The 115,343-nt window shown below is 70.1% G+C and carries 93 protein-coding genes and 4 pseudogenes (1 of these 97 only partly in view); 59 read left to right on the plus strand and 38 right to left on the minus strand.

Annotated elements, in window-relative coordinates:
- Window positions 1-131: 131 nt before the first annotated feature.
- The 4 genes from ACZ67Q_RS06130 to ACZ67Q_RS06145 all read left to right on the plus strand — a co-directional run bounded on the left by ACZ67Q_RS06130 (window position 132) and on the right by ACZ67Q_RS06145 (window position 4,597).
- Window positions 132-905, plus strand: coding sequence for a polysaccharide deacetylase family protein (locus ACZ67Q_RS06130; RefSeq protein WP_471177033.1), 774 nt, complete (start codon window positions 132-134; stop codon window positions 903-905).
- Window positions 906-1,424: 519 nt separating this feature from the next.
- Entirely contained in the window at window positions 1,425-2,591 is a 1,167-nt protein-coding gene (locus ACZ67Q_RS06135; protein ID WP_471177036.1) for a Cmx/CmrA family chloramphenicol efflux MFS transporter, read from the plus strand.
- A gap of 245 nt (window positions 2,592-2,836) precedes the next feature.
- A complete protein-coding gene (locus ACZ67Q_RS06140) occupies window positions 2,837-3,577 on the plus strand; it encodes a class I SAM-dependent methyltransferase (RefSeq protein ID WP_471177039.1) in 741 nt (246 codons plus the stop codon).
- A 30-nt stretch (window positions 3,578-3,607) separates the two neighbouring features.
- Entirely contained in the window at window positions 3,608-4,597 is a 990-nt protein-coding gene (locus tag ACZ67Q_RS06145) for a phosphotransferase family protein (RefSeq protein WP_471177726.1), read from the plus strand.
- A 103-nt stretch (window positions 4,598-4,700) separates the two neighbouring features.
- Here the strand turns inward: ACZ67Q_RS06145 and ACZ67Q_RS06150 are convergent, their stop codons facing one another.
- A complete protein-coding gene (locus tag ACZ67Q_RS06150; protein WP_471177041.1) occupies window positions 4,701-5,324 on the minus strand; it encodes a TetR/AcrR family transcriptional regulator in 624 nt (207 codons plus the stop codon).
- 65 nt (window positions 5,325-5,389) lie between these two features.
- Between ACZ67Q_RS06150 and ACZ67Q_RS06155 the strand changes: the two genes are divergently transcribed.
- Complete coding sequence (locus ACZ67Q_RS06155) at window positions 5,390-7,003, plus strand: FAD-binding oxidoreductase (protein ID WP_471177043.1); 1,614 nt, start codon at window positions 5,390-5,392, stop codon at window positions 7,001-7,003.
- 278 nt (window positions 7,004-7,281) lie between these two features.
- On the opposite strand, the gene ACZ67Q_RS06160 is transcribed toward ACZ67Q_RS06155, so the two are convergent.
- Window positions 7,282-8,178, minus strand: a complete 897-nt coding sequence (locus ACZ67Q_RS06160) for an NmrA family NAD(P)-binding protein (protein WP_471177045.1) — start codon at window positions 8,176-8,178, stop codon at window positions 7,282-7,284.
- A 68-nt stretch (window positions 8,179-8,246) separates the two neighbouring features.
- Between ACZ67Q_RS06160 and ACZ67Q_RS06165 the strand changes: the two genes are divergently transcribed.
- Window positions 8,247-9,086 carry a LysR family transcriptional regulator gene (locus tag ACZ67Q_RS06165; protein WP_471177048.1) on the plus strand — a complete coding sequence of 280 codons (840 nt, stop codon included), beginning with the start codon at window positions 8,247-8,249 and terminating at the stop codon, window positions 9,084-9,086.
- Between the two features lie 241 nt (window positions 9,087-9,327).
- The gene (locus tag ACZ67Q_RS06170) at window positions 9,328-10,317 is read left to right on the plus strand and encodes an aldo/keto reductase (RefSeq protein ID WP_471177050.1); all 990 of its coding nucleotides are present in this window, start codon (window positions 9,328-9,330) and stop codon (window positions 10,315-10,317) included.
- 81 nt (window positions 10,318-10,398) lie between these two features.
- Here the strand turns inward: ACZ67Q_RS06170 and ACZ67Q_RS06175 are convergent, their stop codons facing one another.
- Window positions 10,399-11,499, minus strand: coding sequence for an ABC transporter substrate-binding protein (locus ACZ67Q_RS06175; RefSeq protein WP_471177053.1), 1,101 nt, complete (start codon window positions 11,497-11,499; stop codon window positions 10,399-10,401).
- 257 nt (window positions 11,500-11,756) lie between these two features.
- Between ACZ67Q_RS06175 and ACZ67Q_RS06180 the strand changes: the two genes are divergently transcribed.
- Window positions 11,757-13,040: an ATP-binding protein gene (locus tag ACZ67Q_RS06180; RefSeq protein WP_471177056.1), complete on the plus strand. Its 1,284-nt coding sequence runs from the start codon at window positions 11,757-11,759 to the stop codon at window positions 13,038-13,040.
- Window positions 13,041-13,054: 14 nt separating this feature from the next.
- Here ACZ67Q_RS06180 and ACZ67Q_RS06185 read toward each other — a convergent pair whose 3' ends face one another.
- Window positions 13,055-13,693, minus strand: a complete 639-nt coding sequence (locus ACZ67Q_RS06185; RefSeq protein ID WP_471177058.1) for an HD domain-containing protein — start codon at window positions 13,691-13,693, stop codon at window positions 13,055-13,057.
- A gap of 135 nt (window positions 13,694-13,828) precedes the next feature.
- Here ACZ67Q_RS06185 and ACZ67Q_RS06190 point away from each other — a divergent pair, with 135 nt between their 5' ends.
- From ACZ67Q_RS06190 to ACZ67Q_RS06220, 7 genes are all read left to right on the plus strand, one after another.
- Window positions 13,829-14,803 (plus strand): GlxA family transcriptional regulator, encoded by a 975-nt coding sequence (locus tag ACZ67Q_RS06190; protein ID WP_471177060.1) that lies wholly within the window; start codon window positions 13,829-13,831, stop codon window positions 14,801-14,803.
- 115 nt (window positions 14,804-14,918) lie between these two features.
- Window positions 14,919-15,347: an NAD(+)--rifampin ADP-ribosyltransferase gene (arr, locus tag ACZ67Q_RS06195; RefSeq protein WP_471177062.1), complete on the plus strand. Its 429-nt coding sequence runs from the start codon at window positions 14,919-14,921 to the stop codon at window positions 15,345-15,347.
- 712 nt (window positions 15,348-16,059) lie between these two features.
- Window positions 16,060-16,701, plus strand: coding sequence for a hypothetical protein (locus ACZ67Q_RS06200; protein ID WP_471177065.1), 642 nt, complete (start codon window positions 16,060-16,062; stop codon window positions 16,699-16,701).
- Between the two features lie 119 nt (window positions 16,702-16,820).
- Entirely contained in the window at window positions 16,821-17,387 is a 567-nt protein-coding gene (locus tag ACZ67Q_RS06205) for a cysteine hydrolase family protein (protein WP_471177067.1), read from the plus strand.
- A 368-nt stretch (window positions 17,388-17,755) separates the two neighbouring features.
- A complete protein-coding gene (locus ACZ67Q_RS06210; protein ID WP_471177070.1) occupies window positions 17,756-18,694 on the plus strand; it encodes an RNA polymerase subunit sigma-70 in 939 nt (312 codons plus the stop codon).
- 57 nt (window positions 18,695-18,751) lie between these two features.
- Entirely contained in the window at window positions 18,752-19,315 is a 564-nt protein-coding gene (locus ACZ67Q_RS06215) for a dihydrofolate reductase family protein (protein WP_471177073.1), read from the plus strand.
- Window positions 19,316-19,520: 205 nt separating this feature from the next.
- Entirely contained in the window at window positions 19,521-19,967 is a 447-nt protein-coding gene (locus ACZ67Q_RS06220) for an ATP-binding protein (protein ID WP_471177076.1), read from the plus strand.
- Window positions 19,968-20,109: 142 nt separating this feature from the next.
- Here ACZ67Q_RS06220 and ACZ67Q_RS06225 read toward each other — a convergent pair whose 3' ends face one another.
- Window positions 20,110-20,481, minus strand: coding sequence for an STAS domain-containing protein (locus ACZ67Q_RS06225; protein WP_471177079.1), 372 nt, complete (start codon window positions 20,479-20,481; stop codon window positions 20,110-20,112).
- 142 nt (window positions 20,482-20,623) lie between these two features.
- Here ACZ67Q_RS06225 and ACZ67Q_RS06230 point away from each other — a divergent pair.
- Window positions 20,624-20,941 (plus strand): annotated as a pseudogene (locus tag ACZ67Q_RS06230) (helix-turn-helix transcriptional regulator); the annotation flags it as partial.
- Between the two features lie 505 nt (window positions 20,942-21,446).
- Here the strand turns inward: ACZ67Q_RS06230 and ACZ67Q_RS06235 are convergent.
- A complete protein-coding gene (locus ACZ67Q_RS06235; protein ID WP_471177081.1) occupies window positions 21,447-21,653 on the minus strand; it encodes a hypothetical protein in 207 nt (68 codons plus the stop codon).
- Window positions 21,654-21,896: 243 nt separating this feature from the next.
- Window positions 21,897-22,388, minus strand: coding sequence for a hemerythrin domain-containing protein (locus tag ACZ67Q_RS06240; RefSeq protein ID WP_471177083.1), 492 nt, complete (start codon window positions 22,386-22,388; stop codon window positions 21,897-21,899).
- Window positions 22,389-22,830: 442 nt separating this feature from the next.
- Between ACZ67Q_RS06240 and ACZ67Q_RS06245 the strand changes: the two genes are divergently transcribed.
- From ACZ67Q_RS06245 to ACZ67Q_RS06260, 4 genes are all read left to right on the plus strand, one after another.
- Window positions 22,831-31,482 carry a SpvB/TcaC N-terminal domain-containing protein gene (locus ACZ67Q_RS06245; RefSeq protein WP_471177085.1) on the plus strand — a complete coding sequence of 2,884 codons (8,652 nt, stop codon included), beginning with the start codon at window positions 22,831-22,833 and terminating at the stop codon, window positions 31,480-31,482.
- A 155-nt stretch (window positions 31,483-31,637) separates the two neighbouring features.
- Window positions 31,638-31,814: a hypothetical protein gene (locus tag ACZ67Q_RS06250; protein WP_471177088.1), complete on the plus strand. Its 177-nt coding sequence runs from the start codon at window positions 31,638-31,640 to the stop codon at window positions 31,812-31,814.
- A 191-nt stretch (window positions 31,815-32,005) separates the two neighbouring features.
- Window positions 32,006-32,884, plus strand: coding sequence for an SDR family oxidoreductase (locus tag ACZ67Q_RS06255; RefSeq protein WP_471177090.1), 879 nt, complete (start codon window positions 32,006-32,008; stop codon window positions 32,882-32,884).
- 197 nt (window positions 32,885-33,081) lie between these two features.
- A complete protein-coding gene (locus ACZ67Q_RS06260) occupies window positions 33,082-34,128 on the plus strand; it encodes a cytochrome c oxidase assembly protein (protein ID WP_471177093.1) in 1,047 nt (348 codons plus the stop codon).
- A 35-nt stretch (window positions 34,129-34,163) separates the two neighbouring features.
- Here ACZ67Q_RS06260 and ACZ67Q_RS06265 read toward each other — a convergent pair whose 3' ends face one another.
- Complete coding sequence (locus ACZ67Q_RS06265; protein ID WP_471177095.1) at window positions 34,164-35,204, minus strand: hypothetical protein; 1,041 nt, start codon at window positions 35,202-35,204, stop codon at window positions 34,164-34,166.
- Window positions 35,205-35,571: 367 nt separating this feature from the next.
- Between ACZ67Q_RS06265 and ACZ67Q_RS06270 the strand changes: the two genes are divergently transcribed.
- Complete coding sequence (locus ACZ67Q_RS06270) at window positions 35,572-36,000, plus strand: hypothetical protein (protein ID WP_471177098.1); 429 nt, start codon at window positions 35,572-35,574, stop codon at window positions 35,998-36,000.
- Window positions 36,001-36,236: 236 nt separating this feature from the next.
- On the opposite strand, the gene ACZ67Q_RS06275 is transcribed toward ACZ67Q_RS06270, so the two are convergent.
- Window positions 36,237-36,872, minus strand: a complete 636-nt coding sequence (locus tag ACZ67Q_RS06275; protein ID WP_471177100.1) for a TetR/AcrR family transcriptional regulator C-terminal domain-containing protein — start codon at window positions 36,870-36,872, stop codon at window positions 36,237-36,239.
- A 134-nt stretch (window positions 36,873-37,006) separates the two neighbouring features.
- Here ACZ67Q_RS06275 and ACZ67Q_RS06280 point away from each other — a divergent pair, with 134 nt between their 5' ends.
- The 3 genes from ACZ67Q_RS06280 (at window position 37,007) to ACZ67Q_RS06290 (ending at window position 40,239) form a co-directional block, all read left to right on the plus strand.
- Complete coding sequence (locus ACZ67Q_RS06280) at window positions 37,007-38,542, plus strand: APC family permease (protein ID WP_471177102.1); 1,536 nt, start codon at window positions 37,007-37,009, stop codon at window positions 38,540-38,542.
- A gap of 99 nt (window positions 38,543-38,641) precedes the next feature.
- Window positions 38,642-39,739, plus strand: a complete 1,098-nt coding sequence (locus ACZ67Q_RS06285; RefSeq protein ID WP_471177105.1) for an agmatine deiminase family protein — start codon at window positions 38,642-38,644, stop codon at window positions 39,737-39,739.
- 350 nt (window positions 39,740-40,089) lie between these two features.
- Window positions 40,090-40,239: a hypothetical protein gene (locus ACZ67Q_RS06290; protein WP_471177107.1), complete on the plus strand. Its 150-nt coding sequence runs from the start codon at window positions 40,090-40,092 to the stop codon at window positions 40,237-40,239.
- Between the two features lie 83 nt (window positions 40,240-40,322).
- On the opposite strand, the gene ACZ67Q_RS06295 is transcribed toward ACZ67Q_RS06290, so the two are convergent.
- The 4 genes from ACZ67Q_RS06295 to ACZ67Q_RS06310 form a co-directional block, all read right to left on the minus strand.
- Complete coding sequence (locus ACZ67Q_RS06295; protein ID WP_471177110.1) at window positions 40,323-40,466, minus strand: hypothetical protein; 144 nt, start codon at window positions 40,464-40,466, stop codon at window positions 40,323-40,325.
- Window positions 40,463-41,563: an ABC transporter ATP-binding protein gene (locus ACZ67Q_RS06300; protein ID WP_471177113.1), complete on the minus strand. Its 1,101-nt coding sequence runs from the start codon at window positions 41,561-41,563 to the stop codon at window positions 40,463-40,465. Before ACZ67Q_RS06300 ends, ACZ67Q_RS06295 begins: the two co-directional genes overlap by 4 nt.
- Window positions 41,560-42,390 (minus strand): ABC transporter permease, encoded by an 831-nt coding sequence (locus tag ACZ67Q_RS06305; RefSeq protein WP_471177729.1) that lies wholly within the window; start codon window positions 42,388-42,390, stop codon window positions 41,560-41,562. The genes ACZ67Q_RS06300 and ACZ67Q_RS06305 overlap by 4 nt, the downstream gene beginning before the upstream one ends.
- A 78-nt stretch (window positions 42,391-42,468) precedes the next feature.
- The gene (locus ACZ67Q_RS06310) at window positions 42,469-43,719 is read right to left on the minus strand and encodes an MFS transporter (protein ID WP_471177115.1); all 1,251 of its coding nucleotides are present in this window, start codon (window positions 43,717-43,719) and stop codon (window positions 42,469-42,471) included.
- A gap of 94 nt (window positions 43,720-43,813) precedes the next feature.
- Here ACZ67Q_RS06310 and ACZ67Q_RS06315 point away from each other — a divergent pair, with 94 nt between their 5' ends.
- From ACZ67Q_RS06315 to ACZ67Q_RS06330, 4 genes are all read left to right on the plus strand, one after another.
- On the plus strand, window positions 43,814-44,266 hold the full coding sequence (locus ACZ67Q_RS06315) for a winged helix-turn-helix transcriptional regulator (RefSeq protein WP_471177118.1): 453 nt from the start codon (window positions 43,814-43,816) through the stop codon (window positions 44,264-44,266).
- A gap of 376 nt (window positions 44,267-44,642) precedes the next feature.
- Window positions 44,643-46,058, plus strand: a complete 1,416-nt coding sequence (locus ACZ67Q_RS06320; RefSeq protein ID WP_471177121.1) for a family 2B encapsulin nanocompartment shell protein — start codon at window positions 44,643-44,645, stop codon at window positions 46,056-46,058.
- Between the two features lie 117 nt (window positions 46,059-46,175).
- Window positions 46,176-47,606, plus strand: coding sequence for a family 2 encapsulin nanocompartment cargo protein terpene cyclase (locus ACZ67Q_RS06325; RefSeq protein ID WP_471177124.1), 1,431 nt, complete (start codon window positions 46,176-46,178; stop codon window positions 47,604-47,606).
- A gap of 15 nt (window positions 47,607-47,621) precedes the next feature.
- Entirely contained in the window at window positions 47,622-48,497 is an 876-nt protein-coding gene (locus ACZ67Q_RS06330; RefSeq protein ID WP_471177127.1) for a geranyl diphosphate 2-C-methyltransferase, read from the plus strand.
- A gap of 112 nt (window positions 48,498-48,609) precedes the next feature.
- On the opposite strand, the gene ACZ67Q_RS06335 is transcribed toward ACZ67Q_RS06330, so the two are convergent.
- The 4 genes from ACZ67Q_RS06335 to ACZ67Q_RS06350 all read right to left on the minus strand — a co-directional run bounded on the left by ACZ67Q_RS06335 (window position 48,610) and on the right by ACZ67Q_RS06350 (window position 53,438).
- Window positions 48,610-49,611: a GNAT family N-acetyltransferase gene (locus tag ACZ67Q_RS06335; RefSeq protein WP_471177129.1), complete on the minus strand. Its 1,002-nt coding sequence runs from the start codon at window positions 49,609-49,611 to the stop codon at window positions 48,610-48,612.
- The gene (locus ACZ67Q_RS06340; RefSeq protein WP_471177131.1) at window positions 49,608-50,825 is read right to left on the minus strand and encodes an MFS transporter; all 1,218 of its coding nucleotides are present in this window, start codon (window positions 50,823-50,825) and stop codon (window positions 49,608-49,610) included. Before ACZ67Q_RS06340 ends, ACZ67Q_RS06335 begins: the two co-directional genes overlap by 4 nt.
- A 122-nt stretch (window positions 50,826-50,947) precedes the next feature.
- Window positions 50,948-52,204, minus strand: a complete 1,257-nt coding sequence (locus tag ACZ67Q_RS06345) for an ATP-grasp domain-containing protein (RefSeq protein WP_471177134.1) — start codon at window positions 52,202-52,204, stop codon at window positions 50,948-50,950.
- A gap of 1 nt (window position 52,205) precedes the next feature.
- Window positions 52,206-53,438, minus strand: coding sequence for an ATP-grasp domain-containing protein (locus ACZ67Q_RS06350; protein ID WP_471177136.1), 1,233 nt, complete (start codon window positions 53,436-53,438; stop codon window positions 52,206-52,208).
- A 294-nt stretch (window positions 53,439-53,732) separates the two neighbouring features.
- On the opposite strand from ACZ67Q_RS06350, the gene ACZ67Q_RS06355 reads away from it, so the two are divergent.
- Together ACZ67Q_RS06355 and ACZ67Q_RS06360 are read left to right on the plus strand one after the other, a co-directional pair.
- The gene (locus ACZ67Q_RS06355; RefSeq protein ID WP_471177139.1) at window positions 53,733-55,166 is read left to right on the plus strand and encodes a coproporphyrinogen-III oxidase family protein; all 1,434 of its coding nucleotides are present in this window, start codon (window positions 53,733-53,735) and stop codon (window positions 55,164-55,166) included.
- Entirely contained in the window at window positions 55,163-56,257 is a 1,095-nt protein-coding gene (locus ACZ67Q_RS06360; RefSeq protein WP_471177142.1) for a DUF1152 domain-containing protein, read from the plus strand. Before ACZ67Q_RS06355 ends, ACZ67Q_RS06360 begins: the two co-directional genes overlap by 4 nt.
- Before the next feature lie 345 nt (window positions 56,258-56,602).
- On the opposite strand, the gene ACZ67Q_RS06365 is transcribed toward ACZ67Q_RS06360, so the two are convergent.
- Window positions 56,603-58,924 carry an NlpC/P60 family protein gene (locus tag ACZ67Q_RS06365; protein ID WP_471177144.1) on the minus strand — a complete coding sequence of 774 codons (2,322 nt, stop codon included), beginning with the start codon at window positions 58,922-58,924 and terminating at the stop codon, window positions 56,603-56,605.
- Window positions 58,925-59,481: 557 nt separating this feature from the next.
- Here ACZ67Q_RS06365 and ACZ67Q_RS06370 point away from each other — a divergent pair.
- Window positions 59,482-60,720 (plus strand): L,D-transpeptidase, encoded by a 1,239-nt coding sequence (locus tag ACZ67Q_RS06370; RefSeq protein WP_471177732.1) that lies wholly within the window; start codon window positions 59,482-59,484, stop codon window positions 60,718-60,720.
- A gap of 19 nt (window positions 60,721-60,739) precedes the next feature.
- On the opposite strand, the gene ACZ67Q_RS06375 is transcribed toward ACZ67Q_RS06370, so the two are convergent.
- Entirely contained in the window at window positions 60,740-61,519 is a 780-nt protein-coding gene (locus tag ACZ67Q_RS06375) for an MmyB family transcriptional regulator (protein ID WP_471177147.1), read from the minus strand.
- Between the two features lie 86 nt (window positions 61,520-61,605).
- Between ACZ67Q_RS06375 and ACZ67Q_RS06380 the strand changes: the two genes are divergently transcribed.
- Window positions 61,606-62,580 carry an LLM class flavin-dependent oxidoreductase gene (locus ACZ67Q_RS06380; RefSeq protein WP_471177149.1) on the plus strand — a complete coding sequence of 325 codons (975 nt, stop codon included), beginning with the start codon at window positions 61,606-61,608 and terminating at the stop codon, window positions 62,578-62,580.
- Between the two features lie 159 nt (window positions 62,581-62,739).
- Here the strand turns inward: ACZ67Q_RS06380 and ACZ67Q_RS06385 are convergent, their stop codons facing one another.
- Window positions 62,740-63,318 carry a TetR/AcrR family transcriptional regulator gene (locus ACZ67Q_RS06385; protein ID WP_471177151.1) on the minus strand — a complete coding sequence of 193 codons (579 nt, stop codon included), beginning with the start codon at window positions 63,316-63,318 and terminating at the stop codon, window positions 62,740-62,742.
- An 89-nt stretch (window positions 63,319-63,407) separates the two neighbouring features.
- Between ACZ67Q_RS06385 and ACZ67Q_RS06390 the strand changes: the two genes are divergently transcribed.
- Together ACZ67Q_RS06390 and ACZ67Q_RS06395 are read left to right on the plus strand one after the other, a co-directional pair.
- Window positions 63,408-63,854 carry an anthrone oxygenase family protein gene (locus ACZ67Q_RS06390; protein WP_471177153.1) on the plus strand — a complete coding sequence of 149 codons (447 nt, stop codon included), beginning with the start codon at window positions 63,408-63,410 and terminating at the stop codon, window positions 63,852-63,854.
- A 325-nt stretch (window positions 63,855-64,179) separates the two neighbouring features.
- Window positions 64,180-64,605, plus strand: a complete 426-nt coding sequence (locus ACZ67Q_RS06395; protein WP_471177156.1) for a DUF4267 domain-containing protein — start codon at window positions 64,180-64,182, stop codon at window positions 64,603-64,605.
- Here the strand turns inward: ACZ67Q_RS06395 and ACZ67Q_RS06400 are convergent.
- The 3 genes from ACZ67Q_RS06400 to ACZ67Q_RS06410 form a co-directional block, all read right to left on the minus strand.
- Window positions 64,544-65,443, minus strand: a complete 900-nt coding sequence (locus ACZ67Q_RS06400) for a hypothetical protein (RefSeq protein WP_471177159.1) — start codon at window positions 65,441-65,443, stop codon at window positions 64,544-64,546. The genes ACZ67Q_RS06395 and ACZ67Q_RS06400 overlap by 62 nt on opposite strands.
- Before the next feature lie 230 nt (window positions 65,444-65,673).
- Window positions 65,674-68,076, minus strand: a complete 2,403-nt coding sequence (locus ACZ67Q_RS06405) for a proprotein convertase P-domain-containing protein (RefSeq protein WP_471177162.1) — start codon at window positions 68,074-68,076, stop codon at window positions 65,674-65,676.
- 111 nt (window positions 68,077-68,187) lie between these two features.
- A complete protein-coding gene (locus ACZ67Q_RS06410) occupies window positions 68,188-69,780 on the minus strand; it encodes a phospholipase A2 (protein ID WP_471177164.1) in 1,593 nt (530 codons plus the stop codon).
- A 217-nt stretch (window positions 69,781-69,997) separates the two neighbouring features.
- On the opposite strand from ACZ67Q_RS06410, the gene ACZ67Q_RS06415 reads away from it, so the two are divergent.
- Entirely contained in the window at window positions 69,998-70,723 is a 726-nt protein-coding gene (locus tag ACZ67Q_RS06415; RefSeq protein WP_471177167.1) for a hypothetical protein, read from the plus strand.
- Window positions 70,724-70,853: 130 nt separating this feature from the next.
- On the opposite strand, the gene ACZ67Q_RS06420 is transcribed toward ACZ67Q_RS06415, so the two are convergent.
- Window positions 70,854-71,264, minus strand: a complete 411-nt coding sequence (locus ACZ67Q_RS06420; RefSeq protein ID WP_471177170.1) for a winged helix-turn-helix transcriptional regulator — start codon at window positions 71,262-71,264, stop codon at window positions 70,854-70,856.
- Window positions 71,265-71,364: 100 nt separating this feature from the next.
- Between ACZ67Q_RS06420 and ACZ67Q_RS06425 the strand changes: the two genes are divergently transcribed.
- Window positions 71,365-72,222, plus strand: coding sequence for an alpha/beta fold hydrolase (locus ACZ67Q_RS06425; protein WP_471177171.1), 858 nt, complete (start codon window positions 71,365-71,367; stop codon window positions 72,220-72,222).
- Window positions 72,223-72,435: 213 nt separating this feature from the next.
- On the opposite strand, the gene ACZ67Q_RS06430 is transcribed toward ACZ67Q_RS06425, so the two are convergent.
- Window positions 72,436-72,651: a hypothetical protein gene (locus tag ACZ67Q_RS06430; RefSeq protein WP_471177174.1), complete on the minus strand. Its 216-nt coding sequence runs from the start codon at window positions 72,649-72,651 to the stop codon at window positions 72,436-72,438.
- 92 nt (window positions 72,652-72,743) lie between these two features.
- Between ACZ67Q_RS06430 and ACZ67Q_RS06435 the strand changes: the two genes are divergently transcribed.
- Entirely contained in the window at window positions 72,744-73,283 is a 540-nt protein-coding gene (locus ACZ67Q_RS06435) for an HAD domain-containing protein (RefSeq protein WP_471177177.1), read from the plus strand.
- 152 nt (window positions 73,284-73,435) lie between these two features.
- Here the strand turns inward: ACZ67Q_RS06435 and ACZ67Q_RS06440 are convergent, their stop codons facing one another.
- The gene (locus ACZ67Q_RS06440) at window positions 73,436-74,461 is read right to left on the minus strand and encodes a LacI family DNA-binding transcriptional regulator (protein ID WP_471177179.1); all 1,026 of its coding nucleotides are present in this window, start codon (window positions 74,459-74,461) and stop codon (window positions 73,436-73,438) included.
- 620 nt (window positions 74,462-75,081) lie between these two features.
- Between ACZ67Q_RS06440 and ACZ67Q_RS06445 the strand changes: the two genes are divergently transcribed.
- The 8 genes from ACZ67Q_RS06445 (at window position 75,082) to ACZ67Q_RS06480 (ending at window position 87,263) form a co-directional block, all read left to right on the plus strand.
- Window positions 75,082-76,008: a carbohydrate ABC transporter permease gene (locus ACZ67Q_RS06445; protein ID WP_471177182.1), complete on the plus strand. Its 927-nt coding sequence runs from the start codon at window positions 75,082-75,084 to the stop codon at window positions 76,006-76,008.
- A 7-nt stretch (window positions 76,009-76,015) separates the two neighbouring features.
- A complete protein-coding gene (locus ACZ67Q_RS06450; RefSeq protein WP_471177185.1) occupies window positions 76,016-76,966 on the plus strand; it encodes a carbohydrate ABC transporter permease in 951 nt (316 codons plus the stop codon).
- Between the two features lie 242 nt (window positions 76,967-77,208).
- A complete protein-coding gene (locus ACZ67Q_RS06455; RefSeq protein WP_471177188.1) occupies window positions 77,209-78,555 on the plus strand; it encodes an extracellular solute-binding protein in 1,347 nt (448 codons plus the stop codon).
- Between the two features lie 61 nt (window positions 78,556-78,616).
- On the plus strand, window positions 78,617-80,659 hold the full coding sequence (locus tag ACZ67Q_RS06460) for a beta-galactosidase (protein ID WP_471177191.1): 2,043 nt from the start codon (window positions 78,617-78,619) through the stop codon (window positions 80,657-80,659).
- Window positions 80,660-80,784: 125 nt separating this feature from the next.
- On the plus strand, window positions 80,785-82,827 hold the full coding sequence (locus ACZ67Q_RS06465) for a glycoside hydrolase (RefSeq protein ID WP_471177194.1): 2,043 nt from the start codon (window positions 80,785-80,787) through the stop codon (window positions 82,825-82,827).
- A 110-nt stretch (window positions 82,828-82,937) separates the two neighbouring features.
- Window positions 82,938-83,993, plus strand: coding sequence for a cellulase family glycosylhydrolase (locus ACZ67Q_RS06470; RefSeq protein WP_471177197.1), 1,056 nt, complete (start codon window positions 82,938-82,940; stop codon window positions 83,991-83,993).
- Window positions 83,994-84,092: 99 nt separating this feature from the next.
- Entirely contained in the window at window positions 84,093-86,381 is a 2,289-nt protein-coding gene (locus ACZ67Q_RS06475) for an immunoglobulin-like domain-containing protein (protein WP_471177200.1), read from the plus strand.
- On the plus strand, window positions 86,382-87,263 hold the full coding sequence (locus tag ACZ67Q_RS06480) for a family 43 glycosylhydrolase (protein ID WP_471177734.1): 882 nt from the start codon (window positions 86,382-86,384) through the stop codon (window positions 87,261-87,263).
- 116 nt (window positions 87,264-87,379) lie between these two features.
- Here the strand turns inward: ACZ67Q_RS06480 and ACZ67Q_RS06485 are convergent, their stop codons facing one another.
- Window positions 87,380-88,582, minus strand: coding sequence for a L,D-transpeptidase (locus ACZ67Q_RS06485; protein ID WP_471177203.1), 1,203 nt, complete (start codon window positions 88,580-88,582; stop codon window positions 87,380-87,382).
- A gap of 222 nt (window positions 88,583-88,804) precedes the next feature.
- On the opposite strand from ACZ67Q_RS06485, the gene ACZ67Q_RS06490 reads away from it, so the two are divergent.
- The 5 genes from ACZ67Q_RS06490 to ACZ67Q_RS06510 are packed head-to-tail and all read left to right on the plus strand — an operon-like array spanning window position 88,805 to window position 94,586.
- Window positions 88,805-89,992, plus strand: a complete 1,188-nt coding sequence (locus tag ACZ67Q_RS06490; protein ID WP_471177737.1) for a lipid II:glycine glycyltransferase FemX — start codon at window positions 88,805-88,807, stop codon at window positions 89,990-89,992.
- Window positions 89,917-91,671 (plus strand): murein biosynthesis integral membrane protein MurJ, encoded by a 1,755-nt coding sequence (murJ, locus tag ACZ67Q_RS06495; protein ID WP_471177206.1) that lies wholly within the window; start codon window positions 89,917-89,919, stop codon window positions 91,669-91,671. The genes ACZ67Q_RS06490 and murJ overlap by 76 nt, the downstream gene beginning before the upstream one ends.
- A 22-nt stretch (window positions 91,672-91,693) precedes the next feature.
- Entirely contained in the window at window positions 91,694-92,377 is a 684-nt protein-coding gene (locus ACZ67Q_RS06500) for a response regulator (RefSeq protein WP_471177209.1), read from the plus strand.
- Between the two features lie 35 nt (window positions 92,378-92,412).
- Entirely contained in the window at window positions 92,413-93,927 is a 1,515-nt protein-coding gene (locus ACZ67Q_RS06505) for an ATP-binding protein (RefSeq protein WP_471177740.1), read from the plus strand.
- Entirely contained in the window at window positions 93,924-94,586 is a 663-nt protein-coding gene (locus ACZ67Q_RS06510; RefSeq protein WP_471177212.1) for a hypothetical protein, read from the plus strand. Before ACZ67Q_RS06505 ends, ACZ67Q_RS06510 begins: the two co-directional genes overlap by 4 nt.
- Before the next feature lie 53 nt (window positions 94,587-94,639).
- Here ACZ67Q_RS06510 and ACZ67Q_RS06515 read toward each other — a convergent pair whose 3' ends face one another.
- Window positions 94,640-95,812 carry an epoxide hydrolase family protein gene (locus ACZ67Q_RS06515; protein WP_471177215.1) on the minus strand — a complete coding sequence of 391 codons (1,173 nt, stop codon included), beginning with the start codon at window positions 95,810-95,812 and terminating at the stop codon, window positions 94,640-94,642.
- Window positions 95,813-95,915: 103 nt separating this feature from the next.
- Here ACZ67Q_RS06515 and ACZ67Q_RS06520 point away from each other — a divergent pair, with 103 nt between their 5' ends.
- The gene (locus tag ACZ67Q_RS06520) at window positions 95,916-96,524 is read left to right on the plus strand and encodes a CGNR zinc finger domain-containing protein (protein WP_471177218.1); all 609 of its coding nucleotides are present in this window, start codon (window positions 95,916-95,918) and stop codon (window positions 96,522-96,524) included.
- An 832-nt stretch (window positions 96,525-97,356) separates the two neighbouring features.
- Window positions 97,357-97,668 carry an alpha-amylase gene (locus ACZ67Q_RS06525; RefSeq protein ID WP_471177743.1) on the plus strand — a complete coding sequence of 104 codons (312 nt, stop codon included), beginning with the start codon at window positions 97,357-97,359 and terminating at the stop codon, window positions 97,666-97,668.
- A gap of 445 nt (window positions 97,669-98,113) precedes the next feature.
- On the opposite strand, the gene ACZ67Q_RS06530 is transcribed toward ACZ67Q_RS06525, so the two are convergent.
- From ACZ67Q_RS06530 to ACZ67Q_RS06545, 4 genes and pseudogenes are all read right to left on the minus strand, one after another.
- Window positions 98,114-98,389, minus strand: coding sequence for a trypsin-like serine protease (locus ACZ67Q_RS06530; RefSeq protein WP_471177220.1), 276 nt, complete (start codon window positions 98,387-98,389; stop codon window positions 98,114-98,116).
- Between the two features lie 79 nt (window positions 98,390-98,468).
- Window positions 98,469-98,810, minus strand: a pseudogene (locus ACZ67Q_RS06535) (trypsin-like serine protease); the annotation flags it as partial.
- Window positions 98,811-99,024: 214 nt separating this feature from the next.
- Window positions 99,025-99,438, minus strand: coding sequence for a VOC family protein (locus ACZ67Q_RS06540; protein WP_471177223.1), 414 nt, complete (start codon window positions 99,436-99,438; stop codon window positions 99,025-99,027).
- A complete protein-coding gene (locus ACZ67Q_RS06545) occupies window positions 99,435-100,019 on the minus strand; it encodes a dihydrofolate reductase family protein (RefSeq protein ID WP_471177746.1) in 585 nt (194 codons plus the stop codon). The genes ACZ67Q_RS06540 and ACZ67Q_RS06545 overlap by 4 nt, the downstream gene beginning before the upstream one ends.
- A 429-nt stretch (window positions 100,020-100,448) precedes the next feature.
- Here ACZ67Q_RS06545 and ACZ67Q_RS06550 point away from each other — a divergent pair, with 429 nt between their 5' ends.
- The gene (locus ACZ67Q_RS06550; protein WP_471177226.1) at window positions 100,449-101,285 is read left to right on the plus strand and encodes a DUF2182 domain-containing protein; all 837 of its coding nucleotides are present in this window, start codon (window positions 100,449-100,451) and stop codon (window positions 101,283-101,285) included.
- Window positions 101,286-101,396: 111 nt separating this feature from the next.
- Here ACZ67Q_RS06550 and ACZ67Q_RS06555 read toward each other — a convergent pair.
- Window positions 101,397-101,573: pseudogene (locus tag ACZ67Q_RS06555) on the minus strand (IS5/IS1182 family transposase); the annotation flags it as partial.
- 112 nt (window positions 101,574-101,685) lie between these two features.
- On the minus strand, window positions 101,686-102,483 hold the full coding sequence (locus tag ACZ67Q_RS06560) for an alpha/beta fold hydrolase (protein ID WP_471177228.1): 798 nt from the start codon (window positions 102,481-102,483) through the stop codon (window positions 101,686-101,688).
- Between the two features lie 512 nt (window positions 102,484-102,995).
- On the opposite strand from ACZ67Q_RS06560, the pseudogene ACZ67Q_RS06565 reads away from it, so the two are divergent.
- Window positions 102,996-103,130, plus strand: a pseudogene (locus tag ACZ67Q_RS06565) (IS5/IS1182 family transposase); the annotation flags it as partial.
- Between the two features lie 15 nt (window positions 103,131-103,145).
- Here the strand turns inward: ACZ67Q_RS06565 and ACZ67Q_RS06570 are convergent.
- Window positions 103,146-103,802 (minus strand): DUF1326 domain-containing protein, encoded by a 657-nt coding sequence (locus tag ACZ67Q_RS06570; RefSeq protein ID WP_471177231.1) that lies wholly within the window; start codon window positions 103,800-103,802, stop codon window positions 103,146-103,148.
- 564 nt (window positions 103,803-104,366) lie between these two features.
- Between ACZ67Q_RS06570 and ACZ67Q_RS06575 the strand changes: the two genes are divergently transcribed.
- Window positions 104,367-104,906, plus strand: a complete 540-nt coding sequence (locus ACZ67Q_RS06575) for an ArsR/SmtB family transcription factor (RefSeq protein WP_471177748.1) — start codon at window positions 104,367-104,369, stop codon at window positions 104,904-104,906.
- Window positions 104,903-106,195 carry an MFS transporter gene (locus ACZ67Q_RS06580; RefSeq protein ID WP_471177234.1) on the plus strand — a complete coding sequence of 431 codons (1,293 nt, stop codon included), beginning with the start codon at window positions 104,903-104,905 and terminating at the stop codon, window positions 106,193-106,195. Before ACZ67Q_RS06575 ends, ACZ67Q_RS06580 begins: the two co-directional genes overlap by 4 nt.
- A gap of 111 nt (window positions 106,196-106,306) precedes the next feature.
- Here ACZ67Q_RS06580 and ACZ67Q_RS06585 read toward each other — a convergent pair whose 3' ends face one another.
- Complete coding sequence (locus ACZ67Q_RS06585; protein WP_471177236.1) at window positions 106,307-106,753, minus strand: MarR family winged helix-turn-helix transcriptional regulator; 447 nt, start codon at window positions 106,751-106,753, stop codon at window positions 106,307-106,309.
- Window positions 106,754-106,917: 164 nt separating this feature from the next.
- Between ACZ67Q_RS06585 and ACZ67Q_RS06590 the strand changes: the two genes are divergently transcribed.
- Together ACZ67Q_RS06590 and ACZ67Q_RS06595 are read left to right on the plus strand one after the other, a co-directional pair.
- The gene (locus ACZ67Q_RS06590) at window positions 106,918-108,414 is read left to right on the plus strand and encodes an MFS transporter (protein WP_471177238.1); all 1,497 of its coding nucleotides are present in this window, start codon (window positions 106,918-106,920) and stop codon (window positions 108,412-108,414) included.
- Between the two features lie 29 nt (window positions 108,415-108,443).
- Window positions 108,444-109,241, plus strand: a complete 798-nt coding sequence (locus tag ACZ67Q_RS06595) for a maleylpyruvate isomerase family mycothiol-dependent enzyme (protein WP_471177241.1) — start codon at window positions 108,444-108,446, stop codon at window positions 109,239-109,241.
- Between the two features lie 125 nt (window positions 109,242-109,366).
- On the opposite strand, the gene ACZ67Q_RS06600 is transcribed toward ACZ67Q_RS06595, so the two are convergent.
- Window positions 109,367-110,287, minus strand: a complete 921-nt coding sequence (locus ACZ67Q_RS06600; RefSeq protein WP_471177243.1) for an NAD-dependent epimerase/dehydratase family protein — start codon at window positions 110,285-110,287, stop codon at window positions 109,367-109,369.
- A 278-nt stretch (window positions 110,288-110,565) separates the two neighbouring features.
- Window positions 110,566-111,837 (minus strand): hypothetical protein, encoded by a 1,272-nt coding sequence (locus ACZ67Q_RS06605; protein WP_471177245.1) that lies wholly within the window; start codon window positions 111,835-111,837, stop codon window positions 110,566-110,568.
- A gap of 1,181 nt (window positions 111,838-113,018) precedes the next feature.
- On the opposite strand from ACZ67Q_RS06605, the gene ACZ67Q_RS06610 reads away from it, so the two are divergent.
- On the plus strand, window positions 113,019-115,343 hold the 5' end (the start) of the coding sequence (locus tag ACZ67Q_RS06610; RefSeq protein ID WP_471177750.1) for a DNRLRE domain-containing protein. The gene runs 3,861 nt beyond the window's last position; only the first 2,325 of its 6,186 coding nucleotides appear in the window; the start codon lies at window positions 113,019-113,021; the stop codon falls past the right edge of the window.

Consider the following 115,343-nt stretch of genomic DNA (forward strand, 5'->3'; position numbering starts at 1 on the left):
GTCGGCGACCCTTCCCGGAATTGTCCGTGATCGGTAACAGACGGATCCGCAGGCACCTTTTCCTCGTCCTGTCAGGTGGTCGCACAGCGGCCGACGGCGGTTGAGGAACCCAGGGGAAGCAGGGGGCGGACATGGCGCGTCACAGCGGCGGACGGGGCTGGTACGGCAGGACGGTCGGGGCGGCACTCGGGGTGACGCTGCTGGCTGCCGGTGCCGCGGTGTGGACGGCGCAGGCCGATACCGCGGACCGCACTCCGCCGCGGGCGTCCGTGCCGGCCAAGCCGGGCGCTGCCCCGCAGGCGGTGGCGGCGACCATCGCGCACTCCTCCGACAAGGGTCCCCGTGGTGTGAACATCACCATCGACGACGGCCCCGACCCAGTGTGGACCCCCCAGGTGCTGGACGTGCTCGAGAAGTACGGGGTGAAGGCCACGTTCTGCATGGTGGGGACGCAGGCGCAGGCCCACCCGGACCTCGTCAAGAAGGTGGTCGCGGCCGGGCACCGGTTGTGCGACCACTCGGTGTCGCACGACACCACCATGGACAAGAAGTCCCAGGCCTACCAGTCGCAGGAGATCCTCGACGCCGAACGCATGATCACGGAGGCTTCCGGTGGCGTGAAGCCGATGTACTACCGGGCGCCCGGCGGGGCGTTCACCCCGTACAGCCGCACCCTGGCCGCCTCCCGGGGGATGCGTCCACTGGGCTGGAACGTGGACTCCAAGGACTTCGAGCGGCCGGGTACGAACGCGATCGTCGCCACCGTCGAGCGGGAGGTGCCCAACGGGCCGACGATCCTGTTCCACGACGCGGGCGGCGACCGTTCCCAGACGGTCGAAGCCCTGCGCCAGGTCCTGCCCTGGCTCAAGGGGCAGGGCTATTCCTTCGGCTTCCCCGTGCGCTAGGTCATCGTCCAGGCAGGACATCAGCGGGCGGCCGCAGCCACGCGTCCCCGCGTCGGCGGCGCCGGTACGCCAGCGTCAGCACCGCCGGCAGCGGCCCCCACAGCACCAGCGGGCGTAACAGCAGGAGAACCACAGGCTCGCGACTTTCCTCCCGTCGGAAAGAGATGCCATTGACGCCCCTGCGCTGCACAGCCGATTCCTCAGCGACGTGCTTCCCAGGATCCGGCAGGATGCGCGGGTGAGCGGTGTTGCCGTCGCGGGCGCCGGTGAGCAAGGTGCCCCGCACATCGGCGAGAAATGCAGGTGCCTCGGTGGGCGCGAGCCGGGTAGCGTGCAAGCTGTGTCGAGTCCTGAGTCAGACAGGGTGGGGGCTTTCGGTCACGCCGTCAGCCCCCTGCACCACTGAGTCCGTAGTCCCGCCGCCCCGCCGCGTGCTACGGCCGGACGCGTGTGCCCCTCGGGGCTGACCGCGGTGACGAGATGACCTTCTCGTGCTTCTCCTCACCTCGGAGCCACTCGATGCCTTTCCCGCTGTACCTGCTTGCCCTGGCGGTCTTCGCCATGAGCACCTCGGAGTTCATGCTCGCCGGCCTCCTGCCGGACATCGCTTCGGACCTCGGCGTCACCGTCGGGGCAGCCGGCATGCTCACCTCGGCCTTCGCGATCGGCATGGCCGTCGGTGCCCCGCTCATGGCAGGGATTGCCCGCCACTGGCCCGCACGGTCGAGCCTGTTCGGATTCGTCGTGCTGTTCTCGGCAGCCCACGCCGTGGGCGCCGCCACTTCGAGCTTCCCGGTGCTGTGTGCGACCCGGGTGGCCGCAGCGCTCGCGAATGCCGGGTTCCTCGCCGTCGCTCTGACGACTGCCACCACTCTGGCCCCTGCTGACCAGAAGGGACGCGCACTCGCCGTACTGCTGTCGGGCACCACCGTGGCCACCATCGCCGGCGTCCCCGGCGGATCGGCGCTCGGCACATGGCTCGGCTGGCGAGCCACGTTCTGGGCCGTCACCGTGCTCTGCGTGCCCGCGGCCGTCGGCATCCTCACCGCAATCCCGGCGCGACGCGGGCCCAAGAACCCGGCTGGCGGACCGCCGCTGCGAGCGGAACTCGCGCAGCTCAAAAGTCCGCGGCTGCTCCTGGTCATGCTGCTCGGCGCGCTGGTGAACGCGGCCACCTTCGCGAGCTTCACCTTCCTCGCCCCGGTCGTGACCGGCACCGCCGGGCTGGGCGAGCTGTGGATCCCGGTCGTCCTGGTGCTCTTCGGCGCCGGATCCTTCGTAGGCGTCACCGTCGCCGGGCGGCTGTCCGACCGGCGCCCGGGACTGGTCGTCGCAGCCGGCGGTCCGCTGCTGCTCATCGGCTGGCCGGCCCTGGCCGTGCTGGCCGACCGGCCGGTCGCTCTGCTCGCCCTCGTGTTCGTCCAAGGCGCGCTGTCGTTCGCCGTGGGCAGCATGCTGATCACGCGGGTCCTGTACGAGGCGTCCGGAGCCCCCGCCCTGGGCGGTTCCTACGCGACCACGGCTCTCAACGTCGGCGCCGCCACCGGACCTCTCATCGCGGCGACCACCCTCGGCGACCTCGGACCGTTGTGGGCAAGCAGCTTCCTCGTCGCGGCCGCACTGCTGGTCGCGTTCCCCTTGCGCGGTGTGCTCGTGGCCGAACGGAGCAGCGAGGCGCTCCAGTGAGGGATACGAACACTCCGCCGGTGCGCAGCATCAACTTCGTTCGCGGGAGGCGGGGGTCACGGTGTTGTGGCGGTTCAACGCCGTCGACTTTGAGGACGTGGACGGATGCGGAGACGAGATCAAAGGGTGCGAGGATCACGGCTCGTCCGGCGGATCATGGGCCGAGCCGGGGACGGACCGAGGCGAGGGCCGGCCGGTGCCCTAATCGTGTTGACCGCCTTCGGCAGGCATGCTGGAGTCGGCACGTGGACAGCATCCCCGCCAACCGGCGGTTCTGGAACCAGATCAGCAGCGCCTACCAGCACGAGCGCGATCCGCAAATCGGCGCCACACCCCGGCTGTGGGGCATGTACTCCATCCCTGACGCGCACCTGCAAGCCCTGGGCGACGTCACCGGCAAGCGCGTCCTCGAACTCGGCTGCGGCGCCGGCCAGTGGTCCAGGGCGCTCGCCGCCGAGGGTGCCACGGTGGTCGGGCTCGACCTGTCGGAGGCCCAACTCGCCGCGGCGGCACGCGCGATGGGAGCGGCCCGCTACCCGCTGGTGCAAGGCGCCGCCGAACAACTCCCCTTCGCCGCCGGCAGCTTCGACCTGGTGTTCTGCGACTTCGGTGGGCTCAGCTGGGCGCCCCCGCATCTGGCCGTCCCGCAGGCCGCACGCGTCCTGGGCCGAGGCGGGCGCCTGGTGTTCAACGTGGCCAGCCCATGGTTCGAAGCCTGCTACGACGAAGCCAACAGCCGGGTGACCACGACGCTGCAGAAGGACTACTTCGGGCTGAACAGCATCGCCGAAGACGCCGGCGCGACCAGCTATCAGCTCACCTACGGCGACTGGGTCAAGGTCCTGCGCGGCGCGGGTCTCGTCATCGACGACCTCATCGAGCCGCGGCCCGAACTCGGAACACCCAACGGCTACAACGAAACCGACCCACCCGACTGGGCACACCGCTGGCCGGCGGAACTGCTCTGGGTAACCCACAAACCGTAAGCTCCGCCGCGCCGAGAGGTGGTGCAGAACGTGGCTCTGAGCGCAGTAAGGCGGGAGCAGTTGGCGGCAGCGGCGCGGGCCGCGTTCGGCCGGGGGCGGAGGCTGGAGGGGGTCGAGCGAGTTGCCGGCGGCAGCAAGAAGGGCGTCTACCGCCTGCTGCTGGACGATGCCACGACTGCGATCGCGTATCTGTGGGACGACGAGGAGAACTACTGGCCGGCGACCGAGGGCGACGACGACCTTGCCGACACGTTCTCGCCCGGCCTCGGGCTCGACTTGTTCGAGTCCGCGCACGCGCGTCTCGACGCGCTCGGCGTCCGCGTCCCGGCGATCCGTCACGTGGACCGCGACGGCACCCACTGTCCGGCCGACCTCGCGATCGTCGAGGATCTCCGGGGTGAGAGCCTGGAAGCACTGCTTGCCCGGGACCCGCGCGCAGCGGCCCCGGTCATGGGGCGCCTCAGGGAGGCCCTGGAGGCGATGCGGCACCATCGGGCTGTCACCTACGGCAAGGTGGCCGTCGTGGACGCAGGCGCGACGTCGCTGGGGACCTCGTGTGAAGAGGTCGTTCTGGCGCGTGCGCGGCGGGACCTCGCCGAGGGGGCGTCGCGTGATCGGCGGATCGAAGATGCCCGTGACCGGGTGGAGGAGCGGCTGCGGGAGCTGGCAGACGCGGTCCGGCCACGGGCGGAGTACTCGGTCGTGCACGGCGAGATGGGGCCCGACCACGTGCTGGTGGACGCGGCGGCAAGGCCCGTACTGATCGACATCGAGGGTGCCATGTACTTCGACGTCGAGTGGGAGCACGTGTTTCTCCGCATCCGCTTCGGCGACTCGTACAGGTCTCTGGCAGCGGACGGACTGGACGAGAACCGGCTTGCGCTGTACACGCTGGCGCAGCGGCTGTCGCTGACGGCGGGTCCACTCAGGCTGCTCGACGGGGACTTCCCCGACAGACGGCTCATGGCGGGTATCGCCGAGCACAACTTGAAGAAGGCGCTCCAGCTTGTCCGCTCGTGAAGAACGCCGGCTACGCGAACGGCATCACGGGTCAGGGGGAGAACCCTTCATCTGACGTGGCACAGGCGGAGGGCCGGCACCAACCATCCGAGCGGCCCGGACGTCACCGGATCCGAGGATCCAGCACCGCCAGGATCCGCTGGAATCGCGCGGTCATGTCGTCAGCGCTCTGCTCGGGGTGGTGCCGCCACCAGGCGACCGCGGCGCTCACCGTTCCGTACCAAAGATGCGTGGCGAGGTCGGCGTCGAGTGGTTCGTCGGCCTGGGCGGAGTGAAGGAATTCCGCCACGCCGACCGCGCCCATGCGGTTGAGCCTCCGCCGGTACCCGGCCGCCGCGGAATGCAGGTCACCGTCCGGCGGCAGAGTCGGGTCGTACACGAGCTGCCAGTCGTGCACGCGTGACTCGAGCGCCCGGAAGACGGCCCGCAGGGTTCGCACAGCGCGCGTGATGTCCGGCGGCCCCTGCTGGGCGGATTCAACGGCCGCGACGAGGCGGGCTCCGGCGGAGTCCAGGCAGGCCAGGTAGAGGCCGTCCCTGGAGCCGAAGTACTCGTAGATCATCGGCTTGCTGATGCCCGCGCGCGCGGCCACCACCGCCGTCGACCCGCGCGCGTAGCCCCGGCTGCCGAATTCCTCGGCCGCCGCGTCCAGGATCAGCCGTTCCCGCTCTTTTCGTGGCATCCCCTTGGTGCCGACCGTGCGCGGGGCGTTCTGCTGCTTGCTCATGCTGCCATCCCCTGCAAATGTGACTGTCTGGTAACTTACCCTGCGTTCAGATAGGCGGTGTGCCGGTGCACAGCAAGACGCGCTCATGGTGGGGATGGGGAAACGTCGAGGACGCCGTAACGGCCGATGAGCGTGCAGAACTCACCCGTCGCACCGCGGAACTGCTGCCGGGTGCGGACCTCACCGTGCACGAGGCCCCTCCGGTCGAGTCGTTCGGCGTGGGCGCGAGCAGGGTCCGGGCGCCGCGGGCGCTGGCGTCCATCGTCTCGGAGGACGTCCGCGACCGGCTCGCGCACAGTCACGGCCAGGCATTCCGCGATGTCGTGCGGGCACTGCTGGGGAGGCTGCCCCATGTACCCGACCTCGTCGTGCGCCCCACATCGGAAGAGCAGGTCGTGGACGTGCTCGACTGGTGCAACGACGCCGGCATCGCCGTCATACCCTTCGGCGGCGGATCCTCGGTGGTCGGAGGCGTCGAACCCCGCGTGGGCGACGAATACGCCGGCGTGGTCAGCCTCGACCTCACCTCGATGGACCGGGTTCTCGAAGTGGACACCACCAGCCGCGCCGCGCTCGTCCAGGCCGGGGTCTTCGGGCCGCATCTGGAAGAGCAGTTGAGGCCCACGGGGCACACCCTGCGCTTCTTCCCTCAGTCCTTCGAGTTCTCCACCCTCGGCGGCTGGCTGGCTACCCGGGCGGGGGGCCATTTCGCCACGCACCTCACCCACATCGACGACCTGACCGAAGCCATGCGGATCATCACCCCTTCCGGCGTCGTCGCCACCCGCCGGCTCCCCGGCTCGGGTGCCGGACCGTCCCCCGACCGGCTGTTCCTCGGCTCCGAGGGGTCGCTCGGGGTGATCACCGAGGCCTGGGTCCGCCTCCAGGAACGGCCCCGGTGGAGGGCAGGCGCCTCGGTGGGCTTCGCGGACCACGACGCGGGTGTACGGGCCGTGCGCGCCCTGTCCCAGTCCGGACTGGACCCCGCGAACTGCCGGCTCCTGGACCCGATGGAGGCGCTGATCAACGCGGGCTCGTCGACCGCAGTCCTGCTCCTCGGCTTCGAATCGGCGGACCACCCCGTCCACACCTGGATGGATCGCGCGCTCGAGCTGTGCCGGGACCACGGCGGCACCCTGACCGAGCCGCCGCGCGGCACCGGGACCGCGGACCGGGCCGCGCGCACCGCGGCCGCCGACGCCTGGCGCTCCTCCTTCGTGCGCATGCCCTATCACCGCGACGCGCTGGCCGCCCAGGGCATGATCGTGGAGACCTTCGAGACGGCCTGCACCTGGGACCGGTTCGACAGTCTGCGCGCGGCTGTGGACGAGGCGGCGCGGGACGCCATGCGTCAGGTCGGTGCCGTGGGTGTGGTGACCTGCCGGTTCACCCACGTCTATCCCGACGGCCCCGCCCCGTACTTCGGCATCTGCGCGGCGGGAGAATGGGGCAAGACCGTGGAGCAGTGGGACGAGATCAAGCAGGCGGTGTCCGAGGCGCTGATCTCGAGCGGCGCCACCATCACCCACCATCACGCGGTGGGCCGCGACCACCGGCCGTGGTACGACCGGCAGCGCCCCGACCTCTTCGGCTCCGCTCTCCAAGCCGCCAAGACGGTGCTCGATCCGGCGGGGATCCTGAACCCCGGGGTGGTGATCGACCCCCTGCGCGACCGCTGAGACAGCGCTGCCGGGAGGCGGCAGGCGCCGGGCCTGCGGCGGCAGCCTCGGCCGGAGGCCGGCGCACGCGGTGGGCCACCGTCGGGAGCAGGTGACGGTCGGCGAGGACTCCTTCCAGCTGATGGCGACGGCGGCGCTCACCCCTGAGACCGCCACCGCCACCGCCACCAGCTGACGGCGTCGGCGGCGCTCACACGTGGACCGACCGCTGCCGGCTGACGGTGAGGGCGGCGCTCGCCCGGGGACCGACCGCTAGCCGCTGACGGTGAGGGCGGCGCTCACCCGTGGACCGCCGGCTTGAGAACCTCCTCGCACCATTCCCGGAACGTCGTGCGACCCGCGTTCGCCGGAGTGCGTCGCACGCCGTCGTCCAGGCCGTCGCCCTTGGCGCGCACCATGTCGACGAACGCCTCGGCGATCTCGGGAGCCGTCCCGCGGGCGAGGAGCCCGGCGCGTACGACCTCGAGCGACTGCCGTTCGTAGCGGACCGGACGGCCGAGCACCTCGGACATGACACGCGCCATGTCGTCGGCCGACAGGTCCTCGGGGCCGAGCACGGGGACCTCGCCCGTGCCGGTCCACGAGCGGTCGAGGAGAAGGCCGGCGGCGGCCTCGGCGATGTCCCGGGTGGCGGCGAGGGGCGCCTTGCGGTCGGCGGCGAGGGGGCCGGTGAACACGCCGTCGTCGCGGATCGACGCCGCCTGCCACAGCAGGTTGTCCATGAAGGTGGGGTTGGCCAGCGCGCGGTGGGCCACGCCCGTACCCGCGATGAGGTCGTCCATGGCGAGGGAGGCCGTCACCTGTCCGGCGCGGTCGGCGACGGGGGTGCCGCGCCCGAGCGCCGAGACGCCGACGACGTGTCCGACCCCGTGGGCCGCGAACGCCTTCGCGGCGGGCCGGGTGAAGTCGACGTACACCTCGTCCAGGCTTGACGCCCGCAGGTTCGGCGGGGCGAGCCAGAAGACGGCGTGCGCGCCGGCGAAGGCCCGGTCCACGACGTCGGTGTCGCCGTGCGAGCCGGTGACGACGTCCACGCGCGACCTGACGTCGTCGGGGAGCCGTGCGGGATCGCGCACGACGACGCGCAGTTCTTCCCCGTGAGCGGGGGCCCGGTCGAGCAGGATGTCCAGCAGCCGGGCGCCGATCTGTCCGGTGGGAGCGGTGATGACGATCATGTGTCGAGTCTCCGTGCCGTCCCCTGCGGCGGTCCAATACCTTCCCCGACGATTGATACCGTGAAGGTATGGATCTGGATCTGCGCAAGCTCCGCTACTTCGCCGCGGTGGCCGAGCACCGGCACTTCGGCCGGGCGGCGGAACAGCTCTACATCGCCCAGCCGGTGCTCAGCCGGCAGATCAAGGCGCTCGAGCAGGAGCTGGGATGCGCGCTGCTGGTGAGGACCACCCGCAGCGTGGAGCTGACCGCGGCCGGCCGGCAGCTTCACCAGGAGGCGCAAGAAATCCTCGCGGCGGTCACCGCGGCGGTGCGGCGCGTTCACGACGCGGACCGGGGTGTCCAGCGGCTGGTGATCGCCTTCTCTCCCGGGCTGCACGTCTCGGACGCGATCCGGGCGTTCGGCGAACGCCACCCCGAGGTGGAGACCGACGTCGTGCCGGCGCGCTGGTGGGAGCAGGACGCTCCGCTCCGGGACGGCCGGGCCCAGGTCGGGTACCTGCGGCGGCCGTTCGACGACACCGGGCTGCGCACGATCCCCATCGGCAGGGAGCCGAGGGTCGCCTGCGTACCGGCGGCGCATCCCCTGGCATCCCGCCCTGAGGTCACGCTCGGCGATCTCGGCGGAGAGCGGATGCTGGACGCGCCGACCCGGCGGACCTCCTCACTGGAGGAGAAGTTCGAGCTCATCGCCCTGGGACGCGGCATCGCGCTCGTCCCGCTGAGCGTCGCGCGATCCTACTCACGTGAGGGTCTCGTCCATCTCCCGGTCACGGACGCCCCGGACCTGGAGACGTGCCTGGCTGTCTGCGCGGACCGCCGGGAAAAGCTGCTGCGCGACTTCCTGGACATCGCCACCGCGACCCTGCGCCGTGATCCGCAGGGCGGACATCCGAGCGTGCCGCACTAGCCCTTTCCGAAGATCAGCACCCTAACGCACCCCCTCGCATGGAAAGGGAACGGCAGCTTCAGCGGTCAGCTTGCGCTGGAGTGCGCTCCAAGTCGTAGCGTCGCAGACACCGGGGCGCGAGGCCCGTGCCGCCCGGTGTCTCTTCCGGGATGCCGGGCGGTGTAATCCGTCGCTGCATGGATGAGGGACTTCGCGTCGTCCGAACGATGAACGAGTGTGCACGGAAAGGCTGGGACACGACATGCAAGAGCGCAGTCTGCGGGAGCTTCGGGTATCGGCGATCGGCCTGGGGTGTATGGGCATGTCCGCCTTCTACGGATCGGCCGACCAGGAGGAGGGGAGCGCGACCATCCGGCGCGCCCTCGACCTCGGGGTGAATTTTCTCGACACCGCCCAGATGTACGGACCGCTCACCAACGAGTCGCTCGTCGGCGAGGCGATCAAGGGGCGCCGTGATCAGTACGTGATCGCGACGAAGTTCAACTACCGGATGGATGACGCCGTACCCGGCGACATCAGCACGGTCGGCCCGCAGGACGGCTCCGCCGAGCACGTCCGCAGCTCGGTCCACGGCTCGCTGCAGCGCCTGGGAACCGATCACATCGACCTGTACTACCAGCACCGGGTCGACCCGAACGTGCCCATCGAGGAGACCGTCGGCGCGCTCGGGGAACTGGTCGCCGAGGGCAAGGTGCGCTACATCGGGCTGAGCGAGGCGAGCGCGCAGACCATCCGGCGCGCCCACGCCGTGCACCCGGTCACCGCGGTGCAGAGCGAGTACTCGCTGTGGTCACGGGATGTGGAGGCCGAGGTGCTGCCCACCTGCCGTGAGCTCGGGATCGGCTTCGTGCCGTACTCGCCGCTCGGCCGCGGTTTCCTCGCCGGCCGGTTCACCTCGCCGGACGATCTGGACGCGAACGACTGGCGCCGCCAGAACCCGCGCTTCCAGGACGACAACCTGGAGGCGAACCAGCGGCTCGCGGCCAAGGTGAAGGAGATCGCGGCGGAGAAGGACGTGACGCCGGCCCAGCTGGCCATCGCCTGGGTGCTGGCCCAGGGCGAGGACCTGGTTCCGATCCCGGGCACCAAGCGCCGCACCTACCTGGAGCAGAACGCCGCCGCGGTCGACATCGTGCTGACCCACGACGACCTGGCCCGCATCGACGCGGAGCTGCCCGAGGCGGCGGGGGAGCGGTACGACGAGGCGGGCATGCGATCCGTGAACCGCTAGGGTCCGTCGTTCCGATCAGGCTGGCGGTGAGGCGCGGGGCACCCCGCGGTGGCGTGCCGTGGGAGAACGGTCCGGGCGCTCTCAGCCGGCGTGCAGGACCCGGAAGCGGCCGGGGTCCGAGGGGTCCCGGTCGACGACCTGGACGGGCGGCCATGCCCATTGCCACACGCTGATGCCCGGAACGCGAGAGAACTCGATCCGCCCACGGGTGCCGTCGACGGCGACGCGCGGCCAGGCTTCGGCCAGGCGGGCCCGGCCCGTGCCATGGGTGCGCAGGGCGTCGGCGAGGACGGTGATCGTGTCGTAGCCCTCGAAGGCGACGAACGAGGGCGCCTGGCCGAGCCGTTCGCGCAGCGTCTTCTCCACTCGTGCGCCGAGGGGAGTGAGGTGTTCGGGCAGGTAGCGCAGGAAGGGGACTGCGGTGCCGTCGTCGCCCAGCAGGGCCGCCCATTCGGCGAACTCCGGCTGCCCGGCCGGTGCACCGATCATGATCTCGGCGAGCCGCTGGTCGCGGCGGACGGACGTGACGATCGGTACGGCCGGTTCGGGGTGACCGACCAGAAGGAGGAGGGCCGCCGGCCGATGGGCGGCCAGTTCGTCGCAGACGGCCGAGGGAGTCAGCTCGCTCAGGTCGAGTTCGGTGACGGTACCGCCGTGGGGAGCGAGGTACTCCCGCAGCAGGCGGGTACCGGTCGCCCAGTAGACACTGGGCTGAGTTGCCACGGCGATGCGCCTGCGGCCCGCGCCGAGGAGGAAGTCCGCGTAGATCCGCCAGCCGTGCGACTGCGCCGGGCACAGGCGCGCGACCCGCTCCGTCGGCTCATCGGTCAGCGCATCGAGAACCGCCGACGAGCACAGGTACGGCAGGCCGAGGGCGTCGGCCCTGGCGGCAGCCGCGCGCGCCACGACGCTGTGATACTCCCCGGCCAGCGCGGCCACGCCCAGCTGCGCCAATTCGTCCACGGCCGCCGCGGCCCGCTGCGGATCAGCCGCGGTGTCCCTTACCACCAGTTCGAGCGGCCTGCCGCCCACACCGCCGGCGTCATTGGCGTCGCGCACCGCCAACTTCATGCCCGCCAGCAGGTGTTGACCTGCCTCGACCCAGCCCGGCCGGGTCAATGGTGCGAGAGCGCCGATCCGGACGGACGAGCCGCCAGTACGCGTGTCTGCCGCTGTGATCATGAAGCGGCAGCGTAGCCACACCATTTGGAGAAATCGAGCACTGGTGCGTACAGGCCGGCATGCGGGGTGTGGCGGGGCTCTCTGCCCGTCTGGTGACGCTGCCTGTCGTGCCGACCGAGCGTAAGACGCGTCAGGGAGCAGTCAACGACTTCTTGGTCGGTTCACCGGCTTCGTCTTGTCCATGATGGAGCACGCCGGTGCTGTCACGGGCTCCCTACTCTCAGTGCTTCACGGCCATAGGCGAAGGGCGGCACCCCATGGACTGGTTTGTCCGCGACTACCGCGAGGACGACCTGGCGGCGGTTGTGCACTTGATCGACACCACAGCTGAACTCGGCCAGGAGTCCGTCTTCTCCTTCGCCGAGTGCATCGCCGCACTGACGGCCAGGGAGCCGGCTGTCGTCGCCGTTCACGGCGGCGCGGTGATCGGTTCGGCGCTCGCCTGCCTGGCGGGGGAGCGTGCCTGGGTGATGCGTATCGCTATCGAGCCCGTCTGGCGCGGGCGGGGGCTGGCCAGCGCGCTGCTGCGGGAGCTGGAACGGCGTCTGGTGGCAGCCCGGGTGCAGCGCGTCGCGTATGTCCTGCCCACGGAGGAGCTGCTCGGCGAGGGGCTGACCAACGCGGGTTACACGAGAAGGCCCGCTGTCGCGTACTACGAGCGCGTCGAGCCGCCGACCGGCCCGATGGCCCACTCCCTCGACGAGCTGGGCGGACAGTGGCTGCCGAGTCACCTCTGGGACGGGGTGGCCGGGATGAGGGCCGAGAAAGAGCTGATCGAGCGACGCGTGGTGATGCCGCTCGCGCAGCCGGAGCGCGCGGCCCGGCACGGGGTGCGGCCGCCGCGGGCGATCACCCTCTTCGGGCCGCCCGGCACGGGCAAGACCACCTTCGCGCGGGCCGTGGCTTCGCGCCTGGGCTGGCCGTTCGTCGAGCTGCTTCCCTCCCGCCTGGCGGACGGTGGCAACCTCGCCGCCGCGCTGCGCGCCGCGTTCACCCGGATCGCGCAACTGGAGCGGGTACTCGTCTTCATCGACGAGGTGGAGGAAATCGCCCCGGTGCGCGGTGGGGGGACACCGGCGGGCATGCACGCGGTCACCAACGAGCTGCTCAAGCTCATCCCCGGTTTCCGGGAACGTGACGAGCGGCTGCTGGTCTGTGCCACCAACTCGGTCCGCTCGCTCGACCCCGCCTTCCTGCGCCCGGGCCGCTTCGACTACGTGATCCCGATCGGCACCCCGGACCCGGAGGCGCGCCGAGCGATCTGGTCCCGCTACACCGAGGACCGCACCGACGTCGACCTCGACACGTTGGTGAAGGCGAGTGATCTGTTCACCCCGGCGGACATAGAGCAGGCGGCACGGGCCGCCGCCCAGGCCGCGTTCGAACGAGACCTGTCCGCGGGCGACACGACACTCGCCGACGACCGGGCCGGAGCGACCACATCGGACTACCTCACGGCCATCGACCAGTGCCGCCCCACGGTGACCCGCAGCATGATCGAGGAGTTCACCGCCGACATCACCGCACACGCCCGGTTCTGAGCGCGGCCGCCGGGTCACCGCGGCCAGGGAGCGTCGTTGATGCGCTCCACCATCGACGTACGGCGGAATCCGGGAACGAAGTGTTCCAGGACGTCCGCGTTGACGGTCCCGTAAGTGGTGTCGGGGCGGTCCTTGAGGCCCTCGACGAACGTCTGCAGGAATTCCCTCTTGAAATCCCCGCGCGGGTGAGCGGCGACGATCTCGTCCAGCTGGTCGCTTTCGAGTCCGTCCAGCCCCCAGCCGACGGCGTCGGTCAGCACGCCGTGGTTCATCGCGGCGATCTCGGGACCCATCCGGCCGGGAATTCCGGGCGTCGTGTGCAGGGCGATCGCCAACCAGACCACCTCGGTGGCGGTCGTGGAGAACCCGCGGTCGCGCAGGAATTTCCGAGCGTGGTCGGCGCCGTCCAGCTCGAAACGCTGCGGCGTGTCGGAGAACGGGATCAGAAGGCCCGCGTCATGGAACATCGCCGAGATGTACAGCAACTCGGGATCGGGCCGGAGGCCCAGCTTTCGCGCATGGAGGGAACCGAAGAGAAAGACACGCCGGGAGTGGTGGAAGATCAGGGGCGTCGTCCTCTCCCGAAGAAAAGCGGTGGCCTCCGCCACAGCCGGGCTCTCGGGTACTTCCACCCCTGCGATGATGTCGGTCATGATGTCCGTGCTTTCCGATGCGATGCGCTACGAGTGGACCGTGCGTCCAATGTCCACGGTGCCGCCCCTGCGGCTCCCGGCGCCGCCTCGGTCCGGCCATGAATCACTCGAATCCAGTCACCGCAGGACGGCTCCGTGACCTCCGGCACGCATCGGGTCGCGATCCTCGTGTACGACGGCGTCAAACTGCTGGACGTCGCCGGACCGGCCGAAGTTTTCGGGGAGGCGAACCTGCTCGGCGCCGATTACCGGATCGACCTGGTGTCGACCACCGGCGCCGACGTCGCCTCCTCGATCGGCATGCGGATCGCCGTCGACGGCAGCGCGGCCACGGAGCCGGACCCCGACACGTTCCTGATGCCGGGCGGAGACGTCTACCCCCGGGTCCCCGTCACGCGCGACCTGACCGAAGCGGCCAGGAATCTTGCGACCCGGGCCGGCCGGGTCGCGTCGGTGTGCTCCGGTGCCTTCGTCCTCGGCGCGGCGGGCCTCCTGGACGGCAAGCGGGCGACCACGCACTGGAAGATCGCGAGTGAACTCGCCGCCCGGCATCCCAAGACCCGCGTCGAACCCGACGCCCTCCACGTCCGCGACGGCACGACGTACACCTCGGCGGGTGTCACGGCCGGCATCGACCTCGCGCTCGCTCTCGTCGAGGAGGACCACGGTCCCGACGTCAGCCGGGAGGTGGCCCGCTCCCTCGTCGTCTACCTGCAACGCGCCGGCGGCCAGTCACAGTTCTCCGCGCCCCTTCAGGGACCGCCGCCCCGGTCGCCCGCGCTGCGCACGGTCGTCGACCTGGTCACGGCGGATCCCGCCGGCGACCACTCCCTCGCCGCACTCGCCGGGCGTCTCAACGTCAGCACGCGTCACCTCACCAGGCTGTTCCGGGAGGAGCTGGGCACGACGCCGGCCCGGTACGTCGAGTCCATCCGGTTCGACATCGCGAAGTCACTGCTCGTCCAGGGATACACCGCGACGCAGGCGGCGTCCTTGGCCGGGTTCCCGAGTTACGAGAGTCTGCGCCGCGTATTCGCGCGGGAGGTGTCCATCAGTCCCGCCGCCTACCAGCGCCGGTTCGCCACCGCCCGCCGCGGCCAGGACGAATGACACCGGGTCAGGTATGGGTGTCGATCGAGCCGTTGCCGGCTTCGCCGCGCGTTCACGAGTGGCTTTGTGATTCCCTGTTGACCCACCCAGTGCCCAGGCGCCGAAGGAGCAGCCCATGACCAGCGCCCCTGTCCCTTTCCAGGTGTACGAGGCGGGCACGTACCTGCACGGCACGAAGGCGCATCTCGTTCCGGGTGATCTGCTGGTCCCCGGCTACGCATCCAACTACGAGGAAGGGCGTACCTCGCGCCACGTCTATGTCTCCGAGACCCTGGACGCCGCCGCCTGGGGCGCCGAGCTCGCAACCGGTGACGGGCCCGGGCGCATCTACGTGGTGGAGCCGACCGGCGCTCTGGAGGACGATCCCAACGTCACCGACAAGAAGTTCCCGGGCAACCCCACGCGCTCCTATCGCACGAGCGAGCCCGTGCGCATCGTGTCGGAGCTCAAGGACTGGGTCGGCCATTCTCCCGAGCAGATCAAGGCCATGGTGGAGGGGCTGGCCGACCTCCGCCGCCGCGGGATCGCCGAGATCCTCGACTGACGACTGACGACTGACGACTGACCGGCGCGCCGGCGCCGACGCGTCGGCACCCCCACCGGCGCGGTCGGCACGGTCACGTAGGCGAGCGGGCCGTCACCGGGGCCGGCGCGCCTGCGTCCGCATCCCGGGCAGTCGCCGCGCAGCCGCCGGCGGTACGCCGGGCCGACGAGGACCAGAAGTACGGCGCTCCGGCCGGCCCTGGCAGGCGCGCGGGTGCCGACCAGGCAGGCACCGCCGGCCAGGACGGCGAGGGCCGCCAGGAGAAGCTGGACCGCCGGCGCGTACGAGGCGTGTTGCGTCCACGGCACGGTGACGAAGGAACTGGCCGCCAGCGCCGCGCAGATGAGGGTGGAACCCGGACGTGTGGACGCGTAACTGAAGGGCTACCGGCAGCCCTCGGCGCCCCTATGCTGAGTGCGTTCCGCTTCCTGTGCCCACCTCGGGGGAGAGACTCGTGAGCAACTGGAACCCAGGCGGGCAGCCGCCATCAGGGTCGCCCTATACGCCCGGCCCGTATCCGCCGCCTCCGGCCAACGGCGGCCATCCGCCGTACTTCCCGCATCCCCAGCCGCCCCACCCCGGCTTTCCGGTTCCCCCGCCCCCGCCCGGCCCGTTGCAACGGCTGCGTCGACGGGTCGGCCCCATCCACACCGCGCGCAGAGTCTTCAAACCGTCACGTCCGGGCATCGTCGAGGACGCCGCCGTCGCCCGCATGCAGAAGATCCGCACCGCGGTCGGCCTGGGCGCCGTGGTGTGGGTGTCGGTGTCGTACAAACTGGCCCAGTCGATGGGAGACATGGCCTGGGACCGTGTCAACCAGTCATGGATCAGCATGCTGGTGCTGTCGGTCACCTTCCCGGTCGTCGTGGGTGTCCTGCTCGTCGTCGCCGCGCCGTCCGCCCGAGGGGAACTGCTGCGCCGGGCCGCCAGGTCCTTCGGTGCGATCGTCGCCATCGTGGCGGCCGTCGCGGTGTTCCCCGCCTCCGTCCTCACCGGCTTCGTGGAGGGACGCTTCGCGACCGGTCCGGCGATGACCGTGGTCACCTTTGCCGGGATCCTGTTCACCTTGGTCTGGGTCCTGCCGTTCATCGTCTGGGGCGTCGGACTGGCCCTGGTCCATGTCTTCCGCACGGCTGACATTCACGAGACCGTCCCGCCTCTGCTGGCGATGATCGTGGTGTGGGAGATGACGGTCATCGACCTGTTCACGGGTGCGTACGCGGGTGTGCCCGGTCCGCTGCGCGTGCTGCTGGAGCTGGGCGCCCCCGTGTCGGTCACCGCCGTCGGCTTGTGGGAACTGCACCGGCTCCGCGTCCACTACGGCCTCTCGATCCGTGACGTCCTCATGCGATAGGCCGGCCCGGGGGAGCGGAGGGGGCAGGCGCAGGGCCGAGACGCCGGCCGCAACCGGGCCGTCGGGCGCCGCGGCCCGGTTGCGGGCCTCGCATGCCGAGCGGTGGGAATCTTGGCGCCATGGGCAAGACCGCACTGATCGTCATCGACATGATCAACACGTATGACCACGCCGACGCCGAGCTGCTGATTCCCTCGGTCGAGTCAGTGGTGCCGGTGCTCACCGACCTGCTGGACCGGGCGCGACGCAACGGCATCACCGTGATCTACGTGAACGACAACTTCGGAGAATGGCGCTCCCACCACGGCGAACTCCTCGAAGAAGCGCTCTCCGGGCCGCACGCAGGCCTGGTGCGGCCACTGCGGCCCGATGACTCCTCCCTTTTCGTACTGAAGGCCCGCCACTCGGCCTTTTACGAGACTCCGCTGGAGTACCTGCTTCGGGAACAGGAACTCGACCAGCTGGTGCTGTGCGGCCAGGTGACGGAGCAGTGCGTGCTCTACTCCGCGCTGGACGCCCATATCCGCGGATTCCATGTCGTGATTCCCCGTGACGCGGTGGCCCACATTCACGCCGACCTCGCCGACGCCGCGCTGCGCATGATGGAGCGGAACATGGGCGCGCGGGTGTGCGACAGCGGCGAGCTGTGGACTCAGCGGCACATGCCGAGGGGTAGGCAGCCCTGATGACGAGGACGGGCGGCAGGTCGGGGGCGGCGAGCGTGACCGGTCTGTGGAGGCAGAACAGGGACGGCTGGAGCAACAAACCCCGTCCGTCGAGCCGGAGTTCGCGCTCGACGGGGTAGGGGAGCTACTCCGATGGTGGTCGGTCATCGGGGTGGGGAGGCGCCGTCTCCCGACAGCGCCGGAGCCGCATGTGCACCCGACAGTGCCGGAGCCGCACGGGCCGGCCTAAGACGGCATTGGGTCAGCCCGATGGGAAGGTCACATCCGTCCGGCAGGCAACGGATGGAGGACGGGGGAGCGGAGGTTTCCCCGTGCTGTGACGGTGCCGCCCCGCAGCTCCCGAGCTCGCGGTGGTGCATGATGGGCCCGTGGATTTCGAGCCGTATCGGGGCGAGCTGGTGGCGTTCTGCTACCGGATGACGGGTTCGTACCACGAGGCCGAGGACCTGGTGCAGGAGACCTTGCTGCGTGCCTGGAAGGCCCGTGACCGGTACGACCCGGCTCGTGCGTCGGTGCGGACCTGGCTGTACCGGATCGCAGCCAACGTGTGTCTGACCGCGCTGGAGGGACGGGCACGGCGGCCGCTGCCGTCCGGGTTGGGGGCGCCGAGCGACGATCCCGGGGCGCCGCTGGTGCCGGCGCTCGAGGTGCCCTGGCTCGAGCCGTTCCCTGACAAGCGGTACGACATCGACGCCCGCGCCGATCTGCGGCTCGCGTGGGTGGCCGCGGTGCAGGTCCTGCCCGCGCGGCAGCGGGCGGTGCTGGTGCTGCGCGAGGTGCTGGCGTTCAGCGCCGCCGAGGTCGCCGAGCAGTTGGGGACCACGGTCGCGGCGGTCAACAGCGCGCTGCAGCGCGCCCGTGCCGCCCTGGCCGACGTGCGCGATGCCGGGACGGTCACCGAGCCGGAGGATCCCGAGGCACGGGCTGTCGTCCAGCGGTACGTGCAGGCGTTCGAGGCGGCGGATGTCCCCGCGCTGGTGAGGCTGCTCGCCGACGACGCGGTGCTGGAGATGCCGCCCGTGCCGCTGTGGTACCGGGGCAGCCGGGACTACGGACGGTTCATGGAGCGAGTGTTCGCGATGCGCGGCACGGGCTGGCGCCTGCGGGAGCTCACCGCGAACGGGCAGGCCGCGCTCGCGGCGTACGCGCCGGAGCCCGGCGGCGGACACCGCCTGCACACGCTGCAGGTCTTCGCCGTCACCGACGGCCGCGTCGCGCACAACGTCGTGTTCGCCGATCCGCGCGTCTTCGACGCCTTCGAGCTGCCGCGGGAGATTTCCTCAGAAGAGTTCCGCCGGGAGCGATGAGTCCGGGCGGCGCGGCCGGTACGTACCGGTGAGCACCGAACCGAAGGGAATCTCATCGTGAGTGTCATCGTCATCGAGTTCATCACCCTGGACGGGGTCGTGGCCGACCCGGACGGATCCGCCGGCACGCCGCTGGGCGGCTGGGCCTTCCGGTACGGCCCGGAGGCGGTCGGCGGGGACAAGTTCCGGCTCGGCCGCACGCTGGACGACGGGGTGCTGCTGCTCGGGCGCGCCACCTGGCAGCTGTTCTCGCGGCTGTGGCCGGGCCGCGACGATCCGTTCGCTACGCGGATGAACGCCGTGCCGAAGCTGGTCGCCTCCCGCACCCTGACCGACACCGACACCTCGGCGTGGGCGAACTCCCGGGTCCTCGACGGCGACCTGGTCGATGCCGTCAAACGTGAACGGCGGGACGTGGTCGTCACCGGGAGCCTGAGCGTCGTGGACCGGCTGAGGGCAGCCGACCTGGTCGACGAGTACCGGCTGCTGACCTTCCCCACCGTCCTCGGCACCGGCCGGCGGCTCTTCCCGGCCGAGGGCCCCCACACGGAGCTGGAGTTCCTGGCCGCCGAGCAGGTCGGCGCGGCCGTCCTGACCCGCTACCGCAGGACCGCCCGATGACCACCCGTTTCATCGCCCCGTAGGACGCCCGCCGGCTCTGCGCCACTTCGGCACCGGGTCCGGCCGGGTGCCAGCAGAGCCGGCCGTGGCGCAGCCAGCAGAAGATCTCAGGAGTCAATCCCATGGAAACGGGTATGCGCGGGCCGTGAACGGGTCAGTGAACGCGGCTTGGACGGATACAGCACCTGTGGGTGAGGACAGCACCATGCCCGACAAACGGGGCATGCAGACCACGGTAGCCCTGGACGGCGACGGCACGGACATTGCCCATGCCCGTCGCCTGGCCGTGGACTTCCTCACCCGTGTGCAGGCCGACCATGGCTTGCCCGTCTCGCAGCGAGCCATGGACCTCACGCAACTCGTGGTGAGCGAGCTGGTCACCAACGCCCGCAAGTACGCCCCGGGACCGGTGCTGCTGGACCTGCGTATCCGTGGCGACCTGGTCGAGGTCGCGGTGTGGGACTCCGATCCGGTGCTGCCGGTCGCGCGGGCCGCGGACGTCGGCCGGGTCGGTCAGCACGGCCTGGAGATCGTGATGGCCGTCGCCCAGGGTTTCGAGGCCCAGCGGGAACCGGTCGGCAAACGCGTCACCGCCCGCCTCGCCCTTGCCGACGACCCCGGCGGTGCGGTCTCCGGACGCTCGCCCCTGTAAAGACACGCCGCCGGGGGCACGCGCCGCCCGGGGTCACGCGTCGCCCGGGGTCACACGCAGCCCCTGGTCCGACGAGGGCCAGGGGGCTACCTGTGTTCAGGGCTCCCACAAGGAGACGTGCCCGTCAGTGGATCGTAGGCCGTCACGTCGCGGCAGCCTCGTCGAGCGTGTCCCGGATCTCCAGGAGCTTGTCCACTCCGGTGATTTCGCAGAGCCGCCGTACCGGTGCGGACGGCGCGACCAGGCGCAGGGTGGCCGCCTGATGGGTGAGGATCAGCTGATTCAAGAAGGTCGAGTCCGCGAAGGTGACTCCGGAGGCGTCCAGGACCACCTTGGGATACTCCTTGACCGCGGACGCCAGCGCATCCGCCAAGGGCGTGATCGACTGCATGTCGTAGGCCCCGCGAGCGGCGATCACCCAGGCTCCACGCCGTTCGTACTGCTGCACGCCACCGCCGTGCGAGGCGCGCCCGGTGGCCTGTTCCGGCAGTGGCGTTCCGCCGGTGTCGCTCATGAGGGCCGGCCTCACGGCCTCGTCCCACACCACCTTCGGGCTCCTCTCTGTGGCTCCCCGACGGGAGCCTACGTCAGCTATTGCATGAAAACTATGTCATGTAAGTGGGTTCCTGCAACAACCGTCCTCTAAAATGCCGGGCATGGTTGGAGTACCTGAGTCGCACACCGGATGGACGTTCATCACCAGCCACGCGCGTGTCCTGGCGGCCATCGCCGACAATCCGAACGTCCGCATCCGTGACCTCGCCGCCCATTGCCGGCTCACCGAGCGGGCCGTCGCGCGGATCATCTCCGATCTCGAGCGGGACGGTTACCTCTCCCACACCCGCGAGGGGCGCACGAACACCTACCGCATCGAGCCCGACAAGGTGCTGCGTCACCCGGCCGAAGCAGGGCTGCCGGTGGCCTCCTTGCTGTCCTTGCTCGTGCAGGACGAGAGCGAACGCGTCACGGTACCGGCGGCCGAAACGGACACGCGCCGAGACGTCGCGTCCGTCGTCGCCGATCGTCAGGAGCTCCGGACCGGCCAGAACGCCGGACAGGGCTATGAGGTCGCGGGCAGCGCGCGAGTGGCTGGGCGGCGCCCGTAGGAGCGCCGGGGGGGAAATGCCCGGCAGGCACCGCAGTGAGGCCGCTGATGTCGTGACGGGTTCCCACGCGCCCCGAGCAGAGCGCCACGGCCGCTGCCGGGGAAACGCTCTGGACGGAGCCGCCGCGGAAGAGCATGCCGGTGTGGTGGCGCGGGCGACGGCCACGCTCGTGGGCTGCGTCGGAAGGTCGGCAGGGGGTGGAGCGCCGGGCAAAGGCCCGGAGGGGTGTCAGGTCGGCCGGCAATGGGTGCTCGGTGCCGCCGACCGAGCCGGTGCCCCGCTGCTCGGCCGTCCGGTCGGCGACCGTACCGCAGCGGGAACGGGCGAGGCGGCGGGCAGGAAGAGCAGATCCCTGACCGGGTTGCTCAGGCGTTCAGTGCGCCCACACCTCCGGCCCGCCGCCGCGCCACTCGATGTCGTCGGACCGGATGACGTCGAGGTCATCGATCCCCTCCATGCCGGCCTCCTGCAGGAACGCGACGACGTCCCGGAGCCGGTACGCGCGGCCGAGGATCGTGCCGTCCGCCCGCACGCGTCGGCCGCCCTGGTTGTCCGGCGGATAGATGATCACCGTGAGCATGGAGCCAGCCTCCCGCGGCGCGTCCAAGGGCGCACGATGTGGTGCGCCAGTCGCGTGCTCAGCCAGAACACCGCCGTCGCGGCGCTTCGGCGCGAGGTGCGGCACATCGCGTCCGCCGCGCCGGCCGCCAACGGCGTGTCCGGGCCGTCCCGGCCGGGCTCGGGCCCGGTGTCCTGAGCTCGGGCCCGGTGAGCTCGCGCCCGGTGTCCTGAGTCCGGCCGGGCCGCCCGCGTCGGGATGCGGTCAGGACTTGACGATGCGGCGCACGTTGTCGAGGGAGCCGCACCCGGCCTTCAGTTGACGCTCGCGTTCCTCCAGGAACGCCGCTCCCAGTTCCTCACGCCGCTCCATGGCCACATTCTCACGCGCACCGTTGAGGATGGTGCGTTCCTCCTCGTCGGCGTGATGGGTGACGGCCTCCACCAGGGCCTCCAGCTTGGAGTCCCATTCGTCGGAGCCGACTTCCTCCACCTCCAGGAGGGCCAGAAGGGCCTCGTTGCCCTCGTCGTGCTCGTGCTCGCCGTGTTCGACCTCTTCGTCGTCGATGTTCTTGTACCTCTTCAGGGCGGGATAGACCTTGGCCTCCTCGGCCAGCGCATGGGCGATCAGCAGGTCGGCGAACTCCTCGAGCGCGGCGGCGCGGTCGGCTTCGACGCTGCGCATCAGGCGGAACAGGTCCTCCATGCGCCGGTGGTCCTGAAGGATGAGCTCGACGACGTCCTGTGTCTGGGACATGGCGGGGCACCTGCTTTCCTTGCGGGGGGTCGGTCACTACCGCTTACCCTCACCGTCTGCATTGATGGCTTCCGGCCGCCACTCCCCACGACGCCACTCGGTTGCCCCATCCGGTCGCTCCGCAACTTGTCGACCGTTCGCCGGGTGATCCTCACAGGAGCACGCGTGCTTCCCTCATGGGAGCCCGTCAAACCACACGAACGAGTGGCCGCCGATGGCTCTGCGAGTGTCCACAACTCCTTCACGTCCTGGCTGATTTGTGGCTGTGCTGTGTGCAGCGTCACGGGGAGGATGTGGCTCCTCTGTGAGCCGTTGCAGTACAGGCCGTTTGCCGTGTGAAGGGTCGGGGGCGAGACCGATGACCGGTGGGGTACGAAGACATCGCTGGGCGTACAGATTTCGACGGGCTCCATGGGCCCGCAGTCGGGGGCCGGCGCTGCTGTTGGCCCTCGCACTGCCGGTCACCCTGGTCTCGGCCAGTTCGCTGAACGGTTCGCCGCACACGGCGCCGGTGGCTGCCGTCGTACCGGCGCTCGGCGGCTGCGTGCCGGGCAAGGCGGCCAGTACCAAGGTGGCGGCCGCACGGCCGTCGACGACGTGGGTCACCCCGGACACCGGGGTCACCAAGAGTGTCACCCGTGACGGCGCCAAGGCGACGCTCACGCCCGAGGCGGTGTCCGAGCCCACCGAGGTCGGCATCGAGCCGCTCGACGCGACCACCCTGCCGGAACTCGGCGCCGGCATGGAGAACGTCACCAAGGGGCCGCAGGGCTACCGATTCACCCCCACCCCCCATACCTTCCAGGCGGGCATCACCGTCTCCCTGCCGTACGACCCCGACGCGCTGAAGAGCTCCGGGCACACCCCGGGCGACATCCGGACCTTCTTCTTCGACGAGGCCGGCACCTGCTGGCGGGCGCTGGAGCGGCTCTCCGTCGACGAGGACAAGCACCTCGTCGTCTCGCGCACGGACCACTTCACCGACATGGTGAACGCCGTGGTCACCGCCCCCGAGGGCCCCGAACAGATCTCCTCCGACCCCAACCAGATCAAGAACATCCAGGCCGCCTCCCCGGTCACCGGCGTGAACCAGATGGCGGCCCCGGCCGCCAACAACCAGGGGGACGCCCGGCTTTCGTACCCGCTCGAACTCCCCGACGGACGCGCCGGTCTGGCGCCGTCGCTGGCGGTGGAGTACACCTCGTCAGCAGCCGAGAGCTGGCTCGGCACCGGCTGGGACCTGTCCGTCCCGTCGATCTCCGTCGAGACCCGCTGGGGCGTGCCGCGCTACGACGCGTCCCGCGAGACCGAGACGTACCTCATGGGCGGCGACCAGCTGACACCCCTGGCCCACCGCGCGGCGCCCGGACCCCGGAGCACCGGCGACAAGGTCTTCCACGCGCGCATCGAGGGCGGCTTCGACCGCATCGTGCGCACCGGGACCTCGCCGGCCACCTACGGCTGGGAGGTCACCGACAAGTCCGGTGTGCGCTACCTGTACGGAGGCGAGGGCGCCACGCTCGCCGACGACGCCGGCAACATCTTCTCCTGGGCCCTGCGCGAGGTCCGCGACCCGCACGGCAACACCGTGCGCTACAGCTACGCCCTGGTCCGGGACGCGGGCGTGACGGGCGGCAGCGTCGTCGGCCGCAATCTGTACGTCCAGAAGATCGCGTACACCGGGCACGGAGCCAGCGACGGGCCCTACACGGTGACCTTCGTCCGCGACCGGGACCTCGGTGAAACCCGGCGGCCCGACGTGTCGATCGACGCCCGCGGCGGGTTCAAGCGGGTAACCGCCGACCTGCTGCGCCGGATCGACGTCCGCTTCCAGGACAAGCCCGTCCGCTCCTACGAACTCGCCTACACCACCGGCGCGTTCGACAAGACCCTCCTCAGGTCCATCGCCCAGCTCGGCGCGGACGGCAAGGAGTTCACCCGCCACCGGTTCGAGTACTTCGACGACATCCGCGACGCCAAGGGCGCGTACGAGGCGTTCGCCAAGGTCGCCTGGACGTCGCCGGACGACAACGTCCGCAACGGCGCGGTGAACGCCGTCAAGCCGGGGGCCGGCGAGGCGGGCGCCCTGCACGGCAACACCTCCACGAGCGTCGGCGGCCACCTGTACGTCGGCTACGGCACCAGCCCCTCCAAGAACGGCTCCGTCGGAGTCAAGGCCGGCTACAGCCGGTCCGGCGACGAAGGGCTCCTGTCCCTGGTCGACGTGGACGGAGACAACCTGCCGGACAAGGTGTTCAAGCACGGCGGCGGCTTCGTCTTCCGCAAGAACCTCTCCCGGCCGGGCGGCGAGCCGAGGTTCGCCTCCACCACCACACCGCTGCGCAACCTGCCTGGCATCCTCAGCGAGTCCGCCGACTCCCTCACCGTCGGCATCGAGGGCTACCTCGGCGTGGCGGCACAACTCGACTACGTCGACACCGTGTCCACCACCAAGCGCTACTTCAGCGACGTCAACTCCGACGGTGTCGTCGACCTCGTCGACGGCTCGTCCGTGCGCTTCGGCCGCGTCGACAGCGACGGCGGCGTCGAGTACGGGCCCGCCTCGCAGACGCCGGTGCCCATCGGCGCCGGTCAGGTCGACACCGACGGACTGCTGCCCGACTACGCGGCCGAGCGCGAGCGGCGCATCGACTCCTCCCCGCTCGTGGACACGCTGCGCCGGTGGACCGCGCCCTACGACGGCACCGTCCGCGTCACCGGCACCGTCGCGCTACAGAAGGCGGGCGAGCAGCCGGAGTTCTCCCAGCCCGACGGCGTTCGCGTCGCCGTGCAGCACGAGGGCCGCGAGCTGTGGTCCCGGCACATCGAGGCCGGCGACGAGACCGCGTACACGCCCGAGGGCGTCGACGCCGTCGAGGTCAAGCGCGGCGACCGGCTCTACTTCCGCGTCGGCTCCGTCTTCGACGGCGCTGCTGACAAGGTCGCCTGGGACCCGACGGTCACCTACACGGGCTTCGAGGCCACCGACGCCAACGGCCTCCCGCTGCACTCCTACACCGCCTCGAAGGACTTCACCCTGGCCGGCCGTGCCGGCAGCGTCGAAGCCCCGGTCGACGGCACCCTCCAGCTGACCGGCGACGTGACGAAGAACGCCTCGACCACCGACGACGTCACCGTGCAGATCCTCCAGAACGGCGCTCCCGTGGTCGAGAAGACCATCGGCGCCGCCGAGACCGGCACCTTCCCGGCAGGCACCACGATCCACGTCACCAAGGGCCAGAAGCTCCAGTGGCGCATCCGCTCCGACTCACCCGTCGACGTGACCACCCTGGACTGGGCACCGCTCGCCCGCTACACCGAGACCGCCGGCACGCCCGCGCCGGCCGGCGACGACGCCCAGCCACTCCAGTTCCGGCCCCCGTACGACATCGACACCTACGTCCCCTCCGGGCCTTCCGGAGTCCAGCAGCCCATCACCTCTCCCGGTGGCACCTTCACCGCCACCGCGTACGTGACGGCGGCCGCGAACACCACGGGCCGGCTGGTGCTCACCGTCAAGAAGCACGGGGCGCTCCTCGCCAAGCGGGCGTTCGACGTCGGCGACAAGCCCTCCGTCGAGGTGACGGCCCCGGCCGGCGAAGCCCTGTACGTCGACATCACCGCGGCCTCGCCCGACCTCGCCGCGAAGATCCAGAGCGCCGAAGTCGCCCTGAACGGCGGCCCGCTCGCGCCCGCCACCGTGCACGCCCCCACCGCCGAGGGCGTCTTCGGACGCCTGTACCGCGGCTGGTCGTACGCCGGCTACAACGGCAACCGCGACCGCGCCACCCAGCCGATCAAGCAGGACGACCTCACCGAGGAGAAGATCAAGGAGAACCTGCCCTCCGACGTGGACCCGGACCGGGACCGCGCGGCCTTCGAGAAGAACCCGACGATCACCCCGCCCACCGCCGTGCCCTTCGCCCCGGACGCCGAGCACGGCCGCTGGGGATCGGGGGAGTACACCTGGGCGGCGGCCTCGACGGCCTCCAGCTCACGGTTCGGCGGTCAGAGCATCGGCCTGCCCACCGCCACGTCCCTGGCTTCCGCGCAGGCCGTGCCCCGCATGTCCCACTCGAACCAGATCTCGCTGACCGGCTCGGTCGGCGGCGGCATCGGCAGCGTCGGCGGCAGCGTCGCCCTGGGCACCGCGCGCGGCGAGCTCGACTACCTCGACATGAACGGCGACGGCTTCCCGGACGTCGTCGGCGCGGGCGGCGTCCAGTACACCGACCCGACCGGCGTCCTCGGCACCACCCGCGGATCCGTGCCCGGCGGGGCGGTCCGCGCCTCCGACACCAAGAGCGGCAACGCCAGCGCGGGCAGCGCGGCCCGCACCATCGCCACCGGCCGCGGCCAGGCCGCCCCGCCCGGCTGGGGCACCGCCGACACCTCCTCCGCCGGCAACGACATGCCCCCGCTAGGGATCGGCGGCAACCTCGGCGCCAATACCGCCGACACCTCGTACGACCTGATCGACATCAACGGCGACAGCCTGCCCGACCGGGCCTACGAGGACGGCCGCGTCGCCCTCAATCTCGGCTACCGCTTCGCCGCGCCCGAAGCCTGGCCCGGCGGGAAGATCAACGAGGGCCAGGGCTCCACCGCCGGCCTGAACATCGGCTTCAACACGGACTTCTACGGCTTCGGCGGCGGCGCCTCCTTCCAGCAGCAGTCGTCGTCGACGAAGAGCTCCCTCGCCGACGTCAACGGTGACGGCCGCGTCGACCGCGTCTTCGCCGGGAACCCGGTGCGGGTCGCGCTCAACACCGGCTCCGGCTTCGCCGAGCCCGTTCCCTTCCTCGGCTCCCTGGACGGGATCAACGCCGACTCCAACGCCCAGCTCGGCGGGGGTGTCTACGTCACCGTCCCCATCTGCTTCGTCGTGGGCTGCCTGATCATCAACCCGGGCGTCAACGTGTCCACCGGGGCCTCGCGCGCCGAGCAGATGATCCGCGACATCGACGGTGACGGACTCGCCGACCACCTCTCCTCCGGCAAGGACAACGAGCTGGTCGTCGCCGCCAACCGCACCGGTCGCACCAACCTGCTCAAGAACGTGACACGACCGCTCGGTTCGCGCATCGACCTGAGCTACACGCGCGACGGCAACACCTACGACCAGCCCGGCTCCCGCTGGCTGCTCACCGGCACCCGGGTCCACGACAACCTGCCCGGCGACGGCCCCGACACCCAGGCGTACTCCTTCTCCTACAAGGACGGCAAGTACGACCGCCTGGAGCGCGAGTTCCTCGGCTACGGCAGCGTCACCAGCACCCAGCTGGCCGAGGGCGACAAGCCGTACCGCAACACCGTCCGCGAGTACGACACCCGCAGCCACGCCGCCCGCGGCCTGCTCACCCGCGAAGCGGTCACCGACGCCAAGGGCGCCCTGTTCACCGAGACCGTCAACACCTACGCGCTGCGGCCGGTGTTCACCGGCTCGGTCTTCCCGCAGCTGCAGCGCACCGAGGCCCGCTGGTACGACGGCGAGGGCGGTGACACCCCGCGCAAGACCACGTCCACGGAGATGAGCTACGACGACCTGGGCAACCTCGTGCGCAAGGTCGACTACGGCGAACCCGGCGCCGCCGACGACGTCGAGACCAAGACCGTCTACACCGACTGCACCGACACCCACATCGTGGGTATCGGCCGGACGGTGGAGGTCCGCGGCGCCGGCAAGCTCATGCGCTCGCGCGACGCCGAGGTCGACTGCGCCACGGGCGACGTCACCCGCCACACCGCGCACCTGGAGGGCGGCACCGACGCCGTCACCGACCTCGCCTACAACCCCGACGGCACCCTGAAGTCGATCACCTCGCCCGAGAACCACCGGGGTCAGCGCTACCAGCGCACCTACACCTACGACGAGCCGACCGGTACCCACGCCACGTCGATCGAGGACAGCTTCGGCTACCGCTCCACCGCCTCCTACGACCTGCGTTTCGGCCTGCAGACCGAGTCCACGGACATCAACGGCCGGAAGACGGTGTCGGAGTACGACGCGCGGGGCCGCCTCACCGCGGTGACCGGCCCGCACGACCAGGGCGCCGGACGACCCACGATCGCCTTCGACTACCACCCGGAGGCGCCCGTCCCGTACGCGGTCACCCGCCACCTGGACCGGGACGCCGCGGGAGCGGTGAAGGACGACACGATCGACACCGTCACCTTCACCGACGGAGTGGGCCGCGTCGTCCAGACCAAGAAGGACGCCACCGTCGGCGGCAAGGACGTGATGACGGTTTCCGGCCGTCTCGTCTTCGACGCGCTGGGCCGCACGGTCGAGCAGTACTACCCCGTCACCGAGCCCAAGGGTGACGCCGGCACCGTCCTCAACACCGCCTTCGACAGCGTCCGGCCCACCACGCACACCTACGACGTGCTCGACCGCGGGCTGCGCACCGCGCTGCCGGACGGCACGTCCACGTCGGTGGCGTACGGCTTCGGCGAGGACCGCGCGGGCACGACGGAGTTCGCGACCGTGTCCACCGACGCCAAGGGCAACCGCACCACCGCCTACAGCGATGTGCGGGAACAGCAGACCGCCATCCGTGAGCCCGGCGCGAAGACCGGCGACGCCCCGATCTGGACGAGCTACGTCTACGACCCGCTGGGCGAGGTCCTCAAGGTCACCGACGACCACGGCAACGTCACCGCCTCCGCCTACGACAACCTGGGCCGCCGCACCGTCGTCGACTCGCCGGACGCCGGACGCACCGTCACCGGCTACGACCCGGCCGGCAACGTGATCCGGCAGCAGACCGCCAACCTGGCCGCCAGGAACCAGGCCATCACCTACACCTACGACTTCGACCGAGTGACGGCCATCGACCACCCCGTCTTCACCGGCAACGACGTCCGCTACACCTACGGCGCTCCGGGCGCGGAGAACAACGCGGCCGGCCGGGTCACGAAGATCGAGGACGCCGGCGGTGAGGTGACACGGAAGTACGGCCCGCTCGGCGAGGTCACCGAGGAGACCCGCACCCTGCCCGGCCCCGGCCCGCATGTGCGCACCTTCACCACCGCCTACACCTACGACAGCTTCAACCGCATGCTGTCCCTGACCTACCCCGACGGTGAGCGGCTGTCCTACACCTACGACAGCGGTGGCCAGGTCAGCGCCGCGGCCGGCACCAAGAACGGCTTCGACTACACCTACGTCCGGTCGCTCACGTACGACAAGTTCGGCGACCGCGCGGCGCTGGAACTCGGCAACGGCACCCGCACGACGTTCAGTTACGGCGCCGAGGACCGCCGCCTGGCCACCCTCACCTCCACCCTGCCGACCGGTTCCGCCTTCCAGAACATCGGCTACTCCTACGACGCCAACGGCAACCTCACCGGCCAGAAGAACAACACCCAGCTCCCGGCCGAGACGCCCAAGCTGGGCGGCCCCACGGAGCAGAGCTACACGTACGACAACCTCAACCGGCTGACCGGCGCCACCGGTTCCTTCCAGTTCATGGCGAACAAGACCGACCGATACACCTACGCCACGTCGTACGACACGATCGGCAACATCACCGCCAAGGACCAGCAGCACGGCATCGTCGTGGGCGGCGGCCACGAGCAGGTCCAGAAGAACACGACGTACCAGCAGACCTACACGTACGGCGCCGGCCGTCCGCACGCCCCGTCCGTCATGGGCCGGCAGACCCTCACCTACGACGCCGACGGCAACCTGATCGACAGCGTGTCGTCGGCGCCCGGCAGTCCGCGCCGCCAGCAGATCTGGGACGAGGAGAACCGCCTCGCCTGCGTCCACGACACGTCCAAGAACAAGGACCAGGCGCAGGATCCGTCCTCCTGCAACCAGCCCGGCAAGCCCCCGTCGGTCCGCTTCACCTACGACGACCAGGGCACCCGGATCGTCAAGGACGGCGCCCAGACCACCCTCTACCCGAACCAGTTCTACACGGCCCGCAACGAGACCGAGTTCAAGCACGTGTACGCGGGCGGCATCCGGGTCGCCACCCAGACCTCGAGGCCGGGCAATGCCTACGAGAAGGACCAGTTCTTCTTCCACGGCGATCACTTGGGGTCGGCGAACTTCGGCACGGACGCCTCCGGCCGCCTGGCCGAGCACCTGGACTACTTCCCGTCCGGGGAGACCTGGGTCGAGGAACACCCCGGCGAGAAGGACCCGTACGGGTTCACCGGCAAGGAACTCGACAAGGAGACGGGGTACTCGTACCACGGCGCCCGCTACTACGATCCGCGCGGCGGCATGTGGGAGTCCACCGACCCCGCACTGACCGAGTACCTGGACGGCGGGTCCAACGAGGGCGTCCACCAGCCGTCGAACCTGCAACTGTACGGCTACGGCTACCAGAACCCGCTGCGCTACACCGATGCCGACGGCCGGGAACCGGGGGAGCCGTTCAACCTGGGCCGGCACCTGCAGGAGAAGTACACGGTCCACCACGACCAGGCGATCGTGATGGCCGCGACCCAGCTCCAGGCGATGGGCGCGGCGAGTCCCGGCGGCACCTGGCAGGTGACCATGGACCTCCAGTCGGTCAAGGGCGGCGGCGATCCGCGCAACAGGGTGATCGCGACCGGAGGCAGGGCCGACCTGCTGCTGTGGACGGACACCACGGTCTACGTCTGGGACGCCAAGAACAAGGGCGGCCGGGCCGAGGACTCCGGCGTCGGTGACGTGGAGTGGTACGTCGCCGGCATCACGGCGCAGCTCAGGGCCCAGGGCGACATGCGCCGGGTCACGGCCGGGTTCGACATCCTTCCCATGCAGGCTCCGTCCGCGACCCAGCCCAACACCACGCTCCAGGTCGAGTCGTCGACGAAGCATCCAGGGAAGGGAGTCATCACCTACTCCGCCACCCAGCGTCAACCGCAGACGGTCCCTGTCCCCGTGACCGCCCCTGCCCCGGAGCAGCGCTCGCGCTGGCAGACGGCGGCGCGATGGGCGGGCGGAGCCGTGCTCGTGCTCGGCGCGGGCGCCCTGGTCGTCGCCACCCTCGCCGAGGACGTGGCGACCGGTGGCGCGGGAGTCGCCGACGACCCGGTCTCCTTCGGAGCGGCCGCCACCATGGCGCGATCGGGCTGGGCCCTGGTCGCACCGTAGGGCGCGCTCTCGGTGAACGAGGAGCCGCTCGCACCTGCCCGCTGAGGCCGGGCGCGAGCGGCTCCGCCATTTCCCGGCACATACCTGCAGGGACATATGCGGACGCGTAAATGGAACGAGTACTCCGAAATCCGACCCCTATACTCGCCGGGGACATGACATATTCCGACCCAGCCAATGCCCGCATCGCCTTGAAGGCACATGCGCTGCCTCAACTCGCCGAATGGATCGACTGGGCTCTCACCGCCGGTGAAACCTGGCGCTCGAGCAGCCACAGCCGTTACTGGCTGATCGGGGGCGGGAAAGTCACGCATCGGGATGAAGATCACTGACCCGTGCAGGCGTTCCGGGCTGCCCGCGCGCGCCGGATTCCGCGGGCGCAAACTGGAGGAGTGGGCCCGTTTCATGTGAGGCGGTGGGTGCGAATGAGCGGTTCCCCGGCAGCAACCTGCCCCGCGGAGCTGGTCGAGCGGCTGCGAGCAGAGGAGGCCATCGGGGCCCAGCTCTCCGTGCGGACGCCGCGATGATCGTCGTCGCGGGCGGCACCGGACGCCTCGGCCACGTCCTGGTGCCGGCCCTGACGGGACGGGGCCTGCGGGTCCGGGTACTGACCCGCTCACGGGAGAAGGCGGGCGAGCCGGGGGCCTGGGGGTGCGAGGTGGCGCAGGCCGACGTCCGCGACCGGGAGGCCGTCCGGCAGGCGGTCCGGGGCGCGGAGACCGTGGTGTCCGCGATGCATGGCTTCTTGGGCCGCCGTGGAGAATCACCGGCCACCGTCGACCGGGACGGCAACGCCAACCTTGTGGACGCCGCATCCGACGCGGGAGCGGATGTGGTGCTGATGTCGGTGATCGGCGCTTCGTCGGACAGTCCGATGGAACTGTTCCGGATGAAGTGCGAGGCCGAGCGCTACTTGCGGGCAAGCGGCGTTCCGGGCACGGTCGTGCGGGCCGGGGCCTTCATGGAACTGTGGATCGAGATCCTCCGGCAGACCGCTCGACGCTCCGGACGCCCTCTCGTCTTCGGCAGGGGTGACAACCCGATCAACTTCGTCTCCGTGCGCGATGTCGCGGCGGCGGTCGAGCGCGCCGTCCTCGACCGGTCCCTGCGCGGCCAAGACCTGGAGATCAGCGGCCCCCGCGACATGACGTTCAACCAACTCGCCGGCCAGGTGCAGCGGGCCGCGGGCCGCACCGCACCACCGCGCCACATCCCGCGAAGCGTGCTGCGCATCTGCGCGGCCACCGCCGGCCGGGCAGTCCCCGCCGTCGGGCGGCAACTGCGCTCGGCGCTGGCCATGGACACGGTCGACCTCACCGCGCCGCGCGCGCAGGGACAGGGGCGCCCGCCCGGACTGCCGTCCACCACCCTCGAGTCCCTTCTGGGCCTGCCGGAAACCTGAGGGTCCTTCCCCCGCAGGCGGCATGACGATCTGCCGTCACCGTGCCGTGCGGCCGCGGCAAGCCCCGGTTTCCTTTTGCCGTGGTCCGCGGCGCCCTTCGGGTGGCCCGCTGCTCGGTGTCACCCCGCGGGGGACTAGCGTGCCGCTGTCAAGGTGCGGCGACTCACCTCATGATTCCCTGAGGAGGACAAAACGGCATGGCCGGAAACGAGGTGCCCCTGGCGGCGGCGCAACTGCCTGAGCTGACCATCGGGCGGCTGCTGTCCTCGTGGCAGCCGGATGTCCCCGCGCTGCTGCTGGTGGTCCTGCTGGGCGTGCTCTACGGCTGGGGCATGGCCCGGCTGCGCCGGCGCGGTGAGCCCTGGCCGCCCGGGCGTGCTGCCGCCTTCGCGCTGCTCGGGCTCGGCGGCCTGGTCGTGGCCACGATGTCCGCGCTCGCCGTGTACGACCACGAGCTGTTCTGGCCCGCCGCCGTGCAGAACATCCTGCTCGACCTGGTCGTCCCGCTGGGTCTGGCCCTCGGCGATCCGCTGCGGCTCACCGTCGCGGCGCTGCCGGAAAGGTCCGCGGTCCGGGCGCGGCGGCTGATGACGGGCCGGGTGGTGCGCACCCTGACGTTCCCCATGGTGAGTACGGCCCTCGTGCTGGGCACCGAGCTGACGATCTACTTCACGCCGTACTTCGACACCGCCCTGCGGGTGGGGTGGCTGCACGAGCTCATGTACCTGCACCTGCTGGTGGCCGGCAGCCTGGTCGTCGTACCGGTGCTGACGCACGAGGAGGCGCTGCCGGCCTGGTGCACGCATCCGGTGCGGGCCGCGCTGGTCTTCCTTGACGGCATCGTGGACGCGGTGCCCGGCGTCGTGGTCATGACGCACGGCACGCTGATCGCGGGGGCCTGGTATCTGCACCATACGCCGTCCTGGTCGCCGGACCTCCACCACGACCAGCAGGTCGGCGGCGGTGCGATGCTCAGCATCGCCGAACTGGTCGCGCTGCCCTTCATCCTGGCGATCCTGTACCAGTGGGCGCGCGCCGAACGCGTCCAGGCCGCGGCCCTGGACCGCCGCCTGGACGCGGACCTCACCGTCGTGCCGGCCCCTGCCGACGCTCTGGACCGGGGCCCCCGCACCGGCGCCCCGGCTTCGGCCGAGGGTCCGGTCCCTGAGCGAGTACGCCCCTGGTGGGAGACGGAGCAGAACGACGTGGCCGTACGCATCCGGCGCCAGCGCGGGAACGAGTAACCCGGTCCGCAGGGCCACGCGGACACCTCACGCGCTCAGTCTTCCCAGTCCTCGTCCTCGCCGCCGCGCATGTGGCGCCATCCCTCGACGTTTTCCCTTGCGCTGCGTGCCAACTCGGCGTACTGGGTGGGGCATTCCCACAGCTCGCGGGAGGACAGCTCGGTGGGTACAGGTGTGTCCGGGTGGTCCTCGGGCGCGTACAGGTGGACCACCGCGCGATACCGGGACTGCACGGTGGCCGCCGCAGTGGACCAGGGGTGTCGGGGGTGTTCGCAGGTGACGTCCAGGTCGATGGTGTTGAGCGCCGCGGTCAAGTCGCGGGCGTACGAGGGCGGCAATCCCTCGTACGTCTGCGCAATGCCCATCCACATGCACAGGAACAGGCCGAGCCGGTCCTCGTCCCGCACCTCTGCGGACAGCCAGCGACGGGCGGACCACAACGCGACGGGGCCGGTGTTGTCCTCCCAGGAGCGCCGGATCGCCTCCTGCATGGCTATGACGTCGATGCCGCCGTCCTCCCGGACGAACTGCGCGTCGAGAGGGGAGACATCGATGCCTCCGAAGATCGCCTGGTGCGCCTCGCGTATGCGGGCGGTGGCCCGGTCGGCGAGCCCTGCGAGGAACGCCTCGCAGTCGAAAGCCGTCAGCTCCTCGCGCTCGAGACCGTAGTCCTCGGCGAATACGGCGCGGCCGGCCTCGGTCAGCATGCTCACCCCGGCCTCGACACCGTACTCCGAGTCCAGATCCGTGGGGTGGGTCCCGGCCGGCCAGGTGCAGGACGCGGGATCAAGCGTGCCACGGAAGCCGTCCAGGGCCTCCGTGTACGACGTGAACAGGGACTTGCTGAAGATGCGCGAGGCGACGTGCCAGCAGGTGGCATACAGCAGGATCGTGTACCCGGTCCGCTCCCGGCGGCCTCGCGGGCTGCCGATGCGGCCGAGCGCCTGAGCCGCGTCATCGGCAAGGACAGCGAGGGTCGGCTCCGGGGCGACATAGGGATAGTCGCTGACGATCCCGGTAAGGTCGGAGATCAGTTCGCTGTGGTCGGCGGGCAGGGTGGGCGTCACTTCAGTCACACCGGTAACCGACGCTGCCGTGTGCGTGACGGTTCCTCACCGGCATGGGACAACGGCCGGTCCGTCAGGGGCTTTGGGCGACTCGGGTGGGATGTTGACGCGACAGCGCGCTGGCAGGCCGGGCAGCAGCGGGACTTGCCGCGGTGTGAACCGGTCTGGTCCTTCCTGATCTACGCGATACCCAACCGCAGGACGAGGAGCGTCGACTGCCCCCGACCCGTAGGCAGTTCCCCCCGTCGCCACGGCTACCCCGCGCGATCCGGTGACCCGGGGCACTCCTGAAAGATCGCGTAAGGTTCTTCCTGACCAAAAACGAACAACTGTCGCAGTCGCCGTGATGTGACTGCCCAGGGGGAAGGAACAACGCATGAAGGCATCCCGAGTCCGGCGCAGCGCCGCCGTCGCCGCCGCCGTCGCCGCGCTGGCCGTTGCCGGTACTGTCGCCACGGCGCCGACCGCCGCCGCCAAGGCCAATCTGCTGGACATCACCAAGGTCTCGCTCGACAAGCCCGGTCTGCGGCTGGACATCACGTACTCCTGCGACACCGGCGTGGACCTGCAGATGGCCGGTTACGCCTCCAAGGTCACCCAGTCGGCTGCCGGGAAGCGGAACGCGACAGGGACCATCGACGCCTCCAAGGTCACCTGCGACTACGTCAGCCGCACGGTGCAGATGCAGCTTCGCCCGGCCGGCGCCGGCTTCGTCAAGGGCGACAAGGTGAAGGTCACCGTCTTCTACTGGGACGAGAACGGGGCCTTCCGCACCCAGGAGGAGACCGCCACCGCAGTCCTCTGAGGCAGCGTGCGGTCACCCATGCCAGGGCTCGGCTGACCGCGAGTCCGGAGGCACAGCGAGTGAGATCCGCCTGAACCGGGGGCGCCGCATCCATGTGCGGCGCCCCCGGCTTGTATGGGAGCGATGAGGGCCCGGCGCTTCGGGGGAGGATCGGGATCGGCAGCCCGGCACTCTCCCCCGGGGGAGGCCACCCCACACGCCCCGGGCCCCGTGGGGAGAGGCGCCCGCCCGGTCGTTCAGTGGGACGACAGCTCCTGGGCCAGGCCGGTGAGGAGCAGGGTGAGGCCCCGTTCGAAGCCGCGGTCGTCCAGGGCGGCCGGATCCGGGTCCAGCCGGGTCGCGGCCTCGAGGGAGTCGGCGAGCGCCGGATACGTGGGCCGGTATTCCCCGGGCGGGCGGGTGAAGCCGGCGGTGTAGGTCTCCAGGGCCGAGCCGAGCACCAGGAAGTCGATGGCCGCACCGACCTCCAGGGCCTGCCCCGGCTCACAGCCGGCCCGGACCAGGGTGCCCAGCAAGGTGTCGTACTCGCGCAGCGCGTCCGTGCCGCGCACCCCGCGCCGGGCGACGAGCGAGATGGCGTTGGGGTGTCGCAGGAAGACGCGGCGGTATCCGCGCGCATAGGCGGCGATGCCCTCCTGCCAGGGCCGGTCCCGCAGCGGGCTGACGTCGATCTCGGCGTCGAGCAGCTCCCCGACCGCGTCCAGGATGTCGTCCTTGGAGCGGACGTGGTGGTAGAGCGAGGCGCCGCGCACGCCCAGCCGGTCGGCGAGGGCGCGCATGGTGAGCGCCTCGTAACCGTGGTCGTCGATGAAGCCCAGCGCGGCGCGCGCGATGGCGGTCCGGTTCAGTACCGCCTGATGTGGCCGGCCCACGACCCGCCCCCTCACGATCTCGGCAACTCCGCAAGGTTACTCACCCGGAAGGTCTTTCCAAACGCCGGTCACACCTCTACGTTCGCGGCCTAACAAAGTTAGTTTTAGCTCGTGCGACAAGGCGAGGTACGCCCATGCCCCATCCCCTGCCCCCCGACGACAGCGACGCCGTCCGCCTGGAAGCGCTCGGCTACCGGCAAGAACTCCGCCGCAGCCTGAACATCCTGGGCAACATCTCGATGGGGTTCGCGGTGGTGTCCCCGGTCGTCGCCCTCTACGCCGTCTCGATGATCGCGACGATGATCGCCGGACCCGCCTGGGTCTGGGCGCTCCCGATCGTCCTGGCCGGCCAGTGCCTGGTCGTCAACCTGTACTCCGAACTCACCTCCCAGTGGCCGCTGGCCGGCGGCCCCTATCAGTGGGGCCGGCGGCTCATCGGCCCGCGGTTCGGCTGGCTGGGCGGCTGGGTGTGGCAGTTCGCCGTGATGTTCGGCAACACCACCGTCGCCTACCTGGCCGCGCCGTGGGTCTTCGCCCTCTTCGGCGTCGTACCGTCTCCAGGGGCTCTGGTCGCGGTCGCGATGGCGATCGTGCTGGCCTGTTCCCTGGTCAACGCCTACGGCATCGGCATACTGCGCTGGTTCGTGTCGGCCGGCATCGCGGGGGAGGCGATCGCCTCCGTCCTGGTCGGCCTGTGTCTGCTGCTGTTCTTCCGCAAGCACTCGTTCTCGATGTTCACCAGCACCTTCGGCGCCGAGCAGTTGTCGGGCGGCTCGCTGCCCATGGCCTTCATGGCGGTCGTCGCCGTGGCCGGGTGGGCGTTCATCGGCTTCGACGCCTGCGTGTCGACCGCCGAGGAGACCAAGGACGCGGCCCGGCAGGTGCCCAGGGCGATGTGGTGGGCGCTGCTCTCGGTGGGCGCGGTGGTCATGCTCAACGCCGTGGCCGTCGCGATCTCCTACCCGGACCCGGCGGCGGCTGTTGCGGGCAAGGACATCGACCCGGTGACCACGGCCGTGGTCACCTCGTTCGGCTCCTGGTCCGACAAGCCGTTCGTGGCGATCGTGCTGGTCAGCTTCCTGGCCTGTGCCATGGCCTCGCAGGGCGGTGCCGCCCGGGGACTGTACTCGCTGGCCCGGGACGGCGTGTTCCCCTTCTCCGCCCAGGTCCGCAAGGTCAACCGGCGGGCCGCGCCGATCGGGGGCCTGGTCGCCTCCACGCTGGTCTCCGCCTCCGCGCTGCTGCTCGGTCTGAACGCCACCGCCATCGGATCACTGATCTCCTTCGGTACGGCGGCCACCTTCGTGCCCTTCTTCCTGGTGTCCGCCGCCGCGCTCGTCGCCCGGGTGCGCGGGACGTGGGTCCCGGCCGGTGCGATCCGGCTGGGCCGCTGGGGGACGGCGCTCAACGTCCTCGCCGCGCTCTGGGCCGGCTTCGAAGTCGTCAACGTCTGCTGGCCGCGCGCCCTGCTCGCACCGCCCGGCGCGCCCTGGTACCAGATCTGGGCCGCGCCGCTCGGCGTCGCCGTCGTGCTCGGCACCGGCGTGCTCTACCTGCTCATCCGCAGGCCACATGACCGCATCGCCGTCGCCGACGACACGTCCGCCGAGCCGGCCGCGACCGAGCCGCCCGCGTCTTTGTCCCCGTCTCCGTCCGCGCCGGCGTCCTGACCACATGCGCGCACGCCCGCGCACCGCAGCCGCCACCCCCCTCGACACCACCGGAAAGGTCTCCCCATGCAGGTTTCTGCCATGTCCCGTCGTCGCTTCTTGAACAGATCCGCCGCCCTGGCCGCCGCGACGGGGGCCGGCCTCGCCGTCGGAGTGGGTCGTGCCGAAGCGGCCACCTACAACGGCACGACGTACACCGTCCCCGGCGAGTGGGCGCCGCACGCCGGGTGTCTCATGGCCTTCCCGTGGGACGCCACCGACAACTGGGGGGACAAGCTCCCGGCGGTCCAGGACGAGGTCGCGGCCGTGGCCCGCGCTGTGGCCCGGTTCGAGCCGGTGACCATGGTGGCCAACACGGGGATGGGCGACTTCGTACGCTCCAAGGTCGGCCCCGGCATCACCGTCATCGAGTACCCGATCAACGACTGCTGGCCCCGGGACAACGGCCCGATCTTCGGCGTCGATTCCACCGGCGCCCACGTCCTGGGCCTCGACTTCGCCTTCAACGGCTGGGGCAACAAGTTCCCGCACGACAAGGACGACCTGCTCCCGGTCGGCGTCTGCGACTACCTCGGCGTGCCCCGGCTCCCGGTCGACCTGGTCTTCGAGGGCGGTGCCCTGCTCCAGGACGGCGAGGGCACGATCATCGGCACCGAGGAATGCCTGCTCAACCCCAACCGAAACCCGAACCTGACCAAGGCCCAGATCGAGGCGGCGCTGCTGGACGCCTACGGCGCCCGCAAGATGATCTGGCTGCCGTACGGCATGTACGGCGACACCATCACCGACGGCCACGTCGACCTGGTCGCGGCGTACGCGGGCCCGGCCTCCCTGCTCATCAACCTGCCGTCGGACACCAACGACGCCAACTACCCGCGGCTGCTGCGCAACAAGCGGATCCTCCAATCGGCCACGGATGCCCGCGGGCGCCGGTTCCAGCTGACGGAGATGCCGTTCCTGCCGAAGTTCACCGTGGGCACCGACCGGGTGATCACCTTCAGCTACACGAACTACTACCCGACGGCCACCGGGGTCGTGGTGCCCACCGCGAACATCCCGTCCTCCGACACTCCGGCGCTGGCCGTGATCCAGTCGTTGTTCCCGGCCAAGACGGTGGTGGGCGTCCCCGCGACCACGCTGGCCTGGGGCGGCGGCGGAGTCCACTGCATCACGCAGCAGATCCCCGCCACCCACTGACCAGCACCCCCGCGGCCGAACACCGGACACGGACCCCGTGAAAGCGGCCGACCGCGAGACAAGCGGCCGCGGAACACCGGTGAAAGGGCGGGCACCGGCGGCCGGGCGAGTCCACTCGGCCGCCGGTAGGGCAGTGCGGTTGCCGATCCCGCCACCGGCTCAGCGCGACGGCAGGATGAGGGTTGAGAATGAGGCGTGCCGCCGCGAGCGTTGCAGTCGTCCTTGTGAGTGCTCTTGCCGCTTGCAGCCCGGATGACGACAAGGCGGCCAACGGACCAGTCGTCGACCGCAACCCGTGCAGCCTCTGCTCGGTTGCGGGCGCCTGTCCGCCCACGACGGCGGACCAACCCGTGCCCATCGAGATGGATCCGGTGAGGACGTGGAACAACTACACCGAACAGGAGGCCGACGGGAAGGACGGCAACGCGTCGTGGCAGGGCGAAGTCCTGGCGCTGGAGAACGACCCCGATTTCAGGGCGGGAGCCCAGGGAAGCTGCTGAGGCAGGCAGCCGTGCCGCCCCGATCGCCCTGGGCGCCGTCCCGCCGGCCGTGGTCTCCCCACGGGGAGAGCAGCCTGAGCAGGTCACAGCAGTTCCACGCTCTGCGCGTAGTGGCAGGCGACCGGGTTTCCGCCGCCCCGGTCCCGGACCTGCAGGATCGGCTCGCCGCTGCCGCCGTGACCGGGGAGCGGAGGCAGGACGGCCGAGACAGGTGAGGGTGCGCTCATGAGGTGCCCTCCTCCGGTCCCCGGGCGGTGTCGGCGAACCGGGCCAGGGCGTCGATGTCGGCGCCCGCCGTTTCGAAGATCTCGCCCGCGCCGGCGTCGACGAGTTCGCCGGCGAAGTGGCAGGCGCTGAGGTGGGTGGAACGGCCCGCGGGGCGCAGGAGCGGTTCGGTCTCGTCGCACACGTTCCGGCGCATGGGGCAGCGCGGGGCGAAGGGACAGCCGGGCGGCAGGTTCAGCAGGGAGGGCGGTGCGCCGGTGATGGGGGTGAGGCGTTCTTCCTCGCGGTCCAGGCGGGGCAGGGAGCCGAGGAGGCCGAGGGTGTAGGGCATGCGCGGGGTGTAGAAGATGTCCTCGACCGAGCCGGTCCCGACGATCCGTCCCGCATACATCACCGCGACCCGGTCGGCGTGGCCGGCGACCACGCCCAGGTCGTGTGTGATGAGGACGAGGGCGGCGCCGCTGTCGGCACGTGCGGTCTCCAGGGCGTCGAGGATCTGCGCCTGGACGGTGACGTCCAGGGCGGTGGTCGGCTCGTCGGCGCTGATCACGTCCGGGGCGTTGGCCATGGCGATGGCGATGACGACGCGTTGGCGCATGCCGCCCGACAGTTCGTGCGGATAGGCGTCGACGCGCCGCTCGGGGCTGGGGATGCCGACCGCGCCGAGCAGTTCGACGGCCCGCTCGCGGGCGGCCCGCGCGGTCATGTCCGGCTGATGGCGCCGCAGCGTCTCGGAGAGCTGGTACCCGGCGGAGTAGACCGGGTTGAGGGAGGTCATCGGATCCTGGAAGATCATCGCGATGCCGCTGCCGCGGATGTCGGACAGCCGCGCGTCGGACAGTGCGAGCAACTCGGTGTCTTCGAACCGCACCGATCCGTGCACCCGCGCGGTGGCCGGCAGCAGCCCCATCACGGCGAGAGCGGTGACGGACTTGCCGGAGCCGGACTCGCCGACGATGCCCAGCGACCCCCCGCGCCCGAGGCGGTAACTGACGCCCCGGACGGCCCGGACGATGCCGTCCTCGGTGGGGAACTCCACCGTGAGGTCGTCCACCGCGAGGACCGCGCCGGTCTCGTCCCCGACGTTGACGGCGGTCACTGTCGCACCCTTTGCTGCCGGGGGTCGAAGGCGTCCCGCAGACCGTCGCCGATGAAGTTGATGGTCAGGGCGACGGCGATGATGAAGGCGCCGGGGATGTAGAAGAGCCAGGGCCGGGTGTCGACCGCGGTGCGGGCCTGGGACACCAGCAACCCGAGGGAGGTGTCGGGCGGCTGGACGCCGAAGCCGAGGAAGGACAGGGCGGTCTCGGTCAGGATGCCGGTGGCCACCAGCACGGTCGCGTTGACGATGATCGGGCCGAGGGCGTTGGGCAGCAGATGGCGGAAGATGATCCACGCGTCGGAGGCCCCGAGCGCCTTCGCGGCCTCCACGAACTCCTTCTCCCGCAGCGACAGCACGGCGGAGCGCACGACTCGGGACACGTAGGCCCAGGTCAGGCCCGCGACGACAACCGCGATCCGGTACCAGGAGCCGCCGCTGTGCGAGGCGATGACCAGGGCGATGGCGAACAGCGGCAGGGTCAGGACGAGATCGGCGATGCGCATCATGACGGAGTCGACGAGGCCGCGGTAGAAGCCCGCGATGGCGCCCCAGATCGCGCCGACCAGGGTGGACCCCAAGGCGATCATGAGGGCGATCTTCACCGACGTCTGGGTGCCGCGCATGACCTGCGCGTAGGCGTCGTACCGGGAGGAGTCGGTGCCGAACGGGTGCTTCCAGGAAGGTGGTTGGGAGTTGTCGGGAGTGTACTTCTGGTACGAGTAGTGCCACAGGTGGGGGCCGATGAACGCCCACAGCACGATCAGGACGAACACCACCAGGCTCGCCACGGCAGCCCGGTGGCGCAGGAAGCGGCGCAGGATCAGCTGGGTCTGGCTGCGCTGCCGGACGGCATGGGTAAGGGTGCGTGTACGAGGCCCCCTCTTGCATCACTGACCCCATCTTTACCTGACGGCACGTCCGACAGACGCACCGGCATGTCGAGTAACAGCCCACAGCGCGAGCCCGAGGCAGCTGAACGCGGCACCCACCGCGCACACCGCGCCCCAGCCGGCCAGCGTGTACACGGAGGTTGCTGCGATGGCGCCGGTGGCGCTGCCGATGGAGTAGAAGACCATGTACCCGCCGATCAGCCGGCTGCCCGCGTCCGGATCCAGTGCGTAGATCAGGGTCTGGTTGGTGACATGGACCGCTTGAACGGCGAGGTCGAGAAGGATCACCCCGACGACCAGTGCCCACAGTGAGCTGCGGAGGAAGGCCAAGGGCAACCACGAGGCGGCGAGCAGCGCCAGGGCGATGCCGGTGGTCCTCCGGGAGAGTCCGCGGTCGTTCAGGCGGCCCGCCACGGTCGCGGCCAGGGCGCCGGCGACACCGATCAGCCCGAACGCCCCGATCGCGCTGTGGGACAGGACGTACGGGGCCTCGCTGAGCGGCAGCGCGACACTGCTCCACAGGGTGCTGAAGGCGGCGAAGATCAGCAGTCCGAACAGGGCCCGGATCCGCAGCAGTCGCTCTCGCGCGAACAGGGTGATCATGGAGCGCAGGAGCTGTCCGTAGCGCAGGCCGGTCGGTTCGTCGGCACCGCGGCGTGGCAGCACTCGGTACAGGACCAGGGCGAGCACAGCGGTGAGCGACGCCGAGGCGAGGTAGACGCAGCGCCAGCCCGCGATGTCGGCCAGGAGGCCGGAGGCGGTGCGAGCGAGCAGGATGCCGATGACCACGCCGCTGGTCACCAGACCGACGACCCGGCCGCGCTCGGAGGGGGAGGCCAGGGCGGCGGCGAAGGCCAGCAGCGTCTGCGTGACGACCGCGAGAAGCCCGATCGCGGCCATGCTCGCGAGCAGGATCGCTGCCGTGTGCGCGGCGGCCGCCACGGCCAGTGCCGCCGCCAGGAGCAGCAACTGGACGACGACGAGCCGTCTGCGGTCGGCCACGTCGCCCAGCGGCACGAGGAAGAAGAGTCCCAGCCCGTATCCGACCTGGGTGAGGGTGACCACGCTGCCGACGAGCGAGGGCCTCATGGCGAGGTCGCGGCCCATGGTCACCAGGAGCGGCTGCGAGAAGTAGACGTTGGCCACGGCGGCCCCGCAGGCGACGGCGAACAGTATGACGACGCCGTGGGAGAGGACGGATACGGCACCCTCCCCGCTTCGAGTCCCGGTCCGTCGTGTCACAGCCTCACCGTTGCCGGGCATCAGCACCCCTCCGCACATCTGGTTTCAACTTGCTACCAGCGAAGACGGTAACCACCTTGGTAGCATGTTGCAACCGTCGTGAGGGAGGTAAGTCATGGTGACCCGGACGCGCTTCGACGACAGCGACTGTCCCGTCGCCCGGTCGGTGGACGCCATCGGGGACTGGTGGTCCCTGCTGATCGTGCGGGACGCCTTCGACGGAAGCCGGCGCTTCGGGGAGTTCCAGCGCAGCCTCGGAGTGGCGAAGAACATCCTCACCGCGCGCCTGCGCACCCTGGTCGCCGGCGGTGTCCTCGAATCCGTCCCCGCATCGGACGGCAGCGCCTACCGCGAGTACGTGCTGACTCCCAAGGGCAAGGCGCTCTTCCCCGTCATCGTGGCCCTGAGGCAGTGGGGCGAACAGAGCTTCTTCGCCCCCGGCGAACCCCACTCTCAGTTGGTCGACCGGCGGCAGGGGCAACGCCTCCGCCCGCTGGAGGTGCTGGCTGCGGACGGCCGGCGGCTGACCCCCGACGACACCACCGTCCACAAGGTCTCCGACCAGTGACCCGATCCGGACACCACGTCGTGCAGCCTGAGGTCTCGGGCACGAACTGACGCAGCTGCTCCAGCTGCTCCCCGGAAGCCGGCGCTGTGTCGCCGGGTACTGCCCGTTGTTGGGCAGGTGCCGGTCGTGGCGCGCCGGCCCGTGCGGGCCCGCGAGGATGGCGCGATCACGCACAACGGGCTGTTAAACCGCCTGCAACCGATTGTCACTGTTTCGAGGTAAGCATCTCGTCTCCCTGGTGGATGCGGCCAGTTCAGCGGCTACCTTTTGGACGGGTTCCCAAGATCCCTCCCGCTCGTTGCCCACTCCTCCCTGTCTCCCGGTCGACGCACGCGTGTGCGCCGGACGCCCCGTCGTGCAAGGAGAAAGCCCCCCGATGTCCGTCGACAGCATCCCGGAAGCCCGGACCACCGCCGAAGCGCCGCAGCAGTCCCTGAGCACCGCCGCCGCCCGCAACCTCGCCACGACCACCAAGTCCGCCCCGCAGATGCAGGAGATCACCTCCCGCTGGTTGCTGCGGATGCTGCCGTGGGTCGAGGCCGAGGGCGGCGCCTACCGGGTCAACCGGAGGTTGCGCCACACCCTCGGCGACGGGCGTATCGAGTTCGTCCAGGAGGGCGCCACGGTCCGGGTGATCCCCCGGGAACTCGGTGAACTGGCCCTTCTGCGCGGCTTCGAGGACACGGACGTCCTCACGGCCCTCGCCGACCGCTGCACGCAGCGTGACTTCGCGGCGGGCGAAGTCCTCGTCGAGCGCGGCAGCCCCGCAGACCGGGTGCACCTCATCGCCCACGGCCGCGTCAGCCAGACCTCCGAGGGCCAGTACGGCGAAGAGGTCGCCGTCGCGGTACTCGCGGACGGCGACCACTTCGGTGCGAACGCCCTGACGGACGAAGACTCCCGCCACGACTGCACGGTCACCGCCGAGACCGCCGGCACCCTCCTGGCCCTCTCCCGTGCCGACTTCGCCGCCGTTCGGGACTCCGAGCCCCACCTTCGGGCCCACGTCGACGAGTTCAGCGCCCGCAGGCGGAAGCGGCAGAACAAACACGGTGAGGCCGAGATCGCCGTGTCGGCCGGTCACGTCGGCGAGGCCGAACTGCCGGGCACCTTCGTCGACTACGAACTGCGGCCGCGCGAGTACGAGCTCTCCGTCGCCCAGACCGTACTGAGGATCCACACCCGGGTCGCCGACCTCTACAACGGTCCGATGAACCAGACCGAGGAGCAACTCAGGCTCACTGTCGAGGCCTTGCGTGAGCGTCAGGAACACGAGCTGATCAACAACCGTGAGTTCGGGCTGCTGCACAACGCCGACTACAAGCAGCGCATTCAGCCCCACTCCGGCCTGCCGACCCCGGACGAGATGGACGATCTGCTCTGCCGCAGGCGCGGCACCAAACTGTTTCTCGCCCATCCCAGGACCATCGCCGCCATCGGACGTGGCTTCAATGCCTACGGTCTTTATCCCGACCATGTCGACCTCGGCGGGCAATCCGTCCCGGCCTGGCGCGGGGTCCCCATTCTTCCCTGCAACAAGATCCCGATCAGCAAGGAGCAGACCAGCTCCATCATCGCGATGCGCACCGGCGAGAAGAGCCAGGGTGTCATCGGCCTGCGGCAGACAGGACTGGTGGACGAGTACGAACCCGGGCTCTCCGTGCGGTTCATGGGCATCAACGAACAGGCGATCATCTCCTACCTCGTCAGTACCTACTACTCCGCCGCGGTGCTCCTGCCTGACGCCCTCGGCGTGATGGAGAACGTGCAGATCGCCCCCAGGCCCCGCTGAAGCCCTGACCAGGCGGCAGGTCCACGGCAGGTCCCGCCGAGGCCCACCCGGCGGATCCCCGCGTGACCCGCCCCACGCGCAACGGAGCACCCACCCCACCGCAGCAAGGAGCCGCCGATGCCCGACTCCGGGCCCCTCGGATCAGCATCCCCCGAGCAACGGCCGACGCCGCCCACAGCCGTGCCGGACGCGCCCGCGCCGGTGATCCCGCACCTGCCGGCCACGCCGACCGCCTCCGACTTTCTGGCAGCACTGCATCCGCCGGTCACGATCATCACCCAGCCGCCGCCACCGGCATCGCCACCAGCCGCCGCCGTGCGGGAAACGCCGGACACGAGCGCCGCCGCCGTGCGGGAAACACCGGACACGAGCGCCGCCGCCGCGCGGGAAACGCCGGACACGAGCGCCGCCGCCGTGCGGGAAACGCCCGACACGAGCGCCGCCGGCTCCGCCCTCCAGGAGCTCCTGCGCGGACCGACCGGACTGGGCACGGCCTCGCTCGCCCTGGCCGACCGGTACAAGCCCCCGCTTCCGGACCCGGTGTCCCCGGCGTCGGCTCCGGCCGCCGAGGGGCGAGCCGTACCCGGCCTCTACTACCACCCCATTCCGGAGCCCGACCCCGCGCGCGTCGAGGAGGTGAGCCGCCGGATCAAGTGCTGGGCCGAGGAGGAGGTCCAGCTCTACCCCGAGGAGTGGGAGGGACAGTTCGACGGCTTCTCGGTGGGCCGCTACATGGTCGCCTGCCATCCCGACGCTCCGACGGTCGACCACCTGATGCTCGCCACGCGGCTGATGGTCGCGGAGAACGCGGTGGACGACTGCTACTGCGAGGACCATGGCGGGTCACCCGTCGGTCTCGGCGGACGCCTCCTCCTCGCGCACACCGCGCTCGACCACTTCCACACCACCGGGGAGTACGCGCCGGCGTGGCAGGAATCCCTCACCTCGGACGCCCCGCGCCGGGCGTACCGCAGCGCGATGGACTACTTCGTCCACGCGGCCACCCCCTCGCAGGCCGACCGCTACCGGCACGACATGGCCCGGCTGCACATGGGGTACCTCGCCGAGGCCGCCTGGGCACAGACCGGCTACGTACCGGAGGTGTGGGAGTACCTGGCGATGCGCCAGTTCAACAACTTCCGCCCCTGTCCCACGATCACCGACAGCGTCGGCGGCTACGAACTGCCCGCCGACCTGCATGCCCGGCCGGACATGCAACGGGTCATCGCCCTCGCCGGCAACGCGACCACCATCGTCAACGACCTGTACTCGTACACCAAGGAACTCGACAGCCCGGGCCGCCACCTGAACCTGCCGGTGGTGATCGCGGAACGCGAGCAGCTCTCCGAGCGCGACGCCTATCTGAAGGCCGTCGAGGTCCACAACGAACTCCAGCACGCCTTCGAGGCCGCCGCGGCCGACCTCGCGCAGTCCTGCCCCGTCCCCGCCGTGCTGCGCTTCCTCAAGGGCGTGGCCGCCTGGGTCGACGGCAACCACGACTGGCACCGGACCAACACCTACCGCTACAGCCTGCCCGACTTCTGGTAAGGAACGGACATTTCTGTGACCACTGAAACGACCCCCACCGCCACCGCGAAGATCCCGGCCCCGGCGACGCCGTACCAGGGGGACATCGCCCGCTACTGGAACAACGAGGCGCGGCCGGTCAACCTCCGCCTCGGTGACGTGGACGGGCTGTACCACCACCACTACGGTATCGGCGCCGTGGACCACGCCGCGCTCGGGGACCCGGCCCACAGCGAGTACGAGAAGAAGCTCATCGCGGAGCTGCACCGGCTGGAATCCGCACAAGCCGAGTTCCTCATGGACCACCTCGGCCCCGTCGGCCCCGACGACACCCTCGTCGACGCCGGCTGCGGGCGCGGCGGATCCATGGTCATGGCCCACCGCCGCTTCGGCTGCAAGGTCGAGGGCGTCACCCTGTCCGCCACCCAGGCCGAATTCGGCAACAGGCGCGCGCGAGAACTGCACATCGAGGACCATGTCCGCTCCCGCGTGTGCAACATGCTCGACACACCCTTCGAAAAGGGCAGCGTCACGGCCTCGTGGAACAACGAGTCGACGATGTACGTGGACCTGCACGACCTGTTCGCCGAGCACTCCCGCTTCCTGAAGGTGGGCGGCCGGTATGTGACGATCACCGGCTGCTGGAACCCCCGCTACGGCCAGCCGTCGAAGTGGGTCTCCCAGATCAACGCCCACTTCGAGTGCAACATCCACTCCCGCCGCGAGTACCTGCGCGCCATGGCGGACAACCGGCTCGTGCCGCAGACCATCGTCGACCTCACCCCGGACACACTGCCCTACTGGGAGCTGCGGGCCACGTCCTCACTGGTCACCGGAATCGAGAAGGCGTTCATCGAGTCCTACCGGGACGGCTCCTTCCAGTACGTCCTGATCGCGGCCGACCGCGTGTGAACCCCGCCTCGCGGGGCCGCTGTCCTCACCAGCGGCCCCGCGAGGCCCGCTCCGGCACTGCGAAGGCTGGCGTGCGCCGTATGCGGGTCGTGAACCTGCGGAGTCCGCTCGCTCATGCCCCCTCGATCGCCCACAGCGGTGAAGTGACGGCACCCCGAAGAGTCTTGGCACGGAGGGACTCCATACCGAGATGGAGGACGCCGGAGCCGTGGGCGTAGGCGTCCTCGATGGGGAGGTAGTAGACGAGGTTGAAGTACTCGTGGGCGCCTCGCAGTCGTGGGTAGTCGTAGCCCGTGGCGCGCAGCCAGTGGGTGCCGGCATGGCGGTAGAAGAGGCTGAAGCCGACCATGTGCCCTTCCGCATACGCGGCACGGACCACTCCGCTGTCGGCCATGCCGTCGGCCTGTGCGCGCAGCAGCCGGGCCATGTCGTCGGGCGAGGCCGGGTGGCCGTGGCGCTCCTGCAACTGGGCGAGCAGTGCGCCGGCGGCGTCGGCGCACTCGGAGAGCCGCAGGGTTCGCAGCTCGTATCCGGCTTCGGCGAATGCCCGGCGTTCGCGCCTGATGGTGACGCGCCGCTTGGAGGGCAGGCCGGCGAGGTAGTCGTCGAAGGTGCTGCCCGGCAGAGCGATGTGAGCGTCCTGGCCGAGCTGCGTGGGCTTGGTGCCGCAGGCTTCAGCCAGTTCGGAGGCTGCCGCGTCGGTGACGTACAGCCACCACGGCTGTGCGTCATGGGCCGAGGCGAGAGTTCCGGCGGCCGCGACGAGCAGTTTCAGTGCCTCGCGTCGACGGTCGGGGGTCAGGCCCGGGTGGAGGAGCGGGGCGTTGACGTAGCCGCGGCGGGCTCCCGCGAGCACTGTCCTGACCGGTGTGCGGTCGGGGAGGAGCTCGTGCACGCGGTAGAGGGCGTTGGGTTCGGCGCCGACCAGGTACAGCGGTGCGGCGGCGATCAGACGGTCGTTGTCGTGGACCAGTGCGTAGCGGACCTCGACGGTCGGATCGTGCTGCTGGGCCGCGAGCCACCGGTGGGACAGGTACAGGCCCGCCTGCGCGGCCAGGGCGTCCCACCGGTCGGCGGGAACGTCCGTGATGTCGTGTACGTGCGTGAGGATCACGGCAGCGGTTCCTCCCGGTCGGGTGGGGCGAGGGCGTGGGCTGCGGGGACGGCGAGCACGCTGAGCGAGGCGAGGAGCAGCCAGGGAAGGACGGGCTGCCGGCTCAGGAGCGTGGTGAGGACGACGGGTGCCGCGGCGCCGCCGAGGGACCAGGACAGCTGGAAGGCGGCCTGGTGTCGTCCGTTGGCCTCGCCGGGGGCCATGGCCACGGAGAGTTCGTTGAGCGCGGGAGAGCTGAGGATCTCCGACAGGGTGAACAGCAGCATCGCCGCCGTCAGAACAGCGGCCACGGCCCAGCCGGGCGCGCCCTGCCAGGCGAGGGGCGCGGCGAAGAGGGCGAAGGAGACGGAGGCGACGAGGAACCCGCCCGCGATCGCACGCTGCGGGCGGTGACGCGCCGAGCGGCTGGTGACGGCGGGGGTGAGGACGGCGACGGCGGCGGTGTTGACGACCAGGAGGGTGCCGGGAATCCACGTGCCGGCGTGCAGGGTGTCGGTGACGTACACGGCGAGCAGGACCGGCGGCACCATCTGCGCGAGCACGAAGGCCAGGTTGGCCGTGACGAGCAGGAGGTAGCGGCCGTCCCGCAGGAGGGCACCCCAGTTCCCCTGTCGGGTCGGCTGGTCACCCCCCTTGTGCGAGCCGGGCGGGTGGATGCCTCGTACCGGCTTCCAGGTGATGAACAGCAGCGCGGCGCACAGGAAGGTGCCGCCGTTCGCGGCGATGAGCACGTACAGGCTGTCCGGACCGAACACGGCCAGGGCGACTGCGGAAACGGCGGCGCCGGCACCGATGCCGAGATTGCGCAGGGACGAGACGAACCCGAACCACAGGCGCTCCTCGCCGGGCACACAGGCCAGGGGAACCAGGTTGCGCGCGGCCGTCCAGTACAGGTTGATTCCGGTCTGGACGACGAGGCAGGCGAGGCTGATCTGCCAGGCGGAGCCGACCACGAGGAACACCACGAACCCGGCGGCGGAGACGAGGTTGGCGAGCGCGACGACCGCTTTCGCACCGAAGCAGTCCAGCAGGACCCCGCCGAGTGCGGGGGTGGGCAGGGCGAAGAGGTTGCCCACGGTGAGCGCCGCGCCGATCTCCGCGAGGGAGAGGCGGGTGGCGTGGGTGAGGTAGACGACGGTGAAGGCGAACATGAGCCCGGTGCCCAGGCTGTCGACCGCGTGCGCGGCCACGAAGCGGCCCGCTCCGGTGAGCACCGGCAGTCCTGCCCGGGCCCGCAGCCCGCGAGGACCTCCGCCGCCGGGCGGGGTGCCGTGCCGTCCGGCGCGCCGTCGGCCGTCGCCGCGACCTCGTGCCGATCGCCTGCCGGTGGGGACGCTCACTGGGCAGCGGGGGTGAGGAGGCGGCGGATCTTGTCGAGCATGGGCGCCGCGATGAAGCCGGTCCGCGCTGACAGCTCGCCGAGACTCTTCACCGCGCGCTGCTCGTCGCCGGGGTCCACTGTGAAGGTGAGGATGCCGCCGTGGTCGTGCCCGTCGATGACGAGATCGTGGCAGGTGACGAGGTCGACACAGGCGCGGAGTTCGGCGAGCAGCGTGGGGGTGGGGTTCGCCGTGAGGCACTCGATCGCGAACCGTTCGGCCGGAGCGTCGGTGCGGGTCGGCCAGGTGCCGCGCAGGATGTCGAGGAGGGCGACGAAGGTGTTGAGTCCGCTGCCTGCGATGGACAGGGTGGTGGCGCCGCCGATCCTGGGGTTGATCTCCAGGACGTGGTAGACGCCGTCGGCGTGGATCATGTCGACGTTGACGGACCCCTCGACGCCGAGTTCCGTGCACAGCTCGACCAGGCGCCGCGCGGTGGGTCGGAAGTCGTCGTTCTGGGAGGGTTCGACGTACCGCAGATCGTCGAAGGTGAAGGTGGGAGGGCCTCCTCCCGCGGTGCCGGTCCAGAGGAGCGGCATGACGGTGTAGTGGCCCCCGGCGCCGACGATGTCGACCGAACAGAGCCGTCCGCCGACGCACTTCTCCAGGACCGCGTGCGCTCTCGGCCGGGCGGCCAGGTAGCCGTCGAGGGCGGCGGGATCGGGGAGGAACTCGATGCCCATGCTGGTGGAGTCCCACAGCGGCTTCGCCATGAGGGGATAGCCGAGGCTCTCGGCGGCGAGGCGGACGGCGTCCGGATACGCCGGGACGGGCAGCGCCCGGTGGTTGAGGAGGTCACTGTCCACCAGGACGGCGGGCGGGGTGGTGAGGCCGTGCGCGTGCAGGACCCGCTTGGTCTCCCACTTGTCGCACAGGATTCGCGTGGCGGCGAGGGGAGTCATGACGGTGCGGACGCCGACGGCTTCCAGCTTGGTCTTGACCACGGCGTCACGCAGGGCGTTCTCGTCGGGCAGGGAGATCGCCACGGCGGCGTCGGCGCCCCAGGCGCGCACCCGCTCCACGAAGTCGTCCGGGGTCGCGGCGGGGTCGAGCCGCTCGCTCGTACCCGGGAACAGATCGGGGCCGCAGTCATGGCGATTGGTGTGGAAGAGGCGAGCCTCGGCGCCGAGGTGTGCCAGGACCGGCGCGATGCCGTGGATGTAGGGGTCGGCGCGCCGGATGTCGGCGGACCGGAGGAAGGCGATGCGCTGCATGTCAGCTCACTTCTACGCGGGTGTGGGCGAGTACGCGAGCGGCGTCGGCGTTGACCTGGCCGGGAGTGGGGGCCGTGAACACCAGGTGACCGATGCGGGCCGAGTTGTCGTGGGCGCCGCCGACGGCGGCGCCGGGCGGGGTCGTGAGGTGCTGGTCGACCAGGCCGTCGTGCCGGCCGAGGATGGTCACCCCTCGGAAGGTGCCCGCGCGCGGCGGAGTGAGGAACCGGATCGCGCACGCCCCCTCGCGCGGTGCTGGTACGTCCGGCTTCGCGTCGAGGACGGCTTGCAGATAGGCCCGGGCCTCGTCGATGCCGGAGGCTCGGCGTACGACGTCCACCAGGTGGTCACCGGGCAGGCGGGCGCCCACCTCGATGACGACGGGGCCCGTCTCGGTTGAGAACTTGACCTCGGTGTGGGCGACGCCGTTGCGGATGCCGAGTGCGTTCAGGGCCTGTTCGGCGGCTGTCCGCACCGCCACGAGGTCGGCGTGCCGTACGGCGGCGGGGCACGTGTGGCCGGTCTCGGCACGGAAGGCGCCGCCGGTGGTGTGTTTCTCGACCAGCGGCAGGTGGAAGTACTCGTCGCGCCTGACCACGGTGTCGATGCTGAACTCGGGCCCGCCGACGTACTCCTGGACGACGACACGCTGATCCATGGGCAGGCCGTGCGGCGCGGCGACCGGCCAGGACTGGGCATGCCGTACGGCGGCGTCGAGCTGTCCGGGGCTCCCGACGACGCTGACACCCCAGGAACCGCCCTGCTCGGCGGGTTTGACGACGACCGGAAATCCGATGTCGGCCCTGGCGAGGGCATGTTCCGCCTGTTCGGCCGTGTCCGCGACGATCGTTCTGGGCGCCGGCACGTGGCCCGCAGCGAACGCCTCCGCCATCTCCGCCTTGTTCCGGCACGCCTGAGCGCGCCCGGGGTCGTTGCCGGGCAGCCCCAGACGCCGGGCCAGATGGGCGACGAGCGGGGTGAAGAACTCCCAGCATCCGGCCACCGCATCGATCCCCGTCGTCTCGGCGAACGCGGCCAGGTCCGCCAGCGCCCGGTCCGGGTCGGTGAGATCGGTGAACACGGTGCCGTCGATCCGGTCACGCAGAGCGGCGGGGTAGCTCTCGTAGACGTCTTCATGGGTGGCGACGAAGACGTGCGCGCCGAGTGTACGGGCGGCGTCCAGCAGATAGGGGCCGGAGTTCGCGAGCGCTTCGATCAGCAGGATCCTCTTCACGCCGCGCAGTAGACACGCCGCGGCCGGGCCGGTGCCATGAACGTAACAACCAGAGCAGAACGGCGATTTCACGACAACGGTTGTAGGAAGCTCCAGCACTTCGCCCGCGACCCTGATCCTAAAGATCCGGCTTCACGGACGGGACCCTTCCGCAGAAGTTCGGACCATCACACATCACAGAGCGCTCTCAGCGTGCCGGGGTTTCGTCGGTACCGGACCTGGGTCCCCGCAGCGATACGCGGATTGACTCTCGGACGACCACCCGTCATACCTGCACGAGAGGGGCAACTCCGAGTGACCGGCTACGCCGCACAGATCACCGACTACATCCGCCAGGGCGTCATCCCGCCGTACAACTACTCCTACCCCTCACGCTCCACCTACCGGCCCCTGGACGGTTCCTGGGCCGTCGAGGACGCCTGGAAGCAGGACCTGAGCCTGTATCAGGTGCCCGAGCTCAACCTGTATCTGCACGTGCCGTTCTGTCGTTACAAGTGCGGCTTCTGCAACCTGTACACGATCATCAGCGAGGACGCGGACGTCTACACGGCGTACATGAACGCCCTGTGCACCCAGCTGCGCGACCACGCCGACATCATCCGCGCCCGCCGGCTGCGCACCGTCTACATCGGCGGCGGCACCCCGAGCCTGCTGTCGCTGCGCCACTTCGAGCAGTTGTTCAGCACGCTGGACGAGGTGTACCCCAACTGGCGCTCCACCGTGGAGGAAGTGGCCATCGAGGCCACACCGGACTCGATCGTCAACGAGCCCGCCACCCTCGAAGGCCTGCTGCAACTCGGCCTGACCCGCGCCAACATAGGGATCCAGTCCCTGGTGCCGAAGGAGATCCGTGAGGCCGGCCGCGGCCAGGCGGGTGAGCAGGTCATCCGCAAGGCCATCGAGATCGCCCACGACAAGGGCCTGCCGGACCTGTCGACCGACCTCATCATGGGCTTCGCCGGCCAGACCGACGACACCTGGCGCACCTCCGTCGACGAACTCGCGAAACTCGACCCGTCCACGATCAGCACGTACTTCCTCACCGTGCGACCCGATGCCTGGTTCTCCAAGACCGGCGCCTACCAGTACGCACAGTCGCCGAACCTCTACGAGCGCTACGACTACGCCCGTCAGGTTTTCACCGACCACGGCTACGTCCAGGAAGGCTCCGTCCGCTACAAGAAGCTCGGTCGCGGCGGCTACAAGCAGAAGGTGCTCACCTTCCACGGTGTGCCGCTGCTCGGACTCGGCGTCGGCGCCCGCTCCTACACGGGCGTCCTCGACTACATGGTGGGCTCCGTCAAACCGTCCATGTCCGAAGTCGCCGACTACATCACCAAGGCCCACGCCCACACGCTGCGGCCCGTCACCGGCTTCGCCCTCGACGACGAGGAGATCATCCGCAAGCGCCTCGTCCTGGACACCTTCGACCTGGACCTCACCGAACTGGACCGGTTCGGCTACCAGGACAAGGCCCACCTCTTCGAGCCGATCCTGGACGCCGCCGAGGAGACCGGCCTCCTGCGCCGCCTCGGCCGCCGGGTCCAGCTCACTCCCGAGGGCTTCAAGTACCGCGACATCCTGTCCTGGATGTTCTTCTCCGACACCGTGGTCCAGCTGGACCGCGAGTACTACGAGCGTCTGCACGAACAGAACAAGCGAGCCCGCAAGCACATGGGCACGCCGATCGGCATCTCGGGCATCCGCACCGCGCGGGCCGCTTCGTGACCGAACTGCTCATCGCGGCCGGTGGTGGCGGTGACCCGGTCGGCGCCGCCCTCGTCCACGCCGGCCTCGGCAGTGGGGCCGATGCCGTCGTCCTCACCTACGGCTGGGAGCGCCTCACCGTGGACCCGGTTCCCGGCCCCGCAGCCCCGCACGACTTCACCGGCCTCGACCACGACACCCTCCCGGTGCCGCTCGTCACCGCCGGCACCGAACCCATCGCACGGCGCGGATCCACCCTGCCGCGACTCGCGGGTCACCTGCCGACCAGGCTCGCGCTCCTCGACCCCTACGCCGGCATCGCAGGCCTCGCCGATCAGATCGGGCGAACCGCCCGGGTACTCGCCGTCGACCACATCAGCGTCGTCGACGTGGGCGGCGACATCCTCGCCCACGGCGACGAACCCACGCTCGCCAGCCCCCTGCTCGACGCGCTCGCGCTCGCGGCCTGCCACCTGGCGGGGATCCGCACCACCGTCCACGTCGCCGGCCCCGGCCTCGACGGGGAGATACCCGAAGCGACCCTTCTCGCCCGACTCACCGGCAACGGCACCGCGCTGAACTCCGACATTCCCGTGTGGGCCGCGGACGTTCTCCGCTGGAACCCGTCCGAGGCAAGTGCCCTGATCACCGCTGCCGCCGCGGGCCTGCGCGGCCCCTGCCTCACCAGGCAGGACGCCGGCCCGATCCCGCTCACCGACCGCAGCGGCCGCGTCTGGGACCTGCCACTCGAGCAGGCCCTCGACCACAACCGCCTCGCGCAGGGCCTGCTGGACACCCGCCCCGTCACCCTGGCCGACGCGGAAACCGTCAGCCTGAAGCTGTGCGGATTCAGCGAGTACGAGCGTGAGCGCGGCCGGGCCACCCGCCTCGCCTGCGCACGCGACGTCATCGACGACGAAACCTTCCTGGGCGAACTGGACGCCTGGCTCCACCTCCAGCGCGCCGGACACCCCGGCGCCCGGTACGCGAGCGTCCGCTGCGCCGTCGAGTCCCTGGGCTACGACTGGCGCCTGACGGAACACGCCCGCCACCTGCTGACCCGGCACCGTCCCGGTATCGACGCCTTTCCCCTCCTGTCGCTGACGAACTGACCGACCCGGTCAGGCACGGGGGCGGCGCCCCGACAACGGGCGTCGCTCCCTCCACACACAGGATTTTGGACGGGCTGCATCCCTACCTCACCACACGAGGTGGGCTCTGGTGGGACGAAGCAGGCTGTGAGGAGCTGAACGGTCAGCCGCTGAGAGCGGCACCCATCGGGCTGCGCTGACCGCCGGCCCTCGCAGACGCGTTGCCCGCTCCATGTGGGGATGGGCCGGGTGAGGTGGCGGATCCGCGCCCACCACGTCACCCGGCCCCGGAAGGCAGACGATCCGGGTCAGCCGAGGCTGACCCGGCCGTTCGCAGCACCGCTGTCGGCGGTCGGATGATGCCCGTCAGCAGGCGGGCAGGGCGGGGTCCCAGTCGGGTCCGACCAGATAGATGTTGCTGATCCAGCCCTGCTGGTCACCCAGCAGAGTCCAGGCGTCGTTGGTGTAGCCGTCCGCCGTCACGGACTCGGCGTGCTTCTGACACACGACTGCCACCGTGGTCGGGCCCGCAAGCGTGGTCACCACGGGAGAGCCGCCGGCGGCGCTCTGGTGGACGCGGACGTTGGTGCCCCAGGTGCTGCGGGTGGTGTCGTGCGTCTCGCCGCCCGTGCCGGGAACGCTCGCGCAGGCCGGCACGCCCGCCAGCCAGGCTTCGCCCTTGACGTAGATGTTGGAGATCCAGGCGTTTCGGTCGGCGAGGTGGCTCCAGGCGTCATTGGTGAGGCCCTCGGCGGTCACCGACTCCCCGTGCACCTGGCAGTCGATCTTGACGGCGGTCGGACCGGGGAGCAGGTCGGCGCGCTCGCTGCTGCTTGACGGAGCCGTGTGCAGGTAGACGTCGGTGCCCCACGTCATATGGTCACCGCCGACGGCCGCGTCGCTTCCGCCACCACAGGTCGGGACGTCGGTGAGCCAGGCGTCGCCCTTCAGGAAGATGTTGGACACCCAGCCGTTGTAGTTCGGCAGGTAACTCCAGGCGTCGTTGGTGTAGCCCGCCGCGGTGACGGACTCCGCGTGCTTCTGGCAGGAGATGTCGACGTCGGTCGGTGCGGCCAGGGTGGTGACGAGGCGCGCCGAGACAGACGGAACGGAACGGATATTGACGTTGGTTCCCCAGGTCGAGTGACTGCCACCGGCCGATGCCGAGCCGTCGCACGGCGGAATGCCCGCCAGCCAGGCCTGGCCCTTGACGTAGATGTTGGAGACCCAGCCGCCCAGGTCCGGCAGATGCGACCAGGCGTCGTTGGTGTAGCCCTCGGCGGTCACCGACGAGGCGTGCTTCTGGCAGTCGATACGGACTGGTGTCGGTCCGGCCAGAGTCGTGACGACCTGGGAGGGCACGGAGGGAGAGGTATGGACGCGAACGTCGGTGCCCCAGGTCGAGTTGGCTCCGCCGACGCCTCCGCCACCTCCGCTGCCGTATCCGGAGGGACGCACCGCCCCCATGTAGTCCGAGTGCGCGGACATCGGGGAGACACGGATCTTCTCGTCGGACTGCGGCGCCTCCGCGATCATGCCCTTGCCCAGATACAGCGCGGTGTGGTGGATATGCGCAGAGGTACCGAAGTAGACGATGTCCCCGGCCCGCAGCACTCCCGACCCCTGCGCCGCGCCGAACCGGACCGTCCAGGGCGCACGGTAGGCGGAGTCGGCCGTGCGGTCACCGATGATGTCGTAGTGCGCCGCCCGGTAGTAGACGTAACGGACGAAGCCGGAGCAGTCGAAGCCCTTGCGGTAGGGGTCGTTGGCGCTGCGCACCGGATCGCTGCGGTCGACCGTGCCGTAGGTGGCCTGGGGCGGGGACACGCCGTGGCCGCCGCCCCAGGTGTACCAGGTGGAGGCGGCGATGACGTTGCAGGCGGCGGTGACGGCGGCTACGCCCATGGGGTCGGCATCGGTGTGCGGCGCGCAGGCGGTGCCCGGGTTGGGGTCGCCTCCGGTGGCGTCGACTGCGGCGGCGACGGCTCTGGCGGTGACCCGGTTCGCGGTCGCGCCGCGGTCACCGGCACCGTACTGGGTGTGCGCGGGCAGGCTGTACGCGAACTGCCCGGCGAGGTCATCGGTGCTGGGCGCACCGGGACGGTTGCACACATGGTCGTCGGTACGGCACACGTCGAAGTACCGGCCGTCGGAGAGGAACCCGGCGAACACCCCGGGCACCGCGATACGGCCGAGCAGGCCGCCGTCGCCGGCCGCCGCGGATCCGGTGCTGAAGTCCGGGTTGATGGTGAGCATGGCTCCGGACTGGGCCATGCCGATCTGGCCGTTGTTGCGGCTGGGATCGGCGACGGTCACGACCGCGCCGATCGTGTCCGCGTGCGCCTGTACGGACGGCACCTGGAGCGCGGACTTCACGACATGCGCGCCCATCGAGTAGCCAAGCAGGATGAGGTGCGGATGGTTGGGGCAGCCGGCGTAGAAGTTGACCTCGCTCGCGAGCCGGTCACGTCCGATGCCGAGCCCGGTCCAGTAGTCCGGCAGCAAGGGGGTGATGAACGAAGCGGGGTACTTCAGATTGCGGACCGCGATGGTGGAGTCCTGAACGCCCTTGCCGTGCAGGGCGTTCAGCAGGCCGGTGATGAACCAGCTGTTGACTCCGCTGGATCCCCATTGCATGCCGGGGCCGGTGTGGGTGGTGTCCTCCTCGGTGCCGTAGGCGGAGATCACCACCCAACTGGGGCCGCAGACCGGGTCTCCGGGATCCGGGTCGGGCCAGGCCGCCTGTGCACGGGGCGCGGAACCAAGGGTGAGTGATCCGAGGACGGCCATCAAGGTCGAGAGCACCAGCAGCCATCTGGGCCACCGGGCCGGGCGCGTTGATTTCACGTGGGCCTTCTCGTTGCGTGAGGGGTGGAATGCCAAGGACATGACATCCCCGGCACGGCTCGGTGTCGAGGCAACGGGAGGATTGCGCAACTCTCTTAATAAGAACCCAAGTTGCGGGGACCGCTTACGCCGGTCGGCAGGTACGCCCCGTCCGGGGCAGGGGAAACTCGCCCGGTGCCTTCACCGCCAGGCACGACCGGGATCAGGGAACGAGCGTCAGCGGTTGGGCGCCGTCCGACCGCGGGCAGAGCCCCGGCGACGGGTCGCACAGCGGGTGGCCTTCGCCACAATGTGCCCAAAAAGGTCGGACGAATGCGTATAAGTGATGGAAGGGATGGTTGCTCTCCTGGGGTAACCAGTTCCGAAGCTTGTGGCACCAACGGCAGGGAAAGCGTTTGATTACCGCACGTAAACGACGGACCAGGCTGACGGCTGCGGTCGGCGTAATCGGCGGCGTGGTCGCGGTTGCCGCCCTCAGCGGTACCAGCAGTGCTGCCACCGGCGGCAATGGCGCCGGCAGCCCCCCGAAACCGCACACCACGGTGAAGCCGCCGGTCGACCAGCACGCTTCCGACGCCCGGATAAAGATCACTCCCGGGCAGGGCGCCCACGATGTCGCGCCAAGCCACCCCGTCAAGGTCACCGTCGGTAACGGAAAGCTTACCGAGGTGACCATGACCGCCGTCGCGACCGGTGACGAGATCCCGGGCACCCTGTCCGCGGACGGCACGTCCTGGCAGCCGGACGGCCGGCTGGAGCGGGCCACCAAGTACCAGATCGCCGCAGAGGCCGAGGACGCCAAGAGGCGCCCCGCCACCGAGAACGCGACGATCACCACGGTCTCCCCGGCCAATGACTTCATCGGACACCTTTCCCCGGAGAACGGCTCGACCGTTGGTGTGGGCATGCCGGTGACGATCAACTTCGACACGGCCATCAGCGACAAGGCCGCCATGGAGTCGAAGATCCAGATCGACTCCAGCAGCGGCCAGCAGGCCGTCGGCCACTGGTTCAACGACAGCCGCCTGGACTTCCGCCCCGAGAACTACTGGAAGCCCGGCTCCACCGTCACCGTCAAGCTCAACCTTCACGGCGCCAGTAAAACGGTCACGTTCAAGATCGGCCGGAGCCAGATCAGCACGGTCGACGCCAGAACGAAGCAGATGGCTGTCGTGCGGAACGGCAAGACGATCAAGACCATCCCGATCTCGTCCGGCAGCCTCGAGCACCCGACGTACAACGGTCAGATGGTCATCTCCGAGAAGTTCCGGCACATCCGTATGGATGGCGCGAGCGTCGGCCTCACGGAGAAGGACGGCAAGCCCGCGTACAACATCGCGGCCGTACCGCACGCCATGCGCCTGACCGACTCGGGCACGTTCATCCACGGCAACTTCTGGGGCGCCGACTCGGTCTTCGGCAAGGTCAACACCAGCCACGGTTGCGTGGGCCTGAAGGACGCCAGAGGCGGCGGCGACACCAAGCAGCCCGCCGCGTGGTTCTTCGACCACTCGATGATCGGTGACGTCGTGATCGTCAAGAACTCCCAGGACAAGACGACGCTGGCCCCGGACAACGGCCTCAGCGACTGGAACATGCCGTGGAGCGAGTGGGTCGCGGGCAGCGCGACCAGCTGACGCCAGGCCGTACCGAGTGCTATGTCTTCCCCGGCGCCCGACCCGCAGCAGTGCAGGCCATGGGCCCGGCGGCTCTCGTCAGGGCCTCGGCGGTCGCCGGGTCGGCGGGCAGGAACGCCTCCAGCTTCAGCTCGGCGAGCGTCACGTCGACGGCGGTGGCGAAGGTCGTCACGGTCGTCATCAGGCGCAGCTCACCCTGCGAGGAGCACAGCTCGAGGGGAACGGCGAAACCGAGCAGCCCGGCGGCCGGCTCCACCTCGGGCACATACTCGGTGAGCTCGTCGCGCAGCTCCGCCAGGTGATCGAGGCGGGCCAGGATGTGACGCGCCCATTCGGCCAGGTTGCGGATGCGGGGCGCCAGGCCGTCGGGATGCAGCGCAAGGCGGTAGACGTTCGTTCCCGGGCCCGTCAGCTCGGGGGCCGCCCCCTCGGTCATCAGGTCGAAGGCAGTGTTCGCCGCGATCAGGTCACCGCCGCGGTCCACCACGATCGCCGGATATGGCAGATGCCCGCGCAGGATGTGGTCGATGGCAGAACGTACGGGCGCCAGCACCGGGTCGTCGAGTGAGCTCTCCGAGTAGGCGGGCGCGTACCCCGCGGCCAGCAGCAGCTCGTTGCGTTCCCGCAGCGGCAGTTCCAGCGATTCGGCCAGGCGCACCACCATGTCGCGGCCTGGGACGGACCTGCCGGACTCGATGAAACTGAGATGGCGCTGGGTGGTGCCGGCCCGCAGCGCGAGGTCGAGCTGGCTGAGCCGGCGACGGATACGGCGTTCGCGAAGGGCACCAGGGAAGTCCACGGCCCTGTTGTAGCGGCGGCAGAGCGTGCCTGGCCATTCCCCGCAGGGAATTGGCGCGGCTCCACCAGGTCGGGAGCATCGTCGGCATGGACATCGGTGTACTGCTTCCGACCGGCACCACCCAGTGGGGCCCGGCCGACGACCCACGTGACCTGATCGCCTTCGCTCGCCGGGCCGAGCACCTGGGACTCTCCTCGCTGTTCGTCAACGACTCCCTGATCAGCCCGCGCATCGAAGCGCTCACGATGCTGGCCGCGCTCGCCCCGGCGACCGAGGCCGTGACGCTCGGCACGGGGGCGCTGCTGCCGTTTCTGCGACGGCCGCTCCAGGCCGCGCAGTCACTCGCGTCGATCGACCTGCTCTCAGGTGGCAGGCTCGCCGTGACCGTCGGCGCCGGGTTCCCCGGCCGCTTCGGACGGCCCCTCTACACGCTGTCCGAGCTGCCGTGGGAACGGCGCTCCGCGCGCCTGGACGAGACCATCGCGCTGTGGCGGGCCGTCTGGGGCGGCGCCGCCTCCTTCCATGGCGAGATCCTCCGGTTCGCCGAGATACCGCCCATGACCAGGCCGTTCCGGGCCGGAGGCCCGCCCATCTGGCTCGGCGGCGCGACACCCGCGGCGCTGGCCCGCGCCGGTCACACGTACGACGGCTGGCTGCCCTACCCGCCCTGCCCCGCCGACTACGCGTCCGGTCTCCGCGCTGTCCACACATCGGCGGCCGATGCCGGACGCGCTGCGGAGGACATCACCCCGGCGTTGTTCGTCTCGGTACGGATCGACGACGACACCGACTGCGGCCGTCAGGCGATGGACGCCTACGCACGGGCCGTGTACGGCATGCCGCTTCAGGAACTGGAGAGCATCCAGGCCGTGGTCACCGGTTCGACCGCCCGCGTGGCCGAGCGTCTGCAGGAGTACGTGGCCGCAGGTGCCCGGCACATCGTCGGCCGCCTCGGCGCCCTGGATCTGCGCTCTCAACACGACCAGCTCGAACGGTTCGCGGAACTCGTCCCGGCCCTCCGCAAGGCAGCGGGTCACGCACCTGCCCCGAAAGGCTTCTGAGTGAGGCCGGCCGAGCCCGGATGATGAACTGCAACCCCTGGGTTCAGGGCCCGGCAATCTGCGGCTGCGCCGCGCGGACCGAATGCCCCGGAGCGTTGCCGTAGGCAGGCAGCGGCGGGGTCCACCGGCCCGGCCGCGTGCCTGCGGGGAAGAGGTGTGTCAGAGCACGGCGAGCCGGTCCACCAGCAGTTCCACCCTTCGCTCGGTGTGCTCCGGCGGCAGCCGTCCCGCCCGGGTCAGGGTCGCCAGTCCATGCAGGGACGCCCAGAACAACTCGGTGAACAGCCCCGGGTCGACGCCGTCCCCGGCGACCTCGCCCAGGGTCTCCAGCAGCGCGGCGAAGGCGTCCTTCAGCGGCTCCGGGGTGTCCTCCTGCGCGTACGCCAGGCCGCCGTCGAGCTGGAACAAGGCGTCGTACACCGCCGGGTTGTTTTCGGCGAAGTCGAGGTAGGCACCGGCGAGGGCGACGACCCGCTCGCGCGGGGTGTTCGCGGCGGACGCCGCGGCCCGCACCGCAACGGCCATCTCGGCGGCACCCTCGAGGGCGACGGCGCCGATGATCTCGCGCTTGCCGCGGAAGTGGCTGTAGAGGACGGGCTGGCTGTATTCGATGCGCTCGGCGAGCCGGCGCGTGGTGACCGCGTCCCAGCCCTGCTGCTCGGCGAGCTCGCGGGCCGTGGCCACGATGAGGCGCTCGCGGCTCGCCCGTTCGCGCTGCTTGCGTTCCTGTACCGACATGAGCTGATTCTAGCACTGCTAGACAATCGAGCGACAGCAGTGCTAGCGTCGCCTCATCGCCTAGCAATGCTAGATGTCAGGGGGGCATCATGCTCAACGTGCTCGAGGTCGTCACCACCGTGAGCGTCGGAGTGATGGTCGGGGTGGAGTTCTCCGTCGCCTTCGTCATCAATCCGATCCTCAACGCCCTCCCCGAGGACAGCGGCCAGCTCGGCCGCGCCCACGGAGGCCGGATGCTCGGCGCCGTGATGCCGGTCTGGTACATCACCTCGCTCGTCCTCGTCGCGGTCTGGGCTGTCATCGGATGGCACCACCCCGGCGCCGGCCTCGTCGTCACCGCCGGCGCGCTGCTGATGCTCAGCGTGATCATGTCGATCCTGCTGCTCGTCCCGATCAACAACCGGGGCAAGACGTGGACCCCTGACAACCGGCCCGCCGACTGGAAGGAGCAGATGAACCGCTGGGACCGCTTCCACTACGTCCGCGTCGCCGTCCTCATCGCCGCCTTCGCCCTGCTGGTCGCCGCCCTCGCCTGACACCAGACGCGCCTGGGCATGCACTGGTCGGCCCCTGTGTGCCGACAGCTTTCGCCCTGTCGGGGTGAGCCCCCCGACAGGGCTTCCCCTTTCCGACCCCGAGGCCGACACCGCACCGGCGGCCCGCAATCCGCGCTCCCTGGGCGGCAGATGGCCGCGGAATCCCCGTATTCGGGAGTGCGGCTGCCGCCGGATCCCACCACTGCGAGGCCGACAAGCCCCGCCCCTCGATCAGCCGCGGCCGTGCGGCCTGATCAGACCCCGCACGACTCAGCAAGCTCCACGAAGCTCACCAAGCCGGCGAAAACTCGTAAGGAGAAGCACAATGTCGCTGAAGAAGATCAACACCGTCCTGGCCGCCGCCTTCGTCCTCTTCATCCTCTGGTTCGGGACGGAGTTCATCCTGAGCCCGGAGACGACGGCGCCGGGCTTCGGCCTGCCGAGCTGGCCCTCCGGCGACGGCGACGGCTTCCTGATCATCAAGGGAATCCGCGACGTCGTCCTGGCCCTGGTCCTGGGCATCCTGCTGGCGACGGGCCACCGCCGGGCACTGGGCTGGGCGCTGCTGGTGGAGGCCCTCGCAGCGTACGGCGACATGGCCACCGTGCTGGCCCACCACGGCTCCGTGTCCACCGCGCTCGGCGTCCACGGCCTGACCGCGACACTGATGGTGGCCACCGGCCTGCTGATCATGCGCGAGACCCGCAACGTCGCAGCCGCCCCGGCAAGGACCGCCCCGCAGTCCGCATGACGCCACGTGAGCGCGTGCCGGTATTCGCCTGCGGGCCGCCCCATCCCGGCCGGCCGGAGGGGGAGCGGACGATTCTCTCCCGCCGCTGTCGTGGCCTGCTCGCTGACCGCGTGCGGGCACGGCCCCGGCCGCCTCCGCGCTCCCACGACCCTCCTGGTGGCAGGGCGCTCTGTCCGCCGGTCGGGGCGGCCAGCTCCACACGCACCTCTGCCAGGTCCTGCACGCTGCCCACGTCCAGATCCTGCACCACCGACGCGTCGGCCCTGACCGGCAGCACCGAATCCACCGTGCCGCTCCACACTCGCGCCTCACCCGCGTACACGGTGGCTTCGGCGCGCACTGCCTCGGGGCGGCCGCCGGGGTTGGACAGCACCACCGGCAGCCGTACCAGCCGCATACCCCGATCGGTCCACACCGCAGCGTGCACCCGCACCCGCGGTGTGTCCAGGCGGGCCACCACCTGTCCGAGCCGGGCCTGTTCCGCGCTGGTCAGCTTGTGCCCGGTGGCAGGTGGCGACAACGCGGAGATCAGGTCCGACCACGGACATGCGCCGTACGGCTCCCGGTGCGTGAAGTACTGGCTGGTGCCGCCGTATCCGGAGTTGTAGTACACGCGGTAGTTGTCCACGTCGCAGTTCTGCACGCTCGCTGCTTTGTTCTTCATGTACTGCCACGCGCCGTTGCCGTTGAACACGTAGCGGTAGCTGGTGAGGGTGGAGCCCTGGTACTGGCTGGTGCCCCAGTAGCGGAGACGTTGCCGTAGAACGTCGACCAGCTGGTCACGTACCTGCTGCCGTCCGACGACAGCGAGTACTCCTTGGAGTTGTAGAGCAGCCACAGATCACCCTCGGTGCAGTTGATCCATGGCACGTCACAGTTGCCGGTGGTCTTGTACTCGGCCGCGCCGGCCTGCCCGGCCGCGCCCAGCAGCATGGCCCCGGCTGCCGCAGCGGCCGGCACGAGGCCCGTTCGTATACCCATCAAGGGGGTGCGTCCCTTCTCGCTGTAGGGGCGCGCCCCCGCCGCACGGGCAACGGGGGCGCTGGGTCGCCGTCAGGCGACAGGGGGTCAGAACCTGACGACGAAGTTGTTGACCGTGCCGGTGCTGCCGCTGGTGACGTCGTCCACGCGGAGCTTCCACCAGCCGTTCGCCGGCAGCCCGTCGACGTTCACCGTGTACACCTTCTTCAGGGTGCCGCCCCCGGCCGGGGCGCCGGACGCCTTCAGCAGGTGAATGCTCCCGTCGGGGGCGACCACGTCCAGCTTCAGATCGGCCAGGCGCGGATGTTCCACATGCACGTACACCTGCAACTTCGCGCCGGCCACGCCGGACAGCCCGTCGACCTTGGTCCAGATCTCGTCGTAGTTGAGATCCGGGATCGGCTTCACGGTCTGGTTCTCATACGCGGGGAAGCCCAGGTTCCAGCCGTTCAGATTGCCGGTCGACCCTCCGGTGGAGTCCGTCACCTTCAGCGTCCAGGTGCCGTCGGCCGTGGCGTCGGTGGCGTCCACCCCGTAGGTGGTGGCCAGGGTGCCGCCGGGTGTGGCGTCGAAGTTCTTCAGCACGTAGTTCTTGCCGTCCGGGCTGGACAGCGTGAGTCGCAGGTGCCCGAGGTTGGTGTGCGTGATGTTCGCCCACACCTGCAACGGCCCGGCCGCGTTACCGCCCACATGGTCCACCGTGATGGTCGAGGACAGGGTGCCGGTGTCGGGGATGGCCTGCGTGGCCGTCGACTCGAACGGAGTGGGGAAGATCAGCGACCAGGTGGTGATCTTCCCGATGTCCTTGTCGTCGACATCGGTCACCCGCAGATTCCAGGTACCGTTCGCAGGCTGATCCGAGGCGTCGAACGTGTAGGTGGCCAGTACGTCGTCCGCACTGTCCGACCCGGACGACGGCTTCAGCAGGTACGCCTTGCCAGTGGGGGAGACCGCCTCGATCTTCAGATCGCCCCGGTAGGTGTGCGTGATGCTCACGTAGGCGGCGGTCTTCTTCGACGCGTTGCCCGGGTAATTCGCCACGGTGATAGGAGAGTTCACCGCCGACCCCGGAGCGGGGGATCCGACTCCGTCGGGGATGTCGTAGTCCTTGTCGTTGTCGACGTGGAACGCGCGCGGCTTGGCCGTCTCTTCCGGCTTGGACTCGACGGCCGTGGCGGCCTTGCCGACGTCGATACGTGGCGTCGGCCCACCCGTGTAGGGGACCGGGGTACCGGTGGTGGCGAGCAGGGAGACAAGGCTGTCGATACCCTCGGTGGGGTACGCCTGCTTGAGCACGGCCAGCGCCCCGGCCACATGAGGCGCCGCCATGCTGGTGCCGTTCTTCGACCCGTAGCCGCCGCCCAGCACCGACGACACGATCGAGGTGCCCGGCGCGAACACGTCCAGCAGCGGGCCCCGGTTGGAGAACGTCGCCACCTGGTCGTCATCGGTGGTCGCACCCACCGTCACGGCCGAGTCGACGCACCCGGGAGCGGACACGGCGTCGGTGTATCCGTTGTTCCCGGCCGCCACCACGGTGGCGACGTTCGCCGTCTTCAGCGAGTCGATGATCGGCTTACGCGGATCCGCTCCGCAGGCGGTGGTCCACCTGCCGCCGCCCAGGCTCATGTTCGCCGCCACGATCGGCGCGCCGGCCTGCTTCCAGGCCAGCACCTTCTCCAGGCCCTTCACCTGAGAGCTGGTGAACGACAGCACACACGGGCTGTTCCCGGCACCGCAGTAGGTGTCATTGTCGAACTTCGAGAACACCTGCACCGCTGCCAGGTCCGCCCCGGGGGCGACGCCCTGCTTGGGAGCCCCGCCGATACTCGTGCCGTTACCGGCAACAATCCCGGCCACGTGGGTGCCGTGGTCGCAGGCGCTGCCCAGCGTGGCGCACGGGCCACTGCCGCTGTTGGCGGCTCCGGCGGCTTCCTGCGCCTGGGTGCCGTCGGAGCACAGTGAACTGGCGCCGTAGTCCTCGTCGTTGACGGAGTAGCAGGCTTCCTTCTTCACCCTGCCGCCGAGGAACGGATGGTTGGTCTGCACGCCGGTGTCCAGCACGGCGACCATCGCACCGGAGCCGGTCTTGCCGGCCGCGGTCGTCCTGTCCGCGCCGATCTTCACCGTCGACTCGTTCAGAAGCGGCTTCACCGGCGCGTCTTCGGTCACCGACAGCACACCGGGCTTGGTCTGCAAGTCGGTCAGCCCCGCACGGTCCACGCGCAGGGTGACCATCGGCAGCCTGTCGTAGGAGACCAGCGTGGTGCCCTCGGACGCGGCACCGGCTATGTCGTTGCGCTGGTCGGTGATCACATTCACGCGGACGGTGCCGCCGTCGGTGGTGGCGTCGAACAGAGGCGGGTCGACCGGCCCGGCGTCGGCAGCATGCGCGGCAGCCGGACCCAGGGGGTTCGCCCCGCCGGGTATCGCGGTCAGCACCAGGGCCGCCGCCGAGGCGCACGCTACGCCCCACAGGGTTGTTCTCATTCATCGTCTCCAGGCATGCGGAAGGGGGCTGTGCGGGGAAGAGGTTTCCGCCGCACAGCCCCCCTTCAGATCAGGCAGGTTGTGTCAGCTTGCGTTGGCTCACCCGTCTGCTCAGGTGGCGTTGGCGCCGTTCTTCGGGTGCCCGAAGTAGAAGACCGCCGTGTAGTAGGTGTAGGCCGTGGCCCGGCAGGACGTGCTGCGGCTGTACGCGGGGCAGGTGTAGTAGTACAGCTCGCCGTAGAACGTGGCATCCACATTGAAGCCCTTGTTCCGGTCGAGGTAGTACCTGTAGCCCTTCCAGCTGTTGCCGATGGTGCCGTACCCGTAGTCGTGGCTCGCGCAGGCGGGCTTGAAGTTCCATCCGCCCGGCTGGTCCAGCGCGTTGGTGCAGTAGTCGTGGTAGATACCCACCACCCAGGCGCCCGTCGGCGTCTGGAACCAGTACGGGTTGTGCCAGCCGTAGTGCGCCACCTTCGTCGCACACCCGCTGTAGATGTAGTACATCCACGTCGCGCCGCTGGAGCAGTACGACGGGTAGGCGCTGGCGGTTGCGGTGTCCGGGTCCTGGAAGTCCGACGCGGCCGGAGTCACCCCGTCCGGCTGAGTGATCGACGGCGCACCCGACATGGCCGAACCGGGGGCGGGCACGGTGCCGGTGGTCTCACTGGCGGCGGGTTGCGCCGCGTCACCCGAGAACGTCAGGTTCCACTTGGCGCCCTCGTCCGTGGTCACCTGCGTGACACGGTCGGCGCTGTCGTAGGCGTAGGTGTTCAGCTCCTGCCCGGAGGCCGGATTGTCGACCTTCTTCAGCAGGCCGGACGCGTCGTACGCGTAGTGGGCCTGGGTGGTCACGTCCGCGCCGGAGGTGACGGTGATGTTCTTCACCTGCCCGGCCACATCACCCAGCGCCGTACTGGTGGCGGTGGTGGTGGCGGCGTAGTTCACCTTCAGCGTCTGCGCCGGGGTGTCGGCCCGGGCGGGGTCCTTCACCGTGGATACACGGCCCGTGCTGTCGTAGCTGATGGTGGTCGCCTTGAACGCCGTGTTGCCCACGGCGGTCACGCGCCAGGTGTCCCCTCCGCCGGATACCTGCTTCCACGTGTACGACGGCTTCAGGTCCTGCTTGCTGTACGCGGCCCCCGTGGCATTGGTGGGGGCATCATCGCCGGACGCGGCCTGCGCGCTGGTCAGGTCGATGTTCAGAGTCTCGGTGATGGTCGTCTTCAGGCTGCCGGACAGATCATCGAAGACCGTGTTGTCGACCAGTGTCGACCCGTCGGCCGCCTTGTAGGTGGTGGTGTAGCCGCCGTTGGTACCGGAGATGGTGTCGGTCTGGTCGTAGACGGTTGCCTCGGCCGAGTCCAGGTCGTTGATCGTCACCTTGCCCGAGCCCTGCACCAGCTTGCGGTTGAGCTGCCCGCCGACGAACTCGGTCTGCCAACTGGGACCGAACACGCCCAGATCGGCGCGCGTAGACGGCGCGTCCTGCGCCTGGGCGGCACCGGACGACTGGTTGGTGACGGTGTGCGAGCGGCCCATCAGGCCGGCCGGAACGTCGTTCTCGGATATCTGGAAGCTGCCGGTGTTGGCGTCGTATATGCCAGGTCCGACGGGGGTTATCGCCCCGGAGGCCAGGGTGGGTGTGGGCGGCTCTTCGGCGTGAGCCTGCTGCGGAAGCAGCAGGGCCATCGACAGAACAGCCACGACAGGGAGCGCGGTTCTGCGCACAAGGGTCCCTTCGGTGGATCCCGCCGGTCGAACTGACAGGCGGGGCAAACGGGACTCTAAGCATTTACCAAGCTCTTACACAAGATGTAGAAAATGGAGTCAACTCCTCCACATTTCAAGGCGAGTTGCGCCACCAGCGATCTAGGTACAGGTACTCATGTACGCTCCGACGGCGTGCCGCACACTGCACCCCATGCGCACCTTCACCCTGCCCCGATCCGCAGCCGCCCTGGCCATGGCCTGCCTCACCCTCACCGCCTGCGGCGCCCTCGAATCCGCTGACACCGCCCCGGCCGGCAGCGCCGTATCGGCCGGCCCCACCGACGATGACGCCGAACTGAAGTTCATGGAACTGGCCACACGCATCGCCCAGCAGTGCACCCCCGACGCTCCCAGCACCGCCACCCCGGGCAGCAGCGATGTACCCCGCCCCGAAGACGTCCCGGGCGGTAGCACCCCGAGCCCCCGCTACCCGGCAGGCTCCACGCCGCCCGGCACACCCGACGCCGAAGGCAACATCCCCATCGACACAGGCGACAATGCCCGGCCCACCCCCGACTCCACCCAGGCCGCAGGGGTGGCCGAGGTGCCCCTGAACACCCTGGAGACCTGCACCGGCCAGGCCCACGCCCAGCGGATCGCCGACGCGTTCAGAGATGCCGGCACGCACGAGTACACCCAGCTCAGCGACAAGCTCACGAGCCTGGGCTACCCCGCCGCACGCATCCACCGCATGCCCGACCAGTCCGGCAGCCCCCGTGCACGCCTCGACCTGCGTGCCATGGGCAGCCGCCTCGCCCTGGAGATCACCGCCACCCGGTCCACGGCCGTGGTGGAAGCGTTCGGCGCACCCGAGAACGAGGACATCGACTTGACCCAGGTCAAGCGCAAGCCTGCCCTCGACACCCCTACCGGCTGACCACACCCCACCAGTGCGCCCCGACAATCCACCCGGTTCACCAGACGGCTTTCCGAGGAGGGGCAGTCGGGCGGGGGGAGTGCCTCCTGGGAGGCCGGTGGCGGATGCGTGTCATCTCCGGTCAGCCTGTCTACCCCTGATCGGCCTCCTGGTCGGCGGCTTCGTTGGCGCGTTCGATCTCGGCCATGTGCTCCTCCGCCCAGGTCCGCAGCCCCGCAAGCGCGGCTTCCAGGGACAGCCCGAGTCCGGTGAGCCGGTAGAAGACGCGAGGCGGAACGGTCGGTTCGACCCGGCGCGACACCAGCCCGTCGCGCGTCAGGCTTCGCAGTGTCACGGACAGCATCTTCTGCGAGACGCCAGGCATCCGGCGTTTCAGCTCCGCGAAGCGCACCTCGTCCGGTGCGGCATCGGCGAGCGTCCTGACCGCCATGGACGTCCACTTCGTGCCGATGCGGTCCAGCAACTGCCGCGTCGGGCAATGGGGATCGAACAGGTCTCCGCGTGGCCCGCGGCCCGTGGCCCGGGCCCCTCGGGTGGTCACCTGTGGCTCACCACCTTCCCTGAAAGTGCCGTCTAGGAAGCGGTCGGTCAGTTACCTATCGTTCTGTGGTCACCAATGGTAACCAGCCGGAGGAGCCGTCATGCCCGTCACCACCGCACACCACCTACGCCGCATCGCGACGAACGGCGTGCAACTCAATGTCGCCATCGCCGGCGACGGACCCGCGGTTCTCCTGCTCCACGGCTTCCCGCACACCTGGCAACTCTGGAGCGGCATCATGGGCCGGCTGGCCGGGCAGTACCGGGTCATCGCCCCGGACCTTCGAGGCTTCGGTGCCAGTACACGTGCCCTCGAGGGTTACGACGCGGGCACCCTCGCCGCCGACGCCGAAGGGCTGCTCGACGCACTCGGCGAGCCCTCGGCAGCGGTGGTGGGCATAGACGCGGGTACCGCCCCCGCCGTCCTGCTCGCGCTGCGCCGACCCGGCCTCGTCCGGCGCCTGGTCGTGATGGAGGCACTGCTCGGCCGCCTGCCCGGAGCAGAGCACCTCGTCGCGGGCGGTGCCCCGTGGTGGTTCGGCTTCCACTCCGTCCCCGGCCTCGCCGAGACCGTCCTGGCCGGTCACGAGGCCCCGTACATCGACTGGTTCCTCGACTCGGGGACGCTCGGGCGAGGAGTGCCCGACGACATCCGTGCGGCATTCATCCACGCGTACACCGGGGGTGAGGCCCTGCGCTGCGCGTTCTCCTATTACCGGGCACTGCCCACCAGCGCGCAGCAGATCCAGGACGCCGTAGCGACGGCTCGGCTGACCATGCCCACGATGGCCGTCGGCTCCCACCCCGTCGGCACCGGCCTCGAACACCAACTCCGCCCCATCGCCGATGACCTGGTCGGACATCATCTCCAGGACTGCGGCCACATCATCCCCCTCGACCGGCCCGACGAGTTGTTCGCACTCCTTGCTCCCTTCCTCTCCGCCGATTTGCCGAAGTGACTGACGCGGAGCCGAAGGTTCACACGGTAGGCGGTTCGGGCGTTCGACCGAGCGATGAAGTTTCCAGGACCGTCGGATCAGACCAGGTCTCTCTCAACCGCCCCAGGGCGACTGGTGAGGAGTCGCCCAATGGGTGCCACGCAGCGGCTGCCAGGGCGGCAGCATCTGACCACCGGCACCCCGAAGTTGTCGGTCTCAGCCGCTTGGGTGCGCCTATTCCTCGAGCCAGGTCATGAAGCGCGTGCGCTCTGCGCCGCACCGGGCGCTGCCGGAGGCGTGGACGCTGTTCCGGGCGAAGGTGGAGCCATACGGTCCGGAGGTGAGCGCGCAAGCCTCCCGCACGGGCTGCAGAGCGTAGTAGCCGAATGCGACCAGTGCCACGACCAGCAGGGTGGTCAGCAAGCGGCGGCGGGCCATGGGGGAAGGCATGCAGTGATGCTATTCCTATTTCGTTGGGCGGCCTCGTAGCCGGTCGGTACCGTGCGACACGGGACCGAGGGGAGGATGAGCCGGTGCGCCCAATGCTGTTGGTGGATGTCGACGGACCACTGAACCCGTACGCCGCGAAGCCGCAGCGTCGGCCCGAGGGCTATCAGACGCATCGCCTGCTGACTCCTCGCTGGGAGGCTTCCGAGCGGCGTCGGCTGGCCGAGTGGGGACTGCCGGACAAGCGCGCCAAGCCGCTGCGGGTGTGGCTCAACCCGAATCACGGCCCGGCGCTGCACGCGCTTCCCTTCGACCTCGTATGGGCGACGACTTGGGAGGAAGAAGCCAATGCCTTCATCGCGCCAGTGCTGGGATTGCCCGAGTTGCCCTACATCTGCTGGCCCTCGCCTCGGCCCGAACCAGGGGGCGGCGTGTTCTGGAAGACACCTGAGATCGTCGCGTGGGCGAAAGGCCGTGCGTTCGCCTGGGTCGACGACGAAATCACAGAGGCGGACCGGATCTGGGTCAAGGACCACCACGACGGTCTCGCCCTACTGCATCAGGTCGACCCACGACACGGTCTGACCATTGACGACTTCGCGGCGCTGACGGCATGGGCAACCGGCCTTGACTGATTCAGCACCTGGTCGCCAACCGGATGCGGAGGGCCTGGGGCGGGATGGCCCGAGCAGGGATGGTCCCGACTTGCGTGATCCCTACGGGACAGCTCTTGGGCAGGCAGAGTGACCCTGTCCGTACAGAACAGGCCAGGCTGCTCGCTGCGCAGCTACTTCTCGGTCCTGGGCCCGCCCCCCGCCCCCGTCTCCCGCAGCGGCGGCGGCGCCGTGCTGTCGCGGACCACGAGCCGGGTCGGCACCAGCGTGGTGCCGCGGTCCGCGCCCTCGCCGCGCACCTTGCGCAAAGCGGCCTCGACGCAGAGCCGTCCCACCTCCGCGAAGTCCTGATGGACGGTCGTCAGCGGCGGCAGGAAGTGCGCGGCCTCGGGGATGTCGTCGAAACCGACCACGCTGACGTCCCCGGGGACACGCCGGCCGTGTTCGTGCAGGGCGCGCTGCAGGCCGAGAGCCATCTGGTCGTTGGCCACGAAGACCGCCGTGCAGTCGTCCCGCCGCGCGAGTTCGAGTCCCGCACGGTAGCCGGACTCCGTCGACCAGTCGCCCTGCACCAGTGGCGGCGGGACGCGCCCGGCCTCGGTGAGGACCGCGCGCCAGGCGTCGGTGCGGCGCTGGGCCGCGAAGGAGCCCTCGGGGCCGGCGAGGTGCCAGACGGTTTCGTGCCCGAGGTCGAGGAGGTGCCGCACCGCCGCGCGGGTGCCGCCGGCCTGGTCGGTGTCGACCACGGTGTAGCGGTCACCGGCGTCGGAGTCGACGACCACCACTTGCACGTGCGGGGGCAGGGTGATCGTCGCGGCGTCCAGCAGGTGGACCTCCATGATGACGATCACCGCGTCGACGGCGAGTTCCTCCAACCGGGAGAACGCCCCGCGCACCTCGTCCTGGGTGGGCACGGCGACCGGCAGCAGCGTGACCGCGTACCCTTCCTGCGCCGCGGAGGTGGCGATTGCCTCGAGCGTGCGCACATTGCCGGTGGTGGCGAGCGTGAACGTGATGACGCCGATGGTGCGGAACTCGCCCCGCTTGAGCGCGCGAGCCGCACTGTTGGGGCGATATCCGAGCTCCTTCATCGCGGCGAGCACCGCGCGGCGGGTCTCTTCGTTGACTCCGGCAAAGCCGTTGGACACCCGGGAGACCGTCTGGGAGGAGACGCCGGCGAGACGGGCGACATCCGCCATGGAGGCGGTCCGGGGACCACGGCGCGCGCGCCTACGGCCCTCGGCCGCAGCGGTGCCCTCCGCCTCCCCGCCCGCAGCGCCCGTGGCCGCAGCCGTCCCATCCGCGCCGCCGGATGCTCCCGCGCCCTCGGAGCCGCCCGTGTTCGCCGAACGCGCCGAACGCGCCGAACCTGTCGTACCCATGTCCACTGGCCGTCAGCCGCCTTCCCGTCGTGGTTCGAGTGACGGTTCACCGTGGCGGACCACTCGACCGCCACTGACGCCGCAGTCTCTCAGGCCATCAGGGGTGTTTACGTAAACATAACATTCCAGTGGCCCGTCGGGGCAAGCCTGGCGCGAGGGGCCCCGCCCGTACGACCCGCCGCACCAAGGGAGTTGGCGGCGTCGGGGGCCGCCGGACTCCGCGACCGGGGAGTGCCCCCCGCCTCTCCTCGCGACGGGACTATTGACCGCCACCACCCGGCACGGTAGACATTCCGCCGTCGGATGTTTACGTAAACATAACAGTGCGGGGTCACGCCGCGACGGGATGTTCACGTACACCACGCCGGCCCCCGGTGCCCCCGGACCGGGCCGATTCACCGCCGTTTGTTCCACATCCCGAAAGCGCGAGGAACGACATGACCACGCTGCAACCGCCGGCGGCTGCCGCGCCGCAGCTTGCACCACCCCCGACCGGACGGGACCGTCGCTCCTGGGCGGGCTGGGGCTTCATCGCCCCGTTCGTGGTCGTCTTCGCCCTCGTGTTCCTCGCGCCGATCGCCTACTCGCTCTACCTCAGCCTCTTCCGTGACCAGCTCATCGGCGGCACCACGTTCGTCGGCCTCGACAACTACACGGCGGCACTGCAGGACAAGAACTTCTGGGCCGCGCTCGGCCGGGTCTCCCTCTTCCTGTGCGTCCAGGTCCCGGTCATGCTCGGCATCGCCCTGCTGGTGGCGCTCGCCCTCGACAGCGGACGCCTCTACGGCAAGGACTTCTTCCGTATCTCGATCTTCCTGCCCTACGCGGTACCGGCCGTGGTCGCCACGCTCATGTGGGGCTTCATGTACGGCACCCGCTTCGGTCTCGTCGGCGACATCGACGACGCCTTCGGCCTGACGCTGCCCGATCCGCTCTCCCCGGACCTGGTCCTCGCCTCCATCGGCAACATCGTGACCTGGGAGTTCGTCGGCTACAACATGCTGATCTTCTACTCGGCGCTGCGCGTCGTCCCGCACTCCCTCTACGAGGCGGCCGAGATCGACGGAGCCGGGCAGATCCGTGTCATCACCGCCATCAAGCTGCCCGCGATCCGCGGAGCCCTCGTCATCGCGACGATCTTCTCCATCATCGGCAGCTTCCAGCTCTTCAACGAGCCGAGTGTGCTGCAGAAGCTGGCGCCCAACGCGATCACCACGGACTACACCCCGAACTTCTACACGTACTCGCTGTCGTTCTCGGGCCAGCAGCAGAACTACTCCGCGACGGTCGCCATCGTCATGGGCCTGATCACCATGGTCGTCGCCTATGTCGTGCAGCTGCGCGGCATGCGCAAGGGAGCGTGAGGCAGCGATGACTGTCACGACCACCGCCGCCTCGTCCGGCTCCGCGACCCAGCGGCCGCGCCCCGCCGGAGCCGTACCCCGCCTTCGCTCGGCCGGGCGCCGTCCTGCCGCCGGCCGGCCCCGGCGCAGCGTCCTGCTGACCGTGCTCACCGCCCTGGTGCTGCTGTACAGCCTGGTCCCGCTGCTCTGGCTGGTCATCAGCGCGACCAAGACGCAGGAGGGGCTGTCCCGTTCGTCCGGCCTGTGGTTCGACGGCGACTTCGCCCTGTGGGACAACATCACGGAGACGTTCACCTACAACGACGGCGTCTTCACCCGCTGGCTGCTCAACACCGTGCTCTACGTCGTGGCGGGCGCGGGGGGCGCCACCTTCCTCGCGGTGCTCGGCGGGTACGCGCTGGCCAAGTTCGCCTTCCCCGGGCGCCGTGCCGTCTTCGCCGTCGTCATCGGCGCCGTCGCCGTGCCGGGGACCGCGCTGGCGGTGCCGACCTTCCTGATGTTCAGCAACATGGGACTGACCAACACCCCGTGGGCGGTGATCATCCCCTCGCTGATCTCTCCGTTCGGCCTGTACCTGATGTGGGTGTTCGCCGGTGAGGCCATCCCGACGGAGCTGCTGGAGGCGGCCCGCATGGACGGCGCGAGCGAGATCCGCATCTTCTTCCAGGTGGCCCTGCCGCTGCTGGCGCCGGGCATCGTCACCGTCTCGCTGTTCACCATGGTCGCCACCTGGAACAACTACTTCCTTCCGCTGATCATGATCAAGGATCCGGACTGGTATCCGCTGACCCTCGGCCTCAACAGCTGGAAGGCGCAGGCCGCGACCGCCGGCGGCCAGCCCGTGTTCAACCTGGTCATCACGGGCTCACTGATCACCATCGTCCCGCTCATCGCCGCGTTCCTGATGCTGCAGAAGTACTGGCAGTCGGGGCTCGCCGCGGGAAGCGTCAAGGAATGAGCCGCGCCCGCTCCGGCGGACCGCCCCGCCGCTCCCCGCCGCGAGCCGGCACTTGCCGCGCGTCCTGCTCCTCACCGCAGCGAGCCGGCACACGGCACACCTCCCGCTCCTTGCGGCAGCAACCCGGCGCACCTCACGTCCTTTGCGGCGGCGACCCGGTGTCCGTCGCACGCTCGTCACCTCGGCTCCCGTCTGTCAACCCTCACCCCGTCGGTGTTTCGGCAAGAAGTGGAAGTACGTCCATGCACAAGCACCCCCGCCGCCTGCTGCGCGGCCTCGGCCTCCTCTGCGCCCTCGCTCTCGGCGCCACCGCGTGCGGTGGCTCCGGCGACGGCGGTTCGGACGCGAAGAAGTCCCTCTCCGAGGCCGATGTCCAGGCCGCGCTGAAGAAGGGCGGCACGCTCACGGTCTGGGCGTGGGAGCCCACCCTCGAGCAGGTGGCCGGCGACTTCGAGAAGGAGCACCCCGGCGTCAAGGTCAACCTGGTCAACGCGGGCACCGGCAACGACCAGTACAAGGCGTTGCAGAACGCCATGTCCGCCAAGAAGGGCGTCCCCGACGTCGCCCAGGTCGAGTACTACGCCATGGGCCAGTACGCGCTGACCAAGCAGCTCACCGACCTCAAGGGCTTCGGCGCCGACAAGCTCGCCACCTCCTTCTCCCCGGGCCCCTGGAACGGGGTGAAGGCCGGCGGCGAGGGCATCTACGGCCTGCCGATGGACTCCGGCCCGATGGCGCTGTTCTACAACAAGAAGGTCTTCGACAAGTACCGGATCAAGGTGCCCACGACCTGGGACGAGTACGTGGCGGCGGCGCGCGCTCTGCACAAGGCGGACCCGAAGGCGTACATCACGAACGACGCCGGTGACGCGGGCTTCACCACCAGCATGCTGTGGCAGGCCGGTTCGCGTCCCTACAAGGTCGACGGCACCAAGGTGAAGATCGACTTCGCGGACGCGGGTGCCGAGAAGTACACCGGCATCTGGCAGCAGCTCCTCGACGACAAGCTCCTCGCGCCCGTCACCAGCTGGTCCGACGAGTGGTACAAGGGCCTCGGTGACGGCACCATCGCGACCCTGGCCACCGGCGCCTGGATGCCCGCCAACCTGGCCTCCGGAGTCAAGAACGGCGCCGGTGACTGGCGCGTCGCCCCGCTGCCGCAGTGGACGGCCGGCGCCCACGCCGGCGCGGAGAACGGCGGCAGCGCCCTCACCCTGCCCGAGCTCGGCAAGAACGAGGCGCTGGCCTACGCGTTCGTCGAGTACGCCAACGCCGGCAAGGGCGTCGACACCCGCGTGAAGGGCGGCGCCTTCCCGGCGACCGTCGCGCAGCTCAACTCCCCGGCCTTCCAGAACACCGCCTTCCCGTACTTCGGCGGGCAGCAGGCCAACAAGATCTTCGCCGAGTCCGCCGCGCACGCAGCCGCCGACTGGTCGTACCTGCCGTACCAGGTGTACGCCAACTCGATCTTCAACGACACCGTCGGCAAGGCCTATGTGTCGCACACCAAGCTGGCCGACGGCCTGAAGGCCTGGCAGGACGCGTCCGTCAAGTACGGCAGCGAGCAGGGCTTCACCGTCGAGAAGTGACCGCCGGCGCGGCGAGCCCGGCCTCCCGGGCCGCCCGTGGCCCCCTCCCGGAAGGACCATCATGATCTCCACCCTCCTGTCCCGAACACACGGGACGGACGGTGACCGCACCCCACGCCTCCTCTACGGCGCCGACTACAACCCCGAACAGTGGCCCCGCTCGGTCTGGCGGGACGACGTACGCCTCATGCGCGAGGCCGGCGTCAACCTCGTCTCCGTGGGGATCTTCTCCTGGGCCCGCCTCCAACCGGCTGCGGATACATGGGACTTCGGCTGGCTCGACGAGGTCATGGACCTCCTGCACGAGGGCGGCATCGGGGTCGACCTGGCCACAGCCACCGCCTCTCCGCCGCCCTGGCTCACCACCGCACACCCCGAAGTCCTTCCGGTGACGGCCACCGGCGAGACCCTGTGGCCGGGAGCGCGCCAACACTGGCGCCCCACCTCACCCGTCTTCCGCCGGCACGCCCTGCACCTGGTGCGCCGGCTGGCAACCCGGTACGCCGACCACCCGGCGCTGGCCGCCTGGCACATCAGCAACGAGCTGGGCTGCCACAACGTCTACGACTACTCCGATGACGCCGCCCGCGCCTTCCGCGACTGGCTGCGCGCCCGCTACGGCACCCTGGACGCGCTCAACCACGCCTGGGGCACCGCCTTCTGGTCGCAGCGCTACACCGACTGGGAGCAGATCCTCCCGCCCCGCCTGGCCGCCTCGCACCCCAACCCCACCCAGCAGCTGGACTTCAAGCGCTTCTCCTCCGATGCGCTCAAGGACCATCTGCGCGCCGAGCGGGAGGTCCTGCGCGAGATCACCCCCGACGTCCCCGTCACCACCAACTTCATGGTGATGGGCGGCACGGAGGGCATGAACTACCCGGACTGGGCCGGGGAGATCGACTTCGTCTCCAACGACCACTACGTCCACCCTGGACCCCAGGACCGCGACGAGCTGTCCTTCTCCGCCAACCTCACCAGCGGCATCAGCGGCGGCCGGCCCTGGTTCCTGATGGAGCACTCCACCAGCGCCGTCAACTGGCAACCCGTCAACCTGGCCAAAGGACCCGGCGACCTGGCCCGCGACTCGCTGCTGCACGTCGCGCACGGGGCCGACGCGGTGTGCTTCTTCCAGTGGCGCCAGTCCGCGGCCGGCGCCGAGAAGTACCACTCCGCGATGGTGCCGCACGCCGGCGAGGACAGCGACCTGTTCCGCGCGGTCCGCGAACTCGGCGCCACCCTGAAGGCGCTGGCGCCGATCGCCGGCAGCGAGCGCGAGCCCGCCCCCGTCGGCATCCTCTACGACTGGGAGTCGTGGTGGGCGAGCGAGCAGGACTCCCACCCCACCTCCCTGCTCGACTACCGGCAGGAGGCACTCGACTGGTACTCCGCCCTCCTCGCCCTCGGCATCCGCGCCGACCTCGTCACCCCGCGCGGCGACCTGCACCGGCACCAGGTGCTGATCGCCCCGGTGCTGCACGTGGTCCCGGCCGATCTCGCCAAGGCCCTCACCCGCTACACCGAACAGGGCGGCCACCTCGTCACCACCTACTTCTCGGGCGTCGTCGACGAGAACGACCACGTGTGGCTCGGCGGCTACCCCGGCGCGCTGCGCGACCTGCTCGGCATCCGCATCGAGGAGTTCGGTCCCCTCCTCGCCGGGGACGACGTCGCCCTCGACGGTCCTGCGACCGGCACGCTGTGGACCGACCGGATCACCGTCACCGCCCCTGACACCGAGGTCCTGGCCCACTACCGCTCCGGCGCGTACGCGGGACGCCCCGCCGTCACCCGGCGCCCGACGGGCAGCGGCTCGGCCGCCTACGTCTCCACCCGGCTCGGTGCCGACGGCCTCACCTCGCTCCTTCCGCGCCTGCTGGAACCGGCCGGCGTGCACAGCGACCTGCCTCCCGCGGCACGCGGACGCGTCGAGACGACCGTGCGCCGCGGCCCCGACGCCCGCTTCCGTTTCCTGGTCAACCGCACCGACGAAACGGTCACCGTTCCCGGTTTCGGCGGTGACGCCCTGCTCGGCACCCTGGCCGCCGACGGCACCCTCACGCTCGCGCCCCGGGCCGTCGCCGTACTGCGCCAGCCGCTCGCCTGAACCCACTCTCGCCCATCCCCTCGAGGACGGCCGCACACGCCTTCCTCAAGGGCCGTTCCCTCCTGCCCCGATACGGGCGGGAGGGCCCATATCAGCGCGACTGTCCTTCAGTTGGGAGCACACCGATGGCACGCCGCACGCGCAGCAGACGGCTGCTCACCGCCGCCGGACTCACCGCCCTGGCCACCGGGGCCGCCCTGGTCTCCGCCCCGGGCCCCGCACAGGCCGCGGACATCCCCTCCGTCACCGTCCGGCTCGACCCCTCCTACCAGCAGCAGCCCTTCGAGGGCTGGGGCACCAGCCTCGCCTGGTTCGCCAACGTCACCGGCGGCTACCCGCCGGAGATACGGGACAGGCTCGCCGGCCTCCTCTTCGACGACGACGGCCTCGGTCTGAACATCGCCCGCTACAACATCGGCGGCGGCAACGCCCCCGACGTCAAGGACTACCTGCGGGCCGGAGGCGCCGTCCAGGGCTGGTGGAAGGCCCCCGACGGCACCACCCGCGCGGACACCGGCTGGTGGAGCGCCGACGACCCGGCCGACTGGAACGCAGACGCCGACGCCACCCAGCGCTGGTGGGTCGACCGCATCAAGAACGACATCACCCACTGGGAGACCTTCAGCAACTCCCCGCCCTGGTTCATGACGGTCTCCGGTTACGTCTCCGGCGGCTTCGACGCCACCGCCGAGCAGCTCAGGACCGAGTCGGTCGACGACTACGCCGCCTACCTGGCCGGCGCCACCGAGCGGCTGGAGAAGGCGCACGGCATCAAGGTCAAGACCGTCGACCCCTTCAACGAACCCAACACCCCTTACTGGAGCACCCGCCTCGGAGCGGACGGCCGACCCGTCGGCGGCCGCCAGGAGGGCGCCCACATGAGTCCCGCGATGCAGCGCAAGGTGCTGCAGGCGCTGGCACCGGCCCTGCGCGCGGCGAAGACCCACGCGCGGATCTCCGCGATGGACGAGACCAACCCCTCGACCTTCGCGCAGAACTGGAGCGCCTACACCGCCCAGGACCGCGACCTCGTCGGCCAGATGAACGTCCACACCTACGGCACCGGGCAGCGCACCACCGTCCGCGACCTCGCCAAGGCGGCGGACAAGAGGCTCTGGATGAGCGAGGTCGAGGGCGACTGGGGAGACGGGCAGAGCTTCACGGATATGCGTCCCGGACTCGGCCTCGCCCAGCACATCGTCGACGACCTGCGCGAACTGGAGCCGCGGGCCTGGGTGTTCTGGCAGCCCGTCGAGGACTACGACAACATGAAGCCCGGCGGCGAGTCCGCCGAGGGCGGCAACTGGGGCGAGATCCAGATCCGGTTCAGCTGCACCTCCGCGGACACCCTCGGCACCTGCCCGATCCGCACCAACACCAAGTTCGACACGGCACGCAACTTCACCCACTTCATCAAGCCCGGTGACCGTCTGATCAAGGTCGACGACACCTCCAGCGCGGCCGCCGTGACCAAGGACGGCAGGGGCGCCTCACTGGTGCACGTCAACAGCACCACCAGTGCGCGCCGTGTCACCCTCGATCTGACGAAGTTCCGCAGCATCAGCCGGGGTGCCACCGTCACGCCCGTCGTCACCAGCGCCGACGGCAAGCTCGCCGTACGGGACGCGGTCGGCGTCGAGGACGGCCGGGCCACCGTCACCGTGCCCGCCCAGTCCGTGACCTCCTTCGTCGTCAAGGGCGTCTCCGGTGTCGCGCAGGATGCGCCGCTGCTGCGCAAGGGCCACACCTACACCCTGACCGGCGTGCAGAGCGGCAAGGCGGTCACCGTGGCGGGCAACGGCACCAGTCTCGTCATCGGCACTCCCAGCGGCTCCGCCGCCCAGCAGTGGCGGCTGAGCGAGGCACGCCCCGGCAGCGCGAGCGAGGCCCGGTACGTCCTCACCAGCGCCGTGGACGGCAAGCGCCTCGCGGTCCGCGACGACGTCCCGGTCGCCGAACCCGACACCGGCCGGCGCGACGCGGCGACCGAATGGATCGCCTCGACCACCGGCGACGGCTCCTGGACGCTGGTCAACGCCGCCGGCGGACGGCTGCTGGAAGTCGGGGGACAGGCGACCGGCGAGGGCGCCGCGGTCACCACCTGGCCCCCCAATTCCGGCTCCAACCAGCGGTGGAGGGTCACGGACGTGACAGCCTCCGGCAGCTAGCACGTGTGCCACGACAGGCCCGGCCCTCCGTGCCGCCGCACGGCGGCTGGGCCCACCCTCCCCGCGATCTGCTGGGAGGGGTGCCTCGACACCGACCGAAAGGGACTGACATGCGCCTGACCAAGATCCGTCGCCGTGCCGCCGGCCGATGGACGCCCCTGGTGACGGCCGCCGCCCTCGCCGCCACCGTCGGCGCGACCGTGACCGGCGGCCCCGCCGCCGCGGCGCCGCAGCAGAACACCGCCGGGTTCCGGGGCGTCAACTGGGCCGACCCCCGGGACAACTTCGCCGACGACCCCGTCGTCCTCTCCGGCCTGTCGACATCGGACGACTACGCCCGCACCTACGCCAAGGCCACCCGCGTGATCACGGCGTTCCGCGCCAACCTGGGGGCCAACACCGTACGGCTGCCGATCAACCCGTACACCGTCAACGGCCCCTACTGGAAGGTGTACCGAGGCGTCATCGACGCCGCCACCCGGCAGGGCTTCAAGGTCATCGTCTCCTACTGGGAGGGAACCGGCGTCCGCAAGGACGGGCTGATCGACGACACCCGGGCCTACCGCACCATGTGGGACAACGTCGTCCACACCTACGGCGACAACGCACGCGTCTACTTCGAGCCGATGAACGAGCCCCACGGCTACACCGACACGGAATGGGCCGACATCGCCGCGAACTGGCTGGAGACCTACCCCGACGTCCCCCGCGAGCGCGTCTTCGTCAGCGGAGCGGGCTACAACGACCACGTCACCACCGTGTGCGCCGACCCGCGTCTGCGCGGCACCCACCTGTCACTGCACCACTACGGGTTCTGGAAGAGTTACGCCACCTACGACCAGTGGGTCACCGACCTCGAGGAACGCATCGGCGACTGCGCCGGCCGGACCGTCGCCGACGAGTTCGGCGCCCCCATGACGACCGGCCTGGACTACAACGAGGCCGACCCATCCGACAACTTCGTCAACTACGTACAGGCCGTCACCGACACCTTCCGCGAGCTCGGCATGGGCGCCGTCTACTGGCCCGGCCTGCGCACCGACGACACGTACACGCTGCAAAGGCTCGTCGGGGACCCCGAGCGGCCCTGGCTCGCCACGACCAACCGGTCCGGAGCCGACCGGCTCGCCTGGGCCTGGGGCCGCGGCAAGCCCGTCACGCGCTGAGCCGCCGGCCTCACCCGCCACCGCGGGGAGCACCAGCCGCACCCGCCGCAGCCCCCGCGACGGGACGCGTGCCACGACCCTCACCGGAAGGAACCGCCCATGCCCCCTCCCTGCCCCCGCCTCACCTGGACCGCGCGAGCGGTCCCGGGGGTGCTGATGTGCCTGCTCGCCGTTCTGCTCACGGCCGCACCGGCCAAGGCCGGGATCCCCGACGGCCCGCCGGCGGCCGCGCAGGACGACGAGAGCGCCGGCGACCGCGCGAAGGTCTCGGAGGCCGCCGCCGCCCTCACCGTCTGGGACGCCGACGACGTCCGCGGCAACCTCACCCTGCCCACCACCGGACGCTACGGGGCCCGGATCGCCTGGAAGTCGGCCGACACGAGGACCGTCACCCCGACGGGCGAGATCCACCGCCCCGCCTACGGGGAGCCCGCCCGCGCCGTGCGGCTGACCGCGACCGTGCGCCTCGGCGAGGCCCAGGCCAAGCGGCGCTTCGACCTGACCGTGCGCCCCCTGCCGAGGAAAGAGCCGTACCAGGGCTATCTCTTCGAGTACTTCACCGGCGAGGGCCGCTCTGACGGCGAGCAGATCCATTCCGCGGTCAGCCGCGGCAACGACCCCCTGCACTGGGACGAGCTCAACGGCGGCAAGCCCGTGCTCACCTCCACCCTCGGCGACAAGGGCGTCCGCGACCCGTTCGTCATCCGTTCCCCCGAGGGCGACAGGTTCTACCTCATCGCCACCGACCTGAGGATCTACGGCAACGGCAACTGGGACGCCGCCCAGCGCACCGGAAGCAAGTACCTGGAGGTGTGGGAGTCCACCGACCTGGTCCACTGGTCCGACCAGCGCCACGTCAAGGTCTCGGACGACACCGCCGGCAACACCTGGGCGCCCGAGGCGTACTGGGACGACAGCCTCGGTTCCTACGTCGTCTTCTGGGCGTCCAAGCTGTACGACCCGGCGGACACCGCCCACACCGGCAGCAGCTACAACCGCATGATGTACGCCACCACACGCGACTTCCGCAGCTTCTCCGCGCCCCGCGTGTGGAAGGACCCCGGCTACTCGGTGATCGACTCCACCGTCATCAAGGACGGCGACACCTACTACCGGCTGACCAAGGACGAGCGGAACAACACCTCCTCCACCCCCTGCAGCAAGTTCATCATCGAGGAGAAGTCCACCCGTCTGCTGAACACCGACTGGGACTTCGTCTCGGAGTGCATCGGCAAGGGCGACGCCACCCACCCCGGCATCAACCAGGGCGAGGGACCCACCGTCTTCAAGTCGAACATCGAGAACAAGTGGTACCTGTTCATCGACGAGTTCGGCGGCCGCGGCTACGTCCCCTTCGAGACCACCGACCTGGCCTCCGGGAAGTGGACGATGTCCACCGGGTACCAGCTGCCCGCCAGCCCCCGCCACGGCACGGTCCTGCCCGTCACCCAGGCCGAACTGGACCGGCTGCGCGGCGTCCCGCAGCCCCTCACCGCGGACGAGCACGGACTCGTCGCGTCGTACCGTCTCGGCGGCAGCGGCACGCGCGTGCCGGACGACACCGGCCACGGCTACGACGCCGTCGTGCACGGTGACGTCACCCGCACCGCGGACGCCGCCGACTTCGGCGGCACCAACGGCTACGTCGCCCTGCCGGACAACCTGATGAACGGCCTGGACGCCCTCACGGTCTCCCTCGAGGTCAAGATCGACCCCGACCAGGCCACGCCCTACTGGCTGGGGGGGCTGGGCAACTCCGCCGACGGAAGCGGGAACGGCTATCTCTTCACGACCGGCGACGGCTACCGAACGTCCCTGACGGCCGGCAACTGGAGCACGGAACAGACCGCGGGCACCCGGAACCTGCCGCGCGGCAGCTGGCACACCCTCACCTACACCCTCGGCGGCACAACGGCACGCCTCTACCTCGACGGCACCGAGGTGGCGCACAACGACGCCGTCACCCTGCGCCCCGGAGACATCGGCGGCGGCCGGACCACGGCCAACCTTCTCGGCCGCTCGCTGTACGCGAGCGACAAGTACTTCAAGGGGTCGATGCGCAGCTTCTCCCTCTGGAACCGGGCCCTGAGCACCGACGAGGTACGCGAACTGCCCGGCAACCGCACCGAGATCACCTCGGTCGACCTGGCCGCCCTCAAGGTCCCCGCCGTGATCGACTCGGCCGCCTCCACGGTGCTGCTGCCGGTCGGGCCCGGGACCGATCTGCGCCGTCTCGCGCCGCGGTTCGGTGTGGCGGGCACCAGCCGGGTGGAGCCGGCCAACGGCGGTGTCCACGACTTCACGTCACCCGTGACCTACCGGGTCCGCGCCGCCGACCGCACCGTGCGCACCTGGACCGTACGCGCCGAGGTGATGGGCAGCCCGTAGCTGCCCGGCTACAACGCCGACCCGAACATCGCTCGGTTCGGCGACACCTACTACATCTACGCGACCAGCGACGGCTACCCGGGCTGGAGCGGCTCCACGTTCAGGACCTGGTCCAGCAAGGACCTCGTCCACTGGAGCGAGCACCCGGTGATCCTCGACCTGGGGCCCGACGTCGCGTGGGCGGACAGCAGGGCCTGGGCCCCCGCCGCGACCGAGAAGAACGGCAAGTACTACCTCTACTTCTGCGCCGACGCCAAGATCGGCGTGGCCGTCTCGGACAAGCCGACCGGGCCCTTCACCGACTCCGGCAAGCCCCTCGTCGCCACGAACCCCGACGGCGGCCAGGCCATCGACCCCGCCGTCTTCACCGACGACGACGGACAGTCCTACCTCTATTGGGGCAACGGCAACGCCTACGCCGTACCCCTCAACCCCGACATGACCTCCTACGACCCGGCGAAGATCAAGCGCCTGACGGGCCTGGACGGCTTCCGCGAGGGCCTGTTCATGCACAAGCGCGACGGCGTCTACTACCTGAGCTGGTCCATCGACGACACCCGCAGCGAGGACTACCGCGTCGGGTACGCCACCGGCACCAGCCCGCTCATGGACGGTCTGCGCAACCACGGCGTGATCCTCTCCAAGGACCCCACGCGCGGCATCCTGGCCACCGGTCACCACTCGGTGATCCAGATCCCCGGCACGGACGACTGGTACATCGCCTACCACCGCTTCGCGATCCCGGGCGGCGACGGCACCCACCGTGAGGTCACCATCGACCGGCTGCACCACACCCCGGACGGCCTCATCCAGAAGGTCGTCCCCACTTTGACCGGCATCGAGCCGATCACCCCCGCGACCACCACGGTGCAGGCCCGGTAGCCCCCTGCGCGACGGGCGGACCGGCCTCACCGGGTAGGGGAGGCCGGCCCGCCCGTCACGCGGTACAGCCGCTGGCGCCCGGACGACGTCCGCGCAGCACGGTCCGGTGGCGCCCGTCAGCGCAGCGCGCTCTTCTCCTGCCACTGGGCCCACGGCACGTTCCACTCCCCGAAGCCGTTGCCCGGCTCGACCACGCCCTTGGTCTCCTCGCCGGTGATCTCGAACGGGTCTCCGGGCCGTAGCTGCCCGTAGAGCCAGGCCGCGTCGGCGTCGCTCATGCCTATGCAGCCCGAACTGTGGTTGGCGTTGCCGAAGAACCGGGCGTTCCACGGGGCGGCGTGCGCGTACATGCCCGACCAGGTCAGCCGCATCGAATAGGCGACCATCTTGTCGTAGGCCTTCCCGAGGCCCACCGTCTCGGAGTTCATGTTGACCGTGCCCTCCTTCGCCATGAGCACCGCGGTACCGCGCCAGGAGCGTTTGTCGCCACCAGGAGTGCCGCCGGAGACGGGGATGCGCCGGACGGTTCTGCCGTCGCGTTCGAGGGTGAGGTGATGGCTGTCGAGGTCGACCTTGACGATCTGCCGGGCGCCGATCGTGAAGGTGGTCGTGTAGTCGCGGACGAACCACCCACCGGCACCACCCGAGTCGGTGCCGTTCAGTTCGGCCTTCAGCGTGACCTTCGTTCCGGCCTTCCAGTAGCTCTTGGGGCGCCAGTCGACGCGGTCCCTGCCCGACCAGTCGCGGATCCAGCCCCAGGAGCCCTCGGTGCCCTCCGAGGTCGTGATGGACAGCCGCTTCTCGACCGCGGCACGGTCGGTGACGGGGTGGTCGAAGACGAGGGAGACCGGCTGGGCGACGCCGACCGTGGTGCCGGTGCCCGGTCGCCAGTCGACCTTGTTGACCCTGGCGGCGGGCGCCGTGGTGAAGGAGGCCCGGGAGACGGCGGCGGTGCCACGCCCGGTGCGGGTCGCCACCGCGACCGTGTACGCCGTACCGGGAGCGGCACCGCGGTCCGAAACCCACGAAGTGCCGTCGGCGGACGCCTTGCCGACGAGCCGGTGCCCGGCGGTGTCGGTCACGGTCACGGAGGTGAGCGTGCCGCCCTTCGCGGTGACCGTCACCGGCTTGCCGGGGGCGGTCTGTCGGCCCTTGGGGGTCACGGTGACGGTGACGGGACGATCGTGGCCGCTCCCGGCCGCCGCGGTGTCCGCGGCGGTGGGAGAGGCGTGCGACGAACAGGCGGTGAGCGGCGCCAGCAGGGCCGCCGCAACAGCGACCCGAATGTGAGTGGGAGAGAGCGAACGCGTGCGGTGCACCAGGACCTCCGTGACGAGCGGAACAAGTGACGAGTCGGCGGATGTCGTGACTGTAGAGCCGGAAAAGCCCAGGTCAGCCACTGCTGGGCGATGTGACGGCGACTGGTGAGGAACGGTCATGGTCCCGTCACATTCGGCGCTCGGAACGGTCATGAGCCGCTGTGAGCATCCTCGGCGCCCCCGGGATCGTTCCGGGGAGAAGGAGAGGCTCAGCCCGTGTCCCTGCTCGTGCCACCCGGCCGCGTCCCCCGAGGGCGCGACGCGGCCCTCACCTTGGCCCCTGTCACCGCGGAGGCCTACCGCGACTTCCTCGCCTCCCCAGCCGGCACGGCGCTCAGCGCGGGATTCCTGCAATGCCCGTCCTGGGCCGGCGTCAAGGACGGCTGGAAGTCCCAACTCCTCGGCTGGGGACCGGATCCCGCGGCGGGTGAGCTCACAGGAGTGGCCCTGGTGCTGCTGCGCCAGTTCCCCGGCACTCGCAAATACTTCGCCTACCTGCCCGAAGGACCCGTCGCCGACTGGACGGACCCGGACATCGACGGCTGGCTCACCCCGCTGCTGGAACACCTGCGCCGTGTGGGTGCCTTCGCGGTGCGCATGGGCCCTTCGCCCGCCTACCGGCGCTGGGACGCCACCCGGCTCAAGTCGGGCACCGGATCGGGCCGCCGGCTCGGGGACGTGCTCGCCAGCGAGGTCGACGCCCTGGGCACCGCCGTGGCCGAGCGGCTGCGTGCCCGCGGCTGGCACCGCTGCGGTGGTGAGGGGACGGGGGAGGACGGGGACGCCCAGCCGCGCCATGTCTTCCATGTGCCGCTGGCCGGACGCACCACCGACGACCTCTGGTCCGGGTTCAATCAGGAATGGCGGCGCAACGTGCGGCGCGCGGGGAAGGAGGGCGTGGAGGTGGAGGTGGGCAGCGCGGCCGAACTTCCCGAATTCCACCGGCTGTTGTGCGTCACCGAGCGACGCGACGGCTTCCGGCTGGGCCGCTCGCTCGTCTACTACCAGCGTCAGTACGCGGCCCTCAACGCGGAGGAACCGGGCCGGATGAAGCTGTACCTCGCCCGTCACCGGGGCGAGATCCTCGCCGCCCACACGATGATCCGGGTGGGCCGCCGCGTCTGGTACCAGACCGGCGCGTCCGCCGACCACCGCCGCGAGGTACGCCCCTCCCACGCCCTGCAGTGGCGCATGCTGCGCGACGCCCACGCCCTCGGCGCTGACGTCTACGACATGCGCGGGGTACCCTCCACTCTCGATCCCGACGAACGTGCGTACGGACTGCTGCGGTGGAAGCTCGGTACCGGCGGACAGGTCGTCGAGACGTTGGGGGAATGGGAGAGACCCTTGGCCGGCACAGCCAACCAGACGCTTTACCGCGCCTTCCAGGCCTACCTGAGCCGCCGGTGAGGCCCACGACACCGGTCGGCGCGGACAGTGCTGCCCGCGCAGCGAGCCCCGACGGGGCGCCCGGCCCCCACACGTCATCCGTGCACCCTCGGAAGACGGCCTCGACGGCGCGCAGCAGCGCCGTCATGGCGTGCGGCTCCATCGTCTCCAGGGCCACCGGATTCGCCCGGTCCGCCGTGGTGGCGGCAGCGCTGGGCACCATCGGACCGACCGCCGACGGATACGCCGTCGGCAACGCGTTGCCCACGATCGTCTACATGCTGCTCCTCGGCGGCGCGCTCAACGCCGTCTTCGTGCCCGAACTGGTCAAGGCCGCCAAGGAGCACGAGGACCAAGGCGCCGCGTACACCGACCGTCTCGTCACGGTCTGCGTCCTGGCCCTGCTGGCGATCACCGCGACCGCGGTGTGGGCGGCCCCCGCCATCATCGACGCCTACACCGACTACACCGGCGGGCAGGCGGCCATGACGATCGCCTTCGCCCGCTACTGCCTGCCTCAGATCTTCTTCCTCGGCGTGTTCACGCTGCTCGGACAAGTGCTCAACGCGCGCGGCCGGTTCGGCGTGATGATGTGGGCGCCGGTGCTGAACAACCTCGTCGTCATCGCAGTCTTCGGCCTGTATCTCGCCCTTGCCACCGGCGGCACAGACACACTCGGCGCGACGGGAACTGCCGTCCTCGGATGGGGCACGACCGCCGGAATCGCCGTCCAGGCACTCGCCCTGGTCCCCGCGCTGCGCTCGGCCCGGTTCCGCTGGCGGCCCCGCTTCGACTGGCGTGGCAGCGGACTGACCCGGCCGCTGCGGTCGGCCGGCTGGCTGGTGCTCCTCGTCCTGGCGAACCAGGCCGCCTACTGGGTCACCACCCGCCTCGCCACGACCGCGGGCCTCGACGGCGGCCCCGGATACAGCGCGTACAACAACGCCTATGTCCTGTGGGCCGTGCCGCACGGCATCATCACCGTCTCCCTGGTGACCGCGCTGATGCCCCGCATGAGTGCGGCCGCCGCCGACGGCGACAGCGGCGCCGTACGGCGCGACGTCTCCCGCGCCCTGCGCGCCTGCGCGTCCGCCGTCGTACCCGCCGCCTGCCTGCTGTTCGCCGTCGCCGAGCCGCTGATGGCCGTCGTCTTCGGCTACGGCAGGACCAGTGCCGACGACACCGCGGCCATGGGCGTCATCCTGATGGCGCTGGCGCCCGGCCTCGTCGCCTTCTCGGGCCAGTACGTCCTCTCCCGCACCTTCTACGCCCTCTCCGACACCCGCACGCCGTTCCTGCTCAACCTGGTGATCGTCGCCCTGAACGCGGGCCTGTCCACGACAGCCGCCCACGTCCTGCCCGCCCGCTGGACCGTGACGGGCATGGCGGCGGCGTACTCGCTGGCTCTGGGCGCCGGATGGGCGGTCACCGCCCTGGTACTGAGCCGGCGCCTCGGCGTGACCCGCCCGCTGCGCTCGTCAGCCGCCGCGGCACACGCACGGCTGATCGCCGCCGCACTGCCCGCCACGGCGCTCGGCCACATGGCCGCGGTGGGCGCCGCCCGGGCCGGGGCCGTGGCCGCCACGGCCGCCGGAGCGGCCGCCGTGCTGCTCACCTTCGCCCTGCTCACCCGCCCGCTGCACCTGACCGAACTGCACACGCTGATGTCCGGCGCACGCCGGCGCATGTCCCGCACCTGATCACCCCGAGGGAGAACCACCGATGCCCCGCGTACTCCTCATCGAGGACGACCCGTCCGTACGCGAAGGAGTCGAACTCGGCCTGCGCCGCCGCGGCCACGAGATCCGTACGGCCGCCACGGGCGAGGCCGGACTGGCCGCGCTGGCCGAGTTCCGCCCCGACCTGCTCCTGCTCGATCTGATGCTGCCCGGGATGAACGGCGTACAGGTCTGCCGGCGGGTCCGCGAGGACAGCCAGCTGCCCATCATCATGCTCACCGCGCGCGGGGACGACTTCGACATCGTCATCGGCCTGGAGGCCGGAGCCGACGACTACATCGTCAAACCCGCGCGCCCCGAGGTGATCGAGGCCCGGATCCGGGCCGTGCTGCGCCGCATCGACACCACCGGCCCCGGCCGGCCGGTCATCGAGGTCCACGGCGAACTCGCCATCGACCGGACCGCGCTGACCGTCGCCAAGGCCGGCCGGCGTCTCCCGCTCGCCCCTTCCGAACTCAAACTCCTGCTGCATCTCTCCGCCGCACCCGAGCAGGTGTTCAGCAGACAGCAGCTGCTGGAACACGTGTGGGAGCACAGCTACCACGCCGACGCGCGACTGGTCGACGCGTGCGTCGCACGCCTGCGCACCAAGATCGAGGACGAGGCGGGCAGCCCCCGCTACGTCCAGACCCTGCGGGGCTTCGGCTACCGCTTCGGACCCCTGTGAGCACCGGCCCGGCCCTGCGACGCCTGCGCCGCGGCCTGCCGGCCGACCGGCCGCGAACGGCCGACGGCAGCGCGCCCGGGACCGCTGCGGACACCCGCGCGCGGACCAGGGCGTTCGGCCTCCGTACCCGTCTGGTGCTCGCCTTCCTGCTGGTCGCCGCGGTGAGCGCGGGCACCACCGCCGCCCTGACCTACCGCGAGGCCCGCAACGCGCTGCTGAAGACCGCCCAGGACACCGCCGTCTCCTCCTTCCGCGACGAGGTCCAGCAGACCGGCTGGACGCTGCCCGTGCAGAAGGAGGGCCTGGAGGAACTCCTGCGCGAAATAGCCCGCAAGGGCAAACCACGCCCCTGGGTGGTGTTCGCCGAATACGGCACCTTGCGCGCCTCCTCCGGCGAGAACCCCGTCTCCACCGTCATCACGCCCGAACTGCGCCGCGCCGCCCGCAGCCACCCCCGAGGCAGCTTCCAGCGGGTCGTCAAGGACGGCGTCCCCTACCTGACCATCGCCATGCCCACCGTCTTCAAGACCGGACCCAGCGGCGTGCTGCCCAGCGGCATAGTCCTCTACGCCGTCATGCGGATGACCGACGAGCAGATCAACGTCGACGCGCTCCTCACCGCCGCGCGGGACGGCGCCCTGCCCGGACTGGCCGTCGCGCTCATCCCCGGCCTGATCGCCGCGCGCAGCGTGCTGCGCCCGGTGCGCGAACTGCGCAAGGCCGCCCAGGGCATGGGCAGCGGACGTCTCGACACCCGCATCCCGGTGCGCGGCAGCGACGAACTGGCCGACCTCGCCCGCACCTTCAACCAGTCCGCGGCCCAACTCGAACGCTCCGTACACGAACTGCGCGAGGCCGAGGCGCGCGCCCGCCGGTTCGCCTCCGACGTGTCCCACGAACTGCGCACCCCCCTCGCAGGCATGCTCGCCGTCACGGAGGTCCTCGACGAGGACGCCGGCCGGCTCGACTCCGACACGGCCCGGGCGGTCCGGCTGGTCAGCGCCGAGACCGGGAAACTCGCGGTACTCGTCGAGGACCTCATGGAGATCTCCCGCTTCGACGCCCGCGCGGCCGAGCTGCACGCCGACGACGTCGACGTCGCCGAGGCCATCCGCAAGACGCTGCAGAACCGGCACTGGACCGAGGACACGGTCCGTACCGAGCTTGCCGACGGCATCCGTGCCCGGCTCGACCCCCGCCGCTTCGACGTCGTGATCGCCAACCTGGTCGGCAACGCCCTGCGCCACGGCCGCGCACCCGTCACGGTGCGCTTGCGTGGCGAGGCATGCTCCTCGGACCCTGCCGCCCTGGTCGTCGAGGTCCTCGACAGCGGTCCCGGCATCCGGCCCGAGGTGCTTCCGCACATTTTCGACCGCTTCTACAAGGCTGACGCGGCCCGTACCCGCTCGGCGGGCAGCGGCCTGGGGCTGGCCATCACCCTGGAGAACGTGTGCCTGCACGGCGGAACGATCCGCGCCGGGAACCTGCCCGGAGGCGGTGCCGTCTTCACCGTCGTCATACCGCAGCACACGGGGGAGGCCGAGGGATGAGTCGTACGGGGGCACGCCGCCGCGCGAGGGCCGCCGCCGTCGCCGCGGGTCTGGCGCTCCTCGCAGGCTGCGGCATCCAGCAGACCGAGGCGATCGGGGCGGGCAGCCCCGCAACCGTTCAGGCCTTCCTCGGTCCGGACACCCGCATGCTGCTCTTCTTCGCCTCCCCCGACGGAGGTCTGAGCCCCGTGATCCGGTCGACGGAGTCCTCGGCCGGGTTCGGTGACGAGTACCACCGGTCGGGCACGGCAGGCCAGGGCCGTAGCGAGCCGACGCAACCCGTGACCACCGAGAAGGTGGTCCTCGCCCTCCTCGACGGTCCCAGCGCCCAGGACCGGGCCGTGGGCCTGCGCACCTCGCTTCCGCCCGCCCGCCCCGGCAAGGCCGTCACGGTGGACGCCTCCGCCAGCGGGACGGTCACGGTCGGCCTGCCCATCGCTTTGAGCGGGCTGGACCGGACGGCGCTGCGCCAGCTGATCTGCACGATCGCCTACAGCAAGAACGCCGACGGCGCCGTCACCGTGCACCTCAAGGGCCAGGACGGCGCCGCGAGGAGCGGCACGTGCGGCCTCGACCCTGCCAGGGAGGCGACGACGGGACACAACGCGGCCCCAGCGGAAACAGGCACGCCGGTCACGGGCAGCCAGGCCGCTTCTTGATCTCCGTGGTGAGTCCGCCGCGGCATTTGTCGAGTGCCGGCACCCAGCCGTGTTCACCGATTGGCGGCCAGCACTGCCGCGAGGCCCTCTCGCAGATCCTTGACGAAATACTCGGGGACCTCCAGCGACGGGAAATGGCCCCCGGTTTCGGGTGACCTCCATCGGACGATCTGCCGGTACCGCTCCTGTGCCCAGGGGCGCGGGCACTTCTCGATGTCGCCGGGATACATGGTGATTGCCGACGGGACGTCGACCCGAAGTTCCGGGTCGAGCGAGTTGTGGCTTTCGTAGTAGATGCGGGCCGACGATGCGCCGCTCCGCGTCAGCCAGTACAGAGTGACGTCGTCGAGAACGCGGTCCATGGAAATCGTCTCGAACGGGCTGTCTTCGGTGTCCGACCACTCGGCGAACTTGTCGAGGATCCAGGCGAGAAGCCCGACCGGTGAGTCGACGAGCGAGTAGCCGATGGTCTGAGGTCGGGTTGCCTGCTGCTTCGCGTACGCTGCGCGACGGCGCCAGAAGTCCCGGGTTTCCTCGGCCCACTTGCGCTCGACCGCCGTCAGCCTGTCCGTTGCCAACCCGGGCGGCCCCTCCGCGAACGTGGTGTGGATGCCGAGAACGTGCTCCGGGTACCTGCCACCGAGGACCGTGGTGATGTTGCCTCCCCAGTCGCCGCCGTGGGCTGCGAACTTGCTGTAGCCGAGCCTGCCCATCAGTTCCACCCATGCGGCCGCGATCTTTTCGGTTCCCCACCCGGTGGTGGCCGGCTTGTCGCTGTAGCCAAAACCCGGCAGCGACGGCACCACGACGTGGAACGCCGGCGCGTCCGCGTCTTTCGGATCTGCCAGCTCGTCCACTACATCGACGAACTCGGCAATGCTGCCTGGCCACCCGTGCGTCAAGACCAGGGGAGTGGCATCCGCGCGCGCGGATCGGCAGTGCAGGAAGTGGATTCCCAGACGATCGACGGTCGTGCGGAATTGACCAATGCGGTTAAGGCGCGCTTCGAACGACCGCCAGTCGTACCCGGTGCGCCAGTAGCTCACCACATCGACGAGGTCGGCGAGCGGAACGCCCTGTTCCCATCGGCGAGGGCCTGGCTCGGAGCGATAGACCGTCTCGGCCTCCGGTAACCGCGCCGCGGCCAGCCGCGTGCGCAGATCGTCGAGGTCGGCGTCAGGTGTGTGGGCTTCAAACGCTCGTACGTCGTTGGCTGGACGGGGCATGAGACCTCCTGGCCATCGTGGAACCGGCCACGAACGACTGCGAACCGGCTAAGCCGGTTCTAGCAGGCTTTCATGCCGTCAGGCAACCGGCTAAGGTGGTTCCATGGCTGCTGCGTTCCCCGACTTCCGCCTCGGCAGCGTGCTGGCGACCAGCTTCACGGGAACTCTGTCGGAGCGTCACGGCCACGCTGTGGAGCGCATTCCCACGCCGCAGCGGCTCGTCGACTGGCTGGCCGTGCACGGCCTCGCCGTGGATTCCTGCACCCCTGCTCAGCTCGAGCTCGCTCGGGAACTGAGGGAGGCGATTCACGCCGCCGCGACAGCGGCCGCGACTCAGGACGGACTCCCTGCGTCTGCTGTCCAAGTCATCAATGCCTGCAGCGTTCGGGGTCGGGCCGCGGCCGTCCTGACGCCCGAGGGCAAGCGGCAATGGCGGCTCAGTGCGCCTTCTTGTGTGGAAGACGCTCTCAGCGTGATCGCCGCCGACGCGATCAGCATCATCGCGGGCGAACGAGACGGAAAACTCGCCCTGTGCGCATCACCGACCTGCCAAGCCGCCTTCTTCGACACCAGTCAAAGTCGGACGCGTAAGTGGTGTGACATGAACACCTGCGGGAACCGGCAGAAGAAGGCGCGCTTCAACGCCAACAAGCGCAAAAGCACTGGAGAACGGGCCGAAGTTGGCCGAGGCTCTTCGCCTACGGCGACCTAGAGGGGAGTGTCCGCCGCTGCCCGGGGCCGCCGACTGGCTCCTGACCCCGCTCGATCACCGGCCGCAGCATCAGGCGAACAGTCCTCGGACGAGGACCCGTCCCCATGGCGGGTGAGGCGACAGCCCGCGGTCTCCTACCGAGGTCGGCCCCAGGCACCCTCCCCGGGGCCGACGCCCTGCCGGCAATGCGCAGACATGCTTCTGCACATGGTCACTGAGGACGAGATGCTGAGGGCTTGGCGCACAGCGTTCCGGTCGAGCACGAGAGGGGGCCCGATGTGCCGGACGCGCACAGGGCCGGGTGAGCGGGACGGATGTCGTCCTGGGAGTGCGCGCAGCGCCGGCGCTCGGTGACGAACAGGGCGCTGTTCTGGACGCGTGGGTCGGGTACCCGGTGTGTACGCAGAACGCGACTCACTGCACGTCCGCTGCAACCGCCCCATGGTCGTCGAAGGGGAAGAGCCCGGCAATCGCTTCGTCCGGTTGGGCCGGAGCCGTTGCGTACCGGCCGTAGTGGGGCCACACCACGGGTGGACGCCTTGCAGGTTGCGGCCTACCGGTGACGGGCTGGGCGTCGTCGACCTGGCCAGACACCCTGAACGGTCCCCAAGCGGCTGAAATGGTTGAAGGGTCATCTTATGGGTCAGGCCGTCCTTGAGCCATGTGTGCTGGTGACGCTCCTCCGCGCCTGCAAGCACCGGGGTGTCCCAAAGTGGGCGGCTGCCTTTTGCGCTGCTCCTCCGTGACTGCAAGCTTCATTTCTTGAACGGGGGAGCGCCTGACACCAGGCATGCGTCCTAACCCACAAAGGAGTTGAGCGGTGCAATCCTGGATGAAAGCGGCCATTGCGACGACGACAGGCTTCACAGCATTGATCCTCCCGCTCGGTGTGGCCACACCTGCCATCGCCGGGAACGAGCCATCAGCGCCTGCCCCGGCCTGCGTGGCGATGTATGAGAGCTGGCGGTATACGAGCGCCGCCAACAACTGCGCGGACGCCGTCAGCATCTCCGTCGCCTACCAAGACGGAGCAGCCGGCCCTTGCATCACCCTTCCCCCGGGTGCCGTCTCCACAGTCGGGGAGGGCTACCTCGGCCAGCACGGACACCCCGACCACCTGGCGACCTGCCGGCCGTCCGCCTGAGGCGCCGTCAGTCGTTGACCGAACGCCGTTTCTGGGCGGCGGACCGGTCCGCCTCGCACGCCCGCGGCAGGCGGGTCGCGGCGTCGCGACAGGGGGAGGGTGGCACCGGTCGGATCGGACGCGATGGAAGGTCCCGGGCACAGCACCAACTGCCGACCAGGCCCCCGTCGAAGTCCCCTTCGTCGTGCGCCCATCGCCGGCCGGCTGCCCTGCCAGGGCGCAGGTCATCGCGTCGGTCCAGGGCTGTGCATCTTCTCAGCCCCACTTGTGCAGGCCGGCCCGATCGCCCGGCGGCACGTCGGGACGCCGGGGTACCCGCTGGGCCGGTCCGAGTGATCTGACCGCGCCCGCCGCCGACTCGTGGTCGAAAGAATGCCGGGCAGGCTGGCCCTGGTGAGGACCCGAAACCTCACGACGTTCGTCGCGCTTGATGGTCTTCTCGGAGTCACCGAAGCACGCCATGGCCTGGGGTGCACAGCCGGCTGCGGTCGGCGTAACTCGGGGCACACTCGGCCGCGGCACCTCTGCGGGTTTCAAGCTCCTGCAGTCGGTCCGCGAACCTCAGCTCTGTGTCCGAGGTGGTGCCGAAGCCCAGGATCCTGGTCGAAGTACCCGGCATACCTGCCCGCTTGGCCAGCGGGATGGGCCTCTCGGCTACGGGACGGTCGAGGCGGACCAGCGCGATGTCGTCCTTGTTGGCGCCTCCCTTGTAGCTGTTCACGTAGCGGGGGTGGACGGACGATCCGGTCGATGGCCCGGACGGTGCCCCCGGACTTCCGGTGGTCGCTGCCGACACGGACGATGCCGTCAAGCACGAGATACTCACCCTGCACGCAGTGGGCTGCCGTCAGTACCCACTGCGCATGAATCAGCGAGGCCCCGCACGACCCGTCGAGCACTCCCTGCGTCGGGGCCGACTCAGGGATCGTCGCCATGAACGGGTAACGCTCCGTGGCATCGCCCCCGTTGACGATCGCTCCGGCGCTGCCCGTCATCACGGTGCCGCACACCGCGGCCGTGAGAGCACCGACGGCAGTGACACGCGCCACGCGGCCACGTACCGACTTCACGCTGAACATGGAGGTCCTTTGCTCGGAGATGCGGACGTGTCCAGCCTGTGTGTTCAAGATCTTCCGGGCCATCGGGGCAGCAGGCCAAGGCGCAGGCCGGGCAGCGGTAGCCAACAGGTAGGGATATCCACCGACGCGGTAGTCCTGGCTGCGCACCGGTTGACCCGTCCCACGCCTGCGGCCTGATACGTCGTCGAAGTCCGCGGGGCCACGCCTGGGCACTGGGCCCCTCTGGACACTGGGCCCGTCGCGAAACGAGGCGTCTTGACTCAGTTCACCGGACCGCTCAGGTGAAGTCTGCGGCCGTGATGCCGGCGGGGTGTCCGGGCGGCCACTCCACCAACTCGATCCGGTAGCCGTCCGGGTCGGTGAGCCACGACGTCTTCGGGCCGCGAGGGCCGCCCGGGTACTGGACAGGTCCCGGCTCCAGACCGGCGTCGGTCAGCCGCTCCAGGGTGCCGGCCAGTGTGTCCACCTGGATCGCGAGGTGGGCGAAACCGGTGCCCACGTCGACGCGTCCGCCGGCAGGGCGGTGGACCAGCTCGAGTGAGGCGGCCGGTTCGCCGGGGAACCGGAGGATCACGAGGTGACCCGCGTCGCCGCCCTGGACCCTGCCCAGCTCGACGTAGCCGAGTGCGGTGTAGAAGTCGAGTGAGCGGTCGAGGTCGGTGACCCGGCAGGAGACGAAGAGCGTCTTCACACAGCCTCCTGGGACCGGCGCACCCGGTAGCGCAGGTGCGTGACGTCTCGATCGTCTAGCCGTCGGACGAGGTCGAGTTCGATGTGATCACTGCCCAGGTGGTCGAACAGCCGTCGGCCGTCCCCGAGGAGAACCGGAACGAGGTGGATCTCCATCTCGTCGATGTGCCCGGCTCGCAGGAGTGCTTGGGCCGCGCCCGCCCCATGGACCATGACCGGCCGGTCACCGGCGGCCGCGCGAGCCTGACGGGCGCAGTCCTCGACGTCGGTCACGAATCGCGCGTGGCCGGGTGGCACGTCCCCGTCATCCACACGATGGGTGAGGACGAAGATCGGCACACCGTCGTGATGGTCTCCCTGCCAACGCCCGGCAAGTTCGAAGGTCCGACGGCCGGAGATCACCGCGCCGGTCGCCAGCGCCTCGCGATAGACCTGTCCGCTGGGACCGTCGAACTCCCGGTCGTCGAGCCAGTTGAAAAGACGTCCACCGGCGCGACCGAGCTCCTGGCCGGGGCGATCGTCCGGACCGGCGACGAAGCCGTCGAGCGACATCGACATGTACAGCCGAATCGGATTGCTCATCCTGGCTTCCATCTTTCCTCCACGCCATGGGGTGCTCCGCTTCTCGCCCCGTCGGGCGGGAGTGCCAAAGGGGAAGACCTCGGGCAGCAAGCAAACTCATCGCTCGTACTCGCGACGGGTCTGCGCTGGGGGAGAGGTCGTCGCTGCGCCGCCGGCCGCCCCCCCCCGCCGGGCACTGGTGGAGTGACTGCCGGTTTCCTCCTGCAGGAGCCCGGGTCGAAGGAGCCCGACCGGGAGGAGATGAGCACCTGCTCGGTGGGCCTGCGCTGCAACAGCCCCTCGGCGGCCATCGCCTCAGCCGGGTCAGCGGCCTCGCCGACCCGGGTACTCGTCCGTCGGTGCGCTGTGCGTACGGCACCGAGGTCCTGCGCGCTCGCACGGCACGGGGATGCGTGCTGTTCTGGAAGAAGCCTCAGGAGCCACACGCCGATGCGTCGCAGCCGCACTTCCGCCCTCGTATCCGCCCGGTCGCCCGCACCGACCGGGGCGGGCGGAGGCCTGCTGCCGGCCAGGGAACTCGCGGCGGCCTGGCTCCTGGTCGTACTGATCGCGGTGCCCGCCTGGGTGCTGACCATCGGGCAGGCCCGGCAGATGGGCGTCGAGCCCGGCACGATGGGGATGGCGCTGCCGCTGTTCCTGCTGCTGTGGGTGACGATGATGGCGGCCATGATGCTGCCGTCCATGGCGCCGGTGGCCATCACCTGGGCGCGTGGCATCGGCCGGCAGTCCTCGGGCTGGGCGCGGACCGCGCGCACCATGGAGTTCGTCGGAGGATACCTACTGGTATGGACCGCGTGCGGGCTGTTCGCCTACGCGGTGCTCGCCCTCACCGGCGGCCTGGTGGACGACCATCCGACCGCCGGACGCTGGATCGGAGCCGTGTCCTTCCTGCTCGCGGGCCTGTACCAGCTCGGCCCCCTCAAGCACGTCTGCCTGCGGCACTGCCGGGACCCCATGAGCCACCTGGTGCGCTACGCCGGGTTCCCGCAGCCGGCCCGCGACCTCCGGGTGGGCGTCCATCACGGCGCCTACTGTGCCGGCTGCTGTGCGGGACTGATGGTCGTCCTCGTCCCGCTCGGCGTGATGAACGTGGCGGCGATGGCCGGACTGGCCGTGGTGATCTTCGTGGAGAAGCTGTGGTCGCGCGGTCCCCTGCTTGCCCGGGCCGTGGGTGTCGCGTTCCTCGTCCTGGCCGTGGTGACCCCGTTCCAGGACTGGCTGCTGCCGGGCCTGCGGGGCGGGATGCCGTCGATGGGCGGCATGTGACGCAGCTGCGACCCACCGTGCTCCGGCAACGGGCTGTCTGGGCTTGCGATGGACTCTCTGGGGGCGGGGCCTGGTCGAGTCGCTCCAGAGGTCTAGGGGGTTTCGTTTGGATCACCGAGCCGGCCAGAGGAAGATGCCCGCGATGCGGAGTCCAGCGAGGTAGATGGTCGCGGTCTTCTCGTAGCGGGTGGCGATGCCGCGCCACTGCTTCAGGCGGTTGATGCACCGCTCGACGGCGTTGCGCTGCTGGTACGTCTACCGGTCGAAGGCGGGCGGTCTGCCGCCAGAGCGAAGAGCCGACCGCGCTGGGCGTCCGCTGGTGAGACTTCCTATAGCTGTGCCCTGGCTCCTCGAAACTCAGGAGCCAGGACATGGCACCGTGGTGGTGGACTACCGCCGACTATGGGCGGGAAGCGTGGGCCACGGCCACGGCCTCGGCGATGGCGGCAGCCAGCGGTTCGGGGGCCTCCACCGGCAGGAAGAACACCGAGCCCGGGATCGTCACCACGCGGGCGTTCGGGCAGGCTTCCAGGGTCCTGCGCTCGGCATCAGTGAGCCCGCCGTCGCCCTTCTCGGCGTGGATGGTCCAGGTCGGCACGCCGGCCCGGCACAGCCGGACGGCCCGCTGCTCGTCCTGGCGCAGCCACCGTGTGTACTCCAGCAGGATCCACCGCATGACCGCCGGGTCGTTCCTGTCGAAGTCGGCGCGCAGTTCGGCCTGACGCTCCGGGGACATCCGCATGTGCTTGAGCATCACCCCGGTCGCCTTGCCCAGCAGCCTCACCGGGAGGCCGCCGAGTACGCGGCCCAGCGCCACGAGCACGCGGAAGAACGCCGGATCGTCGGGGGAGCTGAGGCTGACGCCCGACAGCACGACCGGCCCGGTGAAGGTGCCGGAAGTGACCATCTCCACCGCGATGCACGAGCCCATGCTGAACCCGGCCACGACGTCCGCCCGAATCTCGGCCGCCAGCTCCGCCGAGACCCGCGCGTACGACGCCATGCTGCAGTCCTCCAGAGGTGCCGTCCCCACGTGTCCCGGCAAGGTCGCGGCCACCAGCCGCAGCCCTTCGAGCATGGGCTGCGCCATCACCTCCGCGAACGAGTCGGCGCTGCACATGCCCCCGGGAAGCAGCAGCACCGTGTGGGCGGCGTCTGCCGGGCCGGATTCGCGCAGTTGCCAGTCAGTGCCCATCATCCATCGCCTCCTCTCCGCCGTGGGCGGTGGGCCCGAAGGCCGGCGCGGTTATGGCTGAGCGCCCGATCCACCGGAAACGGCGGCAGCAAGGGAAACACCTCTTGTTCCACGTTAGAAGCCTGGTCGCTGAGATCGCCGCGGATACGGCGCAGGAGCGCGGGGTGTGGCGGCACCCCGTACGGTTCGCGCGGCTGCGGGCGGACATGGAGACGGGAGACGTGGCGGTCTTTGGCCACCGGGCGGTTCCGGCGTCCGGACGCGGCTCCGCTCGAGGTGATTCGGTCCGGGTGCCGTGGTTACCCAGAACGTACGGGGCTGGGCAGAGTGGCCCCCAGGCCGCGGTCCTTTAGGGTGCTTCTTCCGGATCTTGGTTCGGCCGGACTTCGCACACTGTTGCCGGCACATATATTGGCGAGATGGACGAAGCCGAGGCGAGCGGTCAGGCGTGGAGGGATGAGGTCCGAGCGCGTCCGACTGCTGAGCGGGATCGGGACGCCTTGGCCCGGCTTGTCGAGCGGAGCACGGTCGAGCGGTGCATCAACAAGCTCAAGCAGTGGCGCGGCCTGGCCACTCGATACGACAGGACCGCCACCATCTACCTCGCCGGACTCCACATCGCCGCCATCTTCATCTGGTCAGCGAGGTGATCCGGAAGAAGCGCCCTAGTCGGGTCCGCTCCAGTCGAACGGGAAGTGCTTGCTCGACTTCCCCGAGCGTTCCCAGGAGAACCCGAAGGCCTCTGCGCGGTCGGTGGTGGCCCGCCCCCACGTGGCGACCTGGCCGGGTCCGACCTCGGCGCCCGGGGCGTTGTGGACCTGGACGCGTGCGCCGTCCGGAGTCGTCGGGCCGGCCAGGGCCTCGACGGTGGCCGTGACGCGGCCAGGAATCTCGGCCCGCCAGGTGGCGAGGTCCTCGTCGATCTCCACGTGGATGGGAGCGAAGTCCATACCGCGCATCTCGGGCTGGAGCATCCCCCCGAACCGCGCCGGCCACCCGCCGGCCTCGCCGCCGAAAATGGCGCCGAGCGCACCGCGCTGCTGTTCGTCGGCGCGCTCGTCGAGGAAGACCGCGGCATACGCGTCGGTGTGCTCGCCGGCCCAGACGTTTCCGACGAAGGAGCCGAGCATCAGGACGTTGAGACCGTCGAGCCGCACGTCACCGAAGCTGCCCTCGCGGATGTGCCACACCAGCACGCCTTCGCATTCACCGTAGGTGGGGGGCTGCGCAAAGGTGCAGGGGCACGGTATCGCGCAATTGCACACATCGAACCAATCACCGGCAAGGCGCCAGCGCGTACCGGTGGTGACCTGCTCTGTCATCTCGCTTACCTCCCGCCGGGCTCGAAGGAGCCCACTCGGAGTGGCGAGACCGCGTTTCCCGAGCCCGCTCCCAGGATCGTGAGACGGCCTCCCCTCCAGCTTGCACCCGCCGCACGACAGGGCAAAGCCGGAGCAGCTGGGCTTCCGGCCCGGTACCGCGCGACCCGGGGCGGGGGTTGAGCGCCGATCCCAGGGGGTGCCGAGCGCGGCGACGGGCCGGCCGCCCCTGATTTCCGGCGTGGCGGTTCTCCTCTCGCGCCGCCTCGCGAAGGGGAAACCGAGCGAGCCGCCCTCCAACGCCGCCCCCGTGTCACTACCCACCGCTTCCCAACCGGCCCGACCCCACCGCGCACGTCGGCGACAGGCGGCGCCGCCTCGTCGACGCCCACCACCGCCTGCACAGCCCCACCACCGCGTGCACAGCCCCGTCGAACCGGACGAATGCCCTCCGCGGGCGCGGCGAAGACGTGGAAGACGAGTCGCCCGCTGGGAGTGGACCTGTCCACCCGCGAAATTCGCGAAATCCCCTTGCTCAATGGTCAAGAGTCGTTGACCATTGCTGGCATGCCTGCCGATGATCTCCCCGAGACGTTCCACGTCACCACTGACGAACAGCTGCGCGCCGTCTCCAATCTCACGCGCCACCGGATCATGGCCGTGCTCCGCTTCGAGCCGGCGACGATCACGCAGGTCGCCGAGCGGGTGGGCCTCGCGAAGGGAAGTTCCAGCTATCACGTGCGGCTGCTGGAGCGGGCCGGCCTGGTGAAGGTGGTACGGACACGGAAGGTGCGGGGTGTCACCGAGCGGTACTACGCGATGGCCGCGCGGGCGATCGTGCTGCCCGATCCCGGGGAGGGAGGGCCGGATGTGCTGATGCGTCATGCGGTGGCGGACTTGGAGGCGTCGCCGGCGGACGGCGAGCGGCACGTACGGATGGCGCATCTGCGACTCACCGAGGAGCAGTTCGCGCAGCTCGGGTCGCGGCTGCAGGCACTGGCGGACGAATACCGGGAGCTGTCCGATCCGTCGCTGCCGGACGCGTCACTCGTCTTCGCACTGTTCCGCCCGGCACCGCGCGAGCAGTCCGAGGGGGGCGTCAAGTGACTTCGGACGTTCGGAAGTTGCCGGCCGGGTTCGGACGTCTGTGGGCCGCGCAGACGGTGTCCTCGCTCGGTGACGGGGTGTCGCATGCCGCACTGCCGCTGCTCGCGTTGACGCTGACCCGGGATCCGATGGCACTCGCCGTCGTCACGGCCGCCGGGACGCTGCCATGGCTGCTCTTCGGGGTGCTCGGCGGTGCGCTGGTGGACCGCTGGGACCGCCGGCGCACGATGTGGGTCATGGACGCGGCGCGTGCAGTGCTGCTCGCGACACCGGCGGCAGCGGCCGCGCTCGACGTGCTGAGCATTGCGCTGCTCGCGGCCGTCGCCTTCCTGCTCGGCCTCGGCGGGCTCTTCTTCGATACGGCCGCCACGGCCTATCTGCCGGATCTGCTCGGTCGCGACGCCGCACTCCTGGAGCGCGCCAACTCCCGGTTGCGCGGAGCACAGACGGCCATGTCCGGCTTCGCGGGGCCTCCTGCGGGCAGTGCGCTGCTCGCGCTCGGGCGGGCGGTTCCGCTGCTCACCGACGCGGTGTCGTTCCTGCTCTCCGCGCTTCTCGTACGTACGCTGCCCGCCACCCCCCGGCCCGTGCCGGAGGTACGCGAGTCCCTGCTCCGGCAGGCGCGGGCCGGGGCCTCGTACGTCTTCCGGGACCGGGTGCTGCTCGGCCTCGCGCTCCGCCCGGCGGTAGGGAACGTCGCCTTCCTCGCCGTGGAGACCGTCCTCGCCCTCTTCGCGCACGACCGCCTCGGCATCGACACCTACGGCTTCGGTCTGCTCCTCACTGCGGAGGCCACCGGGGGTCTGCTCGGTGCAGGCATCGCCTCCCACCTCGGCCGGCGACTCGGCACCGGCACCGCACTGACCTGTACGGCCGCCGTGGAGGGGCTTGCCGTCCTGGGCCTTGCCGCCGCCCCCGACCCGTACGTGGCCGGGATGGCGCTCGCCGTCTGCGGGGCCGGCATGGGCGCCACGATGGTGCTCGCGCCCTCCCTGAGACAGACGATGGTCCCGGCCCACCTCATGGGCCGGGTCGCCTCCACCTCGCGCATGCTGGCCATGTGCGCGGCCCCTTTCGGGGCCTTCGTCGGCGGCTGGCTGGCCACCACCTACGACATCCGCACCCCGCTCTACGCCGCCGCCGTCCTCCTCCTGGCGATGACGGCAGTCACGGCATCCATGACCAGCAACCGCCGGATCGAAGCGGCGCTACGTGCCGCCGCCCCGGCCGACGCTCCGGATCGCCCGGCATCCACGCATCGCGCCGAGGAGAATGCACGCGCATCCTGATGCTGGACGCGCTGATCAGTTACGTGGCCGCTCATCCCGGAGCGGCGGTTCGAGCGCAGGGCAGACGATCCGCGGAAGGGGCGCGCGGGAAATCCGGTCCCGTCGGCGACCTCAGGGTCGGGCGGCGGGGGCGGGCTGCCTGGTGAAGACGCGCTCCAGCAGGGTGCCCAGGGTGTGCTGCTCCTGTTCGTCCAGTCTGTCCAGACCTGCGAGCGTGTGGTGCATGTTGCCGCGGATCACGTCGATGACCCGCTCGCCTTCCGCCGTGAGGACGACGTTCTTGACGCGCCGATCGGAGGCGCTCGGTTCCCGGCGCACCAGGCCACGCTTCTCCAGCCGGTCGACGATCCCGGTCATGTTGGAGGCGTCGCAGGTCAGCGTGGTGGCCAACGTGCTCATCGAGGCCGGCCCCCGGCGCAGCACATTGAGTGTCTTGCCCTGGCTGGCCGTGAGGTTCTCGTCGGCGGCGGCCACCGTGAAGTCGCCGTAGTAGGCGGCCAGTGACACCGAGAGCAGCTCCATGAGCCGGGCGGAGTCGACGCGGGGGAGTGCTGTCATGTGCGTCACCCTACGCCGGGAAACTTGACGATCTCAAATATTGCTGGCTACGGTCATCGCAATTGCTTGAAGTTCTCAAGCTTCCATGTTCTCAAGTTTCACTGCTCCGGCTTCGGCGTGCCCTGCGTTTGCCAGGGCCGAGGTCTCACCAAGGAAGAGATTCCGTGTCACAAGCACCGCGCACGGCGGGCCCGAGGCGCGCACCGGACAGCGTGCTGATCCTCACTCTGGGACTCGCCGCGATGGTCGTCTCGATGATGCAGACGTTGGTCGTCCCGATCCTGGGCATCATCCAGAACGATCTCCAGGCCACCACGGCGAACGTCAGCTGGGTGACCACCGCCACGCTTCTGTCGGCCGCGGTCTTCACCCCGCTGCTCGGCCGCTTCGGCGACCAGCACGGCAAGAAGAGCACCCTGATCGGGGTTCTGGTCGTGATGGTCGCCGGCTCGGTGCTGGCCGCCACGACCACCTCGCTGACCTGGCTGATCGTCGGCCGGGTCATGCAGGGAGCGGCGACCGCGATCTTTCCGCTCGCCCTCTCCGTCCTGCGCGAGGAGATCGAGCCGGTGAAGCTGCCCGGTGCCATGGCCCTGGTCAGTGGCACCCTCGCGTTCGGCAGCGGGCTCGCCCTGGTCGGCGCGGGACTGCTGACGCGGGGTACCGACCCCGACTACCACCGGGTCTTCTGGCTCGCGGTGGCGCTCGCGCTGGTGGCACTGGCAGGCGTCTGGTTCGCAGTGCCCGCTTCCCGGGCGGCAACGGGAGGGCGGACGGACTGGCTGGGCGCGGTCACCCTGGGAGCGCTGCTCGTGCTGCTGCTCCTGCCGGTCTCGCAGGGGCACGAGTGGGGATGGACGTCCGGCCGTACCCTCGGCTCCTTCGCCGGGGCGATCGTGATGGCAGCCGTGTGGGTCATGACCGAGAGCCGGGTCAAGGAACCCATGGTGGACATGAAGATGTTCACCCACCGGCCCGTTCTGTTCACCAACCTGGCCGGTCTGCTGCTGGGTTTCGCGATGTTCGCCCAGTTCATCGGCGTCTCCTACCTCGTCCAGGTGCCCGAGGACCTCGCGGGCTACGGCTTCGGCGCCTCCGTGCTCGGAGCGTCCGTCGTGTACCTGCTTCCGACCACCCTCGTCTCGCTCGTGGGCTCACAGTTCGGCGGTGTGCTGGTGCGCCGGCTCGGCGCGCGCGTCACCCTGGCCGCCGGGGCCTGCTTCGGCCTGGTCGGATTCACGTGGCTGACCGTGGCGCACGAAACGTCTGCCTCGGTGATCGGCGCGGGCATGGTCATCGGTCTCGCGATCAGCTTCGGTTACGCCGCCATGCCCGCCCTCATCGTGGCGAGCGTTCCCGCCCATCAGTCCGGCATCGCCAACGGCATCAACTCCATCTCCCGCTCGGTCGGCAGCGCCGTCGCCAGCGCGGTGATCACTACGCTGCTCGCGTCGAAGACCATCCCGGTGCCGGACGGCGTGCCCGCACTGCCGCAGGAGAGCCAGTTCACGATCGGCTTCGCGATCGCCGGCGTGGCCTTCGGCCTGGTGGTCGCCGTTTCGCTCGTCGGCATCAAGTCGGCGCACGCACCGCGCACGCCCGTCCTGAGGAAGGCCACCGAAAGCCCTGCCCCGGCCGTCCTCGACCAGCCGACCGGCTGACCCGCACCTTCCCGGAAAGGCAGCTCACGATGAACATGTCCGAAGACACCCACCACGCTTCCTCCGTCCCGCAGGTCGATCATCGCGCGGCGGTCGCGGCGGAGACCGCACGGTTCGTCGCCACGATCAGCGACGCCGACCTGGCCGCCCCTGTGCCCAGCTGCCCCGGCTGGACACTGGCCGACCTGGTCAAGCACACGGGCAGCGTGCAGCGTTGGTTCTCGGTCCTGCTGCGGTCGCGTGTCCAGGAGACCCCGCGCACGCGAGAGGTGGACCTGCGGCTCCCGGAGCGGGAGGACGGATACCCCGACTGGCTGGCCGAGAGCGCGACCGTGGCCGCCGAGGCCTTCGCCGCCACGGACCCGGACCTGCCGATGTGGGCCTGGGGCGTCGACCAGCACGCCCGCTTCTGGGCCCGCCGCATGCTCTTCGAGACGCTGCTGCACCGGGCCGACGCCGAGCTCGCCCTCGGCCTCCGGCCCGCGATCGACCGTTCCCTCGCCGTCGACGGGATCGACGAGTTCCTCGTCAACCTGCCGTTCGCCACGTCCTTCGCCCCCAAGGTGGCCGACCTGCGCGGCCCCGACAGGACCATCCGCTTCCGCACGACCGACGGCGACGACGCCTGGCTCGTTCGCCTGCGCCCCGACGGCTTCGGCCTGGACGCGGCCGGCGCAGCCACGGAGACCGCTGACGCGACCGTCCGGGGAACCGCGGCCGACCTGCTCCTGCTCGTCTACGGCCGCCTGCCTCACCGTGCGCAGCCCCTTGCTCACGAGGGGGACGAGGACCTGCTGACCCACTGGTTCGCCAACTCCGCCTTCTGAACGGCAGGCGCGCCGCCCTGGAGCCCCGGCGCCGCATTCGGGGCCGGAGAGATCCAGGGCGCGCAGAGGGCGAACCACCGCTGGCAGAGCTGCAGGCCATGGTTCCGCGGTGGCACATCGGACGTCTACGCCAGTTCCTCGCGGAAGCCTTGACGCCATGACGGGTACCGCGGTTCCCAGCCCAACTCCCGCCTCGCTTTGGTGTTGGAGAAGCCGCGCCCCTCGGTCATCATGCCCACCACCATCTCGCCGGCCAGCAGCCGGGCCAGCCAGGCCGGGAGGCGCCGCGGCGGCTTGGCCTTGGCGCACTTGGCGAGATAGGGGAGCCACTCGCTGACCGGCGCGGGTTCGTCGTCGACGATGTTGAACACGCCCCGCGCTCGCTGCTCCACCGCCAGGACGGTGGCGCTCGCCGCGTCGTCGATGTGCACCCACGAGGTGTAGCCGGTGCCGCCCCCGACGATCGGGAACATCCGCTTGCGCACCATCATGACCTGGTCGTCGTTGGCGCCGGGGCCGTAGAAGCCGCCGTAGCGCAGGGCGGCGCCACCTGCTCTGACGACTGCGGCCTCCAGGTGGCTGATCGCCTTCGTCCCCTCCACGACCTGCAGCGGATCGTCCTCGGTCTTGACCCATCCGCCCTCGCGGATCCCGTTGAAGCTGGCGTGACTCTGCGCGACAACATGGGCGACGCCGGCCGCTTCGGCGGCGGCCAGCAGATGGTCGATCCCCTCGGTGCGGAGCCGGTTGGTGAGCGCGAAGAAGCGGTCGGCGTTCCTCATGTCGGGTTTGCCGGCGTGGGCCTCGGACAGGCCCGTCATCTGGTTCACGATCGCGTCCGGTCGGGCCGAGGCCACCGCCTCGCCGACCGCCGCCGCGTCCAGCCCGTCCATCACGACACCTTCGGCGCCGAGCCGCGTGAGCAGGTCCAGCTTGGCCCTACTCGTCGTCGTGGCCGTCACCTGGTGGCCCCGGGCCACCAGCTGCGGCACGAGCCGCCGCCCCAGAACCCCGCTCCCGCCTGCCACGAACACGCGCATGACCATCACCTTCCCGATCCCGAAGTCTGTCTTCGGGACCTTGGACGAGACAGCCCGGCCGCCTGTGACATCCCGGTGACCGCAGCAGCGGGGCGTACGGCGCTGGGACGGCCTGGTCGGGAGCCTGGCCGGCGGCGAGGCAGGCCGGGCACACGACCAGGGCGTGCGGCCCGTACCGCCCTGTGAATCCCTGGTTTGCGGCGCAGCGACCCCGCGCCCCGGGGGATCGCGACCGGCCGGGTGTCCGCATGGGACACCGTGGCCGGTCGTGTGCGCTCAGCCGCTTACAGCTGTGGCTGCGGCATCCGTTGCCAGCTGAAGGGTCCGTAGGTCGTGCCGGTGACGGGGTGGTTGGCGTTGGGGTCTGCGGTCAGTTTCAGCCATTCAAAGGGGGTGGTGCTGCCGTGCACCACGATCCGGTGGAAGTTCGAGACGTTGTAGTACGGGTGCTCGTTCCACGCGTTGTTACCCGGGTCGTGGGTGCACACGCCGGCGCCGGTGGCCGGGTCCGTCTCGCCGGTGCACGTCGCCGTCGGCGACAGCGGGTTGTCCGAGCGGTAGAGGTGCGAGTCACCGTTGAGCATCAGCACCGGGCGGCCGAACTCGGTCGTCTTCGCCGCGACCTCGCTGATGATCGGCTCGTAGTTCGTCAGGTGGTCCTTGGTCTTGCCGTCGAGGTCCCACATGTCGGCCTGTGCCGTGATCACCACCGCCTTGGCATGCCTGGCCTGCGCGTCGGCGAAGGCGGCGTCGAGCCAGCGGACGTCGGCCGCTGTCCGGTTGGTCCGCTCGTCGATCTGTGCCTGACCCGCGGTCGGCACCTTGTACCAGGGGTCGGTGTCGTTGTTCGAGCCGCCCGGCACGTTGATGGTCACGAAGACGATGTCGTTCTGCGCCCACATCACGTTCTCGACGTACTGCGCGTCGCCCGGGTGGCTCGGGTCGTAGGCGGTGGCCTGGGACACCACGTTCAGTGTCCCGCTGCCGAGGGTGTGCCCGGGCTGCGCGAAGAAGTCCTGCCGGACTTCGGCGAGGTTGTCGAGCGGGTTGCCGCAGTGGTAGCTGACGCAGTCCGCTGTGTTGGTCGACAGGCCGTTCGTGCCGATGTAGTTGATCGCAGCGGAGGCCGAGTCGTAGAAGCCGCCGCCCTGAGCAGGTGAAGTGAGGCTCGAGGCCTTGTGGCAGTCGGCCCACTCGTTGTCGCCCGGCGTGTAGACGAGCGGCTTGGTGAAGGTCTGCCACACGGACGCAATCGAGGCGTCGTAGTCCTCGGTGCAGAACTCCTTGCCCGAGTGGATGTCACCCACGTGGAGGACATCACTGACGGCCGGGTCGCTGTTGATGGTGCCGATGAACGCCGGGGTCTTCTGGAACTGCGAGGTGTCGGCCGTCTGGCCCGCAGGCACGTACGCCGACCTGCCGTACGGCGAGTCGCCGAAGACCGCGAGCGTCAGTGGACTGTCGGCAGCCGACGCCGTGGCCACCGACCCCACGGAAAAGGCAAGACCGACGGCGACGAGCGTGACAAGCCCGCGCTTCAGCGTGCGTCTCAACATGCGTCCCTCTTTCAGATCCGGTTGAGGGGGGCGCCCCAGTGAACTGGATCCTCAGGAAGCGCGACATGGCATCAACGGCAGCCTGGAGATGACAAGTAAGCGAAATTCCGGCCACGCCCGCAGGCCGGCCGGATCGCTCTCTGCGTGGCTCGGTCGCCGCGGCGTCTGCCGGCGCGCTTCGGAAATCCTGTCCTCGCGCAAGAAGCCAGAGAAGGTGCAGTCAACACGCCAGTGTGCGCGGTATCCGACCTGGCCGCGTCGACGCGACGCTCCGGTCGTGTGGCGCTTCGCGGCCTACCGAGAGGGCGGTTGCTCGTCGCGGCTCTCCGAGGTGAAGGCGTCGCGGCGAGCGAGGGTCACCGACAGAGGCAGCCCCAGCCGCTCGGCTGCGCGTTGCCGGACACGTACTTGAGCTCGGGTCCGGGGCCGGAAAGAGGGGAGCCGCGTGCAGCCGCAGCCAGGGCGGTGATCGTAGGTCAGCCCCTCCGCGAGCACGGTCGCAACGACGGACCATGCCTTCGCGTCGCGTCGCCGGGGCGCGGCGAAGTCGTAGCCGGCGAAGACGAGCTGTTCACGACAGCCGGGACAGATGCGCTTCCGGATCGGCCACGCGCTGCCTTTGAAAGAGAGCCGGCACGCGACGCACACGTAGTGCCGGAAGGCGCCGTTGAACGTGTGGTAACACATGGTCCGACAGGGTACGTATCGTCCGCGGGCGGGCCCAACCGAATACCTGGTGCCCGATCTGGCCGGTCGGCTGCTCGGTCAGTGTCGCTGTACCACACGAGGGGTGCGGACGCGCGGACTCCGAGCGCTGCCCGTGCGCCCACCCTGTGCGGTGATCCCCAACGCGCACGCTGCGCCTGCGGCACCGGAGGCATTGGTCGTCACGACCTCTCCGCCGACCAACCGCTCAGAATTGCCGCGAGCCCCCCGCGGAACAGTAAAGCTTCAGTCAAGGCGCGAGCGGCGATGTGCGACAGCGCACCGGTTAGCGCGTCTGTGCGCCTTTTCTGTAGCGCTGATTTGTCGTGTCCACTGCATATGCTCCCTGTCCGGCCCATCACAGGGCCTTCACAAGGAGGTTGATCGTGCGTCAGCACCTTCCCCCGTCGTCCCATGGGCGGCGGGGGCTTTTGCGGAGAGTGGCCGCGCCCATAGCCGGTTCACTGGCTCTCGTCCTGTCCGTCTCGATCCTCGACGGAAGCGACGCGGCCTTCGCTGCGCCCCGGTCCCAGCCGACGGTCAAGGCGGAAAAGCGCTGGGCGACTCAGGCGGCCGACCTGCCGTCGGCGCGGGTGGCGGCCCGGTTGTCGGGCAAGCGGGTCGAGGCACTGTCGGAGCGTACGGAGACGTCGACGACGTGGGTGAACCCCAACGGGTCGTTGACCACTGAGCTCGCGGCCGGCCCGGTGCGCTTCAAGCGCGACGGCAAATGGGTCGACGTGAACCTGGACCTGGCGGCCCGTGCCGACGGTTCGGTCGTGCCGGCGGCTCACCCGCAGGGTCTGGTGCTGGGCGGCAAGGGCGGCTCCAAGCCCGTGTCGCTCCAAGCGGCAGGCAAGAGCACGCCGCGCACCCTGGTCACCCTCGGCCAGGGCCAGGAGCAGGTGGAGCTGCAGTGGAAGGGCGGTCTGCCCGCCCCGGTGCTGGATGGCCCGAAGGCCACGTACCGTGACGCCGTCCCTGGTGCCGACGTGGTCGTGGAGGCCACGCGTACCGGCTTCGAGCAGTACGTCACCATCAAGCAGCGCCCCGCTGCCGAGGGTTACGCATACACCATGCCGCTGAAGGCCAAGGGCCTGAAGGCCAGGCAGCAGGCCGACGGCAGTGTGGTGTTCACCGACGCCAGGACCGGCAAGCAGCGTGCGGTGATGCCAGCGCCGGTGATGTGGGACGCGAGCGTCGACAAGGTCTCGGGTGAGCACACCCACCGGGCCAAGGTGGGCTTGAAGGTCGTCCAGCACGGCTCGAACGTCGACCTGGTCTTCACCCCGGACGCCGGTTTCCTGGCCGATCCGAAGACGACCTTCCCGGTGACCGTGGACCCGTCGACGGCCGCGCTGTCGAATGTCTTCGACACGTATGTGCAGCAGGGTGAGACGGTCGACTGGTCGGCCGACACGGAGCTGGACCTGGGTAACCCGGGCACGAAGAACGCCGACGGTACGCCGCGCACGGCGCGTTCGTTCGTCACCTGGAACACCGCGCCGTTCGCGGACGCGCTGGTGTCGAAGGCGACGCTGTCGCTGTGGAACTTCCACTCGGGCAACACCGACTGCAGGGCGTATCCGTGGGAGGTGTGGGACACCTCCAAGCCCACCACGTCCTCGCGCTGGACGTCTCAGCCGACGTGGAACCAGAAGTTCGCCACGTCGACGGCGACCACCGGCAACCCGGGCTGCTCGGCGCAGCCGGACGGCTGGATCACCGCCGACGTCACCAACCTGGCCCAGACCTGGGCGTCGGCGAAGAACGCCACCTCGAACATGGGCCTGCGGGCGTCGGACGAGTCGACGAGCCTGCCGTGGAAGCGGGTGAACTCCGCGAACGCGGCGTCCAATCCGCCCAAGCTGGTCGTCACTTACAACTACCGGCCTCGCACGGGCACGGATCAGCAGGCCGGCCCGCCGTTCTTCAAGGACTCCAGCGGCACCTGGTACGTCAACACCCTGACCCCGACGTTGCGGGACACCTTCGCGGACCCGAACAACGACAAGGTGCAGGGCTTCTTCCAGATCGCCGACAATGCGACCGGCACTCAGGTCGGCTCGAACCTGTCCTCGGCGTTCGTCCCCGCGGGACAGCCCGCCTCGGTGACGGTCCCGACCGGCCTGCTCGCGAACGGCAAGACGTACAAGTTCCGCACCACGCCGTATGACGGCACCAGCTACAACCTCGGCTGGTCGTCGTATGCCGTTTTCACCGTCGACACCACCGCACCGTCCGCGCCGACCTCGGTGACCTCCACCGACTACCCTGGCGACCAGTGGGTCAAGGGTGCAGGCCAGGCGGGCAACTTCACCGTCGCCCCGCCGGCCGGTGACCAGAACGGCATCGAGTGGTCCCTGGACGGTTCCACCTGGACCAAGGTCGCCACCGGCGGCACCACGACCCCGGTCACCTTCTCCGTCACCCCGGCCAAGGCGGGGACGAACACCCTGCAGGTGCGGGCGACGGACAAGGCGGAGAACAAGTCCGAGCCGGTCAATTACACCTTCCACGTCGGCCCGGGCGGCGTCACCTCTCCCGACGACGGTACCCGCACTGCCGCTCGCGTCCCGCTGACCGCGGAGGCCGACGGCTCCAGGTACGACCACGTCACGTTCTCCTGGCGCCGCGGCGACGCCGACACCTGGACGCCCATTCCGGCCGGTGACGTCACCAACGCCGGTCAGCCGATCACCTCGTGGCCGCTGGCCCTGACCGGCGGCAAGAGCCCCGACCTGACCTGGAACGCGACCTCCACGGTCAGCCCCGACGGAACCGTGCAGCTGAGGGCGGAC

Source organism: Streptomyces sp. NPDC036813, from assembly GCF_055609245.1.

Coding starts and splice junctions, on each gene's coding strand:
- ACZ67Q_RS06130 (WP_471177033.1), top strand. CDS start 132: ATGGCGCGTCACAGCGGCGGACGGGGCTGGTACGGCAGGACGGTCGGG.
- ACZ67Q_RS06135 (WP_471177036.1), top strand. CDS start 1,425: ATGCCTTTCCCGCTGTACCTGCTTGCCCTGGCGGTCTTCGCCATGAGC.
- ACZ67Q_RS06150 (WP_471177041.1), bottom strand. CDS start 5,324: ATGAGCAAGCAGCAGAACGCCCCGCGCACGGTCGGCACCAAGGGGATG.
- ACZ67Q_RS06160 (WP_471177045.1), bottom strand. CDS start 8,178: ATGATCGTCATCACCGCTCCCACCGGACAGATCGGCGCCCGGCTGCTG.
- ACZ67Q_RS06165 (WP_471177048.1), top strand. CDS start 8,247: ATGGATCTGGATCTGCGCAAGCTCCGCTACTTCGCCGCGGTGGCCGAG.
- ACZ67Q_RS06170 (WP_471177050.1), top strand. CDS start 9,328: ATGCAAGAGCGCAGTCTGCGGGAGCTTCGGGTATCGGCGATCGGCCTG.
- ACZ67Q_RS06175 (WP_471177053.1), bottom strand. CDS start 11,499: ATGATCACAGCGGCAGACACGCGTACTGGCGGCTCGTCCGTCCGGATC.
- ACZ67Q_RS06180 (WP_471177056.1), top strand. CDS start 11,757: ATGGACTGGTTTGTCCGCGACTACCGCGAGGACGACCTGGCGGCGGTT.
- ACZ67Q_RS06185 (WP_471177058.1), bottom strand. CDS start 13,693: ATGACCGACATCATCGCAGGGGTGGAAGTACCCGAGAGCCCGGCTGTG.
- arr (WP_471177062.1), top strand. CDS start 14,919: ATGACCAGCGCCCCTGTCCCTTTCCAGGTGTACGAGGCGGGCACGTAC.
- ACZ67Q_RS06200 (WP_471177065.1), top strand. CDS start 16,060: ATGCAGAAGATCCGCACCGCGGTCGGCCTGGGCGCCGTGGTGTGGGTG.
- ACZ67Q_RS06205 (WP_471177067.1), top strand. CDS start 16,821: ATGGGCAAGACCGCACTGATCGTCATCGACATGATCAACACGTATGAC.
- ACZ67Q_RS06220 (WP_471177076.1), top strand. CDS start 19,521: ATGCCCGACAAACGGGGCATGCAGACCACGGTAGCCCTGGACGGCGAC.
- ACZ67Q_RS06225 (WP_471177079.1), bottom strand. CDS start 20,481: ATGAGCGACACCGGCGGAACGCCACTGCCGGAACAGGCCACCGGGCGC.
- ACZ67Q_RS06235 (WP_471177081.1), bottom strand. CDS start 21,653: ATGCTCACGGTGATCATCTATCCGCCGGACAACCAGGGCGGCCGACGC.
- ACZ67Q_RS06240 (WP_471177083.1), bottom strand. CDS start 22,388: ATGTCCCAGACACAGGACGTCGTCGAGCTCATCCTTCAGGACCACCGG.
- ACZ67Q_RS06250 (WP_471177088.1), top strand. CDS start 31,638: ATGACATATTCCGACCCAGCCAATGCCCGCATCGCCTTGAAGGCACAT.
- ACZ67Q_RS06255 (WP_471177090.1), top strand. CDS start 32,006: ATGATCGTCGTCGCGGGCGGCACCGGACGCCTCGGCCACGTCCTGGTG.
- ACZ67Q_RS06260 (WP_471177093.1), top strand. CDS start 33,082: ATGGCCGGAAACGAGGTGCCCCTGGCGGCGGCGCAACTGCCTGAGCTG.
- ACZ67Q_RS06270 (WP_471177098.1), top strand. CDS start 35,572: ATGAAGGCATCCCGAGTCCGGCGCAGCGCCGCCGTCGCCGCCGCCGTC.
- ACZ67Q_RS06280 (WP_471177102.1), top strand. CDS start 37,007: ATGCCCCATCCCCTGCCCCCCGACGACAGCGACGCCGTCCGCCTGGAA.
- ACZ67Q_RS06295 (WP_471177110.1), bottom strand. CDS start 40,466: ATGAGCGCACCCTCACCTGTCTCGGCCGTCCTGCCTCCGCTCCCCGGT.
- ACZ67Q_RS06310 (WP_471177115.1), bottom strand. CDS start 43,719: ATGCCCGGCAACGGTGAGGCTGTGACACGACGGACCGGGACTCGAAGC.
- ACZ67Q_RS06315 (WP_471177118.1), top strand. CDS start 43,814: ATGGTGACCCGGACGCGCTTCGACGACAGCGACTGTCCCGTCGCCCGG.
- ACZ67Q_RS06320 (WP_471177121.1), top strand. CDS start 44,643: ATGTCCGTCGACAGCATCCCGGAAGCCCGGACCACCGCCGAAGCGCCG.
- ACZ67Q_RS06325 (WP_471177124.1), top strand. CDS start 46,176: ATGCCCGACTCCGGGCCCCTCGGATCAGCATCCCCCGAGCAACGGCCG.
- ACZ67Q_RS06345 (WP_471177134.1), bottom strand. CDS start 52,204: ATGCAGCGCATCGCCTTCCTCCGGTCCGCCGACATCCGGCGCGCCGAC.
- ACZ67Q_RS06380 (WP_471177149.1), top strand. CDS start 61,606: ATGGACATCGGTGTACTGCTTCCGACCGGCACCACCCAGTGGGGCCCG.
- ACZ67Q_RS06385 (WP_471177151.1), bottom strand. CDS start 63,318: ATGTCGGTACAGGAACGCAAGCAGCGCGAACGGGCGAGCCGCGAGCGC.
- ACZ67Q_RS06390 (WP_471177153.1), top strand. CDS start 63,408: ATGCTCAACGTGCTCGAGGTCGTCACCACCGTGAGCGTCGGAGTGATG.
- ACZ67Q_RS06395 (WP_471177156.1), top strand. CDS start 64,180: ATGTCGCTGAAGAAGATCAACACCGTCCTGGCCGCCGCCTTCGTCCTC.
- ACZ67Q_RS06405 (WP_471177162.1), bottom strand. CDS start 68,076: ATGAGAACAACCCTGTGGGGCGTAGCGTGCGCCTCGGCGGCGGCCCTG.
- ACZ67Q_RS06415 (WP_471177167.1), top strand. CDS start 69,998: ATGCGCACCTTCACCCTGCCCCGATCCGCAGCCGCCCTGGCCATGGCC.
- ACZ67Q_RS06425 (WP_471177171.1), top strand. CDS start 71,365: ATGCCCGTCACCACCGCACACCACCTACGCCGCATCGCGACGAACGGC.
- ACZ67Q_RS06430 (WP_471177174.1), bottom strand. CDS start 72,651: ATGCCTTCCCCCATGGCCCGCCGCCGCTTGCTGACCACCCTGCTGGTC.
- ACZ67Q_RS06435 (WP_471177177.1), top strand. CDS start 72,744: ATGCTGTTGGTGGATGTCGACGGACCACTGAACCCGTACGCCGCGAAG.
- ACZ67Q_RS06440 (WP_471177179.1), bottom strand. CDS start 74,461: ATGGCGGATGTCGCCCGTCTCGCCGGCGTCTCCTCCCAGACGGTCTCC.
- ACZ67Q_RS06445 (WP_471177182.1), top strand. CDS start 75,082: ATGACCACGCTGCAACCGCCGGCGGCTGCCGCGCCGCAGCTTGCACCA.
- ACZ67Q_RS06450 (WP_471177185.1), top strand. CDS start 76,016: ATGACTGTCACGACCACCGCCGCCTCGTCCGGCTCCGCGACCCAGCGG.
- ACZ67Q_RS06455 (WP_471177188.1), top strand. CDS start 77,209: ATGCACAAGCACCCCCGCCGCCTGCTGCGCGGCCTCGGCCTCCTCTGC.
- ACZ67Q_RS06460 (WP_471177191.1), top strand. CDS start 78,617: ATGATCTCCACCCTCCTGTCCCGAACACACGGGACGGACGGTGACCGC.
- ACZ67Q_RS06465 (WP_471177194.1), top strand. CDS start 80,785: ATGGCACGCCGCACGCGCAGCAGACGGCTGCTCACCGCCGCCGGACTC.
- ACZ67Q_RS06470 (WP_471177197.1), top strand. CDS start 82,938: ATGCGCCTGACCAAGATCCGTCGCCGTGCCGCCGGCCGATGGACGCCC.
- ACZ67Q_RS06475 (WP_471177200.1), top strand. CDS start 84,093: ATGCCCCCTCCCTGCCCCCGCCTCACCTGGACCGCGCGAGCGGTCCCG.
- murJ (WP_471177206.1), top strand. CDS start 89,917: ATGGGAGAGACCCTTGGCCGGCACAGCCAACCAGACGCTTTACCGCGC.
- ACZ67Q_RS06500 (WP_471177209.1), top strand. CDS start 91,694: ATGCCCCGCGTACTCCTCATCGAGGACGACCCGTCCGTACGCGAAGGA.
- ACZ67Q_RS06510 (WP_471177212.1), top strand. CDS start 93,924: ATGAGTCGTACGGGGGCACGCCGCCGCGCGAGGGCCGCCGCCGTCGCC.
- ACZ67Q_RS06515 (WP_471177215.1), bottom strand. CDS start 95,812: ATGCCCCGTCCAGCCAACGACGTACGAGCGTTTGAAGCCCACACACCT.
- ACZ67Q_RS06520 (WP_471177218.1), top strand. CDS start 95,916: ATGGCTGCTGCGTTCCCCGACTTCCGCCTCGGCAGCGTGCTGGCGACC.
- ACZ67Q_RS06525 (WP_471177743.1), top strand. CDS start 97,357: ATGAAAGCGGCCATTGCGACGACGACAGGCTTCACAGCATTGATCCTC.
- ACZ67Q_RS06545 (WP_471177746.1), bottom strand. CDS start 100,019: ATGAGCAATCCGATTCGGCTGTACATGTCGATGTCGCTCGACGGCTTC.
- ACZ67Q_RS06550 (WP_471177226.1), top strand. CDS start 100,449: ATGCGTCGCAGCCGCACTTCCGCCCTCGTATCCGCCCGGTCGCCCGCA.
- ACZ67Q_RS06560 (WP_471177228.1), bottom strand. CDS start 102,483: ATGATGGGCACTGACTGGCAACTGCGCGAATCCGGCCCGGCAGACGCC.
- ACZ67Q_RS06570 (WP_471177231.1), bottom strand. CDS start 103,802: ATGACAGAGCAGGTCACCACCGGTACGCGCTGGCGCCTTGCCGGTGAT.
- ACZ67Q_RS06575 (WP_471177748.1), top strand. CDS start 104,367: ATGCCTGCCGATGATCTCCCCGAGACGTTCCACGTCACCACTGACGAA.
- ACZ67Q_RS06585 (WP_471177236.1), bottom strand. CDS start 106,753: ATGACAGCACTCCCCCGCGTCGACTCCGCCCGGCTCATGGAGCTGCTC.
- ACZ67Q_RS06595 (WP_471177241.1), top strand. CDS start 108,444: ATGAACATGTCCGAAGACACCCACCACGCTTCCTCCGTCCCGCAGGTC.
- ACZ67Q_RS06600 (WP_471177243.1), bottom strand. CDS start 110,287: ATGGTCATGCGCGTGTTCGTGGCAGGCGGGAGCGGGGTTCTGGGGCGG.
- ACZ67Q_RS06605 (WP_471177245.1), bottom strand. CDS start 111,837: ATGTTGAGACGCACGCTGAAGCGCGGGCTTGTCACGCTCGTCGCCGTC.